General features: G+C 45.9%; 109 protein-coding genes, 15 tRNA genes, 1 rRNA gene, 1 riboswitch and 1 other annotated feature (2 of these 127 only partly in view). Of the genes, 93 read left to right on the top strand and 32 right to left on the bottom strand.

Features of this window, described 5'->3' with window-relative positions:
• From MHI38_RS11290 to MHI38_RS11200, 19 genes are all read left to right on the top strand, one after another.
• Nucleotides 1-1,715: ribosomal RNA gene (locus MHI38_RS11290) — 23S ribosomal RNA — on the top strand; it begins 1,212 nt to the left of the window's first position.
• Nucleotides 1,716-1,786: 71 nt separating this feature from the next.
• Nucleotides 1,787-1,862, top strand: a tRNA-Asn gene (locus MHI38_RS11285).
• A 1-nt stretch (nt 1,863) separates the two neighbouring features.
• A tRNA-Ser gene (locus tag MHI38_RS11280) sits at nt 1,864-1,955 on the top strand.
• A gap of 17 nt (nt 1,956-1,972) precedes the next feature.
• A tRNA-Glu gene (locus MHI38_RS11275) sits at nt 1,973-2,044 on the top strand.
• 101 nt (nt 2,045-2,145) lie between these two features.
• Nucleotides 2,146-2,221, top strand: a tRNA-Val gene (locus MHI38_RS11270).
• A gap of 16 nt (nt 2,222-2,237) precedes the next feature.
• Nucleotides 2,238-2,311: transfer RNA gene (locus MHI38_RS11265), tRNA-Met, on the top strand.
• 28 nt (nt 2,312-2,339) lie between these two features.
• Nucleotides 2,340-2,417, top strand: a tRNA-Asp gene (locus MHI38_RS11260).
• A 96-nt stretch (nt 2,418-2,513) separates the two neighbouring features.
• A tRNA-Phe gene (locus MHI38_RS11255) sits at nt 2,514-2,586 on the top strand.
• Nucleotides 2,587-2,607: 21 nt separating this feature from the next.
• Nucleotides 2,608-2,683: transfer RNA gene (locus MHI38_RS11250), tRNA-Thr, on the top strand.
• A gap of 9 nt (nt 2,684-2,692) precedes the next feature.
• A tRNA-Tyr gene (locus tag MHI38_RS11245) sits at nt 2,693-2,778 on the top strand.
• Nucleotides 2,779-2,784: 6 nt separating this feature from the next.
• Nucleotides 2,785-2,858 (top strand) — tRNA-Trp (locus MHI38_RS11240).
• 27 nt (nt 2,859-2,885) lie between these two features.
• Nucleotides 2,886-2,958: transfer RNA gene (locus MHI38_RS11235), tRNA-His, on the top strand.
• Between the two features lie 14 nt (nt 2,959-2,972).
• Nucleotides 2,973-3,047, top strand: a tRNA-Gln gene (locus MHI38_RS11230).
• Between the two features lie 4 nt (nt 3,048-3,051).
• Nucleotides 3,052-3,126, top strand: a tRNA-Gly gene (locus MHI38_RS11225).
• Nucleotides 3,127-3,132: 6 nt separating this feature from the next.
• Nucleotides 3,133-3,206 (top strand) — tRNA-Cys (locus tag MHI38_RS11220).
• A gap of 32 nt (nt 3,207-3,238) precedes the next feature.
• Nucleotides 3,239-3,317: transfer RNA gene (locus MHI38_RS11215), tRNA-Leu, on the top strand.
• 204 nt (nt 3,318-3,521) lie between these two features.
• Complete coding sequence (locus tag MHI38_RS11210) at nt 3,522-4,100, top strand: plastocyanin/azurin family copper-binding protein (RefSeq protein WP_154891102.1); 579 nt, start codon at nt 3,522-3,524, stop codon at nt 4,098-4,100.
• Nucleotides 4,101-4,149: 49 nt separating this feature from the next.
• Nucleotides 4,150-4,725 carry an RNA polymerase sigma factor gene (locus MHI38_RS11205; RefSeq protein WP_154891101.1) on the top strand — a complete coding sequence of 192 codons (576 nt, stop codon included), beginning with the start codon at nt 4,150-4,152 and terminating at the stop codon, nt 4,723-4,725.
• Nucleotides 4,726-4,880: 155 nt separating this feature from the next.
• The gene (locus tag MHI38_RS11200) at nt 4,881-5,489 is read left to right on the top strand and encodes an anti-sigma factor (protein WP_308723542.1); all 609 of its coding nucleotides are present in this window, start codon (nt 4,881-4,883) and stop codon (nt 5,487-5,489) included.
• A gap of 25 nt (nt 5,490-5,514) precedes the next feature.
• Here the strand turns inward: MHI38_RS11200 and MHI38_RS11195 are convergent, their stop codons facing one another.
• Nucleotides 5,515-6,081, bottom strand: a complete 567-nt coding sequence (locus MHI38_RS11195) for a helix-turn-helix domain-containing protein (RefSeq protein ID WP_261769399.1) — start codon at nt 6,079-6,081, stop codon at nt 5,515-5,517.
• Between the two features lie 422 nt (nt 6,082-6,503).
• Between MHI38_RS11195 and MHI38_RS11190 the strand changes: the two genes are divergently transcribed.
• Both MHI38_RS11190 and MHI38_RS11185 read left to right on the top strand, forming a co-directional pair.
• Entirely contained in the window at nt 6,504-7,430 is a 927-nt protein-coding gene (locus MHI38_RS11190; protein ID WP_154891099.1) for an oxidoreductase, read from the top strand.
• A 67-nt stretch (nt 7,431-7,497) separates the two neighbouring features.
• Nucleotides 7,498-8,430: a class I SAM-dependent methyltransferase gene (locus tag MHI38_RS11185; protein ID WP_154891098.1), complete on the top strand. Its 933-nt coding sequence runs from the start codon at nt 7,498-7,500 to the stop codon at nt 8,428-8,430.
• 65 nt (nt 8,431-8,495) lie between these two features.
• On the opposite strand, the gene MHI38_RS11180 is transcribed toward MHI38_RS11185, so the two are convergent.
• Nucleotides 8,496-10,889 carry a helix-turn-helix domain-containing protein gene (locus MHI38_RS11180; RefSeq protein WP_341181262.1) on the bottom strand — a complete coding sequence of 798 codons (2,394 nt, stop codon included), beginning with the start codon at nt 10,887-10,889 and terminating at the stop codon, nt 8,496-8,498.
• A 537-nt stretch (nt 10,890-11,426) separates the two neighbouring features.
• On the opposite strand from MHI38_RS11180, the gene MHI38_RS11175 reads away from it, so the two are divergent.
• From MHI38_RS11175 to MHI38_RS11120, 12 genes are all read left to right on the top strand, one after another.
• Entirely contained in the window at nt 11,427-11,735 is a 309-nt protein-coding gene (locus tag MHI38_RS11175) for a LiaF transmembrane domain-containing protein (RefSeq protein ID WP_090919712.1), read from the top strand.
• Between the two features lie 38 nt (nt 11,736-11,773).
• On the top strand, nt 11,774-12,445 hold the full coding sequence (locus MHI38_RS11170) for a PspA/IM30 family protein (RefSeq protein ID WP_090919709.1): 672 nt from the start codon (nt 11,774-11,776) through the stop codon (nt 12,443-12,445).
• A 4-nt stretch (nt 12,446-12,449) separates the two neighbouring features.
• Nucleotides 12,450-12,686 (top strand): PspC domain-containing protein, encoded by a 237-nt coding sequence (locus tag MHI38_RS11165; RefSeq protein ID WP_090919706.1) that lies wholly within the window; start codon nt 12,450-12,452, stop codon nt 12,684-12,686.
• A gap of 17 nt (nt 12,687-12,703) precedes the next feature.
• Complete coding sequence (locus MHI38_RS11160) at nt 12,704-13,198, top strand: PspC domain-containing protein (protein WP_154891096.1); 495 nt, start codon at nt 12,704-12,706, stop codon at nt 13,196-13,198.
• Nucleotide 13,199: 1 nt separating this feature from the next.
• Nucleotides 13,200-13,907, top strand: coding sequence for a PspA/IM30 family protein (locus MHI38_RS11155; protein ID WP_090919700.1), 708 nt, complete (start codon nt 13,200-13,202; stop codon nt 13,905-13,907).
• 162 nt (nt 13,908-14,069) lie between these two features.
• Nucleotides 14,070-14,717, top strand: coding sequence for a cell wall-active antibiotics response protein LiaF (gene liaF / locus MHI38_RS11150; protein WP_339832582.1), 648 nt, complete (start codon nt 14,070-14,072; stop codon nt 14,715-14,717).
• A gap of 37 nt (nt 14,718-14,754) precedes the next feature.
• Entirely contained in the window at nt 14,755-15,870 is a 1,116-nt protein-coding gene (locus MHI38_RS11145; protein WP_090919694.1) for a sensor histidine kinase, read from the top strand.
• Nucleotides 15,812-16,480 carry a response regulator transcription factor gene (locus MHI38_RS11140; protein WP_090919691.1) on the top strand — a complete coding sequence of 223 codons (669 nt, stop codon included), beginning with the start codon at nt 15,812-15,814 and terminating at the stop codon, nt 16,478-16,480. The genes MHI38_RS11145 and MHI38_RS11140 overlap by 59 nt, the downstream gene beginning before the upstream one ends.
• A 245-nt stretch (nt 16,481-16,725) precedes the next feature.
• Entirely contained in the window at nt 16,726-17,556 is an 831-nt protein-coding gene (locus MHI38_RS11135) for a YwmB family TATA-box binding protein (RefSeq protein ID WP_154891095.1), read from the top strand.
• Between the two features lie 178 nt (nt 17,557-17,734).
• On the top strand, nt 17,735-19,285 hold the full coding sequence (gene zwf / locus MHI38_RS11130) for a glucose-6-phosphate dehydrogenase (RefSeq protein WP_341181261.1): 1,551 nt from the start codon (nt 17,735-17,737) through the stop codon (nt 19,283-19,285).
• Nucleotides 19,286-19,780: 495 nt separating this feature from the next.
• Complete coding sequence (locus MHI38_RS11125; protein WP_053783291.1) at nt 19,781-20,179, top strand: DoxX family protein; 399 nt, start codon at nt 19,781-19,783, stop codon at nt 20,177-20,179.
• 395 nt (nt 20,180-20,574) lie between these two features.
• A complete protein-coding gene (locus tag MHI38_RS11120; protein WP_090919682.1) occupies nt 20,575-22,158 on the top strand; it encodes a peptide chain release factor 3 in 1,584 nt (527 codons plus the stop codon).
• A gap of 157 nt (nt 22,159-22,315) precedes the next feature.
• Here MHI38_RS11120 and sspI read toward each other — a convergent pair whose 3' ends face one another.
• The gene (gene sspI / locus MHI38_RS11115; protein ID WP_154891093.1) at nt 22,316-22,549 is read right to left on the bottom strand and encodes a small acid-soluble spore protein SspI; all 234 of its coding nucleotides are present in this window, start codon (nt 22,547-22,549) and stop codon (nt 22,316-22,318) included.
• Nucleotides 22,550-22,717: 168 nt separating this feature from the next.
• On the opposite strand from sspI, the gene MHI38_RS11110 reads away from it, so the two are divergent.
• The 4 genes from MHI38_RS11110 to MHI38_RS11095 all read left to right on the top strand — a co-directional run bounded on the left by MHI38_RS11110 (nt 22,718) and on the right by MHI38_RS11095 (nt 25,813).
• Nucleotides 22,718-23,380, top strand: a complete 663-nt coding sequence (locus MHI38_RS11110) for a potassium channel family protein (protein WP_090919680.1) — start codon at nt 22,718-22,720, stop codon at nt 23,378-23,380.
• Between the two features lie 42 nt (nt 23,381-23,422).
• The gene (locus MHI38_RS11105; protein WP_154891092.1) at nt 23,423-24,211 is read left to right on the top strand and encodes a TrmH family RNA methyltransferase; all 789 of its coding nucleotides are present in this window, start codon (nt 23,423-23,425) and stop codon (nt 24,209-24,211) included.
• 254 nt (nt 24,212-24,465) lie between these two features.
• Nucleotides 24,466-25,059, top strand: coding sequence for a sigma-70 family RNA polymerase sigma factor (locus MHI38_RS11100; RefSeq protein ID WP_341181260.1), 594 nt, complete (start codon nt 24,466-24,468; stop codon nt 25,057-25,059).
• A complete protein-coding gene (locus MHI38_RS11095; RefSeq protein WP_341181259.1) occupies nt 25,046-25,813 on the top strand; it encodes a DUF3600 domain-containing protein in 768 nt (255 codons plus the stop codon). The genes MHI38_RS11100 and MHI38_RS11095 overlap by 14 nt, the downstream gene beginning before the upstream one ends.
• A 33-nt stretch (nt 25,814-25,846) precedes the next feature.
• Here the strand turns inward: MHI38_RS11095 and MHI38_RS11090 are convergent, their stop codons facing one another.
• Entirely contained in the window at nt 25,847-26,728 is an 882-nt protein-coding gene (locus tag MHI38_RS11090; protein ID WP_341181258.1) for an AraC family transcriptional regulator, read from the bottom strand.
• A 115-nt stretch (nt 26,729-26,843) separates the two neighbouring features.
• Between MHI38_RS11090 and MHI38_RS11085 the strand changes: the two genes are divergently transcribed.
• The gene (locus tag MHI38_RS11085; protein ID WP_154891089.1) at nt 26,844-28,004 is read left to right on the top strand and encodes a Gfo/Idh/MocA family oxidoreductase; all 1,161 of its coding nucleotides are present in this window, start codon (nt 26,844-26,846) and stop codon (nt 28,002-28,004) included.
• A 328-nt stretch (nt 28,005-28,332) separates the two neighbouring features.
• Entirely contained in the window at nt 28,333-30,795 is a 2,463-nt protein-coding gene (locus MHI38_RS11080; protein WP_341181257.1) for an S-layer homology domain-containing protein, read from the top strand.
• Between the two features lie 122 nt (nt 30,796-30,917).
• Here MHI38_RS11080 and MHI38_RS11075 read toward each other — a convergent pair whose 3' ends face one another.
• Complete coding sequence (locus MHI38_RS11075) at nt 30,918-31,238, bottom strand: winged helix-turn-helix transcriptional regulator (RefSeq protein WP_090919666.1); 321 nt, start codon at nt 31,236-31,238, stop codon at nt 30,918-30,920.
• A 425-nt stretch (nt 31,239-31,663) separates the two neighbouring features.
• Between MHI38_RS11075 and zwf (MHI38_RS11070) the strand changes: the two genes are divergently transcribed.
• From zwf (MHI38_RS11070) to yunB, 3 genes are all read left to right on the top strand, one after another.
• Nucleotides 31,664-33,118 (top strand): glucose-6-phosphate dehydrogenase, encoded by a 1,455-nt coding sequence (zwf, locus tag MHI38_RS11070; protein WP_341181256.1) that lies wholly within the window; start codon nt 31,664-31,666, stop codon nt 33,116-33,118.
• Between the two features lie 370 nt (nt 33,119-33,488).
• Complete coding sequence (gene gnd, locus MHI38_RS11065) at nt 33,489-34,382, top strand: phosphogluconate dehydrogenase (NAD(+)-dependent, decarboxylating) (protein ID WP_123064728.1); 894 nt, start codon at nt 33,489-33,491, stop codon at nt 34,380-34,382.
• Between the two features lie 250 nt (nt 34,383-34,632).
• Entirely contained in the window at nt 34,633-35,583 is a 951-nt protein-coding gene (gene yunB, locus MHI38_RS11060; RefSeq protein WP_154891086.1) for a sporulation protein YunB, read from the top strand.
• Nucleotides 35,584-35,720: 137 nt separating this feature from the next.
• Here yunB and MHI38_RS11055 read toward each other — a convergent pair whose 3' ends face one another.
• Nucleotides 35,721-36,728 carry a M23 family metallopeptidase gene (locus MHI38_RS11055; protein ID WP_276539793.1) on the bottom strand — a complete coding sequence of 336 codons (1,008 nt, stop codon included), beginning with the start codon at nt 36,726-36,728 and terminating at the stop codon, nt 35,721-35,723.
• Nucleotides 36,729-36,994: 266 nt separating this feature from the next.
• Here MHI38_RS11055 and lipA point away from each other — a divergent pair, with 266 nt between their 5' ends.
• The gene (gene lipA / locus MHI38_RS11050; RefSeq protein WP_090919653.1) at nt 36,995-37,894 is read left to right on the top strand and encodes a lipoyl synthase; all 900 of its coding nucleotides are present in this window, start codon (nt 36,995-36,997) and stop codon (nt 37,892-37,894) included.
• Nucleotides 37,895-37,908: 14 nt separating this feature from the next.
• On the top strand, nt 37,909-38,331 hold the full coding sequence (locus MHI38_RS11045) for a YutD family protein (protein ID WP_244159298.1): 423 nt from the start codon (nt 37,909-37,911) through the stop codon (nt 38,329-38,331).
• A 56-nt stretch (nt 38,332-38,387) separates the two neighbouring features.
• On the opposite strand, the gene MHI38_RS11040 is transcribed toward MHI38_RS11045, so the two are convergent.
• Both MHI38_RS11040 and ylbJ read right to left on the bottom strand, forming a co-directional pair.
• Entirely contained in the window at nt 38,388-39,191 is an 804-nt protein-coding gene (locus MHI38_RS11040) for an NAD kinase (protein ID WP_090919650.1), read from the bottom strand.
• A 102-nt stretch (nt 39,192-39,293) separates the two neighbouring features.
• Nucleotides 39,294-40,535 carry a sporulation integral membrane protein YlbJ gene (gene ylbJ, locus MHI38_RS11035; RefSeq protein WP_154891085.1) on the bottom strand — a complete coding sequence of 414 codons (1,242 nt, stop codon included), beginning with the start codon at nt 40,533-40,535 and terminating at the stop codon, nt 39,294-39,296.
• Between the two features lie 556 nt (nt 40,536-41,091).
• Between ylbJ and MHI38_RS11030 the strand changes: the two genes are divergently transcribed.
• Nucleotides 41,092-41,469 carry a globin domain-containing protein gene (locus MHI38_RS11030; protein ID WP_090919642.1) on the top strand — a complete coding sequence of 126 codons (378 nt, stop codon included), beginning with the start codon at nt 41,092-41,094 and terminating at the stop codon, nt 41,467-41,469.
• 42 nt (nt 41,470-41,511) lie between these two features.
• Nucleotides 41,512-42,243 (top strand): DUF2225 domain-containing protein, encoded by a 732-nt coding sequence (locus MHI38_RS11025; protein ID WP_154891115.1) that lies wholly within the window; start codon nt 41,512-41,514, stop codon nt 42,241-42,243.
• Between the two features lie 18 nt (nt 42,244-42,261).
• Here MHI38_RS11025 and MHI38_RS11020 read toward each other — a convergent pair whose 3' ends face one another.
• Both MHI38_RS11020 and MHI38_RS11015 read right to left on the bottom strand, forming a co-directional pair.
• Nucleotides 42,262-42,492, bottom strand: a complete 231-nt coding sequence (locus tag MHI38_RS11020; protein WP_090919639.1) for a hypothetical protein — start codon at nt 42,490-42,492, stop codon at nt 42,262-42,264.
• On the bottom strand, nt 42,489-42,659 hold the full coding sequence (locus MHI38_RS11015; protein WP_154891084.1) for a YycC family protein: 171 nt from the start codon (nt 42,657-42,659) through the stop codon (nt 42,489-42,491). The genes MHI38_RS11020 and MHI38_RS11015 overlap by 4 nt, the downstream gene beginning before the upstream one ends.
• Before the next feature lie 119 nt (nt 42,660-42,778).
• Here MHI38_RS11015 and MHI38_RS11010 point away from each other — a divergent pair, with 119 nt between their 5' ends.
• A complete protein-coding gene (locus tag MHI38_RS11010) occupies nt 42,779-44,578 on the top strand; it encodes a M3 family oligoendopeptidase (protein WP_253491471.1) in 1,800 nt (599 codons plus the stop codon).
• A 277-nt stretch (nt 44,579-44,855) separates the two neighbouring features.
• Entirely contained in the window at nt 44,856-45,266 is a 411-nt protein-coding gene (locus tag MHI38_RS11005; protein WP_090919630.1) for an O-methyltransferase, read from the top strand.
• A 126-nt stretch (nt 45,267-45,392) separates the two neighbouring features.
• Here the strand turns inward: MHI38_RS11005 and MHI38_RS11000 are convergent, their stop codons facing one another.
• Entirely contained in the window at nt 45,393-45,626 is a 234-nt protein-coding gene (locus MHI38_RS11000) for an alpha/beta-type small acid-soluble spore protein (RefSeq protein WP_090919627.1), read from the bottom strand.
• A 203-nt stretch (nt 45,627-45,829) separates the two neighbouring features.
• Entirely contained in the window at nt 45,830-46,807 is a 978-nt protein-coding gene (locus MHI38_RS10995; RefSeq protein WP_308723058.1) for an aldose 1-epimerase, read from the bottom strand.
• Between the two features lie 248 nt (nt 46,808-47,055).
• Nucleotides 47,056-47,319 (top strand) — a binding site (T-box leader).
• A gap of 85 nt (nt 47,320-47,404) precedes the next feature.
• Here MHI38_RS10995 and trpS point away from each other — a divergent pair.
• A complete protein-coding gene (gene trpS / locus MHI38_RS10990; protein ID WP_090919620.1) occupies nt 47,405-48,397 on the top strand; it encodes a tryptophan--tRNA ligase in 993 nt (330 codons plus the stop codon).
• Between the two features lie 136 nt (nt 48,398-48,533).
• On the opposite strand, the gene MHI38_RS10985 is transcribed toward trpS, so the two are convergent.
• Nucleotides 48,534-48,731 (bottom strand): hypothetical protein, encoded by a 198-nt coding sequence (locus tag MHI38_RS10985; protein WP_090919617.1) that lies wholly within the window; start codon nt 48,729-48,731, stop codon nt 48,534-48,536.
• A gap of 119 nt (nt 48,732-48,850) precedes the next feature.
• Between MHI38_RS10985 and MHI38_RS10980 the strand changes: the two genes are divergently transcribed.
• The gene (locus tag MHI38_RS10980; RefSeq protein ID WP_090919614.1) at nt 48,851-49,066 is read left to right on the top strand and encodes an alpha/beta-type small acid-soluble spore protein; all 216 of its coding nucleotides are present in this window, start codon (nt 48,851-48,853) and stop codon (nt 49,064-49,066) included.
• A gap of 100 nt (nt 49,067-49,166) precedes the next feature.
• On the opposite strand, the gene MHI38_RS10975 is transcribed toward MHI38_RS10980, so the two are convergent.
• Nucleotides 49,167-50,147, bottom strand: a complete 981-nt coding sequence (locus tag MHI38_RS10975) for a metal-dependent hydrolase (RefSeq protein WP_221789977.1) — start codon at nt 50,145-50,147, stop codon at nt 49,167-49,169.
• Nucleotides 50,148-50,614: 467 nt separating this feature from the next.
• On the opposite strand from MHI38_RS10975, the gene MHI38_RS10970 reads away from it, so the two are divergent.
• The gene (locus MHI38_RS10970) at nt 50,615-51,232 is read left to right on the top strand and encodes an SCO family protein (RefSeq protein WP_154891081.1); all 618 of its coding nucleotides are present in this window, start codon (nt 50,615-50,617) and stop codon (nt 51,230-51,232) included.
• Between the two features lie 86 nt (nt 51,233-51,318).
• Here MHI38_RS10970 and MHI38_RS10965 read toward each other — a convergent pair whose 3' ends face one another.
• Nucleotides 51,319-51,666, bottom strand: a complete 348-nt coding sequence (locus tag MHI38_RS10965) for a toprim domain-containing protein (protein ID WP_090919605.1) — start codon at nt 51,664-51,666, stop codon at nt 51,319-51,321.
• Between the two features lie 170 nt (nt 51,667-51,836).
• The gene (locus MHI38_RS10960) at nt 51,837-53,054 is read right to left on the bottom strand and encodes an MFS transporter (protein WP_308723059.1); all 1,218 of its coding nucleotides are present in this window, start codon (nt 53,052-53,054) and stop codon (nt 51,837-51,839) included.
• A gap of 214 nt (nt 53,055-53,268) precedes the next feature.
• Between MHI38_RS10960 and MHI38_RS10955 the strand changes: the two genes are divergently transcribed.
• The 11 genes from MHI38_RS10955 (at nt 53,269) to MHI38_RS10905 (ending at nt 66,317) form a co-directional block, all read left to right on the top strand.
• On the top strand, nt 53,269-53,724 hold the full coding sequence (locus MHI38_RS10955) for an ATPase (protein ID WP_090919599.1): 456 nt from the start codon (nt 53,269-53,271) through the stop codon (nt 53,722-53,724).
• A gap of 20 nt (nt 53,725-53,744) precedes the next feature.
• The gene (locus MHI38_RS10950; RefSeq protein ID WP_154891079.1) at nt 53,745-54,890 is read left to right on the top strand and encodes a transglutaminase domain-containing protein; all 1,146 of its coding nucleotides are present in this window, start codon (nt 53,745-53,747) and stop codon (nt 54,888-54,890) included.
• Nucleotides 54,891-54,998: 108 nt separating this feature from the next.
• A complete protein-coding gene (locus tag MHI38_RS10945) occupies nt 54,999-57,029 on the top strand; it encodes a peptidoglycan D,D-transpeptidase FtsI family protein (RefSeq protein ID WP_154891078.1) in 2,031 nt (676 codons plus the stop codon).
• Between the two features lie 288 nt (nt 57,030-57,317).
• Nucleotides 57,318-59,297: a peptidoglycan D,D-transpeptidase FtsI family protein gene (locus MHI38_RS10940; protein ID WP_308723060.1), complete on the top strand. Its 1,980-nt coding sequence runs from the start codon at nt 57,318-57,320 to the stop codon at nt 59,295-59,297.
• Nucleotides 59,298-59,544: 247 nt separating this feature from the next.
• Nucleotides 59,545-60,489 carry a metal ABC transporter solute-binding protein, Zn/Mn family gene (locus tag MHI38_RS10935; protein ID WP_154891114.1) on the top strand — a complete coding sequence of 315 codons (945 nt, stop codon included), beginning with the start codon at nt 59,545-59,547 and terminating at the stop codon, nt 60,487-60,489.
• A gap of 31 nt (nt 60,490-60,520) precedes the next feature.
• Nucleotides 60,521-61,345, top strand: coding sequence for a metal ABC transporter ATP-binding protein (locus MHI38_RS10930; RefSeq protein ID WP_253499903.1), 825 nt, complete (start codon nt 60,521-60,523; stop codon nt 61,343-61,345).
• A 2-nt stretch (nt 61,346-61,347) separates the two neighbouring features.
• On the top strand, nt 61,348-62,307 hold the full coding sequence (locus tag MHI38_RS10925; protein ID WP_154985071.1) for a metal ABC transporter permease: 960 nt from the start codon (nt 61,348-61,350) through the stop codon (nt 62,305-62,307).
• The gene (locus tag MHI38_RS10920) at nt 62,308-63,180 is read left to right on the top strand and encodes a metal ABC transporter permease (protein ID WP_090919579.1); all 873 of its coding nucleotides are present in this window, start codon (nt 62,308-62,310) and stop codon (nt 63,178-63,180) included.
• A 199-nt stretch (nt 63,181-63,379) separates the two neighbouring features.
• Complete coding sequence (locus tag MHI38_RS10915) at nt 63,380-64,129, top strand: HAD-IIB family hydrolase (protein WP_154891076.1); 750 nt, start codon at nt 63,380-63,382, stop codon at nt 64,127-64,129.
• 54 nt (nt 64,130-64,183) lie between these two features.
• Nucleotides 64,184-64,624 carry a DUF456 domain-containing protein gene (locus MHI38_RS10910; RefSeq protein ID WP_336122790.1) on the top strand — a complete coding sequence of 147 codons (441 nt, stop codon included), beginning with the start codon at nt 64,184-64,186 and terminating at the stop codon, nt 64,622-64,624.
• Between the two features lie 64 nt (nt 64,625-64,688).
• The gene (locus MHI38_RS10905) at nt 64,689-66,317 is read left to right on the top strand and encodes a putative polysaccharide biosynthesis protein (protein WP_154891075.1); all 1,629 of its coding nucleotides are present in this window, start codon (nt 64,689-64,691) and stop codon (nt 66,315-66,317) included.
• Nucleotides 66,318-66,509: 192 nt separating this feature from the next.
• Here MHI38_RS10905 and MHI38_RS10900 read toward each other — a convergent pair whose 3' ends face one another.
• Nucleotides 66,510-67,799 carry a DUF2515 family protein gene (locus MHI38_RS10900; RefSeq protein WP_341181255.1) on the bottom strand — a complete coding sequence of 430 codons (1,290 nt, stop codon included), beginning with the start codon at nt 67,797-67,799 and terminating at the stop codon, nt 66,510-66,512.
• Nucleotides 67,800-67,940: 141 nt separating this feature from the next.
• Here MHI38_RS10900 and MHI38_RS10895 point away from each other — a divergent pair, with 141 nt between their 5' ends.
• From MHI38_RS10895 to MHI38_RS10870, 6 genes are all read left to right on the top strand, one after another.
• Nucleotides 67,941-68,285 (top strand): thioredoxin family protein, encoded by a 345-nt coding sequence (locus MHI38_RS10895; protein WP_090919572.1) that lies wholly within the window; start codon nt 67,941-67,943, stop codon nt 68,283-68,285.
• Between the two features lie 420 nt (nt 68,286-68,705).
• The gene (locus MHI38_RS10890; RefSeq protein ID WP_139168884.1) at nt 68,706-69,644 is read left to right on the top strand and encodes a COX15/CtaA family protein; all 939 of its coding nucleotides are present in this window, start codon (nt 68,706-68,708) and stop codon (nt 69,642-69,644) included.
• Between the two features lie 264 nt (nt 69,645-69,908).
• Nucleotides 69,909-70,628 (top strand): Cthe_2314 family HEPN domain-containing protein, encoded by a 720-nt coding sequence (locus tag MHI38_RS10885; protein ID WP_154891073.1) that lies wholly within the window; start codon nt 69,909-69,911, stop codon nt 70,626-70,628.
• Nucleotides 70,629-70,799: 171 nt separating this feature from the next.
• A riboswitch (SAM riboswitch) is annotated at nt 70,800-70,939 on the top strand.
• 121 nt (nt 70,940-71,060) lie between these two features.
• Nucleotides 71,061-72,095: an ATP-binding cassette domain-containing protein gene (locus MHI38_RS10880; protein ID WP_154891072.1), complete on the top strand. Its 1,035-nt coding sequence runs from the start codon at nt 71,061-71,063 to the stop codon at nt 72,093-72,095.
• Entirely contained in the window at nt 72,095-72,754 is a 660-nt protein-coding gene (locus tag MHI38_RS10875; protein ID WP_090919566.1) for a methionine ABC transporter permease, read from the top strand. The genes MHI38_RS10880 and MHI38_RS10875 overlap by 1 nt, the downstream gene beginning before the upstream one ends.
• Nucleotides 72,755-72,795: 41 nt before the next feature.
• On the top strand, nt 72,796-73,632 hold the full coding sequence (locus MHI38_RS10870; RefSeq protein WP_154891071.1) for a MetQ/NlpA family ABC transporter substrate-binding protein: 837 nt from the start codon (nt 72,796-72,798) through the stop codon (nt 73,630-73,632).
• A 125-nt stretch (nt 73,633-73,757) separates the two neighbouring features.
• Here the strand turns inward: MHI38_RS10870 and MHI38_RS10865 are convergent, their stop codons facing one another.
• The gene (locus MHI38_RS10865; protein ID WP_341181254.1) at nt 73,758-74,714 is read right to left on the bottom strand and encodes a DUF2167 domain-containing protein; all 957 of its coding nucleotides are present in this window, start codon (nt 74,712-74,714) and stop codon (nt 73,758-73,760) included.
• Nucleotides 74,715-74,989: 275 nt separating this feature from the next.
• Between MHI38_RS10865 and MHI38_RS10860 the strand changes: the two genes are divergently transcribed.
• Complete coding sequence (locus MHI38_RS10860; RefSeq protein ID WP_154891069.1) at nt 74,990-75,754, top strand: SDR family oxidoreductase; 765 nt, start codon at nt 74,990-74,992, stop codon at nt 75,752-75,754.
• 75 nt (nt 75,755-75,829) lie between these two features.
• Here the strand turns inward: MHI38_RS10860 and MHI38_RS10855 are convergent, their stop codons facing one another.
• Nucleotides 75,830-76,075: a NifU family protein gene (locus tag MHI38_RS10855; protein ID WP_053783253.1), complete on the bottom strand. Its 246-nt coding sequence runs from the start codon at nt 76,073-76,075 to the stop codon at nt 75,830-75,832.
• 80 nt (nt 76,076-76,155) lie between these two features.
• Between MHI38_RS10855 and MHI38_RS10850 the strand changes: the two genes are divergently transcribed.
• A complete protein-coding gene (locus tag MHI38_RS10850; RefSeq protein WP_090919554.1) occupies nt 76,156-76,410 on the top strand; it encodes a YuzB family protein in 255 nt (84 codons plus the stop codon).
• A 6-nt stretch (nt 76,411-76,416) separates the two neighbouring features.
• Here the strand turns inward: MHI38_RS10850 and MHI38_RS10845 are convergent, their stop codons facing one another.
• Both MHI38_RS10845 and mqnE read right to left on the bottom strand, forming a co-directional pair.
• A complete protein-coding gene (locus tag MHI38_RS10845) occupies nt 76,417-77,478 on the bottom strand; it encodes an NAD(P)/FAD-dependent oxidoreductase (protein WP_090919552.1) in 1,062 nt (353 codons plus the stop codon).
• A gap of 263 nt (nt 77,479-77,741) precedes the next feature.
• Nucleotides 77,742-78,848, bottom strand: a complete 1,107-nt coding sequence (gene mqnE, locus MHI38_RS10840) for an aminofutalosine synthase MqnE (protein ID WP_090919549.1) — start codon at nt 78,846-78,848, stop codon at nt 77,742-77,744.
• Between the two features lie 447 nt (nt 78,849-79,295).
• Between mqnE and MHI38_RS10835 the strand changes: the two genes are divergently transcribed.
• The 4 genes from MHI38_RS10835 (at nt 79,296) to MHI38_RS10820 (ending at nt 85,030) form a co-directional block, all read left to right on the top strand.
• The gene (locus MHI38_RS10835) at nt 79,296-79,652 is read left to right on the top strand and encodes a HesB/IscA family protein (RefSeq protein ID WP_090919545.1); all 357 of its coding nucleotides are present in this window, start codon (nt 79,296-79,298) and stop codon (nt 79,650-79,652) included.
• Between the two features lie 529 nt (nt 79,653-80,181).
• Nucleotides 80,182-81,705, top strand: coding sequence for a hypothetical protein (locus tag MHI38_RS10830; protein ID WP_341181253.1), 1,524 nt, complete (start codon nt 80,182-80,184; stop codon nt 81,703-81,705).
• Nucleotides 81,611-84,085 (top strand): carbohydrate binding domain-containing protein, encoded by a 2,475-nt coding sequence (locus MHI38_RS10825; RefSeq protein WP_341181252.1) that lies wholly within the window; start codon nt 81,611-81,613, stop codon nt 84,083-84,085. The genes MHI38_RS10830 and MHI38_RS10825 overlap by 95 nt, the downstream gene beginning before the upstream one ends.
• Before the next feature lie 303 nt (nt 84,086-84,388).
• Complete coding sequence (locus MHI38_RS10820) at nt 84,389-85,030, top strand: NAD(P)-dependent oxidoreductase (RefSeq protein ID WP_090919539.1); 642 nt, start codon at nt 84,389-84,391, stop codon at nt 85,028-85,030.
• A 123-nt stretch (nt 85,031-85,153) separates the two neighbouring features.
• Here the strand turns inward: MHI38_RS10820 and MHI38_RS10815 are convergent, their stop codons facing one another.
• Nucleotides 85,154-85,558 (bottom strand): VOC family protein, encoded by a 405-nt coding sequence (locus tag MHI38_RS10815; protein ID WP_154985064.1) that lies wholly within the window; start codon nt 85,556-85,558, stop codon nt 85,154-85,156.
• Between the two features lie 224 nt (nt 85,559-85,782).
• Here MHI38_RS10815 and rarD point away from each other — a divergent pair, with 224 nt between their 5' ends.
• The 4 genes from rarD (at nt 85,783) to MHI38_RS10795 (ending at nt 88,984) form a co-directional block, all read left to right on the top strand.
• Nucleotides 85,783-86,679 carry an EamA family transporter RarD gene (rarD, locus tag MHI38_RS10810; protein WP_154959687.1) on the top strand — a complete coding sequence of 299 codons (897 nt, stop codon included), beginning with the start codon at nt 85,783-85,785 and terminating at the stop codon, nt 86,677-86,679.
• 201 nt (nt 86,680-86,880) lie between these two features.
• Nucleotides 86,881-87,333, top strand: a complete 453-nt coding sequence (locus MHI38_RS10805) for an NUDIX hydrolase (RefSeq protein WP_090919529.1) — start codon at nt 86,881-86,883, stop codon at nt 87,331-87,333.
• A gap of 18 nt (nt 87,334-87,351) precedes the next feature.
• Nucleotides 87,352-88,623 (top strand): MFS transporter, encoded by a 1,272-nt coding sequence (locus MHI38_RS10800; protein ID WP_341181251.1) that lies wholly within the window; start codon nt 87,352-87,354, stop codon nt 88,621-88,623.
• A 10-nt stretch (nt 88,624-88,633) separates the two neighbouring features.
• Nucleotides 88,634-88,984 (top strand): hypothetical protein, encoded by a 351-nt coding sequence (locus MHI38_RS10795; RefSeq protein WP_186809764.1) that lies wholly within the window; start codon nt 88,634-88,636, stop codon nt 88,982-88,984.
• 380 nt (nt 88,985-89,364) lie between these two features.
• Here the strand turns inward: MHI38_RS10795 and MHI38_RS10790 are convergent, their stop codons facing one another.
• Nucleotides 89,365-90,414, bottom strand: coding sequence for a glycoside hydrolase family 53 protein (locus MHI38_RS10790; RefSeq protein ID WP_154985062.1), 1,050 nt, complete (start codon nt 90,412-90,414; stop codon nt 89,365-89,367).
• Nucleotides 90,415-90,797: 383 nt separating this feature from the next.
• Nucleotides 90,798-91,025 (bottom strand): hypothetical protein, encoded by a 228-nt coding sequence (locus MHI38_RS10785; protein ID WP_090919517.1) that lies wholly within the window; start codon nt 91,023-91,025, stop codon nt 90,798-90,800.
• Nucleotides 91,026-91,272: 247 nt separating this feature from the next.
• Between MHI38_RS10785 and ppk1 the strand changes: the two genes are divergently transcribed.
• Complete coding sequence (ppk1, locus tag MHI38_RS10780) at nt 91,273-93,354, top strand: polyphosphate kinase 1 (RefSeq protein WP_341181250.1); 2,082 nt, start codon at nt 91,273-91,275, stop codon at nt 93,352-93,354.
• Here ppk1 and MHI38_RS10775 read toward each other — a convergent pair.
• On the bottom strand, nt 93,314-94,843 hold the full coding sequence (locus MHI38_RS10775) for a Ppx/GppA phosphatase family protein (protein ID WP_341181249.1): 1,530 nt from the start codon (nt 94,841-94,843) through the stop codon (nt 93,314-93,316). The two genes, ppk1 and MHI38_RS10775, sit on opposite strands and share 41 nt — an antisense overlap.
• Nucleotides 94,844-94,868: 25 nt before the next feature.
• Nucleotides 94,869-95,123, bottom strand: coding sequence for a hypothetical protein (locus MHI38_RS10770; protein WP_154891060.1), 255 nt, complete (start codon nt 95,121-95,123; stop codon nt 94,869-94,871).
• A gap of 236 nt (nt 95,124-95,359) precedes the next feature.
• On the opposite strand from MHI38_RS10770, the gene MHI38_RS10765 reads away from it, so the two are divergent.
• Together MHI38_RS10765 and MHI38_RS10760 are read left to right on the top strand one after the other, a co-directional pair.
• Nucleotides 95,360-96,019, top strand: coding sequence for a YheC/YheD family protein (locus tag MHI38_RS10765; RefSeq protein ID WP_090919505.1), 660 nt, complete (start codon nt 95,360-95,362; stop codon nt 96,017-96,019).
• Nucleotides 96,020-96,375: 356 nt separating this feature from the next.
• The gene (locus MHI38_RS10760; RefSeq protein ID WP_024632651.1) at nt 96,376-96,519 is read left to right on the top strand and encodes a sporulation histidine kinase inhibitor Sda; all 144 of its coding nucleotides are present in this window, start codon (nt 96,376-96,378) and stop codon (nt 96,517-96,519) included.
• A gap of 21 nt (nt 96,520-96,540) precedes the next feature.
• Here MHI38_RS10760 and MHI38_RS10755 read toward each other — a convergent pair whose 3' ends face one another.
• Entirely contained in the window at nt 96,541-96,792 is a 252-nt protein-coding gene (locus MHI38_RS10755) for a hypothetical protein (RefSeq protein WP_139168882.1), read from the bottom strand.
• Between the two features lie 76 nt (nt 96,793-96,868).
• A complete protein-coding gene (locus MHI38_RS10750; protein WP_090919501.1) occupies nt 96,869-97,870 on the bottom strand; it encodes an NAD(P)/FAD-dependent oxidoreductase in 1,002 nt (333 codons plus the stop codon).
• 512 nt (nt 97,871-98,382) lie between these two features.
• On the opposite strand from MHI38_RS10750, the gene MHI38_RS10745 reads away from it, so the two are divergent.
• Both MHI38_RS10745 and MHI38_RS10740 read left to right on the top strand, forming a co-directional pair.
• Nucleotides 98,383-99,576: an NAD(P)/FAD-dependent oxidoreductase gene (locus tag MHI38_RS10745; RefSeq protein ID WP_154891059.1), complete on the top strand. Its 1,194-nt coding sequence runs from the start codon at nt 98,383-98,385 to the stop codon at nt 99,574-99,576.
• Nucleotides 99,573-99,827, top strand: coding sequence for a hypothetical protein (locus tag MHI38_RS10740; RefSeq protein WP_090919495.1), 255 nt, complete (start codon nt 99,573-99,575; stop codon nt 99,825-99,827). The genes MHI38_RS10745 and MHI38_RS10740 overlap by 4 nt, the downstream gene beginning before the upstream one ends.
• A gap of 348 nt (nt 99,828-100,175) precedes the next feature.
• On the opposite strand, the gene hemQ is transcribed toward MHI38_RS10740, so the two are convergent.
• Nucleotides 100,176-100,922 carry a hydrogen peroxide-dependent heme synthase gene (hemQ, locus tag MHI38_RS10735; RefSeq protein ID WP_090919493.1) on the bottom strand — a complete coding sequence of 249 codons (747 nt, stop codon included), beginning with the start codon at nt 100,920-100,922 and terminating at the stop codon, nt 100,176-100,178.
• Nucleotides 100,923-101,149: 227 nt separating this feature from the next.
• On the opposite strand from hemQ, the gene MHI38_RS10730 reads away from it, so the two are divergent.
• The 4 genes from MHI38_RS10730 to dnaI all read left to right on the top strand — a co-directional run bounded on the left by MHI38_RS10730 (nt 101,150) and on the right by dnaI (nt 105,519).
• The gene (locus tag MHI38_RS10730; RefSeq protein ID WP_090919489.1) at nt 101,150-101,443 is read left to right on the top strand and encodes a YuiB family protein; all 294 of its coding nucleotides are present in this window, start codon (nt 101,150-101,152) and stop codon (nt 101,441-101,443) included.
• 385 nt (nt 101,444-101,828) lie between these two features.
• Nucleotides 101,829-103,364, top strand: a complete 1,536-nt coding sequence (locus MHI38_RS10725; RefSeq protein WP_090919486.1) for a DnaD domain protein — start codon at nt 101,829-101,831, stop codon at nt 103,362-103,364.
• A 128-nt stretch (nt 103,365-103,492) separates the two neighbouring features.
• The gene (locus tag MHI38_RS10720; RefSeq protein WP_308723073.1) at nt 103,493-104,407 is read left to right on the top strand and encodes a tetratricopeptide repeat protein; all 915 of its coding nucleotides are present in this window, start codon (nt 103,493-103,495) and stop codon (nt 104,405-104,407) included.
• 161 nt (nt 104,408-104,568) lie between these two features.
• Nucleotides 104,569-105,519 (top strand): primosomal protein DnaI, encoded by a 951-nt coding sequence (gene dnaI / locus MHI38_RS10715; protein ID WP_308723074.1) that lies wholly within the window; start codon nt 104,569-104,571, stop codon nt 105,517-105,519.
• Between the two features lie 91 nt (nt 105,520-105,610).
• Here the strand turns inward: dnaI and MHI38_RS10710 are convergent, their stop codons facing one another.
• Nucleotides 105,611-105,766: a YqzM family protein gene (locus MHI38_RS10710; RefSeq protein WP_090919461.1), complete on the bottom strand. Its 156-nt coding sequence runs from the start codon at nt 105,764-105,766 to the stop codon at nt 105,611-105,613.
• Nucleotides 105,767-106,030: 264 nt separating this feature from the next.
• Here MHI38_RS10710 and trxA point away from each other — a divergent pair, with 264 nt between their 5' ends.
• A complete protein-coding gene (gene trxA, locus MHI38_RS10705) occupies nt 106,031-106,348 on the top strand; it encodes a thioredoxin (protein ID WP_090919457.1) in 318 nt (105 codons plus the stop codon).
• A 413-nt stretch (nt 106,349-106,761) separates the two neighbouring features.
• Nucleotides 106,762-108,849 carry an excinuclease ABC subunit UvrC gene (gene uvrC, locus MHI38_RS10700; protein WP_221789944.1) on the top strand — a complete coding sequence of 696 codons (2,088 nt, stop codon included), beginning with the start codon at nt 106,762-106,764 and terminating at the stop codon, nt 108,847-108,849.
• Here uvrC and MHI38_RS10695 read toward each other — a convergent pair.
• The gene (locus MHI38_RS10695; protein WP_221789943.1) at nt 108,818-110,515 is read right to left on the bottom strand and encodes a CPBP family intramembrane glutamic endopeptidase; all 1,698 of its coding nucleotides are present in this window, start codon (nt 110,513-110,515) and stop codon (nt 108,818-108,820) included. The two genes, uvrC and MHI38_RS10695, sit on opposite strands and share 32 nt — an antisense overlap.
• A 487-nt stretch (nt 110,516-111,002) precedes the next feature.
• Here MHI38_RS10695 and MHI38_RS10690 point away from each other — a divergent pair, with 487 nt between their 5' ends.
• On the top strand, nt 111,003-112,322 hold the full coding sequence (locus tag MHI38_RS10690; protein WP_260511024.1) for a TrkH family potassium uptake protein: 1,320 nt from the start codon (nt 111,003-111,005) through the stop codon (nt 112,320-112,322).
• A gap of 33 nt (nt 112,323-112,355) precedes the next feature.
• Complete coding sequence (locus MHI38_RS10685) at nt 112,356-113,027, top strand: potassium channel family protein (RefSeq protein ID WP_090919443.1); 672 nt, start codon at nt 112,356-112,358, stop codon at nt 113,025-113,027.
• Between the two features lie 27 nt (nt 113,028-113,054).
• Here MHI38_RS10685 and MHI38_RS10680 read toward each other — a convergent pair whose 3' ends face one another.
• The gene (locus MHI38_RS10680; RefSeq protein ID WP_154891051.1) at nt 113,055-113,978 is read right to left on the bottom strand and encodes a LysR family transcriptional regulator; all 924 of its coding nucleotides are present in this window, start codon (nt 113,976-113,978) and stop codon (nt 113,055-113,057) included.
• A 362-nt stretch (nt 113,979-114,340) separates the two neighbouring features.
• On the opposite strand from MHI38_RS10680, the gene MHI38_RS10675 reads away from it, so the two are divergent.
• Nucleotides 114,341-115,009: a succinate dehydrogenase cytochrome b558 subunit gene (locus MHI38_RS10675; protein WP_090919438.1), complete on the top strand. Its 669-nt coding sequence runs from the start codon at nt 114,341-114,343 to the stop codon at nt 115,007-115,009.
• Nucleotides 115,010-115,067: 58 nt separating this feature from the next.
• Nucleotides 115,068-115,343 carry the start of a succinate dehydrogenase flavoprotein subunit gene (sdhA, locus tag MHI38_RS10670; RefSeq protein ID WP_154891050.1) on the top strand. Its footprint extends 1,467 nt past the window's final position, so only the first 276 of its 1,743 coding nucleotides appear in the window; its start codon is at nt 115,068-115,070; its stop codon lies beyond the right edge, outside the window.

Genomic DNA, 115,343 nt, shown 5'->3' with positions numbered 1-115,343 from the left:
TTGATGCTTGCATCAGGGGTAGGGGAGCGTTGTATAAGGGTTGAAGGTGTACCGTAAGGAGCGCTGGACATTATACAAGTGAGAATGCCGGTATGAGTAACGAAAAGATCAGTGAGAATCTGATCCGCCGAAAGCCTAAGGGTTCCTGAGGAAGGCTCGTCCGCTCAGGGTAAGTCGGGACCTAAGGCGAGGCCGAAAGGCGTAGTCGAAGGACAACAGGTCGAAATTCCTGTACCACCGTAAATCGTTACGAGCGATGGGGGGACGCAGTAGGGTAGTGACGCAGGCTGATGGATGCCTGTCCAAGCAGTAAGGCTGGTTAGTAGGCAAATCCGCTAACCGTAAGGCTGAGCTGTGATGGGGAGTGAAAATTACAGTAGCGAAGGTCATGATCTCACACTGCCAAGAAAAGCCTCTAGCCAGATGAAGGTGCCCGTACCGCAAACCGACACAGGTAGGCGAGAAGAGAATTCTAAGGCGCGCGGAAGAACTCTCGTTAAGGAACTCGGCAAAATGACCCCGTAACTTCGGGAGAAGGGGTGCCCCGGTAGTGTGAATAGCACGAGGGGGCCGCAGTGAAAAGGCCCAAGCGACTGTTTAGCAAAAACACAGGTCTGTGCGAAGCCGTAAGGCGAAGTATACGGGCTGACGCCTGCCCGGTGCTGGAAGGTTAAGGGGAGTGGTTAGGGAGTAATCCCGAAGCTGTGAACCGAAGCCCCAGTAAACGGCGGCCGTAACTATAACGGTCCTAAGGTAGCGAAATTCCTTGTCAGGTAAATTCTGACCCGCACGAATGGCGTAACGACTTGGGCGCTGTCTCAACGAGAGATCCGGTGAAATTTTAATACCTGTGAAGATGCAGGTTACCCGCGACAAGACGGAAAGACCCCATGGAGCTTTACTGCAGCTTGATATTGAATTTGGGTACGATCTGTACAGGATAGGTGGGAGCCTTTGAAGCGTGAGCGCCAGCTTGCGTGGAGGCACCGTTGGGATACCACCCTGATCGTATCTAGGTTCTAACCTGGTACCGTAAACCGGTGCGGGGACAGTGTCAGGTGGGCAGTTTGACTGGGGCGGTCGCCTCCTAAAGAGTAACGGAGGCGCCCAAAGGTTCCCTCAGAATGGTTGGAAATCATTCGAAGAGTGCAAAGGCATAAGGGAGCTTGACTGCGAGACCTACAAGTCGAGCAGGGACGAAAGTCGGGCTTAGTGATCCGGTGGTACCGCATGGAAGGGCCATCGCTCAACGGATAAAAGCTACCCTGGGGATAACAGGCTTATCTCCCCCAAGAGTCCACATCGACGGGGAGGTTTGGCACCTCGATGTCGGCTCATCGCATCCTGGGGCTGAAGTAGGTCCCAAGGGTTGGGCTGTTCGCCCATTAAAGCGGTACGCGAGCTGGGTTCAGAACGTCGTGAGACAGTTCGGTCCCTATCTGTCGTGGGCGTAGGAAATTTGAGAGGAGCTGTCCTTAGTACGAGAGGACCGGGATGGACGTACCGCTGGTGTACCAGTTGTTCCGCCAGGAGCACCGCTGGGTAGCTATGTACGGACGGGATAAGCGCTGAAAGCATCTAAGCGTGAAGCCCCCCTCAAGATGAGATTTCCCAGTATGTAAGACCCCTTGAAGACGACGAGGTAGATAGGCTGGGGGTGGAAGTGCAGTAATGCATGGAGCTGACCAGTACTAATCGGTCGAGGGCTTATCCAATATGCAAGTTTTGAATCACGTGCGTTTCGTTTCGAATCTAGTTTTCAGAGTACAATAACTCTGAAACATATTCCCTGATAGCTCAGTTGGTAGAGCACTCGACTGTTAATCGAGTTGTCACAGGTTCGAGTCCTGTTCGGGGAGCCATGGAGAGGTGTCCGAGCTGGCCGAAGGAGCACGATTGGAAATCGTGTAGGCGTCACAAGCGTCTCGAGGGTTCGAATCCCTCTCTCTCCGCCATAATTCTTCTTCAGTAAGGCCCGTTGGTCAAGGGGTTAAGACACCTCCCTTTCACGGAGGTAACAGGGGTTCGAATCCCCTACGGGTCATTATTATTTTCAAACTATAAACTGAGATGAGAAACTCATCACTTCAAAAAAAGAGTTGATTTTCATATCGAGTTTATGGTAAGATCATAAATGTGTTGTTCGGAGGCTTAGCTCAGCTGGGAGAGCATCTGCCTTACAAGCAGAGGGTCGGGGGTTCGATCCCCTCAGCCTCCACCATATAATTTTCTAATGACGCGGGGTGGAGCAGCCCGGTAGCTCGTCGGGCTCATAACCCGAAGGCCGCAGGTTCAAATCCTGCCCCCGCAATTGTAACTTTCCTAACCGAAAGTGATCTGGAACCGTGGTGTAGTTGGCCTAACATGCCTGCCTGTCACGCAGGAGATCGCGGGTTCGAATCCCGTCGGTTCCGCCATTTAATTCTTAACATGAGGCAAGTTGTTCACTACATCTGCTGTATGGCACTGATGCCCTAGATAAAGTGTAGCGACTCAAGCTTAAACTTTATTATGGCTCGGTAGCTCAGTCGGTAGAGCAGAGGACTGAAAATCCTCGTGTCGGCGGTTCGATTCCGTCCCGAGCCACCTTGATAGAAAACTTAATATGCCGGTGTAGCTCAACTGGTAGAGCAACTGACTTGTAATCAGTAGGTTGGGGGTTCAAGTCCTCTCGCCGGCACCATGTAATCCTGGAGGATTAGCGAAGTGGCCAAACGCATCAGACTGTAAATCTGCTCCCGTACGGGTTCGGTGGTTCGAATCCATCATCCTCCACCAGTTTTTAGGGGCATAGTTTAAAGGTAGAACAACGGTCTCCAAAACCGTTGGTGTGGGTTCAATTCCTGCTGCCCCTGCCAATTAATTTTAATAGTAGTTTCTATATGGCGATCGTGGCGAAGTGGTTAACGCACCGGTTTGTGGATCCGGCATTCGGGGGTTCAATTCCCCTCGATCGCCCCTTTGTTATCTAATGGGGATTAGCCAAGCGGTAAGGCAACGGACTTTGACTCCGTCATGCATAGGTTCAAATCCTATATCCCCAGCCATTATGCGGAAGTGGCTCAGCGGTAGAGCATCGCCTTGCCAAGGCGAGGGTCGCGGGTTCGATTCCCGTCTTCCGCTCCATAATAAGGCGCCATAGCCAAGTGGTAAGGCACAGCTCTGCAAAAGCTTTATCCCCAGTTCGAATCTGGGTGGCGCCTCCAGCATATTTTTATTATATGCTACAATCAAATAAGCCGGCGTGGCGGAATGGCAGACGCGCTCGACTCAAAATCGAGTGGGAAACCGTGGAGGTTCGAGTCCTCTCGCCGGTATTTATTTAAAGAGTTCATTAGAGTATATCTCTAGTGAACTCTTTTTGTATTGAGTTATAATACTCTACTCGTGATTAAGTTGCGTGATGACTCTTTAAAATAAAAATTCGGGGATATCAAACCGATTAAGGATATCATTCGTTTCTTATGATTGAACGCATTTATGCGACATTTTAATTTTTTATTTTAGGGAGGAAAGCAATAATGAACAAATCAGCAAAATATTTATCCTTACTTTTGGTATTGGGGCTATGTTTAACATTGCCACAGTTGGCCGGTGCAGAAGCATCGGCTCACCATCACATGACGGGAACAACAGAAAAAAAGGACGTAAAGCCATCGTCCAAGCAAACGACGGGTTCTACAGCTAACAAAACGACCAAGCCATCTAAACCAACTAAGCCAGCCAAACCGAAGAAATCAGCGCCTGCGACTACAGATAAGAAAAAGTCTACAAAGAAGAAGAGTGATACGTCCAAATCTTCTAAAGATACTAAAAAACCTGCGGGTACCCAAGTAGAGAAAAGCAAAACGTATGTAATTGAAATTTCTGATTTTGCATTTCAAACTGCAGAGCTGAAGATCAAAGTTGGTGATCGTGTTGAATTTGTGAATAAGGATCAAGTTGAGCACTCCGTTGTTGCAGAAGACGACTCTTTCGATACAGGACTAATAGGCGAGGGAGAGAAGTCAGTGGTTACGTTTAAAAAGGCGGGCGAGATCAATTATCACTGTGGGCCTCATCCAAGTATGAAAGGGGTAATTAAAGTTCTCTCCAAGTAGTCCTGTGATTGAAATTGCTCGACCTGACAGGAGAGGGGAAGACTTTTGAATGCAGGAGTATTCCGATTACCAGCTAATTCTGCTGATTAAACAAAAAAAGCAAGAAGCATTATCAGAACTATATGACCGTTATGCTTCTCTCATATACTCATTCGCCTGGAAGGCTCTTCAACAGGAGGACGGTGCTCGGGAAGTGGTGCAGTCCGTTTTTGTCAGGATATGGACAACAGAGGCCGAATATGACCCCAACAAGGGTCATTGCAGGAACTGGATCATCACGATCACACGTCATTTAGCTATCGATTGGTTACGTAAGCAACGAAGTCTGTCGAGCCAGGTGGTGTCTTATTATACATCTGAGAAGCTGGAGAGAGTTGCAGAGCTTGCTGAACTATCGGTCGAAAGCCAGGTTGAAAAACAAATGTTGAAGGAGCAGATTAAAGGAATGCGTGCATTCCTGTCTCAGCAGCAACTTCAATTGCTCGAACATTTTTATTGGCAGGGATACAGCTTGAGTGAGTTAGCTGCACACTATCAGGAGCCTTTGGGCACAGTTAAAAGCCGACTGCACCAGACACTGAAAATACTGCGTAAGCATTTGCTTGCGGGAGGGGAAGAGTGGTAATGTCGTCAATAACCGTCTGCTCATACATGCTGGAATATCTATCGGATCCATGCTCAGAGGAGGGCAAAGCTTTCGAAAGACATCTTGCTGATTGTGCGTCATGTAAGCTTGAATTAGAACAATTACGGCTAGGTTGGGAGGCGATTCCAACGCATATGGAGCAAGTGGAGTTGCCATCTGATTTAAAACAACAGGTGATGGAAGCCGCATGGGGGAAAGGCAACGAATCCTCTGCGCCAGATCTTGTTGAACATAAAAGCAGTAGCAGATTCAAGCGGTTTACGAAACGCTATAACAATCCAAAAGTGAATCTTGTAGCAGCTTCTGTACTTATCCTTCTTGGTGCTAGTTTGATAGGAAATGTAGTTTTAATTCAAGAGCGCATCGAACAACCTGTAACGTTGATGAATTCGATGGATTTGCCGACTTCTGAAATACAAAAGGTTATGAAGTTGGAATCGCTCACCTCTGGAACGAGTTATGGAGTAGCTTGTATTGTAGGCACCGGCAAAGATCAGCAGTTTGTCGTCTACCTGTTCAATCCTCCAGAGACGAAGACGAATGAGGTATATCAGGTATGGTTGAATAAGGATCAGGCGTACCATAACGCAGGCAAGCTTAAAGTAGAAAATCAAATGGGACTTGCTGTGCTCGCAATTCCTATGGGGAACCAGACATGGAGCTATGATTCCATTGCGATTACGTTGGAACCTGATTCTACGGGACGTGTTCCGCGTGGTCCGCAGATGTTTCGTTCAAGTTAACAGATTAACAACACAGAGGGGAGCGTCAACCCCTTCTGTGTTGTTTTCTATATTCCACAGGGCTAATACCGACTTGCAATTTAAGAAACTTGGTGAAGCTAGAAGGCTGTTCAAAGCCAAGAAGGTCTGCAATGCGGTAGATTGGTTCATTGGTATGGATCAGGAACTTAATACCCAGGTCGAGCAATTGCAGCTTAATGAATTCCTGAGCTGTTTTTCCAGTCTCTTTTTTCAGCATGTCGGATAAATAGTTAGGAGAATATCCCATAGCCTGAGCGAGTGTCTTGACCCGAGGCATGCCTGATTGAGCGATTGTCTCTATGCTACATCTTTCCTTTAGAAGAGTATGAAAATGCTCAACGGAATCTTTCTGCACTGCCGTTCGCGTGATGAATTGTCTTCCATAGAAACGCTTGGCATAATTCAACAGCAATTCCAGATTGGAGATCAATAGATCTTTGCTGTAGCTGTCGAGATTGCCGCTGTACTCGATCTGAAGCTGTTGAACGATTCGCTCCAGGATTTCTTTTTCCTGATCAGATAGATGCAGAGCTTCGTTTGCCTCATATTCAAAAAAGCTATAGTCGCTCATTCTACTCTATAGGGAACTTGAGCCAATCAGATCCGGATGAAAGCAAAGCATCCAGCTATGTGTGCCATCACTGTTACTTCGTGCTCCTTTTTGAAGTGTTTGTCCGGGTTTAGCAAATATCATACTGCCTTCTCTAAAATCATAATACTGTCGACCATAGATCAGATCACATTCGGAACTGACAGTACAATGGAAATGGCCAGAATGCAGACTATGTACTCAAAAGACATACTGGTAGAACTACTTCATCAAATGAAATAAATGAATATTTGAACTGACGTTGCAAGGGTCCCGTTTGGGGACCTTTGTAAACTGAACAGGACTACCATGAATATCACTTATATTCAGATACATATAGACATGTATACTTGATTTAGGGTTGGGTTGCGTAACAATATATTTTAACGATGGAGGGACGCAGGATGAGTACAGTATGGACTAAGGAAAGCATGCCGGATTGCTCAGATAAAACGGTGGTCATTACAGGAGCAAGTAGCGGGATCGGATTGGAAACGGCCATCGCAATGGCGGAGAAAAATGCAACACTGGTGCTGGCTGTTCGTAATATGGAAAAAGGTAAGGAAGCACTCTCCAAGGTCAAGGCAATCAAGTCGAGTGTTCGTGCAGAACTGATGAAATTGGATCTGGCAGACCTGGATAGTGTCAGAACATTTGCAGCAGCTTATACGCAAAAATATCCAACCCTCGATATTCTGGTTAACAATGCGGGGATTATGAATACACCTTATCGGTTGACAACGGATGGCTTTGAGTCTCAATTTGGCAGTAATCATCTGGGTCATTTTGCGCTGACAGGTTTACTTTTACCTCATCTGATTTCAACGCCTGCTTCCCGAATTGTAACACTTAGCAGTATTGCTGCTCATAACGCAAGCATAGATTTCGATAATTTAGATGGAGCCAAGGGATACAATAGCTGGAGGTTTTACGGCCAAAGCAAGCAGGCGAATATGCTCTTTGCGAGAGAATTGAACAACCAACTGACAAAAGGAGGTTTGAGTACAGTTAGCGTAGTCTGTCATCCAGGCTTTTCTAATACCAATCTGATGTCATTTGGTTCTGGCAAACGTGCGAACCCATTGATGCGTCTGCTTACATATCTGGGTACACAGCCAGCGAATATGGGCGCATTACCTACATTGTACAGTGCAACTTCCCCACTGATTAAAGGCGGAGAATATATTGGCCCGGATGGTCGCGGGGGCAGAAAGGGATATCCTAAAAGTGATTCAATTATCAACAAACTTTATGATGTGGATGTGTCACGTAGGTTATGGGAAGTATCTGAGAAACTTACAGGTGTAACTTTCTCATTGGACCCAAAGTAAGTTAAAGGTTGACGTATAAATCAATTCAATATATTGTAGATATATTAAGTCTATAATATGAAAGGACGTGAAGAAGCTGACGACTCAACCGAGTACAGCGAATGCAGAACTATTATTTAACCTGGGTGTATGGGAAGAAGCGTGGAAGAACCGCCCGAGAAGTTCAAGATATAAGCAAAAAAGTGCCCCTTTTGATACAGAGGAAGCATTCGAACGTTGGGCTCGGAATTATCATGCCCAGTCTTTTACAGAGGAAGGCAAGAACCGCTCGGCACGCATTATGGGCTGGATTGAAAATCAGGGTGTAACGTTTGAAGGAGCCTCGGTGCTGGACGTGGGTGCGGCCTCCGGTATATTTACGATTCCTTTTGCAGAAAAGGGAGCCAGGGTCACTGCAGTTGAGCCTTCTGCTTTGCTTGTCTCGTTAATGCAGGAAACCATTCCTGCTGAACTGGAGAATAACATTACGATTGTATCCGAGCGATTTGAAGAAATCTCTATACAGGATAAAGGCTGGGAGAAACAATATGATATCGTCTTTGCCTCGATGTGTCCCGCAATGTCTGATTGGGAAACGATTGAGCAAGCTATACACTGTGCCCGAAAGTATGTTTATGTCAGTACGATTGCCGGTGCCAAAGAGCATACACTGATGGATGAGCTTAGAACAGTGCTTGACGTGGATGCTCCTTACAAGGCAGGGGACATGGCATACCTCCAGCAGTTGCTCTACCTTAAGGGATATTCTTATACAATGATTATTACGAGAGAAGTGAATGATTTTGAGATTCAGGTAGAAGAATTGATTCAACAGCTCCCTGAGTGGCTACACACCTATGAAATGCCAACCGATGCGGTAGCGTTAAGTAAAGCTGAAACATATATTCGTGACACCTATACGAACGGCGTGGTTCCCTATTCTCGGGGAGCAAGATTCGGTAAAATGCTGATTCAGCTAGAACAAGCTCATATGAAAACCGTGTCTGCAGTCAAAAAGTAGACATAAAACAAACTTGAATGTATCTTCAAGGTTTAACAAATATCCCTTTTCGATGGAGTTCTAATCTATCCTTTAACAGCCCGTTCGGGATGTTTCTTACACTCCCGGTATCTTCCGGGAGTCATACCCTCCCATTTTCGAAAAGAACGGATAAAATTTTGTGGATTGGTATAACGAAGCCGTTCAGCAATTTCTTTTACCGTCCAATCTCGTTCATCCAGCCATCTTTTGGCGATATTCAGCCGGTACCTCGTCAAATACTCACTAAATGAAGCGCCCGTTTCCTTACGAAAAACGCTGCTTAAATAGTTAGCATTGTAATGAAGCCGCATTGCACATTCTTCCAGGGTTAGATCTTTGTCGTAATCTTGCTGGATAATAGCGATCACTTTCTCTGAAATGTGCTGAGACTGTACGACCTGCCTTTCTTTAAAAATGTGAATGACAGGCAGGATCACCTGATGGCTGAACCAATGCTCCACCTCAGTAGCGGATTGTAAAATATGCAACTCTTGAAAAAGAGAACGGTGGCTCTGACTGATCTGGGCAAGTCGAATGCCAGAGTCTTGTGCAAGCTTCAAGATATGTGTTAACAGCCGCATGAGGGCGTATTGATACTCTTCTGGAGTGCACTCCAGTGAAAATAGAGTCTCTAACAGTTCAGTCAACTGTTGGGTAGCAACACTCTCGTCTGCTTGCTGAATAGATTGAAGCAACGAATACTCTATTGCCTCTGGATAGGCCATGGCCCATGCAGCTGAAGCCAAATCATATTGCTTATATTGTACGATAATGCCTGTCCCAAGCCGCATCCGATGTTTAAGCGCATCTATAGCTTCGTTGTATGCCTGTGGAATATGACTCATGAATGGATGTGGCTGACTTAGACCGATACTGACCTTCAAATCCAAAACCTCACCGATCTGTTGCTGTAATCGTTCTGTTAATCTTGAGATATTCTCCGAGAACAGCAGTAGATCTCCCTCCGTACTGCCAATCACGGTTACAACATGTTGTTCCAATACAATAGGAAGTAGTTGCTGATCAGGCTGAAGCGTTTCTTCAAGCATGTTCTGGATGGCAAATAAGAGCAGAGAGCGATCCTCCATTCTATATTTAGAGTGGTTTATTAGTTCAGGCTGTAGGGCTACGACGACAATTTGTTGCCACGTAGAAGGATGTGTAACATATCCCTGTTCTCGTAATGTGCTGTGTAATGTTTTAAAGCTGGTTTTGCCTTGAAGTAACTGCATCATAGTATAGGTACGTATTTGGTTCTGATGCTGACTTAAAGTGGATTCCAGTTGAGAGTGTGCATCATATAACTGAGAAACGCCCATCCGAATTTGTTCCAGTTCATCAGGTTTATTCACAGACTGATGTGGTACCACGGAATGCCCTTTGTGAATGATATTATCGCCTAATTGAGTAAGAATACGTCTGATGGGAGCGAGCATTCGTTGGGAACCTAGCCACGCGAGCAGCAGCGAAAGCAAGAGTATGGCCATACTGATATATAACGTATGGAATCCGATTCTAATATAGTCTTGAGTTAATGTATTCTCGGGAGAGATGAGAATATATGTCCATCCTTTTAATGTAGAAGGACTATAAGTTAACGAATAATCTGCATTGGCAAGTTGCACTTCATGCTCAGCATAAGCGTCAGAGTACATTACAGGTGGTAACGTCTGAATATGTTCTCCGTTCTTCCGATCAAGCAGGCCTATCGCAGACAAAGGTTGTCCAATATAGGATGCATTCGGGTGAGCAATAACACGTTGTTCCCGATTTATAATGATCAAACCGGCGCCTGAGGCTTCGGTTGTCGGGGATTGCGCCAGCGGATTTTGCATATAACATGCTGGAATTCCAGCGATTAGTGCTGCATTGGACGATGCACTTGCATCGGGAATCGTTCTTGCGAGCGTAATATGATAAATACAGCCTTTATCTGAAAGACGTTGGCCTGAGATTCTCTGCTCGTCATCATCTTCGTTACTAAATATGGTTGAGGGTGCGAGTTGCCATCCCGAGGCCAGTGTATCCGCAATTAGATCTTTCATGGGCAGTGATAACGGGAAGCGAGTGTTGGCATATAAGCCAGCATGATTAATAAGCCAATCCTTGGATTGGTTGACTAAGATAATATCGAGCAGAGGTTCCCATGACTTCATATGCTGGAACTCTGTCTGCAGGTCGCCCGCTTGTAACTTGCTGACTCGCCCCAGTGAATTAGAGTCCGCAAGAGAACGAAGTGTAATTGGAGAGCGCACCGCTTGGTCCAGCATGTAACTAACCGTAGCGAGTTTGTGCTCTACATTGGACTGAATCTGTTCGAGAAGCTGTTGATTCGCTTGTGTCCGGTGCAGTTCTGTCTGGTTAGAAGAATAAATAAAAGCAGCAATTCCCGTGAGCAGAATTGGCACTGTACTTAACAGAAGTCCGAAGATAATCATTTTATGGAGATAGCTTAGTGATCGCACGTGTCCACCCCTTGATGGAAAATAGATTTCATTACTTCTTTATTTTAGTAAACGCTTTCAATTAGAACAATCTAATTTTTGTTTATTTGGATAAAAAAGTAATTCCAGGAGCGAAATCGTGTAATCCACGTACGTATAGAGATAACGGCTTTTTCATATTAGAAGGTGGGCTTCCGTGAGATGTTTCCGTTATAAGGGTAATAACAGGTATCCGAAGTGCGGTGTTTTGACGAAAATACCCTGAGTCCTGCCCGCAGACAGTCCAAGGTCCAAGCAGATCCCCGACCTGAGTCTAGGATCAAAAACCGTCCGCAGTCTGTTTTGAAAAGTTGCTGAATCCCCTAGAATAAGGACATAAGGTTAAACAAGAAACACGGAAACAAAAACAAGCAAGTTTTCAACAAACGGATTAAACGATGCATTGAACAAATGCAGGGATTAGGCTAACAGCGATTAGATTGAAGTTCAAAAACAAAAAAGTAAAATCGGGAAGGGCGGTGAACAACAATTATGAGAATGAACAAGGGAAATGGCTGGGCGATTGTGTTGATTGTACTTGGTGCTCTGATTCTCTTCGGAAAGTTAACACCATTGCTTGGACATCTGATGGGTTACCTGATTCCGGTCTTGATGATTGCACTAGGGTATTACGGAATTAAAAGAGGAAATGTAACGCTCGGATGGATCGTTCTGATCATCGGTATCGTATCTCTGATGGGCAAACTGGCTTGGCTGATCGGGCCGATTATCGCAATCGGATTGATTATCTTCGGTATCTCGATGCTGAGCAACAATCGCAATTCACGTCGCCGTTATTAAGAATTTTCACGATAAACTAAAAGGAGGGACAGAACATAATGAGTGTATTTCGTCGAATGCGGGATATCACCGTAGCTAGTCTGAACGAACATCTGGAGCAAAGTCAGGACCCCGTTAAACTGATTGATCAGTTCCTGGTCTCGACCCGCCAAGACATAGGAGAAGCCGAAAAGCTTCGACACCAGTATGCAAGTCATACAAGACAAATGAAACAGCAGGCAGATCAAGCCGCCGCTATGGTTAACAAACGAGAGGAACAGGCATCTATGGCTTTGAAAGCCGGAGAGGAACATCTCGCCAAGCTGGCTCTGCAGGAGAAAATTCTCCATGAGGAAAAAATGGATCAATACACTGAATTGTACACACAAAGCGCTGCTGCACTGCAGGAACTCGATGAACAGATCAATCAGTTGAAGGCAGAGTATCAGAATGTGTATAGCAAACGCCAATATTACTACGCTCGAATGCAAACCATTCAGTTGCAACAACGAATGAATCAACGTGGAAACTACAGTGGTCAAAATGTACCCGGTATGTTTAACAAGCTGGATGACCAAGTCTCCGATCTCGAATATGAGGCACAGAGTCTTCGGGAAATCCGGCGAATGGGTCAGGATGGTTCCGACTTATCCGGTAACATGTCATCCTCTGCACTGGACAAAGAGCTGGAGCGCTTGAAGCAAAAGCTCAATAACGATAAAAAGGAGTAGTAACATGAATAAATTATACCGCTCAACGCGCAACCGTATGCTGACAGGTTTGATCGGCGGCATATCTGAAAATCTAGGATTAAGTACCACGCTGCTACGGATCATTTTCTTCATCAGTATCTTCGCAACGGGTGGTACATCTCTATTCATCTACTTCATCGCAGCATTGGTTGTACCTAAGGAACCTAACTACGCAGATCCGTATGTATATGGTCCCGATCACAGTAGAGGTTACAAGTAAACGAAAGGAGCAAGCACATGAGCAAACTATACCGCTCAACGCGTGACCGAATGATGACCGGTCTAATCGGCGGCATATCCGAGGCAATTGGAATGGATTCTACGCTATTACGGATCATCTTCGTTATCAGTATCTTTGCAACCGGGGGCACGACGTTGTTAATCTACTTCATCGCCGCTCTCGTCGTACCCAAAGAGCCTTTCCCACCATATGATCCATATGGTTACGGCCCTGGTGCTGGCAGAGGTTATGGTGGTTATGACCATCAGCCTCCAAGAGATCCTTTTAACAGCAACCCTAATCAACCGGGTCCCGGCTTTGGCCCTGGTCCAGGATACAACAGCAGACCGCACTCCGGCCCGCGTTCCTATGACAACAACACTTATGGCGCAGGAAGCCAGCACGAAAGTGAACTGGATTCCATGATGAAAGATATTGAAAAGAAGGCACTGAAAAAAGAAGTTGAAGAGCTTCGCCAAAAATTATCTCGTTACGAGAAGGGAGAAAAGTAAAATGGGAGTATTTAAACGGATTAAGGATATGACGAAGGCATCTGTAAATGACATGTTGGATAAAGTGGAAGATCCGATTGTAATGTTGAACCAGTACTTGCGTGATATGGAGGCCGAAATTCATGAGGCTGAGGTGACGGTTGCTAAACAAATGGCTAACGAGCGCCGCATGAAGCAACGTCTGGATGAAGCAGAACGTACTTCGGTACAACGTGAGTCCCAAGCTGAAGCTGCTCTGTCGAATGGTCAGGAAGAAGTAGCACGCAAATTGCTGGAAGAGAAAATTTATTTTGATCAAAAAATTGAGGAATACCGCGAACTGCACGCTCAATCTGAAGCACAAGCGAAAGATCTGTTGCAACAGTTGCATGATATGAAAGATGAATTCTACAAAATGCGCAACAAACGTAATGAGCTTGTATCCCGTGCACAGATGGCTAAAGCTAAGAAACAAATGTCTTCGATCAACAGCTTGCATTCCATTGAGAGCGGAAGCGCATCCCTTGGATTCCACCGCATGGAAGAGAAAATCATGCAACTTGAAGCTGAGGCAGATGTAGCCCGTGCGCCATACCGCAATACTGGAGCTTCCTACACCAATCCGGTTGATCTGGAGAAACAATTCAAAGTAGATCAACAATTGCAGGCTCTGAAAAACAAAATGGGCAATGGTTCCAAGAACGAAGCGATCGATACTTCTAAAGAATAACTGTTCGCTTGCTGGACAATATGATATTCTATAGATCGTGTAGCCTATACGATTCGTAGAACAAAAGTTAAGCCATACAGGACTTCAGTGCCTGCTATGGCTTTTCCGTCGAATGAAGAAAATCCAGATCGTAGATGAACTTACAGAGGAGGTGCGGCAGAAATGAGTAAAAAAAGTCACTGGATTGCAGTCATTATTATTGTGGTTGGTTTTCTAATGCTCTTTAACCGGAATATGAACCTGCTGACGGCTGCCGCACTTATTCTGTTAACGGTTGGAATGCTTCAGATTCGAAAAGGAGAAACCAAAAAAGGGTACCGTTATCTTGGTGTTGGTGCAGCCCTGCTGCTACTAGATAACTTGATGATTGTCTTTATAATTGTACTCGCATCATTAGCTTATTTTTATTCCAAGAACAAAAGAATTCATCTACATGATGATGTCATGAAAAAACAAAATTTTATGGCCCGTTATTACTGGGATCAGTCCTCCTGGAGGCTGCGCAGTATGAGCCTATGGCATGCCATAGGCGAGGTCAATGCGGATCTGTCCCTCTCTATTCCTGAGGAGAAGCAAACGATTGTCCTGTTGCAAGGCGTTATGGGCAATGTACGTCTAACGCTGCCTGAGGATTACGGAGTTGAGATTGAGGCGTCGGTGCTATTTGGCCGAATTAATCTGTTAGGCGAGCAGGATAGCGGCATGATGAATCAATTGGTATGGAGAACTCCTGGATATGAATCCAGTGAATATAAAGTGAAATTTGTTATTTCGTATATTGTTGGCGACTTAAATATTCATAATCCGTAGTACTAAGAAATGGATGAAAAAAAGGAGGAGGTCCCGGATGAAGGATAGAAAACATACCGATATGGTTACCCGAAGTATGCGTGAAGGGATCCTCCTTGTTTTCATTGTGTTTGCTGTTATTTTATATGTATTGTATACATATGGTTATCTGGCTCCATTTGCAGGCTGGCGTCATCTGATTCAATCCGGGCTGGCTCTGTTGTTACTTCTGATCGGGATTGGGGCGGTATTTGGATTTTATCAGAGTTATAGGGTGAAAAGGCGGCTAGAATTGTTAACGGAAACCTTGTTGCAATGGGAAAAAGGATCACTCTCCCGTACGGTACCCGATCTCGGTCAGGATGATGTCGGCCGGCTTAGTGAACAACTGGGTCGCATCGGCAAAAAGTGGGAAGATCAGGTGTCTTCCCTCCAGCGGTTGTCCACGAACAATGCACAGCTGGCCGAACAGGCCAGAATTACAGCCATTGTAGAGGAGAGACAACGGCTTGCAAGGGAATTGCATGATGCGGTATCACAGCAGCTATTTGCGATCTCAATGACAGCAACGGCAGTAGGCCGGAAGATGGAGAAGGATTTTGAACGGGCACAGCGGCAGGTTGCTTTAATTGAAGAAATGGCTTCCGTGGCTCAGTCCGAGATGAGGGCTTTGTTGTTGCATCTGCGGCCCGTCTATCTGGAGGGAAAACAACTGGAGCAGGGATTGCGTGATCTGGTGATGGAACTCAAAACCAAAGTACCGATGGAGATCGTGCTGGAGATGGACGAGGATATTCATCTGGTCAAAGGAATCGAGAACCATTTATTCCGGATCGTGCAAGAAGCGATGTCGAATACGTTGCGTCATGCAAAAGCGGAGAAAATGGAGATCAGATTGCAACGCCGAATGGATGCGGTTCGTGTACTGATTCGAGACGACGGGCAGGGCTTCGATCTGGATGAACAGAAGCAGGCCTCCTATGGTTTGGCGAATATGCGTGAACGGGTTACGGAGATTGGGGGAGCTATCCAATTTGTGACGGCACCTGGCAAAGGAACACGGATTGAGATTACCATCCCTCTGATGAACGATGAAAGCGAGGTAGAACATGTCAATGGAACCGGAAGTCGAAACGGAGACGGAAACGTCGATCAGAGTGTTGCTCGTGGATGATCATGAGATGGTGCGTATAGGCCTTGCCGCGGTTCTTGATACGGAAGACGGCATTGAAGTGATCGGTGAAGCCGGAAGTGGAGAGGAAGGCATCAGGCTTGCACAGGAGTATAAGCCGGACGTTGTGCTGATGGACCTTGTCATGGAAGGTATGGATGGCATTGAAGCGACACGTCAGGTGCTCAAAATGAACCCGGAATGCAAAGTCATTGTGCTGACCAGTTATCTGGACGATGAGAAAATGTATCCGGTCATTGAAGCAGGAGCATTCAGCTATCTGCTGAAAACGTCCAGAGCCAATGAGGTAGCTGATGCGATTCGTGCTGCTGCCCGCGGGCAATCTGTTCTGGAGTCACAGGTAGCATCCAAGATGATGAATCGGTTCAGACAACCACAAGCGGCGGCACCTTTACATGAAGAACTGACCGATCGGGAGATGGATGTTCTGCGTTTGCTGGCCCAGGGCAAGTCCAATCAGGATATTGCGGACGAATTGATCATCGGTATTAAGACGGTTAAGTTCCATGTAACCAACCTGCTGGCGAAGCTGGATGTGGATGACCGGACACAGGCCGCGATTTATGCCTATAAGAATGGATTAGCCGAGTAAGTTGATACGATAGCCAGGTAGCCGCAAGGTATGTGTCTGGAATGGAAATAAACAAAATTTTGAAAAATTTTAGATGAAAGAATCAAGGTTGAATATAACGGAAAGCTCGTTCTGCCCTAACGTGGTGGATGAGCTTTTTTTGTATGCACACATAGAGAGAGTCTCGTAAAAGGGTATAGGTCAAGCCGGAAGAGGGCATGCTGTTGATAGATTCATAGATTGGCGGAGCGAATGGGGGAATTCACTTGATAAAACGTTGGATGAATACAGGGGTCATTGCCATAGCCATTATAATTTTAATCGGAGTTACACAGGTATATGCAGCGAATGTAGAAGTAGAAACGAAAGGTTCTGGTACCGAAGTGGCAGAACTGGAGCAATTGTTACATACAGCAGATGCAGTTATCAAACATGCAGATCAATGGGTGATCAAATGGCAAGTCGCAGGCCACGGAGATGCTCGTATGCAAGCTATGAAGCTGGCAGCAGATCTGGGACTTGAAGCTCCCGTTCAGGATGTTCAAACCGGACATGAGGTCTATCGAAGCCAGGGAAAAGTTGGCGTTTCAGAATCCCCAATAGGGTTGTTGCTTAATGTGGCGAGTACAGAACAGGATGAATATTATGTGATCGTGCAGCTGGCAGGAAGAGCAAAACTGGATCGTCAGGCATTGCTTGCATTACATGGTCAGGTGGCAGAGGCAATGACTGAACACGACTTGAACGAAGCAAGCTGGAATATGTCCGTACAGGGCAAGTTAAGTGAGATGAATGAAGGGAATGACAAGCCAGCCACAATAGAGGTATCCAATATGGCTCAGGCTGGTGCGGAGAGAAAGGCCAGTGAACAGTTAGCGGCGCTGGAAGCCAAGCTCTCTGATGAACTGGAAATGATAGCAGTTGAGCGTTATGAGGATGGAGCTACAGCCAGTGTTTCCTATCAGGAGAAAGAGTTACCTTTGGAGATTATGAGCGGCTCGCACCTATTAAATATGCAGCTTGCGGTACATCAAGTCAGTGGACAGAATGATGCACGTGTTACTGTCGGTTTTCCGGTGATCACGATTGAATATTAATTGATGGAGGTAATGATATTGTAGCTGATTCCCGGCAGGGGATATGCTAAAATATCATCACATCCAAGTTGGGACTTGCTGGTAATTGTTATTTGGTTTGTTGAGATCGACTGAACTGAACACTATTACATAGCTCGGGAAGCGGATAAGAAGGTCTTCCCGGAGGAAAGAGGAGCCTATGGACAATAAACAGATGCAAAATGAAGTACAGACACCAGGTGCAGTGTTTTTCATTTTTGGAGCAACGGGAGATTTGGCCCGCCGGAAGTTGTTTCCGGCCATCTACAGTTTATACCGTGAAGGCAAGCTTGCTGATGACTTTGCGGTTATTGGCGTAGCCAGACGTCCGAGGTCACAGGAACAGTTCCGGGACGATCTTCTTGAATCTATCCAAGAGTTCTGCCGTTATCGGGCAGGGGATTCGCAGGAGTGGAACGCTTTTGCCGAGCATTTTGAATACAAATCACTGGACATCAACAACGTGGACGGGTTCCGGGAACTGCGGGAGCAGACCGAACAGCTGGAATCCAAATTCAAAACACCGGGAAATCGGCTGTTCTATCTGGCACTGGCGCCTAAGTTGTTTGGCAGTGTGTCGTACAGTTTGAGAGATGGCGGCATGCTGGAGGGCAGTGGATGGAATCGTCTGGTGATTGAGAAGCCGTTCGGATATGATCTGCCATCGGCCGAGAAGCTGAATGAACAGATTCGCGAGGTGTTTAAGGAAGAGGAAATCTATCGGATTGATCACTACCTGGGCAAGGAAATGGTGCAAAATATCGAAGTGATTCGCTTCGGGAACGCCTTCTTCGAACCGCTCTGGAACAATAAACACATCGCCAATGTTCAGATTACACTAGGTGAGACAGTTGGTGTAGAGGAGCGTGGAGGATATTATGACCACTCCGGTGCACTCCGTGATATGGGTCAGAATCATATGTTGCAGATGCTGACGATGATTGCGATGGAACCGCCAAGCCGTCTGTTCCCGGAGGATATCCGGGATGAAAAGGTGAAGGTGCTTCGTTCGTTGCGTGAGTTTACGTCGGATGAAGATGTGCGTAACAACGTGGTACGTGCCCAGTATACGGAAGGGGAGTCCCGAGGCAAACCGCTTCCGGGCTACCGTCAGGAAGACAAGGTTGATCCGGAGTCCAATACGGAGACGTATTTTGCAGCACGCGTATTCGTTGATAACTTTCGCTGGGCTGGTGTGCCGTTTTACATTCGGACAGGCAAACGTCTGCCGGTGAAAACTACGGAAATTGTGGTTGAGTTCAAATCGATGCCGAACAACGTATACCTCGGTAAAAAATATAAGCTGGAGCCGAATCTGCTCGTGATTCGGGTAAATCCGATGGAAGGCATTTATATTAAAATTAATGCCAAAAAGCCGGGCTCGGATTCCGAGATTCAGCCCCTGGCGATGGACTTTTGTCAGAGCTGCATGATCGGAATCAACTCGCCCGAAGCTTATGAGCGCCTGCTGCATGATGCAGCAGAAGGCGATTCCACGTACTTCACCCGCTGGGATGAGGTGGCGACCGCATGGTCTTTTGTCGACCGAATCGCGGCTGCTTGGGGCCGTAATCAGGGTGAATTGCACACATATCCCGCAGGAACGTGGGGCCCGGAGGAGACAGCGAAGCTGCTGGAGCAGGATGGTTTCCACTGGTGGCCGGTGAATGGGCAGGATGAGGATAGCGTCATTTGGCATGTGAATGGTTAAGCTCATGAGGGAATCGACCATAAAGGAATTTAAAGGTTATTAAGGGATAACACGAATGTTCAGGTGGTTTCCCATCGGAATGCTCTGTGTAACTCCCTTTAGTTCAACTATCTGTGTTAAAAGAGGGCTTTGGAAGATCGCATGAGAGATGCGGTCTTTCAGGCTTTTTTCTGTTGATAGTGAATCGAAGTCACGGACATAGAAGTAGATCCAAAGAGGTTCCACCAAAAGGAAATAAATAATTTAAATTAAGTTGTTGACAAAAAGTAAGTGAATAACTTATACTCAACACATGAGTTAAAGAGTTAAGCAAAAGACCTGCTGCGTTCGGTCAAAAAAATGATATATAAATCCGACGCAGAGGAACATTCATGAGCTAAAAGGTAAACCAGTTGAAGGGGTTTGCGGGCAGACAGTATCATGAAAAAATTTTCGCATAATATCTTTAATCTAAGAATACTATTTTGTATATATCGAATGGAGGAAAAGAAATTGATGTTGGATGTAGGGTTGTTGTTGATTCGTTTGGTGATTGGTTTGTCGTTCATGGCGCACGGGGCACAGAAGCTGTTTGGATGGTTCGGGGGTTACGGCATCAAAGGTACAGGCGGTTGGTTTGAATCGATGGGCATGAAACCTGGTGCACTCGTTGCTTTGCTGGCAGGACTTGCTGAATTTGGCGGCGGATTATTGCTGGCGCTGGGTCTGCTGACACCGGTAGGTGGCATCCTGATCGCACTGACCATGGTGATTGCCATCGTTAAAGTACATGGTGCTAACGGTTACTGGTCTACACAGAACGGATTCGAGTATAACCTCGCCATCCTTGTGGTGGGCGTAGCTCTGGCTCTGACAGGCGGGGGGCAATATGCGCTGGATGCACTGATTTTCTAAAATCGAATGATCTGTAGGACATGAGAGGAACCTGGATGCCAGTTACATGGCGGAAGGGTTCTTTTTTTGCGAAGAAAAGTGTTGAATTGGTGGAACGTAATCGGTTATTTTCGGTGCAGATTATGGTACAATAGGAGAGTTGAATTGAGAACGAGGGAAAAAGCATGAATGGAAGCACTGATCTGAAAGGATGAACTCCATTGTAAATGTGTAAAATGAATTTATCGTGTACCTCTGATGATGAGGATGACATGCGAGTTTATAATCAACCGGCTTAGCCGGGTGGCATAAAGTTTTAGAGTTTACAACTACGTTTGAAAGTTTACCGAGTGAATCTATGGACGACCGGCACTGACCGGATTAACGTGAATGAACGGATGAAAGGGATAGACGCTATGAGCAAAGCTGCAAATAACATTCTTCAAAAGGAAGTGGACAAACGTCGCACGTTTGCCATTATCTCTCACCCCGATGCGGGTAAAACGACATTGACCGAGAAACTACTGTTGTTCGGGGGCGCGATTCGCCTTGCGGGAACAGTTAAAGCCCGGAAAGCAAGCAAACACGCGACAAGTGACTGGATGGAAATCGAGAAACAGCGGGGGATCTCGGTTACGTCCTCTGTCATGCAGTTCGATTATCTGGATCATCGGGTTAACATTTTGGATACTCCAGGTCACCAAGACTTCAGTGAGGACACGTATCGTACACTGACAGCTGCCGACAGCGCGGTGATGTTGATTGACGTGGCAAAAGGTGTCGAGGCACAGACGATCAAATTGTTCCAGGTATGTGCGAAGCGTGGCATTCCGATCTTTACGTTTATCAACAAACTGGACCGTGAGGGACAAAGTCCGTTTGACCTGATGGAAGAACTGGAAAACGTATTGGGTATTCGCTCCGTCCCTATGAACTGGCCGATTGGTACAGGCCGTGATCTGTGCGGTGTGTACGACCGGATGAAAAATCAGGTGGAGCTGTTCCAAGGCGACGATCATTCGACGATCAAAGTGCAAAAAGTTGATGGATACAAAGATCCGATTATCCGCGAGATGGCGGGTGAGTACTTGCATGATCAGCTATGTCAGGAGCTTGAGCTTCTGGATGTAGCAGGTGACCCATTTGATATGGAAAAGGTACAGAAGGGTGAACTGACTCCGATTTTCTTCGGTAGTGCCATCAACAATTTTGGTGTGCAGACGTTCCTTGAAAATTTCCTGGAGCTGGCTCCGAAGCCAGAACCGCGCCGCAGTACCGCTGGCGAAATTGAACCAACGAATGAGAAGTTCACGGGTTATGTATTCAAAATTCAGGCGAATATGAACCCTGCACACCGCGACCGGATCGCGTTCTTGCGTATTGTGTCCGGTAAGTTCGAGCGCGGCATGAGCGTGAAGCATAATCGTGTAGGCAAAGAAATTAAGCTGTCCCAACCGCAGCAATTCCTGGCACAGGATCGGGATATCGTCGAAGAGGCTTATGCTGGCGACATCATCGGTCTGTTCGATCCGGGAATTTTCCGGATTGGTGATTCGCTGAGTCAGGGCAGTGAAGTCGTATTTGATGAGTTGCCAACGTTTTCGCCAGAGATTTTTGCAAAGGTAACGGTTAAAAATGCCTTGAAACACAAACAGTATCAAAAAGGGATCGATCAGCTTACGGAGGAAGGTACCATTCAGGTATTTAACACGGTGAGCTTTGATGAGACCATTCTGGGCGTAGTCGGTCAGCTCCAGTTCGAGGTATTCGAATACCGGATGAAGGGTGAATATGGGGTAGATGTGCAGTTGCAACGGATGCAGTATCAGTTTGCCCGCTGGATCGTGGACGAGAACTTAGACCCGAGCAAATTCCGGATTAACTCTGCCCTGGTAAAAGATAAAAAGGGCAATTACGTTGTACTTTTCGAAAATGAATATGCGATGAGAACGGCGATCGATAAAAATCCGACAGCGAAGTTCCTTGAAACTGCGCCTTAATGTTATCTTGATATAATGAAATCCCTCCGCCGGGTGGTGGAGGGATTTTTTGCTTCACCTTACCTATAGGCAGAATTTATCCTGCCGGGTTAGGGGAGCTTTTTTTTGCAGACAGAACAAACGGTTTGATGGTTCCCTTCACCCGTCAGTGCTTCAATTATCGAAGCGGTTGTAAGGGAATGGTGTGCAGATGCTCCTGCGCGATCTGAATCAGTTCCTCCTGCTTGGCAGGCTCTGTGTTCTTCCAGATCATCTCGAAAATGGCGCCAAGTCCAGGCAACGCTGCTTCGGGTCCGTCTACTGAACCTTCGATCATCTCCCGGAGCTGGTCATCACTTTTGTCATGAACCTTATGAACAATCGCTTCACGCAGGCTTAATGTAATGGGCATCGCAATTCCCTCCTCGGTTTATTCGGCTGCTGTATTACTGTTCCCTGTGGAGGGTGAGCGCATTCAAGTTTTTCCGTCTTTGTGGTATACTACGAAGGATTATTTACGTTGGCATCGTACCAGAACTGGTGCGTCTTGCCGTAATGCAGCGGGAGGTTAAATACCCTGATGGCGAAGAAACAATATGCTGTAATCGGTATGGGACGATTCGGATCAAGTATAGCGAATGCACTGAGCGGTATGGGATTTGACGTGCTGGCGATTGATGCGAACGAGCAGCGGACGCAGGAAATGTCCAATGTGGTAACCCATGCAGTATCGGCAGACTCAACGGATGAAGAAGCCCTGCGAGCGCTGGGGATACGTAATTTTGACGTTGTTGTTGTAGCGATTGGTGAAGATATACAGGCGAGTATTTTGACTACTTTGATATTGAAGGATATGGGTGTACCCGTGCTGATTGTAAAGGCTCAAAATGAGTTACATGGCAAGGTGTTGCAGAAGATTGGTGCGGACAAAGTCATTTACCCGGAACGGGATATGGGTCTGCGTGTAGCGCATCACTTAACATCACCCAACATTCTGGACTATATTGAATTATCCGAGGATTACAGCATTTTGGAGATCAGAGCATCCGAGCAGATGATTGGCAAAAACCTGCTGGAGCTGAACATTCGGGCACGTTTCGGCTGTAACGTTATGGCCATTAAAAGCGGAGGTTCAATGAACATCTCCCCTTATGCCGAGGATCGGATTGCAGATGGAGATGTGCTGGTTATTGTGGGGCACAAGGATCATCTGACGAAGCTTGAGCTGGCCTATCCGAAGTGATTAAGGAATAATAATGAGCCCGAAAATGGGAAGGATGGAACGATGGATATTGTATCACCGCAAAATACACGTGTAAAAGAGTGGGCACAGTTGCTGGAGAAAAAGCATCGAACCCGTCAACATAAATATATAATCGAAGGCATTCATCTCGTACAGGAAGCGCTACGTGCCGGAGCTGATCTGGAGTGTATCGTGTACGACGGTGAGCAGGGAGTGCCTGTAGAGCTGGCAGGACTAGAGAATCCACTGAAGCGAGTCGAGTGGGTCAGTGTGTCTCCTGCCGTGATCGCCAAATGTACGGATACGATGACCCCTCAGCCGGTATTTGCAATCGTGCGAAAAAGCAAAGAGCCGCTACAAAGTCTGATTGCAGAGCCGCAAGGTTTGGTGGTTGTGCTGGACAATGTGCAAGATCCCGGAAATGTGGGCACGATCATTCGCAGTGCGGATGCTGCCGGAGCCGCAGGTGTTGTTCTTGGCACTGGTTGTGCAGATGTGTATAACCCGAAAACGATTCGTTCAACGATGGGCTCTTTGTTCCATTTGCCGATTGTGGAGGGAGAATTGCAGACGTTGCTTCCTGAGGCAAAAGCCGCAGGTGTGAGGCTGGTTAGCACTTCTTTGCAGGCAGAGCATTCGTGCTACAGTTATGATTTTACCCAGCCGGTGTGGCTTGTCATTGGCAATGAAGGCAAGGGCATCTCAGATACCACGGCACAGCTCGTAGATGACGCAATTACGATTCCGATGCAAGGACAAGCGGAGTCGCTTAACGCCGCGATGGCAGCAACGATATTGTTGTTTGAAGCGATGCGGCAGCGGATGGGTTGAAATAGTACCTACCCTTATTATCCACCCCTATTACCTCCACCAATTGAATGGAGACTGGAAAAAGTGAGGGTTTTCCCTCAGCAGATTTCAGTCTTTTTGGTGATGATGTGAAACATTGAATGACCTATTCCACCTTCAATATGAAGTGTCTGGAATAGGTTTTATTTTTATTCAGGATTGAATTCACCAAATTAAATCGAACGATATCATAGACCAAAACCAATATATAGTATCAGCAGAAAGGGGGATGGGAAATGAGTGAAGAGAATGAGTACATAACATTGGTGAAACTGACCTTGGCTGGAGACCATGATGCTTATGGAGAGTTATATGAGAAGACGGTAACGGATGTGTATCGTACGGTTCGTTTTCTAGTGCATGATGCGGCGGATGCCGAGGATCTGGTGCAGGAGATTTATATTCAGGCTTATCGATCCCTGGCACGATATGATACTGGACGTGCTTTTCGGCCATGGTTAATGGGGGTTAGCATGCGACAGGTCAAGAGTTATCGACGCAGGAAAATGATGCAGTTTCGCTTCAAGCAACGGATTGAACAGATGGATACCGATACGGGCATGGAAGTTGATTTCTCGTCCCAACTAATCCATAGATTGGCCAATCGTCCCTTACTGACGCAAGTACAGCGTCTGCCTTACAAGTTGCAACAGGTGGTTACATTACACTATTTGAACGAGTATACCCAGGAAGAAGTCGCTGACATTTTAGATATCCCGCTGGGGACGGTCAAATCTCGAATCCATGCGGCACTTACCAAGCTGAGACAGCAGCAACAACTGCACTCCGAATTTGCGAGAAAGGTGGACAATGCCAATGAAATTGGATGAACAGTTACGGTCGGCATATCAGGAGGAAACGAAAGATTGGATTATCTCGGCTCGTGTCAAACATAACGTACTCCATGACGTTCGAAAAAAATCGTCTCTCCTAACTCGCGGCAGAAAATGGTGGGTTACTGCATTGCTCGCGGCCGTACTTATTATCCCTACAGGAGCTTACGCAGGGTATACCTATCTGGCTGACAGTATATACAGCTCGCCACATAATATCACTGCCTTAGGAGGCACTGTAGCGGATTATGAGCGATTGGAAGCAAAGCTGCAACAGGCACAGGCTCATTTTACGGAAAGTGAATTCGTATTATATATGGGACTGCTCAAACAATTTTCACAGATGGCATTGACCCATGCTGATGCCCAGGGGAAAATGAATCCGGATAGCTGGAGTAAGGAGGAGCAGGAAAAATACAAGCAGATCACGGCAAAGTTGCAACCCTTTTTTAATAAAATGGAAGGGTTAGAGAATAATTCGTCAACAGCTATACCTGTTTCACCGAGACTTATGGACGAGGATGAATTTTGGGCGGAACAGTTTACCAAGGCAGAAAAGTTATTTACGAAGGAAGAATATGCCGATTTTAGAGCCGTATATGAACAGATGAAGACGTACAAAACGACAGTGGAAGACACGGACGGAAGCTATCACATGGATCGGTTATCCAATGAACAGCGGGCTGAGCTGGATCAATTAACAGAACGTATGAGTGTGTATTTGGAAAAGATCGGGCTGCATGTGCGCTGATTATGCTAGCTATTCTTTTTCCGTCCGTCCCATCTAACGGCTACCTCTCATCCTCAACCGATATTGGTGTGGTGTGGTGCCGGTGGCTTTACGAAATACTTTGCAAAAATAAGAGGGGCTAGACATGCCGACACGGTGGCCGATCTCAGGAATGGATAAAGATGTACGACCAAGCAGTATGCAGGCTTGACGAATACGGGTGGCCTGAGCATATGCAATAATGCTGGTGCCGGTCGCCTTTTTAAACACATGGGACAGGTGATAGGCAGAGAGATGCAACTCACTCGCAATGTGTTCTAAACGAAAAGGTTCCCCATAGTGTTGCTCAATCCACTGCATGGTTGCTTGGGCGTGGGGATCAATGATTTCTGAATGACCTGTTGGTTGGTTTGACAAATACTGATCCGGGAGACGGGCTGTTCTGTTCCAGATGTGACGTAGTTGCGTCAGTACATCCAGTACAAAAAGACAAGCATCTTCAGCAAGCTCATGAGGTAATAACTCAGGGTATTGTTCTCCGAAATGTTCCATTCGCTGAATGAGTAGTGAATTGGGTAAGAGAAAGATAGGTTGAATAGAATGCTGCTCGTTGAGAAGGTGCTCGGTAAAATGATGCGTGGTTATGAAGTGTGGCCAATAGGCGTGTAGTAACTCTAACTCCACCATAAGCACCGTGCGTACAAATGGGTGTGCTTCAGATACCTGAATTTGCACATGGTGCATCTGAAAGGGGCGGAAAATCATAAGTGTACCCGGTTCAAGTGGAAATACCTTTCCCTCGGTAATCAACTGCCCGTAACCGTCATGAATATATGTTAATTCCAGTTGTGAATGAGCATGAAAAACCTCACGAAAGGTTGCACGGGATGTACGGCGACATACCAGGCTGAATTGCCTATCACTTATATGTGGCATAGAAACCATATGACCTCCCTTACCATCGCAAGATAGTTATATTTTATCACAGAATACATGCATAAAAGCGCTCTATTCTGAGGTATTGTGAAGAAACTAAGGGAGGGATAGAGTGATGATTAATGTAGCTATTATTGGTGCGGGTGCGATTAGTAATGCGCATATCTCTGCGTATATGAAGTTCCCGGAGCGGTGCCGGATTGTGGTAGTAGTCGATGTGTATATGGAAAAAGCGCAAAAACGAATTGAAGAATACGGACTACACGATGCTGTGGCAGTAGCGGATTATCATGAACTACTTCAAAACGATATTGATCTTGTATCGATCTGTACACCTCCATATACTCATGCTTCCATCGCGTGTGATTTCATGAAGGCCGGCAAGCATGTATTAGTTGAAAAACCGATGGCTTCTTCATTAGAGGAAGCGGACCAGATGCTGAAAGCAGCGCAGGATAGCGGCACACTGCTGTCGGTTGTTGCCCAGAATCGTTTTACCACTCCCATGATGAAGCTTAAAAGCGTCCTGGATAGCCGGCATATGGGGCCGATTCTCCATGTTCAAGTGGACTCCTACTGGTGGCGGGGACATTCCTATTATGATCTGTGGTGGCGCGGGACATGGGAAAAAGAAGGCGGCGGCTGTACGCTTAATCATGCGGTACATCATATAGATGCCATGCTCTGGATGATGGGGGCGCCCATCGAAGTGCAGGCGATGATGGCCAATACGGCGCATGATAATGCCGAGGTGGAGGACATATCTATGGCGATGCTACGCTTCAGCCAGGGAGCAGTGGGTATGATTACAAGTTCCGTGGTACATCACGGAGAGGAGCAGCAGTTGATTTTTCAAGGAAAAGAAGCCCGCGTGTCCGTTCCCTGGAAAGTGGTCGCATCCACTTCGCAAAGTCATGGATTCCCCGAACCTAATCCGGATCTTGAACGTAAGCTTCAGCAGCAGTATGATGCATTGCCGGAAGTTATTCATTCAGGCCACGCCGGACAGGTCGAGAATGTGTTGGATGCTATAGAGTATGGGACATCGCTAGTTGTTGATGGGGAGAGCGGACGGAATACACTGGAGCTAATTGTTGGGATTTATAAGTCTGCAAGTACGGGGGAGAAGGTGGTTTTTCCAATACCATCGGACGATACATTTTATTCCAGAGAGAGTATGATGCGGCATGTGGTTCACTTTTACGAGAAGAAGTCGTCTGTTGAAAATTTTGAGGATATAGGTATTACGCTTGGACGCCGATTGGATGAAGAGTAAACACAGATAAGATAACGTTCGATAAGTAGTACCTCAATAAGCAACAAAAAAATAAAAATGAGAAAGATGGCACTTTATCTATGATAAAGTGTGTTTTTTTAATAAAAATTAAAATAAGATGGTGAACATTAACATAGAGTTTTGGCAATGATGAACTGAATCCCGATCAACAGGGCAGATGAAGTGGAAGAAAAATGTGGAGTGGGAAAAAAAGAATTCTATAGCATGAAAATATTGTTAGTTTGTAATTTATATGATACCCTTTTCAAGAGATTAGAACCAAAGTATTAGGTCTTTGGAATTAAAACAGAGGAGGAGAAAGAGTATCGTGAAGAAGTGGGGAAGTTTATTTTTATCAGGAGTTTTGTTATTTGGAAGTATGGGCACAGCAGTTCAGGCTGAATCTGTAACCGACGCAGTGTATGATCGTGGCGGGAAAGCAACTGTTGCCGTAAAAACGTTCAAAGATCTAAAAGGGAATTGGGCTCAGGAAGTCGTTGAAAAATGGGCTGGCAGAGGGATCGTACAAGGAAATAAACAAGATCTTTTCTTACCTAAGGGAGAAATCACACGTGCCGAGTGGGCAACTATGATTAATCGTGTTTTCCAGTATGAACAGGTTGGCCATTCAACTTTTACCGATGTATCTCAATCTGATTGGTATGCTCAAGATGTCGCTAAAGGCGTTCAAGCAGGATATATTCAAGGCTACAAGGACGGTTCTTTCCACCCCAATGCTACACTAACAAGGCAGGAGGCAGCAACCGTAGTATCACGAATTTTAAACTTGCAGGGTAGTGGAGAGACAAGTTTTACAGATCAGAAGGATATTCAAAGTTGGAGTAAAGAGGCCGTAAGTGCTGCTGCCGAGAAGCAGATCGTCGTAGGCTATAGCAATGGTAGTTTTAAAGCGAATAGTGCAGTAACCAGAGCTGAAGCAGTACAGATTCTAGACAGGGCTTTTAGTACATATGGAAGCTGGTACGGACAAGAAGGCCAGTATGGTTCGAAGGACAAGAAAGAAGAAATCCAAGGAAACGTAGTCATCGGCGCTTCGGGAGTCACTCTTCAGAATATGACTATTACAGGTGATCTGATCATCAGCAAAGCTGTTGGTCAAGGTGATGTATTCCTCAAGAACGTAACCGTTCAAGGAAAAACTTACGTATATGGCGGTGGAGAGAACAGTGTACATCTGGAAGATTCTGTTCTGCTGACGGTTATTGTCAACAAAAAAGATGGCACTGTTCGTCTGGTAGCTTCGGGAAAAACGCAAGTACATGAGATGACCATTCAAACTTCTGCTAACATTGAATCTAACGGGACTGCAAAAATCGATAAGCTCAAGCTCTCCGAAGCACTTCCCGAGAAGTCCAGAGTATATCTTAAAGGGAATTTTGATACCGTAGATGTGGAAGCTAAGAGTATAAATATTCAAGTTCCTTCTGGAACGGTCACTGAGCTGAATTTTGCTGATTCGGCCGAGGGAACCGAAGTTCAGATTAGTAAGGAAGCAAAAGTAATAACAGCTATCCTTAATGCAGCCGTTAAAATGTTTGGGACAGGTACCGTGGAACAGGCTACAGTCAACGCTGTAGGTGTGACTATGGAAAAGGCACCAAACAAAGTGAACTTAGGTTCTTCGGTACCTTCAGATACAACCGTACAAATTGACGGTACGAGCAAGCCTGTCAGTTCGATTCCAACTTCAAATGCACCCTCTGGAAGCAATGGATCATCTTCAGGTTCAACTGGTGGAACGGGTAACTCAAACTCTGGAAGTCCAACCCCAGGAAGCCCGAATCCGGGAAATGGAGGTTCTAACCCATCACCAAGCGGTCAATATGGCAGCTATGAGGGAGGTTCCTTTTTTATACTAGGAACCGAGGAGCAAGCGATTACAGTAACGGAGTCAGTATATGTGTACAGTCCTAGGAGTGGTTTTGTTTATGCTACTACTCAGAATATTGATGGCAAAAATCTTATTCTTCTCGATGAAGCAGTAAAAGCTGGAGCAGCTATTAAATTCCCTATCGTGGCAAATGAAAGAACAGAAGTTCCAACAACTGAGCTAATTAATCACTATGGCGGATTAAGAATTTTTGTGTTGGATGCAATGAATAATAGTTCTCAAGTTAGTTATTACAATGTCATGGATGGTCCCGATAAACCTTTGGTTCAGAAGTCAACAAGTATGAGTGGAAGCTGGGTTTCCATTCGGGAATCCTATTCCATTAGTTTTAATCGGATGATTATGGAGTCTGAACTAGGAAAATTAAGAGATTATATTCTCGTTTCTACAGGGTCCCAAACACCCAATTTTGTTCCTCTTGATCCAGAGGACCAGGTCTCCATCAAATACAACAGAATTGAGATCAAACCCAAGAAGGAAGTTCTGGGAAAAAATACCTACTTCAAGGTGTTAGAAGGCGGGGTTTCTACTACGGATAGTGTTTATAAAAATCAAGTTTATACCACATCGAAGTTTGTTTCATTTACTCGGCCTGTATTCGTAGATCATCCAACTGAATGGAGAATACAGGAGCCTGTTGGCACTGTGATTAAATTTACTTTAGACTATGGTGGGGATCCGGTTTACTTCGTTTACGAAGATACCTATGGTACTATAGCCAATTTTGAAAAAGAAGTCAGAGATGGTCATGGATTGAAATTAGAAATCCCGCAAGATGTAGAAGGAAAGGTTTTTGAATTCGATACCAAGGATTTACAGCCAGGAAAATATCGGTTCTATATGAATAGTGCATACACGATTTATGTAACTTTGAAATAACCGTAATACAAGAAACGGAGGGATGAATTCCCTTCGTTTTTTTATTTAAATGTGTGAAACTGCGATAAAATATGATGAATGACCATTGTCGTGCATGGTCCTGTAGAACAGGACCATAACGGTTACAACCATTTCTCCGCCCATCGCTCGACAGCGCTTAACGCGCGCCCGAGTTCGCTTCCTTTGCGGGACAACATATATTCAGTCCGAACAGGACGTTCAGTAACGACATGCCGCACGACCAATCCCTCTTCTTCCAATTCCTTCATACGTTCATTCAATACACGTTTGCTCAGATCGGGAATATAAGCATGAATTTCACTGAAGCGTTTGGGTTCTTCCATCAACGCATGGATAATTAAAGCTACCCATTTTCGGCCAATGATCTGATAAGATTGTTCCACTTTCGAGCACATCTGTTTGGCATTCTCATCATCGTTCATAACTGTACTCCTTTGGTTTAGTATCCCTTGTAATATACTTAGTATACTTATTGTAACCTTCTTGTCCACAGGTGTTATGTATAAAATGTCACAATCCAATTGCTATTAAACTTACCACATAAAGCGTTAACATTCAACAAAACCCCTGTAAACACTGGAGTTCACAGGTTAGACACGAATGTTGACGAATTGTGACGACAGGTGTAATATGGGTAACGTTAATTCTAAAGGTTACAATTTATAACCTGATCAAAGTTGATTAAGGTTGTGGAGAGAAGGAATGTTCCCATGGTTGGATTGAGGCAACGGTAATAAACGGAGGCAAGGCGGGCGAGGTGCCCACTTATTCCGTCTTTTGTCATGCTTGGATTTGACCATTTTGCAACATCATATACTATACTGCACAGATCATAGGAGGCACTCCAATGGATGCAATGACATTTGTCCTGTTCGGGGCAACAGGCGATTTAGCCAAACGTAAAATTTACCCTGCATTATACAATCTGTACGTAGATCAGAAAATGCCGAAGGCATTCTCCGTCATCGGTTTGGGCCGTCGTGAACTGTCGGATGCAGACTTCCAGGCGAATGTGGAAAAGTCACTGCAGGAATTCTCCCGTCAAAAGCCGGAGGAGGCATCACAGGTACGCGATTTCATCGGAGCTTTCCGTTACTGTTCGCTGAACAATACGAAGCTTGAAGATTACACCCGGTTGCTTCAACTGGTGCAAGAGCGTGAACAAGAATTGAATATCCCGGAAAACCGCATGTTCTATATGTCCGTTGCACCTGAATTTTTCGAGCCAATCGCACTGAATATTCAAGAAAGCGGTTTGGGTAACACGAAAGGCTGGAAGAAACTGATCATCGAAAAACCATTTGGACATGATTTGCAGTCTGCTCGTGAGCTGAATGAGAAGCTGAGCAATACCTTTGCGGAAGAAGAAATTTATCGGATCGACCACTTCCTAGGAAAACCAATGGTACAGAACATCGAAACACTGACGTATGCCAACCCGGTGATTCAGGCACTTTGGTCTAACCGTTACATTGCGAACGTACAGATCACAGCCAGTGAAACCGTAGGTGTTGAGGAACGTGCTGCGTATTATGATCAAAGTGGTGCTCTTCGCGACATGTTCCAGAACCATATGCTTCAACTGCTGATGATGATTGCACTGCATCTGCCGAAACGTTGCACACCGCAAGAAATTCAGTATAAAAAGAAAAAAATTGCTGAGTCTTTGCGGCCTTTGACTAAAGAAAATGTGACTTCTGAAGTGGTTCGTGCCCAATATGGTGCAGGCGAGCTTCAAGGTTCCGCAGTTGTGGGTTATCTGGACGAGCCTGGTATTCCTGCAAACTCACAGAATGAAACATATGTAGCCGCAAGACTGTGGTTGGATGATCCGTTCTGGGACGAGGTTCCATTTTATATCCGCACAGGTAAACGCATGGCTGAGAAATCAACCCGAATCGTCGTTGAATTCAAGGCGCCGCTCAAAACAGGACATGAGTCTGAAAACACGATGGCTCCAAACCTGTTGACGCTGGAAATTGGTCCTGGCGAAAGTATCTCCCTGCAACTAAATGCGAAGAACCCACTAAACCATGGTGAGGTAGAACCGATGCATATGACCTTTAACTCAGGAGAACGTAACGTTCCTGAAGCGTACGAGAACTTGATCTTTGACGCGATGCGTGGAGATTCTACTTTCTTTGCACACTGGAACGAAGTTGAACTGGCATGGCAGTGGGTACAACCGATTCAGGAAGCCTTTGCGGCAGGTACTATTCCACTGGATACGTACAGTGCAGGTTCGAATGGACCTGAATCAGCCGATCGCCTGACTGCGGTGAATGGATTCCGTTGGTGGTAAGAGAGGAAACATTCCTCAACAATTTTTAAATAATTCATCGCTAAAATTATACCGTTCCAATTTTGCATAAGACCTTCTGACTAATTCAGCCAGAAGGCCGCAAACATTTTATATATAGATGGCAGAAGCATCACGGCTTAAGCACACATCATCATGGACCACGTAGTGGAGGGGACGGAATCGATTCTGCAGAAACGAAGTGTTCGCCTTTGTAGTCCAATTTTACCCGTACAGTTAGGAAATTATAAAAATTGGAATACAACAGCGATCGAAAGAACGATCCGTAACCGGAACGGTTGGTGGGCAAAAGCGGAATGTGTTCTGTATCCTGATTCTACTCAAAACATTCGCAAAACAGGAGGATTTTATCATGAAACTTGGACTTATCGGACTCGGAAAAATGGGCTTGAACCTGGGCAGAAACCTGATTGATCACAAACACGAAGTGGTTGCCTTTGACCTGAATGCAGAAGCGGTTAAAGAAATGAAAGAATACGGCGCTCAAGGCGTGTCTTCATACAAAGAAATGGTTGAATCCTTGGAATCTCCGCGCGTGCTGTGGATCATGGTTCCTCATAACGTTGTGGATGCAGTGCTGGCTGAAGTGAGCCCGCTACTGTCCAAAGGTGATATCATCATCGAAGCAGGGAACTCTCACTACAAAGAGTCCATCCGTCGTTACGAGCAGCTGAAACCACAAGGCATTCATTACATGGATGCAGGAACTTCAGGCGGTATGGAAGGTGCTCGTAACGGTGCATGTTACATGATCGGTGGAGATCCAGAAGCTTGGGCGATCGTTGAGCCGGCTTTCAAAGACACTTCCGTAGAAAACGGTTATCTGTATGCAGGTAAAGCAGGTAGCGGTCACTTCCTCAAAATGGTGCACAACGGAATTGAGTACGGTATGATGGCTTCCATCGGTGAAGGCTTCGACGTATTGGAGAAAAGCGGATTTGACTTCGACTTCGAACAAGTTGCGCGCGTATGGAACAACGGCTCCGTTATCCGTTCATGGTTGATGGAATTGACAGAGCGTGCATTCTCCAAAGATGCTAACCTGGATGAAATCAAAGGGGTTATGCACTCTTCCGGCGAAGGCCGCTGGACTGTTGAAACAGCATTTGACCTTCAAACGGCTACACCCGTTATCGCCCTGTCCTTGCTGATGCGTTACCGTTCCCTGGAAACCGATACGTTCACGGGTAAAGTCGTTGCAGCATTGCGTAACGAATTCGGTGGACATGCGGTGGAAAAAAACTAATCTGTTCATTAAAACAAACCTAAAGATTCCTTATTTGTAAAAAGTAAACCTTTCGCCTGTGCAGATGGCATATCTGCTACGGGCGGAAGGTTTTTTTGTGCCTGGAGCAGCCTGATGTGCACATCCTGCGGATTTGCCGATCAGGCCACTCCAACGTGCATTACAGGGTGCTGTCCTTCTTTTTCAGGACAACATTGCATATGGATAACATATAAGCCTATGGCTCATCCCGCAGGGGAGGGACGCTCCGATGATGCGAAAGAGATGGCGAAGCCGAAGACGGCGCTCTAAGCCGCCAAGCGGTAAGCGGAAAGTATGGTTAATTGCTTTGCTCGTAGCTATATTTTGTTTGATGCAGGGCTTCGCATACGTGGATAAAAAGATGAAGCCGCCCATTATGCATCTGGCCAAGATCAGGGTGAAGCAGATTGCAACCGAGGCGATTAATAAAGCGATTACGGCTCAGGTTGCCGAAGGCAAGACAACGGAAGGTCTGATTGATTGGAAAACCGATACGGCGGGCAAAGTTTCAGGTTTCATGCTGAACTATAACGAACATATGCGCATCACGGCAAGTACGATGAATGTCGTGCAGTCTACCCTTCAGAACGTGCATATGTTAAAAGAAAAAATACCGCTGGGTCAGGCGCTGGGCAGCCCGGTTATGGCTTCCTTTGGCCCAAGCATCCCCGTTCGTATTGAACCTCAGGGGGCGGTGAAGGTTGACCTGAACACCCGTCAGCAGAATGCAGGTATTAACATGATTTTGGTCGAGGTATACATCCACATTATTGCCGAGGTTGCCGTTGTAGTGCCTTTTGACATGGAACCTGAGACCGTAGATACCGAAATCCCGATCTCATATTTACTCGTTGTGGGTGATGTACCGATGTATTATTACGATAATCAGGGCAGGCCTGTCGGAAGCAACGGTAGTAATGCTCCCGCAATTGCCTTGCCTTCAGGGCAGGCAGGCGTATCTAACGGCGGTAACGGTCACACGGGAAGTGGAAGTGGTACGAACAGTGGTAATGGCAATGGAAACGGCGCGCGCAATAGTGGTGAGACACCAGGTAATCAGCCACAGATTCCAAATCCGCAGCAAGCGCCGGGAAACAATACACAGTCAAACGGGCTGGAACTTGAACTGGACCCGCCTGATCTGAACGGGAGTTTTCAGTCCGGACAAAATGGGCATTAGGCGCGAAGCGCTGGATTGCTTGCTCTCAGGCAATATTCCATCAAGCTTAACCCTAGAAAGAGAAAGGGGAACCTCTCGTCAATCGTAGAGGTTCCCCTTTTTGAGCGCGTATTTAACAAGGTGTATGCTGTCCGCCTTTACTTGCTCTTCTTGTTTCTCTGGCTTCGTTCTTCCTGTTCCCAGTGTCTGAGTAACGGATAGGGATCGAAAGACCATTCATGCAGACCGCTGTCCCGGTAAATGCCGTAATGAAGATGCGGGGGGAACTTGCCTTGAGTTCCCGGCTTGCCGTAGCCAGAGCTGCCAACCCAGCCTACAACCTGCCCGGGAGTGACCACATCACCGATCCGAACTCCTTTATCAAAGCCGGACAAGTGAGCGTAATAATGATAGTGGTTGTTCAAATCCCGGATACCAATCCGCCATCCACCGAATGGATTCCAACCCTTGATCTCCACAATGCCGTAACATGTACTGCGAACAGGCAGACCATGTGGAGCAAAGATATCTGTACCTTCATGAATGCGATATCCACCCCAACTTCGTTTGGTTCCCCATGTGCTGCGATAGGAATAATTGGTACCCAAAGGAACGGGAAAGGCATGTCCGAATAGATCCAGATTGTCAAAATGCTCATATAATTTCGCAAATTGCTGAATTCGCTGCACGGCTCTTGAATTGTGATAGTACTCCCACAGGCCTATGCCAAAGTCCTCCTGTTTATTTCCGTATTGCTGCATGATTGACGCCATGCTGTAGAGTACATCCAAATCGTTGTTGGAGTCCGCAATCCCGTCTCCTGAACCATCTCTGCCTTTTCCATTGAAAAAAAGAATCGATTGCGGATGCTGGTCTGTCTCATCCGGGTTCAGCCAGCCTCTCCAAGCCGGAGACGTCAAGAAAATACCGGTCAAACGTTCAGGGTGTTTACGATCTTTGGGATGTGCTCGTGTAATCGTTCGTTCATACTGATCAATGGCGGCCAGCCTGTACCATGGAATTTGGGTCATCTGACCAATACTTTCATACAGATGTCGACGTGCGGCAAAAATGTCGGTTGCTTTGCTCTCTGCAGCTTGGGGTTGGGTCATTGTTGTATGGACAGACTCACCGTAAACATCAGCAGGCAGGAATGGGAGAAGCATCGCGCCTGCGAGTAACGTTTTGATGCAAAAGCTGTACGTATTTCGGAGTATCCACTGATGTTGCACAGGGAAGCAGCCCCTTTCCGTTAAGATGATGCACTTATGCCCGATAAATCAAGCTATATCTTAGCGTTCTTCAAACGTTCTGTTTTTATCCATTTCGTTGTGTAAGCACAAGATGTGACAAATGGGGGTTTTTCCAAGCCTTTCATGGTATAATATGTTCCGAGCAACAGCCTAACTTCAGTAGAAAGAAGGTTTATGCATTGGCTAAACGTGTTAAAGAACCGAAACCGGATTGGATTCGGATCAAATTGACAACCGGAGATAACTACCAGGAAATTAAAAACATGATGCGTTCCAAAACATTGCATACCGTATGTGAGGAAGCACGTTGTCCGAATATTTATGAATGCTGGGCGAATCGAACAGCGACTTTTATGATTTTGGGCGATATTTGCACAAGAGCATGCCGATTTTGCGCGGTCAATACCGGTTTGCCTACGGAACTCGATTTACAGGAACCGGAACGTGTAGCCGAAGCAGCTGAACAAATGAACCTGCAACATTGTGTCATTACAAGTGTGGCCCGGGATGATTTGAAGGACGGAGGAGCAACCATTTTTGCCGAAACGGTAAAAGCTGTACGCAAGCGTCTGCCACTGTGTAGTGTGGAAGTGCTTATTCCGGATTTTATGGGTGATCGGGATTCACTGCAGATCGTTATGGATGCCAAACCGGACATCTTGAACCATAACATCGAAACCGTTGAACGGTTGTCAGACAAGGTGCGTGCCAAAGCCAAGTATAAACGTTCACTGGAATTGCTCGCTCGTGCCAAAGAGATGCAACCTAACATCCCAACGAAATCGAGTATTATGCTCGGTGTAGGTGAAGAATATAACGAAATTTTGGCAACGATGGATGATCTTCGTGCGGTGAACTGTGACATTATGACGATTGGTCAGTACTTACAGCCATCCGAGAAACATCTGTTTGTTGAGAAGTATTATCCGCCTGAAGAATTTGCAACATTGAAACAAGAAGGATTGAAGCGTGGATTCAGTCACGTCGAATCCGGTCCGATGGTACGCAGTTCTTATCATGCCCATGAACAGGTAAAATCAGCGAATCAGCATACGGAACAGGCGGCAACACACGCGTGATGGAGGAATCCGGATTGGAACAGAATAAAAACACGGAAGAACAGCTGGAGAACGAGCAACAGAACGAGCAACAGCTGCAGGAAACGGAACAGGAGTCTGTACAGGAGCAGGAAAAGCCTAAGGCACCCGTCATTGTTCAAGTCGGCGGTAAAAATTATGAAATTGTACAGAACCACAAGCAGGGTTGGAACCCTGAAGTGTTCCGTGACCGGTACAGCGAAGTGCTGGAGCGTTACGACTATATTATTGGTGACTGGGGTTATAGCCAGCTTAGACTCAAAGGCTTTTATCGAGACAATCACCCCAAAGCAACGAAGGATTCAACCATCTCTTATCTTGTGGATTACATTAACGAGTACTGTAACTTTGGCTGTGCATACTTCGTACTGCAGAAGTGCAAAGAGCAGCCACAAGCCAAAGCAAAAAGCGGTTCCTGAGAAGGACCGCTTTTTTGATGCGTATACATAAACTTTTGGCTGGTCAGACATGTTGCCTAATCAAGAAAGGCTGTGCGAACCCGGTTCCAGAACGGATATGGGCGAAAACGCGCAAAACTGACCTTCTGCTCCGAGACCTGGCAACGAACGGAGATCAGATCCTCCACCATTACATTGACATGATCAATGGTTAGCAACAGACGCTGATCTTTACGTGAGAAAATGTCACAATGGTGGTGCTTGGGCAAAATGACAGGTGAACCGAGCGTCCGGTAGACACGGTTGTTAATGGATGCAATCTCAGCAATCTGAATAGCTTCAATCGTTGGATGTACCATGGCTCCGCCGAGTGCTTTATTGTACGCCGTACTACCTGAAGGAGTGGAAACACAGATCCCGTCCCCCCGGAACATCTCAAATGTAACGTCGTTGATGTCCACTTGTGCTACGACGGTACCATCTACCCCTTTTAACGTGAATTCATTCAGGGCGATGTACGAGGCGTTACCTGATTTCTTACGAATCTCCAGTTCGAGCAATGGATACTTCACAATACGAGGTTTAAGGAGATCGGGATCCCCTTTACCGCTCATAAGTCGAACCAATTCCCTTAATTCTTCCTTCTTCCAATCGGCATAGAAGCCGAGGTGGCCCGTATGAACCCCAACAAAAGCAATATCCGGAATGCGGTCGATGAAATTGTGAAAAGCTTGAAGCATCGTTCCATCGCCTCCGATGGAGATGACAATCTCCGGCGATTCTGCATCCAGCTTGAATCCTTCTTCCTTCGCCAGCGCATGAAACTGCTGACTGAGATCAATCGATAACTGGTCTCCGCGGTCTTGAACATAGTATCTCAAGATGAAAGCTCCTTTGTGGTCATTATACTACCGATGATAATCAATTCCGCGCCAGAACACAACGTCCGATTCAACTTCTGGGCAAACTATTTGGACAAAGCCCTATTTTTCGCTCCGTTTGGGAATCAGTAACGAACGAATCCAGGTAAGACATAAGAGAGTAGCGAGCATACCGACGAACATCTTTATTCCTGTTATTCCAATGACATTCCATCCGGGTGTGTGATCGAAGACAGAAGGGTTCAGCGTGTTCTCCAGAAATGCAGGCGAGGCCGATATGTTCATGAATAGCGGCCATAACAAAATGACGAGTAGAGGTGCAATTGCCGCATGAATTGCTCGAGCCAGTAAAAAAGGCCCGTATCGCATTGGCGTATTGCTTAACACGCTCATAATTTGCGCATGTACGGATAACCCGCCCCAGGAAAGTACAAATGCAGCGGCAGCAACTTTAAAGACAAGAGGAATGGAGGTGGATGCAGCTCCAGCTTCTTTGGCTCCAAGTGTCACTTCAAATAATCCGCCGACCAGACTGTGGGACAGGGATGGTGGTAAACCGGCAAGTTGAAGTCCTTGTTCCGTTAGAGTGTATAGCATGCCTAGCCATCCGGTCTGAACCAATAATTCCATAATGACGGAGAAGAATACAACTAGCCCGCCTACGATAATAATAAGCCGGAGGGAAGAGGATATAGCATGCCGAAGCAATTCCCCTAAGGTCCGCCCATCGGCTTGTCTCGCTTCGTGCATCGCATAGATCGCACTCAGGAAACGGTTGCGATGCTCTCCGTGAGCGGGAGGGGATTCAGACGGTAGAGTTGCAGCGGGACGGCCATGGAAACGCATGAGCACACCTACAAGAATAGCCGCAGAGTAATGGGAGGCCACAAGAATTGGAGCGATGGACGTATTGTGGAAAAAACCGACAGACACAGCCCCAATCATAAAGATCGGATCAGATGAGGTAGTGAAAGCAACCAAGCGCTCACCCTCCTCTCTTGTAACCAGTTTCTGTTCCCATAATTGTGCGGTCAGTTTAGCCCCTGTAGGGTAACCAGAAGCACAGCTTACGGCAAAGACAAACCCGCCGCTTCCGGGAACGCGGAATATCGGGCGCATAAGTGGATTAAGCAATGTACCCAAAAAATGCACAATACCAAAACCGAGTAGCAACTCGGATAAAACCAGAAATGGAAAAAGGGAAGGGAACAGAACATCCCACCAGATCGATAGTCCCCTCACACTGGCATGCCAAGTTTCAGATGGGTACAAAGCCATCAGAACACAAAAGAAAAGGAGAGCAAGGATGACCAGGATTTGCATGATGCGCTTTGAAACGTTCATGAATTTCTCTCCTTTTAGGGTTAAGATGCAGGAATCACAGTCCATGATGGAGCTTTTGCCATAAATATATGAAAAAGATCGGACAAACAGTACAAAATAATAATGGGAAAGCGCTTGCAAAAGTGGCTGTGTTTTTGAATGATGTATGCTAAAATGGTAAAAACGCCTGAACGTCACCTAATTGCCATAAAGGTGGAATCAATAAGGATGGAGTGATGATCATGAGTCTTGTCGCCGGAGTCCTGGTCTGTGCATTTGTGTATGTGATACGTGCCTCGCTGGTGCGTACTGAAGAGGAAGATTGGCGAAGTTATTAATGGAATATGTGATGCGCCAGCCTTGAAGGTTGGCGCTTTTTTTGTCATTTTGGCCCGGAACTCCTTGGTACGTAAGGCTCTGGTAAAATCTGATCTTTCATGTGATATAGGACTTTTTGGTTTTTTTTGATAGAATGAAGATGCTGGCTTTTAGGGCCAGCTTGTTGATCTGTTGTTTATCATGTTCCTGTAGCATGTGTTATATTACAAAATTCGACATATTGAAGGAGGGAAGAAGTATGAATTCCAGTTTAAGTATTTATGACAATCTTGGCGGTGAACAAGGTGTTCGGGCGCTGGTGGAGGCTTTTTATCCAATCGTATTGCAGAATGAACAACTAGCACCGCTCTTCCCGGAAGATATTACTCCGGTAATGGACAAGCAATACATGTTCCTGTCTCAATTTTTTGGTGGTCCTGCATTGTTCTCTGAGGCCTACGGACATCCGATGATGCGTGCTCGTCATATGCACTTTGAGGTGACGGTAGAGCGAGCAGAGGCATGGCTTGCATGTATGAATCAAGCGTTAACACAAATTGGTGTGGAAGAACCGTTGCATTCGTTTATTTTGCAGCGTTTATCGGGGCCAGCTCACCATTTTGTGAATACGCCATAGTTCCAAATATACGACAAGCCTTACGGGAGAGGGATGGAACAAGTGGAATTAGAGCCGCTGTATAAGGTGAAAGTGACATGTCATTATTGCGAGAATGAATTTGAAACGTCACGAGTAAGACCGAGCTTGAAACGGCCTTACCGAACGGATTCTGATTTTTGTGCTTATTACAAACAGGAAAATCCGGATTTTTATGTTGTCCGAATCTGTCCTTCGTGTGGATTTGCCTCTACCGAAAATTCTTCAGGTAATCTGAATGAGATACAGCGCAAGGCGTTCATCGAGCAGATCGGAAACCGCTGGGTTAAGCGAGATTATAGTGGAGCAAGAAATCTGGAACAGGCACTTGCTACGTACAAATTGGGTCTGCTATGTGCTCAGGTTATTCAGGAAAAGGATCGTGTCGTTGCTGGCCTGTTGCATCATATAGCCTGGTTGTATCGGTATATGGAAGATCATACACAGGAGCATCGTTTTCTCGAGTTCAGCCTGGAAGCTTATATCAAGGTGTTTGAACGGGAAGGAACAGGCGGTAATGAGGCGAAGTTACTATATCTGCTTGGAGAACTGAATCGCAGAGTAGGAAGGTTCCATGAAGCGGTTCAATGGTTCGGTAGAGTCATTCATGACAAACGCATTACAGATGCAGCGATGATTCGTGCGTCAAGAGAACAATGGGCGTTGCTACGTGAACAGATGATATCAGGAAAAATGGAACTGCCACAAGAGATGCTGGAAGCAGACAAAGAGGCTGCAAAGCGCAGCCCTCTCTAAGTGTATTGCAGGATGTATTTATCGAACAGGACGACTGGACAACAGGTAATCGTTATCGGTATCAATGACGGTCATGCTGCTATTACAGCAGGGAAAGACAAGCAATTTCTTTTTTCCTTCACGGATACGGATGAGTTCCTTGGGTTTGAGGGGAAGTAGCACATTGTTTGCACCGCAAAAAGGGCATTGCTGTACATAGATATCCCCCATAATGACATCGTATGGCCAACTGTTCTCAAAAGGAATCATTCGGATTTGTCTTCCTGATCTGAAGATTTAGCGGCCTCTTCCTTGGCCAGTTCTGCAATCTTCTGCATGAGAATATGTTGAGGCATATGCATCAGATGTTCCAGAGGCACGCCCAGAGATGCTGCTAATTTGACGGCTGTTTCAGCCGATACTTGTAAAGGTTTCATACACTTACCTCCTGAAAAAGTTGCTTATTATTTCTCTAGTATAGAGATACGTTGCGTATAAAACCAGTTTTTAATTCAATTCTATTCACCCGAATCTATAGAAAGAGGTGCCTTATTAGATGAAAATGCCATTACATCCTGTATGGGATCTGGAGTCCATCTTTAGTGGAGGTTCTTCTTCCGAAGCATTCGCCGCATATCTGAGTAAGCTGAAAACGGATGTGCGAAAGTTGCAAGAAACATTGAATCAAACGGTTGCTCCAGCAACATTGAAAGATACAGAGGCTTTTGATCCTATTCTTGAACTGTTGCAAAACTGTTATGTTCGAATCTCTGAAGGGTCTGCGTTCGTATCTTGTCTGTCCGCTCAAAATCAGCAAGATAAAAAAGCGACTCAACTTCAAGGGACTGTTAGTTCCATTGCTGCGATGCTCAGCAGCAGTAAATCCAAATTCGACAATATACTTAGCCAGATGCCAGAAGATGTATGGGCGGAATGGCTTGAACGTCCTGAAATCCAACCTTTGTCCTTTGTATTAAACGAGAGTCGTACACAAGCGAAAGAAAAATTGTCACCGGAGCTGGAAGGGCTTGCTCTGGATCTGGCTGTGGATGGTTATCATGGTTGGGGCAAATTCTACAATACAATTGTAAGTAAAGTGAATATCCCGTTTGAACAGGATGGGGAGACAGTTATGCTGTCCGCAGGACAGGCCGCTAACAAGCTCAGTGACAGTGATCGTGCAGTGCGTGAGCAGGTATATGCATCCTGGGAGCAGGCCTGGACAGATGTGGAGGATTTCTGCGCAGACACGTTGAATCATCTTGCGGGTTTCCGTCTAAAATTGTACGAGAAGCGTGGCTGGCATGATATCTTGAAAGAACCTCTCTCCATCAACCGGATGTCACGCCAAACGCTGGATACCATGTGGGAAGTCATCAACGGAGCCAAACCGGTACTTGTACAGTATTTGGAGCGAAAAGCCCAATTGCTGGGTGTCGATAAGCTAAGCTGGAGCGATGTAGAAGCACCGGTAGGCAAGTCTGTTGGTAAAGTGACGTATGACGGGGCAGCTCAGACAATCGTGGAGCAATTTGCCAAGTTCAGTCCCAAACTGTCGAGCTTTGCAGAGATGGCTTTTGAGAAACGATGGATTGAAGCCGAAGATCGTCCAGGTAAACGTCCAGGGGGATTCTGCACTTCACTGCCACTAAGCAAAGCGACTCGCATCTTTATGACCTTCTCTGGAACGGCGTCGAATGTATCCACACTCGCGCACGAACTTGGTCATGGATACCACCAGCATATCATGGAAGAACTGCCGGCATTGAATCAGCGTTACGCGATGAACGTAGCTGAGACGGCTTCTACATTCGCAGAGATGATCGTTGCCGATGCATTGGTGCAAACTGCAAGTGATGAGCAGGAGAAGCTGGCGTTGCTTGAAGATAAAATACAGCGTAGTGTTGCGTTCTTTATGAACATTCATGCCCGTTTCCTGTTTGAGAATCGTTTCTATGAGCAACGTAAGAAAGGCCTGGTAAGTGCCGACGAGTTGAGCAGATTAATGGTGGAGGCTCAAGAAGAGGCATACTGCGGCGTTCTGGCATCAAATCATCCTCATTTCTGGGCATCGAAACTGCATTTCTATCTGACAGGTGTACCTTTCTATAACTTCCCATACACCTTCGGGTACATGTTTAGTGCGGGAATCTATGCTCGGGCACAACAAGAAGGTACGGCTTTTGCGGGGAAATATGATGATTTGCTGCGTGATACTGGACGAATGACTGTGGAGGAACTAGCTCAGAAACATCTGGGTACAGATCTGACACAACCGGACTTCTGGCAAAATGCTGCGAATTTAGTTATTGCCGATATTGAGCAATTTTTAGAGATGACCTCAGATATAAAATAGCGTAGCCAACTATTTCGAGAAAAGAGAAGCCATAGTGGATTGTCTGACAGACATCTATTATGGCTTCTTTTATTTGCCCTTAAAGTCGAATGTATATTTTGTCGTAAATAAATGAAAAAACTCGTTTTAAGGAGGGGGATTGGCAATTAATTGTGCAAATTATAGGGATAATTACCCAAAGTTGTTTATATTTGTTGAGTAAGCGTATATGATGTCATATAATGAGTCGTAAGTCCTTGCTTTATAGGACTAAAAGCATAATAGGAGGAGTGTTAACGTGAAAACGGAGCAACTTTCATTAGCAAGACAGTTAGATCTGGTGTTTAAAGAGCTTGATCAGGAACTGTCAGGATTAGATTCAGGGGTAGTTTTTGTGCAAATACGAAATAACGTTATTGGGAAATTCGGCATTCGACATAATCCGATAACCGGTAAAGATGGACGGATGGAGATGGAGGGTGAGGGACTTAATCATGCGCAACGTGCTTCCTTCCGCGCTATGGCACTGGAGACACTGAAATTTAAGCGGAATTGGACACATGGCGAAATTAGCTATGACTTTACCGTTAGACAAGGCATGATCATGATCGATGCGACGATGGAATCCAATTACAACATGGCGAACTTGATGATTCGCTACCCTAGAACGAATACATATCTGGATTCGGGGATGGGATCTGGCTCATAATTTAGCAAAACCAGAGAATGATATCGTTAAGTTTGTTACACATGTTTAGTACAAATAGAAATAAAGCGGCACTTCCGAAGAAGGCCGCCATTCATTTTCAGCAACACTCAAGCAATAATTACGAGCTTACGAACGACCCGATAATTGCTGCTCAGCGATTTGTACCAGACGTTTTGTAATATATCCACCCAGAGATCCAGTCTCACGGGAAGTATAGTTACCGTAGTAACCATCTTGAGGAATAGTTACACCCAGCTCTTGCGCAGCTTCCATTTTCAGTTGTTGCAATGCTGCGTTCGCTTGAGGTACTACCAGATTGTTAGAGCGGCTTCCGCCACCTTGGTTTTGGCTTCCGTACATATGTCTCACCTCCTTGTGGGTTAGTGATGTTAGTATGGATCGAGAATGAGGAAATATACATGATATGGCGTAAGGGAATATATGGATAATCAAACGAAGGCATGTCAACTCAAAAAGCCGATCCAGTGCGGATCGGCTTGTTTTGCATCATTGCGAGAATAGCAAAAGTCGAGGTAGTTCATCTATTGTAAAAAAAGTATTGCTTAGTCAATTGGTGGAACAACCTCGATATGGGTGAACAGCTCTACAGGTTGCTCTGGTTCAAGCCGGATCAGTCCAGTTAAATCCTCAGTCAATGGCAGATTCGGCGCATCCGGCAACCAGGTGTAAGGTTCAATACACAAGAATTGATCGGATTCTCCTTTGGTATACAAAACCCAGTGTTTGAAAAATGCTTCATCTACTGAATATTTCAGTGTATATCCATCATTTCTCCGCAAATGAGCAACTGCAGGCTGACCTTCCGCCGCACGAAGCAACGTATCCCAGTCTCTTCCCTGCATGTTGATTCCTTCCCCGATAGAGGACCATTCATCATGTAACGTTTCTATTTCGCCTGTAGGCAGCTGATCTTCATTTTGTGCATACAATCCGGAAACAGGTAGCTGTAGTGTCCAATCTTCAGGTTTACCGTCGAGCAAAAACCATGTATGATATCCCATCCCAAAGGGAGCAGGTGTTGAACTCAAATTGGTGACACGCAACCGCTGGGTCAGTACAGCATTTTTCAAGCTGAATGTCATTTCAAGTTTCAGAGGGATGGGGAACTGTTCCATCCAATGTTTTTCATTTTCGGTTAATAGTTCGGTTGTGATTGCACAGCCGTCCTCATCTTCTTCAATATCACTGACACACCAGGACTGGCTGCGATGGAGACCGTGAATATGGTTGCCATTCGCCGTATTCTGATCGAACTGATAACGTACACCTTCATACTCGAATTGTCCCTGGTGAATACGTCCTGGTGGTATGAGCAACGGGACTCCGAAATGATAGGGCTTCTGTAAATAGAAAGCCAGATCATTTTCGTCCGGGCGACGAACGATATCCCTATTCTGCACCAAATCGCGAATCGAGATGATGTTATTTCCCAGACGAGGCAGCAGGGTGATTTCCAATTCACGGCTATGTAGGATATACGTGTCGTAACCATTCCATTGACCTTTGGTCACTTGTTTCATATCGATGCTCCTTTTCCCACTTGAAATCTGTCTGCATGCAGTTGGGCTTGCTGAACTGCTACAGGCGTGTCATTGTGATCATTCCAACTTTTTAACACATCCTGCGATCAGCATCATAGCCTTCACAGGATAAGCAATACCATCATAACAGATTTTCAAGCTTCGCGAAAAAAAACTCATCTCATTTTGACATTCAGGCTTAAGGGCATTAATATGGAATTCTAGAAGCTTTTTATGAACTGAATGATATCAAAGCGATGACGGGGACAAGTAGACAAGGAGTATTCTCTTCAGAAAGCCAGTGGTTGATGTGAACTGGTGTGAACTCTTTTTTGAATGGACCCTTGAGTGTATAACTGAACAGATCGAGCTATACAGGGAGATCTCATTAGGTTATGCCGGTTATTCCACGTTAAGGAACAATGAAGGCTTTTTTCCTGCTATATTCCTGCATATCAGGATAGCGGAGAGGAAAGCGAATAAGGGTGGCACCACGGTCTCACGTCCCTTGCGGATGTGGGGCTTTTTTGCGTTCGCAGAGCGAAGATGCCAAATTTTTGAATTCTAGATGATGTGTGAATTAGGGAGGCGTATCAGATGAAAACGGTATTATCAGGTATTCAGCCGAGCGGTAAGCTTACACTGGGCAACTACATTGGTGCGATTAAAAATTTTGTGAAATTACAGCATGACTATAAGTGTCATTTTATGGTTGTAGATCTTCATGCTATTACAGTGGCACAGGAGCCAGCGGCACTGCGTGAACAGTCCGAGGCTGTGGCTGCATTGTTCATCGCGGCAGGAATTGATCCGAGCAAATCAAACGTATTTCTGCAATCTCACGTACCACAGCACGCAGAGCTCGGATGGTTGATGACAACGCTCACCTCTATGGGTGAGCTGGAGCGTATGACCCAGTTTAAAGACAAATCTTCCGGCAAAGATTCTGTCGGCGCAGGACTGTTCGTTTATCCATCCCTGATGGCTGCAGATATATTGCTGTATAATGCAGATCTCGTGCCTGTCGGGGAAGATCAGAAACAGCATCTGGAGCTGACTCGTGATCTGGCAGGGCGCTTTAACCATCGTTACGGAGAATATTTCACCATTCCTGAACCTTATATTCCACAGGTCGGTGCGCGTGTCATGTCACTGGATGATGCTTCCTCAAAAATGAGCAAAAGTAACCCCAATGCAGGAAGTTATATCGCCCTGTTAGATCCGCCGGATGTCATTCGCAAAAAAATTAGCCGTGCTACGACGGATTCCGGTCGTGAAGTTGTCTATGATCCGGCGAATAAGCCAGAGGTGAGCAACTTGATGAGCATCTATGCGGAATGTGCGGGTATGACACTGAATGAGGTGGCGGAGCGTTACGAAGGCAAAATGTACGGCCCATTCAAAAAGGAACTCGCCGAAGTCGTTGTCTCTGTTATCGAACCGTTACAAGCAAGATACAACGAAATTCGTGAGTCTGGTGAGCTTGCAGATGTATTAGAGACTTCGGCACGTCGTGCAGAAGAGGATGCTGCGAAGACGCTGGATGCGGTGAAAGAGCGGATGGGTTTCGTTCCTAGACGTAAGCTGTAATTGGGAATACAGGTTCAGCAAAGTCAATTTAGCATAAAGACCATGAACGGTTAATCATGTGAACATAGAAGAGGAGACGGATGAATCCATCCGCCTCCTCTTTTTTGACTTATTAACTTCATATGATAGCGATAGCTTATGAAGCTGATTCGGAAGCCGAGCGGGCTTCCTGACGTTCTTTTTTCGCCCGGATGATAAATCCCCAAACGATATTAGCCATGGATAGAACAAACAGCAGGGCTGCAAGCCAGCCGTTGTAAGAAATCGTGATTGCTGTAACCGTTAACAAAACTATCGAAGAAAATGCAAACCATAAGGATAAGCCTTTGCTCATTGGGAAAAACCTCCATGTACAAATTTATTGAATTTTCGTATAACCTGAAGCGTGCGAGCCATAATAATCTTGCAAGCTTGCAATACATTACAGACACAGATTGAAAGGAGATTTTAAATATGGCTCAAGGATCTCGCTCTTCTAACAACTTGGTGGTGCCTCAAGCGACAGCAGCTCTGCAACAATTGAAAATGGAGGCTGCACAAGAACTGGGTGTAACTATCCCGCAAGACGGATACTATGGTAACTACACTTCCCGTGAGACTGGATCTTTGGGTGGATATATCACCAAACGTCTGGTACAAATCGCTGAGCAGTCTCTGTCTGGCAAATAATTTATATACCAAAGCAGTAAAAGCCCGAAGCGGATAACGCTCCGGGCTTTTCCCGCGCAATCGTTCCTATAACGATTGTGCCCTGCAACCAAGGTCTGCGTCAAGGGCGAGCAGATAAAAGTTTTTTATCCATTTTTTCATCACTTAGCCAGCCTACGTAAGTATCAATTGTTTTGAAGTTACGATCCATGACCACTACGGCGACAAAGGGATACTGTTTCCGGTGTCGATACCGAACATCAGCCCAGCGAACTTTATATCCGGCAGGAAGTTCCTCCACCTCGGCTACAGCATAAGAAGTGAAATAGAGGAATGCACTAACCTCCGGTGCCTTGCGTGAGGCTACAACGGCTGCATGAGTGGAAGAGGTGGCATGCAGGCTCCAGGTCAGCTCAGAACCATCGATCTTACCAAGCTCATAACTTCCATCCTTATTCGTTTTGACAACATGCCAGCGGCTCCAGGAAATCGTTGGAATCACAATGTATTTGGCTGGTTCCGGACTGTTATCCATACGTCTCACTTTTCGAACCACCAGTGCCCGCGCGATGGTACGCCATACATAATATATTCCAATCAGAATATACAGCGTAGTAAAGAGTGGGGCAGGTGCAATAAGGTCGAAAGCCCATAATAGAATCGCAATCACATGTGTAATAAACAGGAACGGGTCAAAGATATGAATGATGTTCCAGGCAATCCAGCGTTCTGTAAAAGGACGGGCAGCCTGTGTTCCATACGTATTGAACAAGTCGGTAAAGACATGTACGCCTACAGCTACAGCAGTCCAGAGGGCAACATGACCAAGTGAAACTCCTGAAAAAATCAATCCGATCACACCCGTAATTAGCAGTACCCATAACAACAGAAACGGCAACGAGTGGGACAGTCCCCGATGATTTCGAATATAGAGCGAATTACTTTTAAAACGCAGTGCAGTATCAATGTCAGGGGCTTGGGAGCCGGCGATCGTACCTACCATGACGGCGGCTGCCAGCATGGGGTCGGTTGCAACGACAGGATCAACATAGGCGAGACCCGCCAAACCAATGCCCATAACAAAATGTGTAGAGGTATCCATAAATCTCTCCTTTATAAGGTGTAACGTCAGTGTATCGTCATCAAAATTAACCTTCTCTATCTAGGTGATACCCAATTCTAGTGTATATTATCCACCCGCATGGATGCAAAACATGCTAAGCCCTGGGAAGAATCTGTCCATTTCCCAACAAATGTACGAACATTGTCAAACTATTCCGTGGTTTCTTGTGATAAAATTTATATCGGAAGTCGCGTGGATTTAATAAACATGTCGCGATGAGACATATTTTGTGAACAACGACCTTGTCATTAGCCAAGATATGTCCCGTAATGAAGGCACTGTATTATACATATGTATCCCTTGGCTGAAATGATAACGTAGATTTAATTTATCACGTTAACCGAAATCATTTTGTATCAGTAAGCCAGGGCAGTTTAACAGAGGGTTTTTATGGATCAAATATGCATGCGCATTCACTAGTACATTGTTAGGGGGAAGGGAAGAGGATGCAGGTTATTAAGAAATACAAATGGACGTGGATTTTGCTCGGTATTGCACTGATTATGGCAGTGTATTTAATGTGGAATACGGCATTTGCCAGCCAGGAGAAATTACCCGAGATTCGGGAGATCCAATCGTTTTCCATGGAAAATGTGGATGGTCGTAACGTATCGCTGGCGGATACGCAAGGCAAAGTGCGATTGTTCTACTTTTATTTCACCAGTTGCCCTGATGTTTGCCCGATTACGACATTTACACTGTCTCAGGTGCAGGACTTGTTGAAAGAAGATGGAACATTCGGAGATAAGGCATCCTTTGTATCGATTTCCTTCGACCCAAAAGTAGATACTAGAGAGAAGATCAAAACCTTTGCCGACCGTTTCCACGCGGATTATTCTGGCTGGTATTTCCTGCGTGGGGATATGGATAAAACCAAGCAGTTCGCCAAAGAATCGTTCCAGATTCTAATCGAAGGCGAGAACAAGGATGATTTTGCCCATATGAACATGATTGGTCTGGTGGATGAGAATAACCAGCTTCGCAAGGTTTATAACGCTTTTAATACAGAAGATGTGCAGCCGGAAGCCATCGCAGAGGACATTCGCAGGTTGATTAAAGAATAACACCGTAAAATGTTAAGCACGAAGTCTTTAGCAAAGGCTGTCTCTGGTTGCTATAACCAGAAACAGCCTTTTATTTGTTGTTCTTTTTAATACGAAGGTTCGTCAGGATACTGGATATATTCCTCCAGTCCTGCCTTCTCTAATTGCGAGATGATGTATTCATCAGGTGTACCTTCAACCCCTGCGTACCCACGTCTTGTATACATTTGTACCGCATCGGGAAAAGCATCGCGCAGTACACCACGTATCTTTTTACCTGAGCTGTCATTGTCCATGAATAAATAAACTTCATCATATCCTACTTGCTTGCGCAGCGTCTCCAGTTTAAGGGAGTTCAGCGTTCCGAATGTGCACAAAATATTGATCTCTGGACCCACTAAACGTTTGAGTTTACTGCGATCATTCTTACCTTCCACAATGACATGAATAGGCATCTTATTCACCCCTGATTCGAGAGCTGATGTCGACATTCCCCGGGAAATGTTACAGCGAAAATCGACTGAATGTACTTATAGTGTATCTGGAAATGGGGGAATGATGCAAAGTTTAAATTGTTCTGCAGAAGGCTCTAACGTATAAGTTGGTCAGGACAAGCTTAGATACTTCACCCCAGGATGCTTTTCGCATCGGAAGATGAGAGCGGGGCAGTATGTCTTGACGTATAATAGGGGAGTAGCAAGATGCCGATCATCAGCAAAATAAAAGCAATGAAATAAGGAGATACCCCCATCCTCAGCTGTCCAGCCGTAATCGGACCAATAAACGAACCAATAGAGGTGGCAATCGATTGCAGAGAGAAAATACGCCCAAGCTTGCTACCACCGCTTAAGTGAATAAAAAGTGTAGCCATCGCGGGGAAAATGATACCTTTGGACATCCCGAGCACAAATAACACGATGGATAACGAAATTTGCGGAACGGCTGCCATCACGAAAAAACTCAAGGACATCAGCAGTACACCAGCAACTAAACGCAGTTTGGGCGAATAACGGTTAAGAAACAGCATGCTGAGTGTAAAGAGCGCACCGATGCTAATGATTGAAAACAGTAAACCTGTCGACATCATGGAGGAATGCCCGCCTCCCCGCAGCGGTAATTCAAAGAAGAGAATACCTTGAGCGCAGGCAATAACCAAGGGTAGCATGAAATAACGCCAGGAAACGGGCAGGAATGCTTTTGGCGCTTCTGCTGGCGAATGATCAGAGTTAGCTTTAGCCGAGCCGGAAGGCGCAAGACCTGGTCTTGCGGGTTCGGTCAATGGCTGCGGCTGGCGAACGAGGCCACGCGGCATGGTAAGCAGTGCAATGACACCTGTCAGAATGAGTAGATAGCCGAGACTCGAGAAGGTGGCAGAGAACCCCATGGCACCGACGATCACGGCACCTGCGGCTGGTGACACCACCGAAGCCAGCGTGTGCACGACACCGTGACCCGACATGTATTTTCCTTGTTTCACCGGGTCATTGGAGAGTTGAGCGAGCAGGGCCAGACATGCCGGAGATAGAAAGGCTAATACAAAGCCGCTAATAGAACGTAGCGCGAGCAGTTGCCAAGGGGTATGAATGTGAGCCTGCAGAAGTAGGATGAACCCCGCACCGACCAGACTGAACACAATATATCGACGGCTCCCGTGTTTATCAATCTGTGTTCCAGCAATCAGATTGCCAGGCAGGTGGGTTAAGGAATAGATGCCCATCATCCAGCCGATAAAGGTTGGAGCCGCACCGAGCGATATCGCAAATGGCGTCAGAATGGGATACTGGGCATGCAGATCAAACACAGCTAGAAACAAAAACAGGTATAGCCAGATGGCCGTTTTCACTAGAGCCCCTCCTTGTTAGGCGATGCCTGTTTGTACACAGGTCTTGAACGTGTCCACGTTCGTCGGACGAATCCTCATGGTACTACTTGTACGCCCCGCAGGACGAACTTAGACCGTTTATTTTTGCCGGAGAGGGCTTAGCTGACAGCAGGTTCGGAAATCATGTATAATATTCGGGAAGTCATGAATCAATTCTAATTCGGAAGGTGTAATCATGAACATAGAAGTAATCAAAGAGTTTGTGATGCAGAACTGGCTGGTGATCGTCGTTGCACTGATCATTTTGTTCTTTGTTCTGAATGTGGTCAAAACGATGTTAAAATGGGCGATTGCCATCATCATTATTGCGGCTCTGCTGATATACAGCGGCATCTCCATTGAACAGATCAAACAAACCGTCACAGACGTGCAGTCCAGCACGATGGACACACTCAAGAAAGAAGCAACAAGCATCATGCTGAAGGAAGCCTCCAAGGCCACCTATGCGGCGGGGAAAAATGGTGAATTTACGATAACCAGTCCTAACGTTGAGCTTAAGGGTAGCACGAAGTCGGATAAAGTCGATGTGACCTTCCGCGGTATTTCTGTTGGTGAGTGGAAACTCGACAACGATACGATCCGCACATTTGTCGAACAGGCACAAAAAAATAAAACAGCACCTGCTTCGTAGTTTAAAGGAGGAATGAAGACGTGCTGCAAACTTGGCTGGACAGCCTGAAGGAGTTTAATGGGATTACCATTCTGCTGTTGCTGATCGTAGCAGCATCCTTATTACAGGGATGGTCCAGAGGGGCTTCACGTTCTGCGGGGAGACTCTTTGGTTTCCTGATGGACGGTATTATGGCGGTCATTGGTATTTTGTTATCTATCGGTCTGACGTTATGGCTTGCGCCTTATGTACAGCAATGGTTATCTGTACATGCCGGGGATATGCCTAATCGTGAGTTGAACCGGTGGGAACAGCTGTATTATACGCTGGTTACAGCGATCGCAGATTTCCCGCTTATGCGGTTTGCCGTATTATTTGTATTGAGTTACGGCTTGATTCGCATGATTCTTGGATTTTTAACATCCTTCATATTTCGCAGAAGACATGCAGGAGATGAGCAAGCTGCGCCAAAAGGGATTTTTAGCCGGCTGACAGGCGCAGTGATCGGCACGGTCATCGGTTCGGTCCGAGGAATCATTGTGATTGCCGTATTGTTCATGATTGTAAGTCTCTATCCGGGTAGTATGTTCAGCCGTTATGTGGAGGCATCTCCGATCTATATGCAGGGTGCTAAATCGGTGATTGAGCCTTTGTCTGGTACGTTTATCAAGGACAAACTTCCGGTATTCACGCAGGCTGTGCAGAAGGAACTCGGAGGTATTTTGCAACGGAAGTATGAAGTGATTGACCACAATATTCCAGCTGATATTGAGCAAGCCGCGCAGGAGATTGTCAAAGGAAAATCGACGGATGAGGCAAAAGCCAGAGCTCTGTATGACTGGGTTGGCACCCGGGTTCAATACGACTACGGGAAAGTGGATGATTATGAACAGAGGGGAATATGGCATGAACAGACCCCTCAGAATACTTTTGATACGCGCAAAGGGGTATGTATCGATTATGCCCGCTTATATGCGGTAATGGCACGTTCTCAGGGGCTTGATGTCAGGGTTGTTACAGGTCTGGGATATAACGGTCAGGGAGGGTACGGCCCTCATGCATGGAATGAAGTCTATTTGAGTGATTCGAATCGCTGGGTTCCGCTTGATCCAACGTGGGCCATCAGCGGAGATTGGTTTAACCCACCTAACTTTGCCGACACGCATCTGAAAGATCAGTCAGCCTGATAGTACACCGGACACGGATATGGTTCGGAATATGACGACGTTGCCAGGTTATCATGCCGGTGGTTAAGGTTCTGCGGTATGCATCAAGTCATGAAAGAGGTAGGATGAATGAAAAAGCATTCCAATGAGAAGGATGAACTTGCGGACAAACGGCGTTTTAGTTACCGGATGAACGTATTTTTCTTCGCTTCCTTTGTTATTTTTAGTGTAATCATTGTACGTTTGGCGTTTTTACAATTCGTTGAAGGACCTGAGCTCAGTCAGGAAGAAGCAAGTAACATTACGAAGGATGTGCCGCTTGCTCCGGTGAGAGGAACCATCTACGATTCTACGGGGACGGTGAAACTGGCGTATTCCAAGCCGATTCAGTCGCTGTATCTCACATTGTACAAAAACTACGGGGATGTGGATGGCCAGCCGAATCCGAAAATTGGTGAAGTTCAAGAGATGGCTACGCGTCTGCATGATGTTTTTGAAAAGTATAAAACCCCGAATTCCGAATCCTTGACCGTGGATCAAATCATGGAGGAAATGGATCTGAATTCTCGCAAGGCTAACGGGTTTATGCCACGTCTGATCAAGAGTGATTTGTCCGAAGGGGAGGTTGCTTATTTCCTCCAGCATAAGGATGAATTCAAAGGTATTCAGATTGTGGAAGAAAGTGTACGTTACTACGATCCGGATACAGTGGCCGTTCAATCCATTGGTTATTTGAAAAAATTCAAAAGCTCCAAAACGTTGAAAAAGTATAAAGAAGTAGATGAAGCAAACAAAACGCAGACTGATCCAGGTCTGGTCTATACGGAAAATGAGTTTGTTGGATTTGATGGACTGGAGCTGCAGTATCAGGATAAGCTGCGGGGCAAAAGTGGTTATACGTCGGTTGACGTTGATTTACGTAACTTGCCTGAAGGTGTAGCGGGCACAACCCCGCCGCAAAAAGGGTATGATCTGATCTCCAGCATTAATAAAAATGTGCAGGTGAAAACAGAGCAAGCGATTATGGATCAGCTAAGCTGGTTGCATCGCAATCCGGTATCCGGCAGATTACATCCCAATGCCAAAACAGGCTTTGCTGTAGCGATGGAAGTGGATACAGGGAAGGTTGTAGCGGCAGCCAGTATGCCTGATTACGACACCAATGTGTGGAGAACGGGCAGCATCAGTACAGAAGATTATGATAAAATCAAATATATTTATCAGAACGGTACAATCCGGGGATTTCTACCTAGTGATTCCAAAAAAAGAGCTGAATCTGTCGTATTGCTCGGCTCAACGATTAAGCCACTGAGTGTATTGATTGGTTTGAAGGAAGGTTTCTTTACCACTAATTCGGTGTATATCGACCGAGGTTCAACCACGTTTGGTGGAGATAACCGCCGCGTACAGAACTCATCGGGACACGTTTACGGTGCCATGTACCCTCGTGACGCCATTCGTCATTCCTCTAACGTATTTATGATTGACGAGATCGGTAAGAAGCTGTACTCGCGATATGGTGCTAAGGGCGTTGGTGTGTGGGACAAGTACATGGAGCAGTTTGGTCTTGGTATAAAAACAGGAGTGGACTTGCCGAATGAATGGGCTGGGCGTAAAGAATATGAAAATGAAACGGAAAGCTCTTTAACCAAACTAGCCTATGCTTCTTTTGGACAACAAGGTAAATACACAACCATGCAACTCGCGCAGTATACCGTGATGCTAGCCAATAAAGGAAAACGAATGGAACCACAGCTTGTCAAAGAGTTCCGGGATTCGGAAGGCAATGTGGTCGAGAAGGTGAAACCGAAGGTACTCAGTACAGCGGACTTCAGTGATGCATACTGGAATGAGGTACAGCGTGGTATGGCTACCGAGGTTTCTGCCTTTGGCGGTTTCCCTTATGATTTTGCGAGAAAAACAGGTACGTCGACACAGAATATTGGAGGGAAACTGGTGGATAACGGGGTATTTATCGCTTTTGCACCCCGTAACAATCCAAAACTGGCTGTTGCGGTCATGATCCCGGAAGGGGGCTTTGGCTCCAACAGTGCGGCTCCGGTTGCACGTGCGATTTTCGATGCATACGACCAGGAATTCGGCCTGGATGGTGTTCCGAAAAAAAATAAAGATAAAGAAACAGAAACAAGTACACAGTGATGCAGTGATGGAGATCGTGTTCTCCATATGGTAAAAGGCCCCCAGAACGGGGCCTTTTTTTGTTGCTTTTTTTATGGAACCCAGGCAGTCTTCTTACGTTATATACAGAGGGCTTCTTATTACGAAAATGTAACCAAAATTAGAAAGACGTTACAGTCTGCATTTGCTACACTTAAGAAGTGAGAGTTTGCCATTTTGGTCTGTTGTCTGTTGGGGTCTGTTATGACGTTTCGGTATGTATAGATCGTGTGATTTTTAAACTTATACAAAGAACGGAGAGGGGAGCATATGTTTAATCGACTTAAAAATAAACCGCCGAACGAAGATGAGAGAGCGGTAAATCAATCGACCAGCGCGAGGCTGAATGTGTTTTTTTTCGTGGCATTTGTCATATTCAGCATTCTGATCTTCCGACTGGCATTTGTGCAGTTTGTCGAAGGGCCTGAACTGACGTACATGGAATCTACGCGCAATACAAAAGATATCCCTCTAGCCCCGGTGCGCGGCCCGATCTATGATGCGACCGGGAAAGTGGCGCTTGCTTATTCGGAGCCGGTACAGTCACTGTATGTGCTGTTATATGAAGATTATCGTAATGATGATCGCAGGCAGGAAGCCGAAGGATTGGCTCGTGAACTTGCGGATATATTCAAACGATTCAATCCGGGAGACGAGAAGCAGCCAGATGCAGAGGAGATTATAAAACGGCTGGATCTGGATCACCAAAAAACATTCGGTTATGTGCCAAGACTGGTCAAGTCTGATCTGACGACCCAGGAAATTGCTTTTTTTCTAGAGAAAAAAACGGAGTATCCTGGCGTAATGGTGCTAGAAGAGAATGTACGGAGATATGACCCTGATCGAGTCGCTGTCCAGGTTGTTGGTTACACACGGGAATTCAAGCGAGTACCCACAACACTCAAGCAGTACAAATCGATCATAGAGCAATCTGGGTCTCAGCGTGATCCTGGACTGGTCTACTCTCAGGATGAGAGGGTTGGATTCGATGGGTTGGAGCTGCAATATCAGCAGGAGCTTCGCGGAAGAAGCGGATATCAATCCATTGATATTGACTCTAGGAATTTACCTACAGGCACGATGGAATTGACTCCACCAGAGAAGGGGTACAGTCTGATCTCCACGATCAACAAGGAGGTTCAGCTTGCCGCGCAAAAGGCTATTACGGATGAATTACGACAGCTTCCAAAGGCCATTACAGGTTACGCTGTAGCTATGGAAGTGGATACAGGCAATGTGGTAGCTATGGCAAGTATGCCGGACTATGATCCGAATGACTGGGATTATGACAAAATCAAGTATGTTTTCCGAAACGGGACGACAGAGTCTTTCCCGCCCAATGATAATAAGCCAAGCCGTGCAGAGTCCGTTGTTCTACTTGGATCGGTTATTAAACCGCTCAGTGTGCTTATCGGCCTGAAAGAGGGACTGTTCACTACGGGGAGTACTTATCCTGATAAAGGTTACGCTGTATTAGGCAAGGATGGAAGACAAGTAAAGAACTCACATTCGGCCTACAACGGTAATATTACCGCACGGAGAGCGATTGAAAAGTCGTCCAATGCATTTATGATTGATATGGTGGGCAAGCGTTTGCTGAATAAATATGGTGCCACAAAAGCCCTTGCTAAGTGGGACGAATACATGAAGGATTTTGGTTTGGGTGTCTCGACAGGCATTGATCTGCCCAAAGAATTTCTTGGTCAGTTGGAGTATAAAGCAGACAATAATGAGTCTGCACTGACACGTCTTGCGTTTGCGTCATTTGGTCAGCAAGCCAAATATACAACGATGCAACTTGCCCAGTACACCACAATGCTTGCGAATAAGGGCAAACGAATGGAGCCACACTTGGTGAAGGAAATCCGTGATGCGGATGGCAATGTGGTGAAGAAGTTTGAGCCAAAGGTTCTTAATGAGGTGCAGTTTGCGGATGCACACTGGAACGAAGTGCATAAGGGTATGGTCACCAAAGTAAGCTCCTTCGACGGTTTCCCTTATGATTTTGCCAGAAAGACAGGAACATCCGAGCAAGGAACCGGACCGAATAAAAAGGAGAACGGTGTCTTTATCGCCTTTGCGCCAAGAGACAAACCGAAACTGGCTGTAGCGGTTATCGTGCCGGAAGGCGGTTTTGGATCGGTCAGTGCTTCCCCGATCGCACGCAAAATTTTTGATGCATACGATGAAGTGTATGGCCTGGATGGTATCCCAAAGGGGAAGAAGGACCAGAATAAAGAACAAGATTGATGATTAAGGGCATAAAATAATAGGAAACAATGGCATGCTCATAAAAGTATTGAATAAACGGCTTTAGATTGAACTCATAAGTAACAGGACAGGCAGGGGAAAATATCCCTTGCCTTTTATTTTTCCATCGGCTAAAATTTGCACAAGGGAAACATTATTAGACGAGTTTAAAAGTTGGTACCTTGTACAACTTAATTAGTTACGGACAAATATTTTAGGACAGGGAAAGGGGACGGTCAATTTGTTAATGGTGAAGATGAGGAGTATCCAACGTGGAGTCATTACGCTGATAGGCGTTGTTCTGGTCATTGTACTTACAGCTTGTTCGAGTATTTCGGGAGAAGACGGTACCGGCAAAGTGCAGGTTACGGCAACCACAGGCATGATTGCGGATGTAGCACGAGAGGTGGGCGGAGTATATGTTGAGGTTACCGGATTGATGGGACCGGGAGTAGACCCACATTTGTATAAGGCATCCCAAGGAGATATTCGCAAACTGGAGCATGCCAAGGTGATTTTCTATAACGGCCTGCATCTGGAAGGAAAAATGACCAGTATCCTGGAGAAAATGTCCAAAAGCAAACAAGTTACCGCAGTTGCCGAAAAAATCCCGGTAGAGGAACTGCATTCCGGTCAAGCGACAGGTGGAACAGAGTATGATCCTCATGTATGGTTTAACGTCAAGCACTGGATGCGTGCAACCGAAGCTGTGCGTGACACGCTGGTGGAAGCAGATCCGGATCATGCGGAACAGTATAAGACGCAGGCAGCAACATATCTGGAGAAGCTGGAAGCGCTGGATACGGAAGTTCGGGAGAAAATCGGGCAGATCCCTGAGGAAAGCCGAGTGCTGGTCACAGCACATGATGCATTTGGTTACTTTGGTCAAGCCTATGGCATTAAAGTGATGGGTCTTCAAGGCATCAGTACGGCAGCAGAATATGGAGCCAAAGATGTAAGTGAACTAAGAGATTTCCTCGTGGAAAATCAAATCAAAGCCGTATTTATCGAATCGAGTGTACCTGCTAAAGCGATGGAAGCGATTATTGCTGGGGCAGCTGAGAAGGGGCATACCGTAAAAATTGGTGGCGAACTGTTCTCTGACGCTATGGGGGCTGAGGGAACCGTAGAGGGCACCTATATCGGAATGGTGCGGCACAATGTCGAAACGATCGCGGCGGCTTTGAAATAATATATCATCTGAAGAGAGGAGAGCTATGATGATGAAAAATACCAATACAACAAAACAAGCATTAGAAACTATAGATAATATTCAGCTCGGACAGGAAAAGGCAACGGTCTCTTCGCCTCTTTGTGTAAGGAACCTGGCCGTGGCTTATCACAAAAAGCCGGTGCTTAGCAATGTTTCCTTTGATGTACCTGAAGGGCAACTCATCGGCATTCTTGGACCGAACGGTGCAGGCAAGTCAACGTTGATCAAAGCGGTTCTGGGGCTTGTTCCGAAAATGCACGGTGACATTGAGATCTTTGGACGATCTTATCGTGAAACCAGGCGGCGTATCGGTTATGTGCCACAGAGGGAGTCCGTAGATTGGGACTTTCCGACACATGCATTAGATGTTGTCATGATGGGAAGATATGGACATCTGGGCTGGTTCCGCCGCCCGGGAAAAAAGGAAAAAGATCTTGCGGCTCATTGCCTGGAGCAAGTTGGTATGGGGGATTACATGTATCGGCAGATCAGCCAGTTGTCCGGCGGACAGCAACAGCGCGTATTCCTGGCCAGAGCACTGGTACAGGATGCAGACTTGTATTTCATGGATGAACCTTTTGCAGGAGTGGACGCAACGACAGAGAAAGCGATCATCTCCCTGCTAGAGCAATTAAAAAAGCAGGGCAAAACCGTTCTAGTTGTTCACCATGACCTGGCAACGGTAGAGGAATACTTCGATCATGTATTGTTGCTCAACGGACGTTTGGTTGCCGCTGGGCCAACAAGAGAAGTATTTGTACCGGATTTATTACAGGAAACCTACGGAGGTCGCATCGCGATGATCGGCAGCCGAGCGGAGAAAGGCCAGGTGTAGTTATGTGGAATTGGGTTGTTTCTATATTGTCAGACCCGAACACACGCTGGATTTTGCTCGGTTGTCTGCTCCTCGGATTCAGCAGTGGCATTATCGGCTCATTTACCTTTCTTCGTCGTCAAAGTCTGATGGGCGATACATTGGCACACGCGGCATTGCCTGGAATCTGTATTGCGTTTATGCTGACGGAAACGAAGTCGATTGGATTGTTTCTGTTTGGCGCACTCATTGCAGGAATTGTAGCCACTTTCGGCATTTCGTGGATAACCCGGTTTTCACGGATTAAGCAGGATGCGGCAATGGGCATCGTACTGACGGTATTTTTCGGTATCGGTGTCGTGATGCTGACACGTATTCAGCACAGTGCAAGTGGAAGCCAAAGCGGGCTTGACAAGTACCTGTTCGGGCAAGCGGCATCGATGGTGCTTACGGATGTGTATGTGATGGGCGGGGTAAGTCTTGTATTACTCATCGCATGCCTAGTCTGGTTCAAGGAATTCAAGCTCGTGAGCTTTGATCCGGGTTTTGCAAGAGGTATGGGATTGCCCGTCGGAGTACTGGAGCAATTCATTCTGCTACTGACGGTTATAGCTGTTGTCGCCGGAATCCAGGCGGTAGGTGTAGTTCTTGTAGCGGCACTGCTGGTGACCCCGGCAGCAGCAGCAAGGTGCTGGACCAATTCGCTTGCATTGATGGTGTTGCTGGCTGGATTGTTCGGCGCATTAAGCGGTGCCGTAGGAACACTCTTAAGCACGCTTGTCCCTAATCTGCCTACTGGTCCAGTAACTGTGCTTGCGGCTACGGTGCTGTTTGTTGGATCTGCGCTGTTCGCACCAAGGCGAGGGTTACTCGCCCGCAAGTTGCGGAGCATCCAGGCGAAGTCGACTTATATGCGTGAAGAGCAAGCCGCGCTACAGGTGCATGCTGCACAGCCTCAAACACAGAAACAGGGGGAGATGTAGATGGCCACATTTTGGATTATTCTCACCGCAATACTAGTCTCCTCCGCTTGCGCCATTCTTGGTTGCTTCCTGATTCTGCGGCGCATGGCTCTGGTCGGAGATGCGATCAGTCACGCCGTGCTTCCGGGGATCGCAATTGCGTTTCTGTGGAGCGGCTCCAGAGACTCCCTGTGGATGTTGCTGGGTGCAACGGTGTTTGGACTGTTGACGGTGTTCTTCATTCAGACCCTCCAGGCTGGAGGCCTGTCTTCGGATGCTTCGATTGGTATAGTATTTACAGCACTCTTTGCTGTAGGGGTCATCCTGATCAGCCTGAATGCACAGCATATCGATCTGGATCTGGACTGTGTATTGTTCGGTGAGATTGCCTATGTGCAATGGGATACGTTAACGCTGTGGGGAATGGATGTAGGGCCTAGAGCGGTCTGGATGCTGGGCATTACGTTACTTGTTATTCTCGTTGTTGTAGGACTGTTCTACAAGCAGTTCAAATTGTGCGCGTTTGACCCGGCTTTGGCTGCGGCTTGCGGTATTCCGGTGGTCTTATTTCACTATGCGCTCATGGGACTTGTGTCCATGACGTCCGTTGCCTCTTTTGAAAGTGTAGGCTCTATTCTTGTAGTAGGTATGCTGATTGTACCTGCGGCTGCGGCTTATCTGCTCACGGATCAGCTTGGTAAAATGATTCTTTATGCGGTACTGATCGGTGCAGCTTCCTCTGTCGGTGGTTACCTGATGGCGTACGCGATGGATGCTTCTATTGCAGGTTGCATGGTGGCTGTGGCCGGCATTCTGTTTGTACTTGCGTTACTTCTGTCACCGAAACATGGCATTGTACTTCGTTATGTTCGCCGTAAATATGCCGCACGTTGAACATGATTTCATAAATTTAGATGACCGTCTGCATCGCAGGCGGTTTTTGGCGTTCCGGTTTTTAGGTTACTTTGTTGCATACGCGTGATCTGTGGTAAAATGTCGTTAGCTGTGACGTCCGGGGCGTCCGCCATTTCGCGGATACCGGGCGATCTTGTTGTTTTAGAGGAGAGAGACATACTGGAGGAGGATTTACAACATGAGTGAACTGAAATATAAACTGCTGGCCCTGGATATGGATGGCACGTTGCTGAATGATAATCATGAAATTACACAGGAAACGGCCAAGTGGATTCAGATTGCCATTCGTCGCGGGGTGCATGTGTGCTTGTCTACAGGAAGAGCCGTATACCATGCTATGCCCTATGCGGTACAGCTTGGACTGGAAACACCCATGGTTACGGTCAACGGCAGCGAGGTCTGGAAAGCTCCACATGAGCTTCACCTGCGCCATCTGATGGACCCGGCGTTAATTCGCAAGATGCATGAGATCGGGGAGAGATATAACAGTTGGTACTGGGCATACTCCGTGGAAGAGCTGTTTAACCGTGATCGCTGGACGGATAATATTGAAGGATTAGAATGGCTGAAATTCGGATTTACCACCGAGGATGATGAGATTCGTCATCAAATCATGATGGAATTGCAAGAAATGGGTGGTCTGCAAATGACCAATTCCTCTCCTGTAAACATTGAGGTAAACCCGGAGAACGTATCCAAAGCTACCGGTGTAGCTGAAGTATGCCAATTGCTAGGCATCGACATGTCCGAGGTAGTTGCTGTTGGAGACAGTCTGAACGATCTGGCTGTCATTGAAGCTGTCGGTCTGGGTGTTGCGATGGGCAACGCACAGGAGCAAGTGAAACAAGCGGCAGATTTAATTATTGGAAGCAACAATGAGGATGGCATTGCACATCTGATTCGTGAACATATTTTGAAGGGGGAGTAACCTTTGCTCGCAACCGTTGGCTGGATTTTAATTGTCCTGCTGTTTGCAGTAGGTATGGCAGGTACGGTATATCCGATTCTGCCGGGTGCAATCGCGATTTTCTTCGCGTTTCTGGTCTACGGCTGGTTCTTCAGCTTTGATCCGTTCGGTGTAGGTTTCTGGATCATCCAGATTTTTATTGTGGTGGTACTGTTTGTGGCAGATTATGTGGTGAGTGCTTGGGGAGTCAAAAAGTTCGGCGGTTCCAAGCTATCTACAACGCTGAGTACCATTGGTGTAATCATTGGCCCGTTTGTAATTCCTGCCTTTGGACTTGTGCTGGGGCCATTCATCGGCGCGTTTATCGGAGAACTGATCGGCGGTTCCTCGCCTTCCAAAGCATCGAAAGTTGGGTTTGGCTCTGTCGTCGGGCTGTTTACCAGCACGGTGATGAAAATTATTTTGCAACTTGTGATGATTGTTCTATTTATAATCTGGGTGGTTCGATTCGCCTAGAATATCAGGTTAGCTAGCTTAGGGCCGGAGAGGTCCGGTGTGGGGGAAAGAAGGGGAATCCGTTTTGTCTAAGAAGGAAACATTTATTAAAGGTACGCTCATATTGGCGGCTGCTGCATTGATTGCAAGGGTACTGGGTCTGGTGCAACGTGTGCCGCTGGAGCATATCCTCGGGGATATTGGTAACGCATCGTTCACGATCTCCAATACGGTGTATTTAATGCTGTTAACTGTCGCAACGGCGGGCATACCGAGTACGCTGAGTAAAATGGTCTCGGAACGCTACGCGCTCGGACGCGCGGGCGAAGCACAGCAGATATACCGTGCAGCCTTGATCTTTGCGGCCGTGGCCGGTGTGGTCATGTCTGTTCTGTTATGGTTCGCAGCGCCATTTTATGCCACCCATATTTCCAAAGTACCGGAATCCGTGAGTGCCATCCGGGCGCTTGCTCCGGCCCTGTTACTCTTCCCGGCGATCGCAATGATGCGTGGTTATTTCCAGGGACGCGGCAATATGACTGCAGGCGGTATCTCGCAGATCGTGGAGCAGTTTGCGCGTGTAGGTGTAGCGATTATTGTGGCCTATGTGATGTTGCAATGGAATTACGATGATCAGACGATTGCAGCCGGGGCATCCTTCGGTGGGGTGTTCGGTAGTATCGGTGCATTTGCGGTGATGCTGTACTTCACATTAAAGCTACGCAAAAGTGACCGTGCGGCACAGCTACATTATGAGCGTGCAGAGCAATTGCCGATGCGCGGAATTTACACTGATATTTTCAAACTTTCAATTCCGATTGTGTTGTCTTCACTTGCTGTTCCGGCAATCAACTTTATCGACTCTTCCCTCGTCGTTCCCCTGCTTAGTGGACGGATCGGTCTGGAAGAAGCTACAGGCGTACTGGCAATTCTGGGTGCCAAAGCCCAGAGTATAGCCGGTATTCCGCCTATTCTCGCCATAGCGCTCAGTCAGTCCCTTGTGCCTGTCATTTCGGCGGCTTTTGCCCGCAAAGATGAGCTACATCTGAAAAATCAGGTAACGCTGGCGCTACGTATTTCCATTCTGACGGGAATGCCGATTGTGATTACCCTGTGTGCGGCGGCTTATTCGGTAAACGGATTGCTCTTCACAACTCCAGATGGCACGCCGATTATTGCATTGCTTACGTTCGGCACTATTTTCCAGATTACAATGATGACAACGAACTCCATGTTGCTCGGGGTTGGGAAACCACGAATCACGATGATTAGTGTAGCGGCAGGAATTATCGTGAAGCTGATTGCGAGTCTTATCCTGGCGCCGATCTTCGGTATTTACGGGATCATCATTGCAACAGCGCTATGTTTCCTCGTCATCACATATCTGAATCTGCGTGTGTTACGTAAAATCGTTGATTTTTCAATTATGGGGGATCGCTGGATTGGATTTATCATTACGGTGTTTCTCGCGGCAGCTGTCGGTTTTGCGGCCAATTGGAGTGGAAACCAGATCTTTGGTGCGTTCCTGCCTGCACGGGTATCTTTCCTGTTAACCTGCATGGTCGTGGGTGTGCTGGTCGTTGTGGTATATCTCGTGCTGATGGTGGTTCTTCGTGTCTTGCGTAAGGACGAGCTGGCTAGTTATCCGCGAATTCTGCAAAAAATTCTCCGTCCGCTTATGCGTCTGCAACGCGGCGCCGGACAACGAGGATAAATTTAGGTAAAAAAGCGCGGTCTGCACTTGTAGCAGACCGCGCTTTTTTATTGTTATTGCATAAGAGGCTGGTTTCCGTGAAGGTGAACGTTATTCCTACTTTGGCCTTACACAGCAGAATCTGCTCAATCTACTTTAGTGACGTTACGATCCTGTTAAAGCCGTATCGGGACACCGTTTTTCCCCTGCCAATTAGTGAGTAAGAACTTGTACATCATGAGCGAGTGCTGTTTTTAACATGCCATACCGATGCTCATGACTCATCTCAAACAGCCAAGGTCTGCGTGGCGCAGTGAGGTATCCGAGGCAATCCCGTGTTTCCAGCCAGTCATGTCTTGTAATCGGTTCATATGGTGTGTCCTCCCACACGGCGAGCAACTCAGGAGAATATAGACGTTGACCTTCCGGCAGCCATTCCTCATTCAATAAAGCATCCGTGTACAGAGTATGGTCTGTTGGCCCTTCATGGTGCTTGGTAAACAGGCCTGGCCAATATTCGGCTCGTGAGCCACGATGAGGTATTGTTCGCGCGAAGTCCAGCACCTGCTGAAGCACTTGCTCTACACCAAATAACAGGGCATACAGCCCTTTGCCGAACTGGATACGTTCATTCAATTTGCCAAAATGCTCAATGACCCGCCCGGCGAGCCCGCCTCCTTGTGCAAGAGGGAAAACGATGTGGTTCAGCCCGGCCAGATTGTGCAGATGAAAAGCAGGTTTGGAGAGTACTACTTTTTGAAAATAAGGATGTTGCACTACCCGGCTCTCGATATAGTTCTGCTCATTAATAATTAAGGCCACACTCAGTATGGAACTGCAACGTTCGAGCCAAAATCGCTCCCAGAACGGGGTCATAAACGACGATACATGAAAATGAGACAACAGATGGAAGCAGCTTCGTCCAAGCCGCCGACTGTGGATATACAACTGCAATTGAGGATAGGCATCCTGAAAAATAAGGGCATTGCACCGCTCCAGCAAGCGATACATATGCTCACGATCCTTCTGATTTTGCAGATTATGCATTAGGTCACTGTGCAGGTCGGTCATATGATATCCGCCGTTGCGGGATACCATATGCGCCAATAGCGCCCAATGTAGCTCGGGATACTGCTCGTAGCATTCCAGATAAGCGGCGGTTCGAGTCACATTACTGCGATTCTGCTGCTGCGTTAAGGTTTTGATCTCTTCGAGAATGATGCAATCCTCTTCGCACACCAGCGCACGTTGTGCCTGATTGTTGCGTGCAGGAGATGGCTTGCCTGTTGTAGGAATTAACTTCTCCACCTCAGCTTGCAGAGCGGCAGCTGTATCTGCGTTCCAATTCAGGTCACGCAAAGGATGTCTAAGCCTTGCAGACGCATGCCAGGCGGCTTGTTTACCTCGCCATACTTCCAGAGCTGCTCCGGGAATGGAGCGAATGATCTGTACAATGGAGCCTGAATGCTGATTTTCCGAAGAGTCATTTCTGGTGGAAGTCATGAATGGAACATCCTTTCATGAATATCTGTGTTTGATATGCCAGGACTTGTGGTTATTCTAAGTATGCGCTGAACATTTGACTTCCAATCACCAATTTGCTTCACTTAGAGGGAGACGAGGTACAGAAAGGGAGATGTGACAATGGAACAGATTACATCCAAGCCGGAATTTGATGTGGCGATTCAATCTCCACGTTTGACAGTGGCCGTATTTAAGGCAGACTGGTGCGGGGATTGCAAATACATCGATCCGTTTATGCCTGAGGTGGAAACGAAGTATTCACGTGACTTGACCCTGATTGAGGTGGATGTTGATCAGGTGGGTACAGTAAGTCAGGAGCAAAATATTTTGGGTATTCCAAGTTTTGTAGCCTACACGGACGGACGTGAACTGGTGCGCTATGTGAACAAGCTGCGTAAGTCGAGAGAAGAGATTGAGCAGTTTTTGGATCGTGCGGTTGAGGTCTACAATACCATTCACAAGTAAGGCCTAAGTGCATCGCAGGGAATGAATGTCTTCAAGACAGGGTAGACTGTAAGATAGGTATGCAAATACAAGGCTGTCGGTTGAGCCGTCTTCAGGCTTAAGACTGCCTTGTTTTTATTTGGCTTGAGGTGAGTAGCTTAAGGCTACCGAGATGGGTAGGGGCCTACATACATAAATTCGAAATATAATGACCTGCTGGTCAAATTTTTAATAGACGTTAACATTTTGTCACAAAGCGCGGCGTCAATGATGCTTTTATCCGGTATAATGGATTTAGTTGTGAAATTAGTGTCAAAGTACAAAACAAGTGCTGTAATGAGCCTTCTTATGGAAACAACACTAGCAACAATACTGAATCGGCATTGATTATCAAGCGAAGAACTTCTTCGCCATCTTAAACCAACAGCGGGTGAGAAAAAATTGAAGCACTTAACATTGTTTAAATGGTTAACCGTATTAACCTGTCTTGTTATGTTCCTGGCTACCTTTGGCGGCGGGATCGTGACGAAAACCGAATCGGGCCTTGGCTGCGGAACACAGTGGCCTTTATGTAACGGTAAGCTTGTACCAGCACATACTGTTGCCTCTCTGATTGAATACTCCCACCGTGCTGTCAGTGCATTGGCAGGGCTGTTGTCCATCGCATCTTTTGTTGCCTTCTTACGTTTTGGCAAGCAGCGTCGTGATTTGCAATTGTTCTCGTTTCTAACCCTTTTATTTGTGATTATTCAGGGAATTATGGGCGCTTTCGCCGTTGTGTTCTCGCAATCTTCCGCGGTCATGGCGCTACACTTTGGGTTCGCACTCATTGCTTTTGCCAGTTCATTGATGATGGCTCTCGGGATTAGGCAAGAGGCGAGATATGGCGGTTTGGAACGTCTGAACCAGTATCCTCGCGTTAGTAAGGGATTTCGTAACCTGGTCTGGTTTTCAACCATCTATACGTACCTGGTCGTGTACACAGGCGCATTTGTAAGCCATACGAATTCGGCTGGCGGGTGTTCCGGATTCCCGCTATGTAATGGGCAGATTGTGCCTGAACTTTCTGGCGGGGTAGCTGTGGCCTTTGCCCATCGTCTGGCAGCTGTGTCACTCGTGATAGTAATCGCGATCCTAGGACATTTTGCTTACCGTAAACACCCGGACAACCGCGAGCTACGGACACTCGGTGTGTTATCCGTCGTTTTAATTCTGTTGCAAGTGGTTATCGGTATGTTCATGATGTGGACGATTAATCGCCCGGAAGTTTACATGTTTGTGGCGCTGGCACATATGCTGGATATCGCTATACTGTTCGGTATCTTGACCTATATGAGCTTCCTTGTGTACAAGCTGCACCGCCCGGTGAACCGTTTCTAAACAGCTTATGAATTTTGTGTTTTAAAAAAGTAAGTTTATTACATTGTCCTGAAGCTGCGCTGGGCCATGTTGGAAAGTCCACCATCCGGTGATGTAGATCATTGGAGAGGTGGACTTTTGTTTGATGTCGGAGGTAGCAGGGCAACCTAAATCAAGTTGTAACGATTAACCGAACGTCACATAGCGCTTTAATTCATCTTCAGCTGTTCAACAGCTGTGAAAACATATATATTTTGCATCATCAGTGGAAAGAGGAGGTCTTCTATGCTACGTACGTTACTGGGAGAAAAGCCACGAGTGAATCAAGGGAAACTGAAAGAAGCCATGGATACCATGGCGTTTACACTGGAGTCTTTTGAAAAACAGATGTATGTGGATCATGATCCGAACCATGATTATCGGAAGCTGTATGTATGGACACAGGGACTAATCTCTTCGTTGGATGAACTGGAGCAAAGTTATTTTGCAGCCGTACATTTTCGTAAAAAAGTAGTTGCAGGTTCAACGCGCGATATGAGTTCTGCTGAGAAATCTGAGTATGCCCGGTACGTTTATTTTTATAAAGATGCATTTATTCGGTGCTTCGCGATTCTGGACAAATTGGGTACGGTCTTGAATGAAGTTTTCCAACTAAATACATCCAAAACCAAAGTGCATTTCTCCTATTATACCGTTCTGAGGCAATTCGAATATTATCGGGATCATAATGAGTTGGCGCAGCAATTAATTAAGATTAAGGAAGCGTACCGAGAACCGATGAGCAGATTGCGAAAGCGGCGTAATATGGAGATTCATTACATGAATTCGGAAATGCAGGATGATTTGTGGCAGTTACATCAGACGTTGCGTGGCAAAGTGAAGCTGGAGGATCTTGATCAGCATCTTCTCGAAATGCAGCAAGGTGTAGATATGGTCTGTGAAACACTGAATATGGCCTATCGATACATCAATCGAATCTGGCGTAAACAGATTTTGAAACATTAGGTATAGCAATGATTTTAAATAATACCATTTGACAAATCGGAATACTTTGATTATACTGAGTTCCAGATCGAATCTTACATGGAATCGTGTCTTCAATACAGCATTTGATGCAGTTCGGTCATTATACATGACGAACTACATGAAACTATATAAACCTACAACTTTATATTTCTCTTATCGAGAGTGGCGGAGGGACAGGCCCGATGAAGCCCGGCAACCGATCAACGATGATGACATGAATGGTTATCCTTGTTGATGTTAGGTGCTAATTCCTACAGAATCATGTTGCACATGATTTTGGCAGATGAGAAGGTCATTTCACGTGAAGAGCCATCTTTGTATCTGCAAAGGGCTCTTTTTTTGCGTAGAACGGGGAGTTTTCCCTTCCTTCGGGTAAAGATATATGTAGGTGATGGGGAAGGAGCAGTATTAGTGATCGAATTGGTTGGATTAACCAAAACATATGGCAGACGTGCCAAAACAACGACGGCGTTGTCACACCTTGATCTGAAGATTCAGAAGGGTGAGATTTTTGGAGTTATTGGTCACTCAGGTGCAGGGAAAAGCACATTGATTCGATGTATCAATTTACTTGAGCGCCCGACAGAAGGTGAGGTTTGGGTCGATGGTATTAACCTGACTGAGCTCAGCAAAAGTGAACTACAGCAGCAAAGACGCAAGATTGGTATGATCTTTCAGCATTTTAATCTGCTGTCTTCTGCAACGGTATACGACAATGTGGCTTTCCCTTTAAAACTGGTCAACACACCTAAGGATGCGATTGATCGCAAGGTGAAGGAAATGCTCGCTCTGGTTGGTCTGGAGCAACATAGCAGCAAATATCCGGCACAGCTGTCTGGCGGACAGAAGCAGCGTGTAGGTATAGCGAGAGCTCTGGCAAGTGATCCGAATGTTCTTCTCTGTGATGAGGCAACCTCGGCACTTGATCCGCAAACCACCAATTCGATTCTGAAGTTATTGCTGGATATCAATGAAAAGTATAATCTGACGATTGTGCTAATTACTCACGAAATGCACGTCATCCAGAACATTTGCGATCGGGTGGCTGTTATTCATCAAGGTGGTATTGTGGAGCAAGGTCCAGTAACGGAAGTGTTCCTGAAACCGCAACATGCAATCACGCGGGATTTTGTCTCACGTGACAGCGAAGGTGGACTGGCACTGGAGGAAGCGGTTATGGCAAATGCCGGGACAGAGTTGCCAACAGGTGTTTCTTCCAAGTTGGTGAAGGTCTCATTTCTTGGAGATAAAACCTATGAGGCGATTCTGTCGAGAACAGTTCGTAAAACAGGTGTGGATTTCGCTATTCTGCAAGGTACAATCTCTACAATCAAGCAGGTTCCTTATGGTCAACTGACGGTGCGTTTTGAAGGTGACTCCGCTGCGATTGAGCAGACCTTGTCCGAACTAACCGCAGAAGGACTTGATGTGGAGGTGCTCCGATAATGGATTTTTCCAAAGTACGCTGGGAAGAGGTCGGTACGGCCTCCATTGAAACATTGCAGATTCTTGCTGTATCCGGTTTGTTTACTGTTCTCTTGGGTTTGCCGCTTGGTGTCATTCTGTTTATGACAGGCAGATCGGCTTCACCTAGTTCAAAGCTAACCTACATCATATTATCAGTTATTGTTAATATTTTACGTTCGGTACCTTTCATCATATTAATTGTTGCTCTTATTCCGTTTACGCGTACGCTGGTGGGCACCGCTACAGGTGTGCTTGGTGTCATTCCACCGCTGGTTATCTCGGCTGCTCCGTATTTTGCACGTCTGGTGGAGAATACTTTACGTGAAGTGGACCGCGGCGTCATTGAAGCAGCTCAGGCAATGGGGGCATCTACAGCTCAGATCGTAAGACGGGTGTTGTTACCTGAGGCTTTACCTGGCTTGCTTGCCGGAATTACAATTACCATCGTTACGTTGGTGTCCTATACGGCCATGGCGGGTATGGTCGGCGGTGGAGGTCTGGGTACACTGGCCATTAACTATGGATACTATCGATATCAGAATGAGATCATGATTATTTCTGTTGTATCCATGATTATACTGGTTCAGCTCTTGCAGATGATTGGCGATCGTCTGGTCATTTATTTCACCCGGAAATAACAGATAGATTGAAAAATAAAAATGCGAAGGGGTTTTTACAGATGAAAAAATGGTCTATTATTTTAATCAGCTTGATGATGATTGCCGTGCTCGCAGCTTGCGGCAACAACAAGAAATCCGACAGTGGTGCGGATAACGCAGCAGGTGCTCCGCGTACCGTTGAATTGAAAGTCGGTGCTTCGCCTACACCACATGCTGAAATTCTGGAAAGCATCAAACCTGAACTTGAAGCACAAGGCATTCGTTTGCAAGTGGTGACGTTTAACGACTATGTGCAACCTAACCAACAGCTGGCAGATAAGAAACTGGACGCAAACTTTTTCCAGCATCAGCCTTACCTTGATACAGAGAACAAAGAGCGCGGATTCAACCTTGTTGCTGTGACTCCAGTCCATGTTGAGCCTTTCGGTGGTTACTCCAAAAAGATTAAATCCCTGGATGAACTGAAAGATGGCGCTAAAGTGGCTATTCCAAACGACCCATCGAATGGTGGACGTGCACTCTTGTTGCTTGCGAAAAAAGGGCTGATTACCCTCAAAGATGATACAAACATTGCATCCACTAAACAGGACATTACGGCGAATCCGAAAAACCTGGAAATCATTGAACTGGATGCAGCTATGATGCCTCGTCAGCTGGATGAAGCTGATCTGGTATTTATCAACGCAAACTATGCGCTGGAAGCAAACCTCAATCCATCTAAAGATGCATTGTTGATCGAAGATTTGCAAGGCAATCCATATGCTAACATTCTCGTGTCCCGTGAAGATAACAAAGACGCCGACGCTATCAAAAAACTGGCAGAAGCTCTCCACTCCGAAACGGTGAAAAAATTCATCAAAGAACGTTACCAAGGTGCAGTTGAACCTGCATTTTAAGGTTCTCTGAGAGATCAGCGTAGGTATTGCTGATATGTGTTACAACAAAGGCCGCGGCTCTCTAATGTGAGAGCGCGGCCTTTTCTTATTGTTAGTAAACTGTGTTGGTTAACTTGGATTTATGATTATGTATTCTCTGTTTTTGAATTTTTATCCGAAGAGCGGTAGTACGTTAGTTCATTCTGTTCGGCAGTATGTTGTTGCTCGTGTTCTTCATAGTTATATTCCCGGGTCACCGGATACTGTGTTTCCTCTTGATGGAGTGCATCTCTTTTCTGTTGGTATCTGACCCAGCCAAATAACAATATGAATAAACCCAGACCCCAATACCATCTATGCTTCAAAAATTTCCAAATACTTTCCTCTTCCGCGGTATAAGGAATTCCCCCCAGCACGAGACTGTTCAGGCCAAGACGTGATGTTTGGTCGGTTTTATCATTATAATCTTCATATCTGAATCCTGGATTCACGGTAAGATGCCCAAGTACCGTTTCTTCAAAAGCAGCACGACTTTGCTCCAAATTCGCTTTTTCGGTTACAAGAATCGCCGTGATATAACCTTCGCGTGTTAAGAGATTAACATTATAATTGACCAAGGCTTGTTCGTAGCTATCTTTGAATCCGAGTGCATAAATCAGTTGATGACTGGAAGGATTATAATCAGGTGCAACCTCCCACCCTGTTACATGGAGTTCGTTTTCTTCTGTTGCATTACGGTTATGTTCAACTTCCCAACGCATATAGTTACTTAATAACTCGTGAGCATCCAATTGATTTTCGTCATCGTCATGAATATGCCCGCTCTGCACGTATTCGAATATGACAGACCATGAACCCATGGGATCGTTACTGTACAGGCTTCCGATCTCATTCCCGTTCGGCTGATTACCAAGTTCCAGCATGGAGCGTTGTGTATCCGTTTTACCTAGAAATGAGTAGTTTGCTGGAAGCTCAAGTGAGGCTTTGCCATCAAGAGATATGGTATTCGGGCCATCCACCCATTCGTATTCATTGGATGATGAGGTAATGTGCTCATTGGTAGCAGAGACGGGTCCGATATCCGCTAATAGTATAGAATACATTAGAACTAATGGCACTGTGAGTCTAAATGAACTCAATTTGAACCATTTCTTCATTGAACACGATCCTTTCGAACATGATAATGGCGTTTTTTAGATAAGAAACGACGTTAAGACATTATCACAGGTATGTAAGGTAATCAAGATAAATTTGGATAATCAGGACTTATTTGTATTCTTCAAATAACTGGAACAGATTGTGAGCACATGCAAGTTGTGAGGCAAGCCTAAATCTTTTATACTGAATGAGTGACTGCTCTTTGAAGAGGGGGATGAACGTGAAGGGAAAGATTGCCCTCATAACGGGAAGTGCCAAAGGTCTTGGTAAAATGACAGCCCTCAGTCTGGCGGATCAGGGATGCCACATTGCCCTTAATTATGTGCATAGCAGAACAGAAGCCGAATCGTTGCAAGCTCAGATTATCGCCAAAGGGGTGCGCTGCATTGCCGTTCAGGCGGATATATCCAAAGTAGAAGAGATTCATACGCTCGTTGATACGGTACAAACGCAGTTGGGGAATATTGATATTCTGGTGAATAACGCCGGCCCTTTTGTACGAGAGCGTCGGGTGTTCGCAGATTATTCCGAAGCAGAGGTACAGATGTTAGTGCAGGGCAACCTGCTCGGGCCAATGATTCTGGATCAGCTTGTTTTGCCGGAAATGCGCCGCAAGCAGTGGGGACGTATTATTCATTTTGGCTTCAGTCACGCGGGTGAAGCAAGATCCTGGCCTCATCGTGCCGTATATGCTGCTGCCAAGGTAGGTCTGGTTTCGTTTACCAAGACTCTTGCTGTTGAAGAGGCACCTTATGGGATTACGGTCAATATGGTTTGCCCCGGAGATATTCGTGGTGCGAACAAAGAGAAAATGATTGATGAGATTGCGGGCATAACTGATAAAGAAACACCAAGAGGTCGGCCTGGCAGTGGAGAAGATATTGCGCGAGTGATCACGTACCTGTGTTTGGATCATTCGGATTTTATAACAGGTAACATTATGGATGTATCTGGAGGACTTGATCCGATCCGGCCTACCATCTGATGGAATTACAAAAAAAGAGCCTCTCGCTTCTTGCGAAGCGAAAGGCTCTCTGAGGTTTATTTCGTGAAGGATTGATTAGAATACTTGTACAACTTCTTGTACACCCTCAACTTCTTCAAGAAGGGCGCGTTCAATCCCGGCTTTTAAGGTAATGGTGGAGCTTGGGCAACTGCCGCAGGCACCGACCAGTTTCAGCTTAATGATGCCGTCCTCCACGTCGACCAGTTCCACGTCACCGCCATCGCGTTGCAGGAACGGACGAAGTTTATCAAGCACATCAGATACCTCATCATACATGGTGCTTTGTGCGTTTTCGCTCATATTGTTCAACTCCTTTCCTTCCTATATTATATTACAAATGACCATAAATTAAAATGGTCAAACAAAGCAGGTGAACTGAAATGAGACCAATTATTGAATTTTGTGCTAACAATATGCATTTTGGCACGGATGAAGTCATGGATCAACTGGATGAAAATCCGGACTATGACGTGATCGAATACGGCTGTCTGACCAATTGTGGTCAATGTTATATGACACCTTTTGCCTTGGTCAATGGTGAAGTCGTAACCACAGATAAAGTAGAAGATCTATATAACGCCATTCTAGCCAAAATTGCCGAAGCGGATGCCTGGGACGCGCTGGATCTCGATTAACCTCAATTAACCAAGATGACGCTTGGACATCCAGAGCACGCCGCTTTTCAGAATACGAGGCACTCGTCCCATCATGGACGTTTTGCCCATCAGCCCAAATCCAGCTTTCTTGCCAAGCGCGCCCAGTGTGCCGCGAAGCTTAAGAGGCTGCGGATTGGGCTTTTCGCCTTTCCAGAGGGCATGCTGAATATGAGCGATCTGTTCACCCTGAACCTCCGCAGCCTGACCACTCGGTGCATAAGGTACACTGGCACAGTCACCTACCACGTAAACGTCGGTATACTCCGGAATCTGATAGTACTCATTTAATACGACACGACCTTGTGGGTCTTTCGTTACATCAAGGTCTTGAACGACTTTCACCGGCTGAATGCCTGCCGTCCATACAACAGCATCCGTTTGAATCTGTTCATCGCGGTTGTAGATCGCGTTAGGCTCGACTCGCGAGATAGCAATATGTCCTCGTGCTTCAACCTGATGTTCGCCGAACCATTCGTGAACATAAGAGGAGAGACGTTGAGGGAATGCGGATAATACTCGTTCACCGCGATCCAGAATACTGATATTCAGATCCGGTCTGCTTTCGCGTAATTCGGCTGCCATCTCAACACCACTTAGGCCACCGCCCACAATGTGAACATGCCCATAAGCTTTTACCTCATTCAGACGCAGGTACGTCTCGCGTGTTTTGCTGAAACTCTGAATGGTACAGCTGTATTCTTCAGCACCAGGTGTATTGTGGAAACGATCCGTACAACCTAGTCCAATCACAAGCTTGTCATATTCAAGCGGTTCCTGACCTTCGAATTCAATCTGACGCTGCTCCAGATTAATGGCTGTAACCTCACCGAAACGGTGTGTTACTTTCTCATTTACCGGAAAATGGATACGCAGGTCGTAATCGGATACTGTTCCTGCTGCGAGTGCGTAATATTCGGTCTTTAATCCTTGAAAGGGGCTGCGATCCACCAGTACAATTTGCGTATCTGACGGAATTTTACCTTCCAGAAGTTCCTTGATGATCGTGAGGCCGCCATAACCGCCTCCAAGAATGACGAAATTTTTCATGACTCGGCTTCCTTTCTGCATCAGTCCCATTGCTGGGGCTGTAACCTGCGGAGCAGCTATGTCCTCACATAGCTGCTCCGTGTGTTGTTTTAGTTTGAATAATTTGAATAATTCATAATGAAAAGATAAAAATTTGAAATATGTGATCACAGTTAAGCATCACTCTGATCAAACGTCCCCTCTGATTGAAGAAAGTATCGTTCTTTGATGAGTGATGCTTCTGCTGCTGTAATCCTTGCCTAGATCAATGAAACTAATCAGAGCTATTCGTAAACTTGTATTTCATTGTAGAACGTATCACGTTCTACTGGAATACGTCCCGCACCCTTAATAAGCCATATGAGCTCTTTACGTGTAAGGCCTTCAGGTGTGAGAGCACCTGCGGCATGACTAATCCGTTCGCGAACAATCGTACCATGTGCATCCGAAGCACCGAAACCAAGGGCAACTTGAGCCAGCTGTGGACCGATGTTAATGAAGTATGCTTTGATATGATCGATGTTATCCAGCATCAGTCGGCTGATCGCAATTGTTTTCAGATCCTCATAAGCCGAGTTACGACGCATAATGCTTGCGTTTTTACTTTTTGGCTGCATGGAAAGCGGAATAAAGACCATAAATCCGTTGGTCTCGTCTTGCAGTTCACGAATCTGCACCATATGATTGACGCGGTCCTCATAGGATTCGATCGATCCATACAACATCGTCGTATGTGTACGCATGCCGAGCTCATGAGCTGTGCGGTGCACCTCAAGATAACGATCCACGTTGGCTTTGTCTACACGCATTTTTTTGCGGTATTCATCCGAGAGAATCTCGGCGCCGCCACCAGTCAGTGTTTTCAGGCCAGCTTTTTGCAACTCCTGCAGAACTTCCTTGATGCTCAGGCCGCTGATGCGGGTGAAGAAATCAATCTCTGCCGCAGTGTAAGCTTTCAGCGTGACATCCGGATATTTTTCGTTTAAAGCACGTAGTGAATCGACATAATATTGAAAAGGAACATGGTTGTTATGTCCACCTACAATATGGAACTCACGCACGCCTGGATGAATATGCTGTTCCACATAGTCGATCATTTCCGGACCGGATAACGTATAAGAGCCTTCCTCACCCTGGTCTTTGCGGAAATTACAAAATGCGCAGCGAGCTTCGCATACGTTGGTGAAATAAAGGCTCATGTTCTCAATAAAATAGACTTTCTTGCCGTTCTTCCGCAGATTGGCCTCATTGGCCAGCTGGCCCAAAGTCAGCAGATCATCTGTTTGATACAGATATACGCCGTCTTCTACGCTCAGCCTTACGCCGTTCTGTACTTTCTCAACGATTTCAGCCATTCTTTTGTCGGTGAACGGTGTTACCAATGTAGACATGCTGTTTCCTCCTGTTCTTTACCGGAATTCGAGTTGTGGTGTGTTGAACCATTAAACAGAAATACATAGCAAAGATGCGGTCAACTGCCGCCTTCCTGTGAAAGACTAACTCTTATTACCCGGTGCAGCGTGTGCTGCAATCGAAAAGTTTATTTTTTCAAAAGGAGTCAAAGTGACTCTATATGCATTGGGGACTGATAACCAGTCTCGAAATGTGAAAAAAATTACAACTCCATATATGACCAACATCCGAATATCTCATGACAAAATATTGACATTTTCAGAGTGACCACCTATCCATTATAAACCTCGTGTCGCAGGGGTTCAATACACTGGGAAGAAAAAGGAGTTCATGGGGAACGCGGAAGCGGGCAAACATGACTTGAGCCCCTTGACGGAGTGGAGTATAATTTGAAGGAAGAGTGATGAAAAGGAGAGTGACCTGGCATGATTAGTATCAGCGAAACGGCTGCAGACCGATTGAAAGAGATGCTTGCACAGCAAGAGACCCCTGGAATGTTCCTGCGTCTTGGCGTAGCACCGGGCGGTTGTACCGGATTTTCGTACGCCATGGGCTTTGACGATAAAGAGTCCGATGAGGATATATATATGGACATTCAGGACATGAAAGTCGTTGTGGAAAAAGAAAATGTGAAATATTTGAATGGACTTGAAATTGATTTTGAAGATTCCGGCATGTCCGGCGGATTCACCATTCACAACCCGAACGCAGTAGCTACATGCGGCTGCGGCTCATCCTTCCGTACACGTGAAGAAGCAGGGGTACCGGATAAAGATTGTTAATCTGCGAATAGTATGGGGTTGAGCGTGTCAATACATTAAAGCGTTCAAAAAGATACAACGGTCAAGGCACATTTTCGGCGAAGAGGATTCGCTGGAAGTGTGCTTTTTTGTGCTTCGTGTAGTTTGATAGGTACTTTAAGCCAGTCTGAAGTGGGGAGGGTTGATTACGCATTTCCGATATTGACATTTTGTTCCATGTGTAGGTATATTATTTTGTGCAAACGTTTGCAATAATTAAACTTATAATCGACGTATTTGCCGGTGTCATACCCGATAATCGTTGGTGTATAAGAGGTTATTCATTTCTTAAATATGCAAACGTTTGTGCAAAAAGGCGTTATCTTGCTTGGATCGCTCGAAGATTTTTTTAGCAGAAAATCAAAGAATGACAGGATTACAGGAGAGAGGAGGCGCGATAGCAGGCTCATTTTCACATTCAAACAAAAGATTCGTTAGCAAGGTTCTACTGACTTTCAAATGAATTCAAATTCATGGTCCCCACAGGGGCAACAGATAAGGGAGGAAAAACATGAAGCTTGTGCGCAGGCTAGGCGCATTTCTGTTGGCATTATCCATCGTTGTTTCCACACATACCCCAGCAGCTTATGCTGAAATCTCCGCTTCCCATGTGTACCATAACCATATGCCGAATTTCTGGGCTTACTACGATACGGCCAAGTATGCTTCCACACCTGTAGGATCACCCATCCGATACACCTATGACGGGCAAGTCATAGAATTGAAAAAAAATCCCCCAGCAGGTTATCCGTATTTTCTGCCTGGTGGTGCACCGATGCCACATGACGATCTGGTCGCTTATTACACGCATCATGCGAAAACAGGAGCCTATCTCAGTTGGCCATGGCAAGTGGCAGGTGATCTCAAAAATAACCATCCAGCCGCAGGTATGCAGGTAACCATGTCAGGCTCCCTTCTTAACAATGTGGACAGCTTTATGTATACCAATAATGTAAACGGTTACAACAACAAAGCTTGGGGTGCTCCCTGGAAGAGCGCGTACAACAATCTGAAAACGACCCATGGAGAACGTACGATGGATCTCGTTCATTTTACCGGGCACCACTCTATGGGGCCACTTGCGGGTAATGAATATTTGCTCAAGGATCTGATATACCAAAATGCAGTCATGGCTCAACCCTTTTTCCTAGGGGACAGCTTCAAATCATCCAAAGGTTTCTTCCCGACCGAGCTTGGCTTCTCGGAACGCATTATTCCCGTGCTGGATCAGCTGGGCATTGAATGGTCTGTGATCGGCAACAATCACTTTTCACGTACTCTCAAAGATTATCCGTTGTTGAACGATCCTGGCAAGGATACGATGATTTCTCCACCAAATCGAGCCGATCTGCAAAACACCAGTAGTGTTGGTTCGTGGGTGTCTGCACCGATGTTCAATGAAAAACAGGTCGTGTACAACAAATACCCATTTGCCTCTACACCGCACTGGGTGCGGCACGTGAATCCCGAAACCGGAGCAGAGAAGAAGATTGTTGGTATCCCTGTAGCTCAGGCAGAATCATGGGAAGAAGGCTACCAAGGCTCGGTGAAGGCAGATGCACTCAAACCATTTGAGGGACTAGTGGATCAGAAGCAGTTTTTTGTTATTGCACATGATGGGGATAATTCTTCAGGCCGTGCAGGTTCTGAGGACACTTGGCGCAATGCAGGCGATGTGACTTATGCACAACCCGGGGTAAAAGGAGAGAGCATCAACGAGTACTTGCGTACGAATACGCCAAAAGCCGAGGATGTGGTACATGTGCAGGATGGCTCGTGGATCGATACGCGTGACTCCTCATCCGATCCGACATGGTATCACTGGCGTCTACCTTTTGGCATCTGGAAAGGACAGTTTGATGCGTTCAACAAAGCTACCGGTCTTCAACTGGAGCCCAAAAAGAATCTGGACGGGGTTCAGGAAGGCATGACGGTATCCTTTGAATACGGTTATCACTATCTGGAGCGTAACTTTGCCCCTGGAACAGGCAGCGCTCAACTATGCAAAGACAGCCGAACAAATGTGGCTGGATGACAACCCGAACCATTGGAAACCTTCTACAGCACTGGATCGGGAGATCACCTACGAAGGCAATCAGCTGAATCCATGGATGATGGCTTACCCAGTCAAGGGAGATCCGGCAAACAATTATAAGGGTGGGGCGAACCCGGCAGAGCTGAGCTGGTATTTCCTTTTGCCAGCGCTGGATTCCGGTTTTGGATACTATGATGAAAATGTGGATGACGGTGTGAAGCCGACACTATCCTTTAATCAGTCTCTGTTTTTCTCCAAGCCATACGTTAATGGCCAGCTAACTAAGGATCGCACAGGCCCGTCAGTCTGGTGGCCGCAGCGTTATCCGTATAATCCAGGCAGTGCCAATGTTAGTAAGGCAGAGGGATGGACGCTTCATTATTTTGACAATACGTTTGGCATCTACACCTACGCTTATGATGTGAGCGGGATTCGTGATATCAAAGTGAAAGTACGGACTCATCGGGATAAGCAGGCGGATGCGAAGGATAACACTTTCCGTGTGTATGATCCGGCAGCGCTCAAAGCCAAAGGTGTGTCCAACATTGATCCTGCAAAAGTGAGCCTTTGGAAGGAATATCCGATGACCAAGCGTGATTTGAAGCCTGACATCAACGGGGTGGCTTGGCAACCAAGCAGTACGGACATGTTTAAACGTGTAAGAGCTCAAGAAATCGGCGATATGTATTATACCTATTTCAACGATTTCAGGGATCAACTGGTTGACTATTATATCGAGGCGGTAGACGGTAACGGCAATGTGACTCGCAGTGAGATTCAGACGGTGTATGTAGGAACCGGAAAATACAAGAAGGACACCACTGGTAAAGTGGTGGAGGATGCGGGTGGAACGATCCAGGGTACTCACCCATTCCTAGTCGTGGATCAGATGCCGCCTTCCGCTCCAACCGGGGTGAAATCCACACGTGTAACGGATCAAAGTGTCACTCTTCAATGGACAGCAGCTACGGACAATGTTGGTGTCGATGGTTATGATATCTATCGGAATGGCACCAAAGTGGGCAGTTCCCAGACGACGGAGTATACAGATACCGGACTTGAACCTGCCAAAACCTACACGTACAGCATTAAAGCCAGGGATAAGGCCAATAACATATCTGATGCCAGTCAAACTTTACAAGTGCAGACACTCGTTGCAGATACTGAGCCACCAACAGCACCGACAAACGTTGTGATTAAAGAGTCTACTTCATCCACTGTAACTGTGGACTGGGTAGCAAGTCAGGATAATTACGGAGTTGCGAGATACGACATCTATCGTGATGGAAGTAAAGTTGGAGAAGCAACCCGACTGACGTATACCGATTCTTCTCTCGCTCCCGCAACCAATTATGTATACACCATCAAAGCCGTCGATGCGGCAGGAAATGTCTCGGCCGTCAGTGAGTCAGTCACGGTAAAGACCAAAGAAGGCAATGTGGTCACCATATATTACAAACAGGGTTACACCAATCCATATATTCATTATCGTCCGACAGGTGGAACCTGGACGACGGCTCCGGGTGTAAAAATGACGGCAGCTGAAATGCCAGGATACATGAAAATGACCGTGAATGTAGGCACTGCTACCGGACTTGAAGCGGTTTTCAACAATGGCAGCGGTACGTGGGACAACAACGGTGGAAAGAACTATCAGTTCCCTTTAGGGGTGAGCACCTATAATGCAGGGGTCATCACTCAAGGTGGGCCACAAGCAGATACGGCTCCGCCTAGCGTACCCACAAATCTGACAGTCACCTCAAAAGCTTCCGATCGTGTATCCCTTGCTTGGAGTCCATCAACAGATAATACAGGTGTAACCGGATACGAAATATTTCGGGATGGCGTCAACATTGGCACAAGCACAACAACTGCGTATACGGATACAGGTTTGAACGCTGAGACAGCTCATGTTTACTATGTTGTAGCTTATGATGCAGCGCAGAACAAATCGGCAGCAAGTGCGGAAGTCCGTGTGACGACCGATGCTGCACCAAAGAGCAATAGTGTCACACTCTACTATAAGCAGGGATACGCGCAGCCTAACATTCATTACCGTCCGGCAGGAGGGACATGGACGACACCTCCAGGTGTTCCAATCCCAGTATCAGACCTGCCAGGGTATAACAAAATTACAATCGATGTAGGTACATCGACCGGACTGGAGGCCGTTTTCAACAACGGAAGTGGTACTTGGGATAACAACGGGGGTCGCAATTATGTATTTCCTCTTGGGGTAAGCACTTATCATGCTGGTGTCATCACATCAGGAGCCCCAGCGGGAGCAACATTTTCAAGTAATGGTGACAGCCCAGTGACATCTTTGCCAGTAGAGTTTATCCATGCTTCCCCTTGGAGATTGGGACGTAGGAGCGCCTAAGTTGATGGTGTGAAGAAGAAAGGAAAGAAGCCTTGTTTATTGAGAACAAGGCTTCTTATTATGGCATTAATAATATTGGCAGGAGGATATTCATCTGTTTATTTTTAGTGCAAGGATCAACTTTATTCATTGTTATCTAATGAACTTCATTCCAGCTCCACATCTTTCGTGGATGTATGGTTAAAAGATAAAAGAAAACGTATTGACAAGATAAGTTGTAACATTTATAGTTACATTGTGAATTAGGGAAACAACCTTAACATAATAGGTAGTAAAAAAACGATACTGAAGGAGAGATTGACGATGAAAATTGCAATTATTGGTGCAACAGGTAAAGCGGGAAGTACTATTTTGAAAGAAGCGGTAGACCGCGGGCACGAAGTAACAGCGATTGTGCGAAATGCATCCAAATTAGAAGACAAAAGCCTGAATGTATTGGAAAAAGACGTATTTGATCTGACGGCTTCAGATGTTCAGGCCTTTGATGTGGTTGTGAATGCGTTTGGTGCACCAGCAGGCAAAGAAAACCTGCACGTGGAAGCTGGACAAGCCCTGATCAACATTTTGAAAGATGCTCCTAACACTCGTCTGATCGTTGTGGGTGGTGCGGGGAGCTTGTTCACGGACGAGTCCAAAACGCTGCGTGTTGTCGATTCCCCTGGATTCCCTGATGCGTACAAAGCAACAGCATCCAACCAAGGAAAGAACCTGCAAGACTTACAAGCATCTTCCGGCATTCAATGGACATTCCTTAGCCCGGCTGGTTTCTTCAATCCGGAAGGCGTACGTACTGGAAAATACCAGTCCGGCAACGATGTAATTATGGTAAACAGTGAAGGCAACAGCTACATCAGCTATGCCGATTACGCGATTGCGCTTGTGGATGAGATTGAGAACCCGCAGCATAAAAATGAACGCTTTACTGTAGTTGGCGAAGCGAAGTAATAATTAGATATGTTTGTAAAATAAACTAAAAACAAACGGACACTTGCTTGGATAAGCGAGTGTCCGTTTTTGTTGATGTAAAATTATTTATGATCTATCAGATGTTATCTATGATTGGGCTCATTATTGACGCTTTGGCATCTTGCTCTCATCCATGTACAGCAGATTCCAGCGATGACCATCCAAATCCGCAAACCCTGCACCATACATCCAACCGTCCGTCTCTCCTGGCTTGCCAAAGATGCCTCCTCCGGCACGCTCTACATTCTGAATAAAGGAGTCGACTGCTTCTCTGCTATCAGCACCAATGGAGATGATAACCTCTGCGCTATGCGAAGTGTCCACAGCTCTGGCTCCGGTAAATTTCTCGAAAGTTGCATAAGGAAAAAGCATAATTGTAGTTTGGTCTATGGAGATCATGGCTCTCTCGCTACCAACGTTCGTCGTTTTAAATCCTATTGCATTAAAAAAAGAAGTTGCCTTTTCTACATCTTTGACCGGCAAGTTAAACCAGATATCTTGTGACATCGTCATGGCCCCCATAGAGAAAGAATTTATCTTATTATACGCTATTATGAAGAGAAGCAATGCACTTCAATGAAGTTGTGTGTTTAGACTGCTATGTATATTGTTACAAAATTGTATTTTTATAAGTATTTCTTTACTTATGTAAGGAACGAGGCGTATAATCCGTTGAGACATCAGAGATTAAATAGAGACTCAGACAGAGAACATAAAGAGAGGTATGTTTCATGAATAGCGGATTAATTAATGCCATTATTGCGTATGTCATGTGGGGAATCCTCCCACTTTATTGGAAGCTGTTTAACAACGTGCCGGCTGGTGAGATTTTGTCACATCGGGTGGTGTGGTCATTTGTATTTATGGGGATTTTAGTCGCTATCCAGCGCCGCTGGAGTGATGTAAAACGAATCTGGACCAGCCGATCAACTTTACTGTCGCTCACGGCTAGTGGACTGTTGATTGCGATCAACTGGCTGATTTTCATCTGGGCTGTGAACAACGGTCATGTGGTGGAGACTAGTCTTGGTTATTATCTGAACCCTTTGCTGAATGTGCTGCTTGCCGTCGTTTTCCTTCATGAGAAACCGAACCGGGGGCAATGGCTGGCCATTGCTATTGCAGCGCTTGCTGTGCTGATTATTACGATCGACTACGGACGTTTCCCGTGGATCTCCATTTCACTGGCTGCATCCTTTGGTTTATATGGTCTGGCTAAGAAAAAAATCAAGCAAGATGCGTCAGTAGGCTTGCTGTCAGAGACGGCAGTTGTCCTGCCTGTTGCATTAGGTTACTGGATTTATCTTGGCATTGTGGGTAAAACAACGGCCTGGACATTGCCAGCGCCAATGTTTTTTGAATTGTTGCTTTCCGGCGTTGTAACCGCATTGCCGCTGCTGTTCTTTGCACGTGCAGCTGCCCGCATGTCGCTGTCCACGCTCGGATTTGTGCAATACATCGGTCCAACGATTATGTTGGTCCTGAGCATATTTGTGTTTAAGGAAACTGTTTCTCCTGTGTTGCTGGTTGGTTTCGCCTTCATTTGGGTAGCACTTATCGTCTATGCTATTGCTTCGATGCGTGCTACAAAACTGGCGAAGTCTGTCCAGGAACAGAAAGCGATCTAATACATCATAAAAGGGTTGAAAGACTTGAATTGATCTAGTCTTTCTGATGATTAGCCTTTCCATCCTTAAGGATGAGGAGGGCTTTTTTTTTACCAAATTCACAGTCGTAAGGCAACCTGAATGATTCTTTTATTTACAAATTAAGGAACGTATGTTCTAATTGTAGGGAATGAATTTTTGCGGCGGTGGAGGTTAGGGTTGATGAAGCAACAAGGCATTGTATTCGTTGTGAGTGTATCTATTGTAAATAAAGGGAAAGTGCTGATCGTTAAGGAGAACAAAGCATCTGTTCGATACACATGGAATTACCCCTCAGGCCGAATAGAGTATGGAGAAGATGTAATGGATGCGGCACATCGTGAAGTGAGAGAAGAAACGGGTTATGATGTTAGACTAACTGCTACAACAGGTATTTACAATTTTATAAGCAGTCTTCAGCAACAGGTGGTTTTATTCCATTTTATCGGTGAGATTATAGGCGGTTCTTTGCAACTGGATACTATAGAAATTGCAGACGCGAGGTGGATTACGCCGGAAGACCTGTCTACATCGGATGTGCTGGAATTGCGCGACCGCGAAGTGATGTTGCAGATTACGGATAATATAATTACTAAAAGAGAGTATCCCTTAATGCTTTTTCACAGCATGCTATAGAAATGGAGAAAGATGTTCATGAAGTCCTCGTATTTAACCCGTGCTTTTTATTATCTGTGGACAACCCAAACAGCAGCCAATGCCGCGGACGTATTGTATATTATGGCCCTTACGGTTATGGTACTGGATCGTACAAATTCGCTTGTGTCTGCGGCACTTTTGCCATTGATTCGCAGTGGGGCTCAGTTGTTGAGTAGTTTAGTTGCACCTCTATTCATTCAGCGATTTAAGTTGCCGAGTCTACTCTTTTTTTCACAAACCGGGCAATTCCTGTTGTTCATCTGTCTGGCAGTGTACATACAGCTTAATAGCGTAGAATCCTCATTAGTGCTTGTGTTTTCGCTTATATTTGTGATGTCTTTTCTCGATGGGTGGACAACACCAGCTCGAAATGCGCTGATTCCACGACTGGTGACTCATGAACAAGGTCTACTCAAAGCCAATGGACTCATGAGCGTCAGCGATCAAGTTGTACAATTTGCAGGTTGGGGCCTAAGCGGCGTAATTGTTGCATTCATTGGATCAAGTTCAACGTTGTTAATCGCAGCTGTTATTTATGGCTTGGCAGCTGTATTTACACTTGGTGTTAAGGAACCAACGCATGGAGGGATACCAGAGAAGCGTGTGAATGCAGCAGCAGATATTTCTTCTGATCTGGGCACAAGTAGATGGCACACGTTAACCGAAGGTTGGAAGATGATATGGAAGACACCTCGTCTGCGAGTGCTTACGTTCATGGATATGATCGACATGCTTGGTGGCTCTATTTGGGTAGGTGCTTTCACGCTTGCGTTTGTGCAAGTGGCGCTTGGACAGGGAGAAGAATGGTGGGGCTTCATCAATGCAGCTTATTTTGCTGGAACCATTAGTGGTGGTTTGCTGGTACTTGCCCTAGGCAGAATCATTGGACGTCGATATTTTTCAGTTATGATGATAGGGATGGCAGGGTATGGAATCCTAACTGCCGTTTATGCTTTAAACTCACAGTCTTTTGTTGCGTTGTTCCTGGTCATGTTAATGGGGCCATTTGCTGAGCTTGCTATGATTAACCGACGTACGTTGATTCAAAGTAGTGTGGCTAATCCGATGTTACCCAAGGTTTTATCAGCTCAAGCCTCCATGATGCATCTCATATTTTGCATATCTTTGCTGGGTATGGCTTGGCTAGCTGAAATCATAGGCATCGTGAACCTCTATTTGTTTGCAGCTGTACTAACGATTCTGGCTATTGTTGCTGGTTTGCTGAATTTTAGGGCATTTCAGGAACAAAATCATCAAATGATGAATTAGGAGGAGAATGATGATGGTTAATGATGAGTTGTCAGAGCACAAGCCTGGTCGTTTCGTTCTACCGGGGAACAGGATTCGTTTCATATCTCCGTTTCTTTTTTCAGTAATCAGTGGCATGATCTATACGTGGTTAATCGTGAACGAAACGACAAACGGATATCTTGGCACACTATTGCCAAGTACGAGTGTTGCGGATCTTCATCAATATCTTCCGGTTATCCTTCCTTCATTTCTATTTTCGTATGTTGTACAGAGAAAACACATGATCCTGATCGAGAATATATCGTTTAGCTGTATTCAAGCGATGATTGCTATCCTCAGTCTTTTTGTATCTCTTATAGCTGTTATGGTGTTCATGTAAGTTCGAGCAGGATCATTTGAACTTGCCCCTCGAAACGCTCAACCGTAGATATCTCCAAGCACCCAGTCAATAGGGTGCAATAACGCTCTTCAACGTCCAAAGGCGCCATCCGAATGGGTGGGCGCCTTTTATAAATGTTTCCCCTTTACTCCCGTGAAAAGTCGAAGCACGTTTTAGAAGCCCACCCTTAAGGCGTAGCGCGTAGTGGAGGGGGCGGGAGCGATTCTGTAGAAGCGAAGCGTTCGCGTTTGTCATCGGATTTTCTCCTATGAGGGGGAAATTCCAGAACGATCCGAGGACAACCAGCGATCGAAAGAACGCCCCGCCCCCGGAACGTCCACTCGCAGTCTCCTCCCCAAAAATGCTTCTAACTCCTGTGCTTAGTCAATGAACCCTTCCATGGTAGCCGTTGGCATCATATTGGACTGCCAAGCGCCTTTGGTGTAACCAGCATTATAACCTGGAGTAGCTTGTGGCTCCCAGTAGAATACACCTTTTCCTTTGCCACTTGGCAAATTGCGAATCTGATTTTTCATCGCTGCGACAAAGCTTTTTCCTGCCGCGGGCTGATTATTGTCCATGCCAATTTCGGAGATCATAATTTCTTTACCATAACGATTAATCATATCTTTTGCATTGTTGACCGTTTTTGTCACAGCTGTATTCCAGCCGGAAGCAGAAGGGTAGAGAGACATTGCAATCATGTCAAAGTTGGCCCCATTGTTGATCAGTCCACCGATATTCCAGACAAACAGGGCATTGTCATCTCCGTTTGCAAGATGCACTATCGTTTTGGTACCACTGCTTATGGATTTTACAGCGTTATGTCCTGTGTTCACGAGCCAAGCATAATTTTTCATGTTAACCGAAGCTTTACCATCATCCCACAACATACCGTTGCTGGTTTCGTTGCCGATCTGTACCCAGTCTGGAGTGACACCTTTGCTCTGCATGGTTGTCATAACGTCACGGGTATAGCTCCAGACAACATCCATCAACTGCTGGAACGTATAATTTTTCCATGCGGCTGGCTTAGTTTGTTTGCCTGGGTCTGCCCAGGAATCGCTGTAATGCAGTGTCAGCATGACACTCATACCTGCATTTTTAGCACGTTGTGCGAGAGCGGCAGCGCGATCTTTATTCATGTAACCGTTACCATAATCATTCGAAGGATTAACGAAAACACGGATGCGAACAGAGTTAATCTGGTAATCCTTTTTCAAGATATCAATGATGTCCCGTTGTACCCCGTTTTTATCTTTCCACTTGTACCCTTGAGCTTCCATGCCGGGAACCCAGCTAATGTCTGCTCCTTTGGCAAAACTCGGTGCGGCACTGGCGTGCTGACCTGCAGGTAGCAGGATCGAAGTGATTAATAAAACAAAAGCTAGCAAAATGCTTGTCTTGAAACCCCTTACATTTCTAAACATAACAACATGCCTCCTTGGTTATAAGTTGAGATGCATCCTCATTATAGCCTTCCGAAATCATGGTGCTAAAGGGTCCGTTTCCAATATTTTGGTTGTTTTCTTAACTTCTCATCTTTTTCACATGTTACATTCCTATGTATTATATAGAAAAAGACAAAACAAAAAGCCGTCCGAAGACGGCTTTTCTACCCGTGGCGCTTTTTAAAACATTGATCCGTATCCCGCGCCTCCATTACCATCCAATTTATTTGGAAGTAGTGGATCGGGTAAGGGACACGTTCAACATGACATTAGAAATGTTGACGCACCTCCTTTCCTTGTGGCAAGAGTATACAACACTCTGTTTCGGAAAGCTAGTCTTTTTTTTCATATTTACGCAAAAATTATTTTTCGGTTTGAAACATCGTCGTGTCCCGAGCATAATGGCTTTTCGTTCCATCCTCATTGCGAATTCGCACGCTGTCATCACTGATCTGCTCGACAATGCCGTGGCCGACTTCACAATATACACCTGCGGGATCTTCCTGCCATGCGGTAACCACACATTGGGACAGGGCAGCGGTGAAAAATTCAATGTTTTTTTGCAATGTTCTAGGTTTGTTCGATTTCATGAGATACTCCTTTAAAATAACGTGAATTTGGAATAATAACGACAGCCGATCAAAACACACTGTAGTTCACTTTACCTTGTCTATTGTGCTTTGTAAAGGGATGGAAAAAGTTGCGGTCATGAGTTATCATTTACATAAATTTAACACTGCGTTAACATTCCGATGACGCTTGGAGTCGATTACGAATAGTACAATTATAGTAGAAGTTCAAATAAGAATTGACATGCATCACATTCGGAGGCCATACATGCATAAAGATATTAAAACAGGCAACTATGTTAATCGTGATTTGAGTTGGGTTGAATTTAATCGGCGTGTGCTTCAAGAGGCACAGGACGCTACAACGCCTATGCTGGAGCGGATGAAGTTTCTTGGCATTGTTGCCAGCAATCTGGATGAGTTTGTCAGTGTCAGGCTCGCAGAGACCAAGGAGAAAATCAAGGCTGGATTCACACAAAAAGATTTCACTGGTTATACCCCTTCAGGGTTGTACCGCAGACTCATTAAACGAACCGGGGCCATGGTCGCGGAGCAATATAAAACGTACCGTGAGCTCATTCGTCTTCTCGCCAAGAAAGGCGTGCACATCCAGGAGTATGTGGATCTTAATGTGACGCAGCAACGGGCAATGGATCAATATTATCATGACATTATTTTTCCGGTGCTTACGCCGATGGCTATCGACCAGAGTCGACCTTTTCCGCTGGTGCATAACAAGTCCGTTTATCTGTCCGTAATGCTACAAAAAGAAGATGAGCAGGATGGCGAGCCATTTATGGCGATCGTGCAGGTACCTTCCAATCTTCCTCGCATTGTAAAGGTTCCTCTGAGGGCCAATAGCAAGAAAAAAAGTTTCATTCTGATCGAAGACCTGATTAAACAGCATGTGCACACCTTGTTCAGCGGATATGTATCGCTGGCTGTGCAGGAGTTCCGGGTAACTCGAAACGCAGATCTCTCCATTAATGAAGAAGAAGCGGAAGACTTGCTGGAGGCCATCGAAAAAGAGCTGCGTCGCAGACGTCGCGGAGCCCCTGTCAGACTGGAAGTGTGCAAGGATTTCCGTAGTGACGCGCTACAGGAGCTGCAAGAGGAGTTTGAAATTCAGGACCCGATCTTTGAAATTGATGGACCGCTGGATCTCAGCTTTTTAGCTGGATTTGTGGATAGCCTCGAAGGTTTCTCACATCTCAAATATGGTCCTGTACAACCTGTATATCCGCCTGAGTTCCTGCCGAGAGAAAGTCATTTTGAGCTACTTCGCAGACAGGATGTGCTGGTTCATCACCCGTATGAATCGTTTGAACCGGTGACAGATTTTATACTGGAAGCTTCAGAAGATCCACAGGTTCTGGCTATTAAAATGACGCTTTACCGAGTCAATGGTGACTCGCGTCTTATTCCAGCGCTCGCGCTCGCTGCAGAGAGCGGGAAGCAAGTTACCGTTGTTGTGGAACTGAAAGCCAGGTTTGATGAGGAACGGAATATTGCATGGGCTCGGAAGCTAGAAAAGGCAGGCTGCCATGTCGTTTATGGTTTGGTCGGTTTGAAAACACATGCAAAAATCATTCTCGTTGTACGCCGGGAGCAGCAAGGGTTGCGCCGATATGTTCACGTCGGTACGGGGAACTACAACGAAAGCACCGCCAAAGTGTATACGGATGTAGGTTTGTTCACCTCTAACCCGATCATTGGTGAGGATGCATCTGAACTGTTTAACGAGATTACCGGTTATTCCGGCCCGAAGGCACTGCAAGCATTCCGTGTTGCGCCAGATGGCATGAAGGACGAGTTGTTCACATTGATTCGCCGAGAAACAGAGCATGCATTAAAAGGCAAACGTTCCCGAATTATTGCCAAGATCAACTCTTTATCCCATCAGGAAATGATAGATCAATTATATGTAGCTTCGCAGGCAGGGGTGCAGATTGACCTGATTGTCCGCGGCGTATGCTGCTTACGTCCAGGTGTAGAAGGGCTGAGCGAGAACATTCGAGTCATTAGTATTGTAGACCGTTTTCTTGAACATTCCCGGTTGTTTTACTTTGAAAATGACGGTAACCCCGATGTTTTCATTTCCAGTGCAGACTGGATGTCACGTAACTTAAATCGACGTATTGAGCTGATGTGTCCTGTATTTGATCCTTCATTGAAAAAAATGCTGGTGGATATCCTCAATCTGTCATTGAATGACAATGTGAAGGCCAGAGAACTTATGCCAAACGGCAATTATATATTTGTAAAAAATGAAAAGCCCCCGCTGAGAAGTCAGACGGAGGCGATGGGAATTATCCCTTGGAAGCCCGCACAATGGAGTGTTTTAACGTAACTCCCCAGGCTTCTTGCAAATCTTTGACGGCATCTTCCAGGCCGTTCAGTTCCAGTAAAGGCTCGTCTGTACAGGTCAACGTGACCTGCAGCGAGTCTTTTTCTTTGACCGCGTGAATGGCGGCAATGCTCTCTGCACGATGGATCGCTTCGGCCGCACGCAGTAACGAGCCGATGCGGTGAGCATGCTGTGTATCCGAATCTTTCAGAATGTCCTCATGCTTCTGTAGAAGTTGAGGCGTTCTTTTTTTCGGATGATAGTCGGCTGCAATGGCACTTAAAATTGTTTCCCTGTGGGACAGACCGTAAATGCTTGCATTCATAATCCAGTATGCAGAGTGTTGCGTGTAACGGAAATAGTTAATTTGTTTGCCAGCCATATGAAGCATAGAGGATGTGTACAAAATTCGCTCATCAGAGGCATCAGGCGTAGCCTCTTGTAAAGCGGTGTATAAGGTAACCGTATCCTGATGAATCCGGTTCAGACGTTTCTCCGGGATCGGTGGGCCGTAATAAAGGAAATTACGGATGCTATCCTTTAATGCATCAGGTGCGGAAGGCTGACCAGCAGCGAGATAGTCTCTCAGAAGCCCGTCGCGAAGTCCTGCTCCGCTCACGACATAACGGTCTCCCCGGATAATGCGGAAGACAGTACGCAGAATCAATACGCCTGGTACGATGATGTCAGCTCGATCCTTAGCAAGACCTGGCACTTTTTTACGTTGAGCGGAAGTAAGATAGGGCAAGGAAAGGGCGATATTATCCATCGCTTCCTCTCCAATTTCATAGTGATGCGTTACCGGCAAAGAATATTGCGTACGCTTTTGTTCTACTTTTGCGAGTGTACGCATTGTACCACCCAGTCCAATGAGTGGCAAACCGGGATGTTCCTGAGTCCAAGTCTGTCCCTTTAATGCTTCAATAACTTCATTGCAAAGGGATTGTTCATTGGCTTCGGTCCATTGATCCTCGCCTCCATAACGGGCATGTGAATTCACGGCACCGATTGGCAGCGAGACACTGTGCAATCTTTCGCGATTGCGGAACACGGTGATCTCCGTACTGCCCCCTCCAATGTCAACGACAAAACCGTCGGTCAGGTCAATCGACTGTATCACGCCCAGGAATCCGTAATAGGCCTCACGATCTCCCGAGACACATTCAATCGTAAGTCCAGTTTCATTTTCCAGCCATGCAATAATCTGCTCCGCGTTGGTCGCATTGCGGATCGCGGCAGTTGCTGCCGCCCGAATCAGTTCAGTCTGATAAGTCTCACAGGTGGCTTTAAATTGCCGAAGGACGGTTATGGCAGTGGATAGAGATGATCTTAGGATACTGCCATCCGATTCCACAACCCCGCTTAGCCGGGCAGCATATTTGTCTTCATGAATAATGCGGTACGCTCCGTCTTCACTCACCTCATAGATCACTAGACGAATGGAGTTTGAGCCAATATCAACAATTCCAAGTGTTTTATTATTTCGTGTCATAAGCATCTCCTTCTACAAAGGTCGGTTACCCGTAATGTAACAGGGCAGCCAGGGCTTCCGGTGAGCCTGGAGGCGTGGCAGAGAAGGGCGTGGTGAACATTACAACGATGATAAAGACGATGAAACAGGCAAATAAAATACAACTTACGGCAAAGCCACGATTGCGTTTTTTGATAAACAGACGAATACCGATCACGAAGAGAAGTACCGTCACCGCGACCAATACAATGGACATTGCGAAATAGGCCACGCCATAAAGTGATTTGAAAAATGCTTCCATGTCTTTTGAACGCTCCTTAGATCCTCATTTTTAGCCAAAACAAGTCATTCTTTAGTAGCATACGACAGATTGAACCGTTTGAAAAGTAAACCGGCGTTTGTCCTGGAATCCGCTTAGCATAGCAGGACATGTTCCACAGAAAAGGGGCCTTTGCCTTGGACAATCATCCAAGAAAACCATGCTTGGAGTGAGTATGTATAAAGAAGGATCATGGTTTGGAGAGAGGAGATCAACCTATGTCGAGACAGTTAGCAAGCAAATGGCGGAAAACTGCTGCATTGATGAAATATCCGGTAGCTGCTGCTCATATCCCGCAAACAAAAGTGTTTAATCCAGGTAACCTGCTGTACATGCTGCAACGTTATGGAATGGTATATATTAAACCCGTTGTTGGAGGCGGTGGGTACGGCGTGATCCGGGTATCCAGCAGCGGCGGGGCTTTTAGATATACACATATGAAAGTTACTCGTTCTTTTGCAAGCTTTACTAAGATGTATCGCTCCCTTGTAAGGGTAAAGGCCAAGCGAAGATATATCATTCAACAAGGAATTCATCTTGCAACCATTCATGGAAGACCTGTGGATTACAGAGTTAAGGTAGTGAAGACGGGACAGGGCTGGGTATTTCGTTCTTTGGTTGGAAGACTTGCACGTCCAGGTCTGTGTGTAACGAATCTGAGTAAGGGGGGAACCATGCTGTCAGGCAAAAGAGCACTTGCCTTATCCCTGCCTCACATTGCTAATCGATACAAGCGGCAGGAGATGCGTTCTTTAACATTGACTTGCACACATATCATGGAAAGTCAGTTCCCTGGCATAGGACAGTTGGGATTTGATTATGGACTGGATCACTCGGGCAGAATATGGATTTTGGAAGTGAATACCAGACCTCAATGAAAATTACTGGAAACGTTAAAGAAAACGGGAGAAAAACCGATAGTATATACAAGAGAAATTGGATGAAAAGCGTTTGAAAATTTTCACTTTTGGGTAATACATTCGGAGCGTTCGTGGAAAATATGAAAATTGCTCTAAATTTTCTTTGAATCCCGAATTTCATAGAGATGTTATCTATCCTGTGTATAATTAATGTCCACATTATCCACTGATATATATTCTATGTTTTTTCCAATTATCAACAAACTATACACAGGATTTCCACACGTCGTTGTGGATAACAAGAACGCTTGTTCTCTTGTCCGATCTCTGATATGATAGTTTTGAGGAAAATAAAGGAAAGGTTGTGGCGGGAAATGGCTATGTTATCCGATGAGATGTTGTTGGATTCCTACCATAAAGCGATCGAATTGGATCTCGAAAGAGATTTCATCGCGCTGCTATTGGCAGAAATCCATAAGCGCAAACTGGGTACTGACGTATCTGCCATACTTCACTAGAGATCCTCATTGCAGGCAATGTTACAGGTTTCCGGACAAGTCCCATAAAGAGACAGGCAGTAGCATACTTGTCTGACAATGGTGACAATACATCAAGTGATTGCAAACGCTCTCGGTTTCGTCTGCCATGTCAGAGGAAGCTTGAAGTTCGTAGGGGCTGTATGGTCCGGTGTAGTCGTCTAATTTGCCGCATTCTGACAGTCCCTGAAAGCAGTGGGGACAAGCCTGCTCCGGTACAACCAGACCGTTACACAGCGGGCATATATAAGACAAGGGTATCCCTCCTGATCATGAAATTGCTCAGGAGTAAGATACCCTTTTTTGTACCATATTATGTGATTTCTTTGAATTAGCGTTTCATATTACTGCTGTGTCCAGGAGACAATTTGGCATCCGGATCAAAGTATACTTTTGCATTATTTACCGCAGTTGGAGCTTCGCCGAAGCCAACAGCAATCAGTTTCAGCTTGCCTGGATACGTCGTAATATCGCCGGCAGCAAAAATACCCGGAATAGACGTTTCCATGCGGGAGTCGACAACGATGGAATTGCTGTCAATTTCGATACCCCATTCAGCAATTGGACCGAGGGAGGATACGAAACCAAAGTTAACAATGACATCATCCACTTCAATTTCCTGTGTTTCTTTCGTCTTAACATGAGCAAGAGTAACCTTGGTAATGGTGTCATCTCCGTGAAGTTCCGTAATTTCAGTCGGTGTCACAACGTTAACTTTGGAGTTCATCAGGTTTTCCACACTGTGCTCATGTGCACGGAATTTGTCCCGGCGGTGAATCAGAGTAACCTGTTCAGCAATCGGCTCAAGCATAAGAGCCCAGTCTACAGCAGAATCTCCCCCGCCGCTAATCAAAACTTTTTTACCGGCAAAAGCGTTTAAATCACTGATGAAGTAATGCAGGTTGGTTTTCTCAAACTTCGCTGCACCTTCGAGTTCAAGGCGACGAGGTTCAAATGCACCAACACCCGCCGTGATAATAACCGCTTTGGCATGATATTCATTCTCATCTGTCTTTACGATGAAATGCTGTTCTTCTTTTTTCTCCACCGATACCACTTTTTCTTCCAAGCGAATGTTCGGGTTAAAGTGGCTCATCTGCTCGATCAGGTTATTCACGAGTTCCTGAGCAGTAACTTTCGGAAAACCGGCTACATCATAAATGTACTTTTCCGGGTAGAGGGCAGCGAGCTGTCCACCAAGCTGTGGCATACTTTCAACCAGTGTAACGGAAGCCTGACGCATACCTCCATAAAATGCAGCGAACAGGCCCGCAGGACCGCCGCCGATAATAAGTAAATCGGTCATTTCATGACCGGACGTCTGTGCAGTCAAAAATCAACAACACCTTTCTTATTTTAATAGGTAGAGAACAGTGATTATTTTTTGCAAATTACGTCACATAATCTGCATGGGTGCCAAACTGTCTTTCCTATTATAAACGGTGTAATCTGGGTTGCAAAGTTAGCTGGATCACTAATCTGAGAATAAATGATGAAGTTCTGGTGAGAATAGGATGAAATTGGAAATGAAAGGCTATGAAAAATAACAAAAAAAACCTTGATCTTTACGAGAAATACAGATATCCTTGACCTGTACTATGTGTTTTTTTGTCAAAATTAGAGTCATAATATCAGGTTAAGAAACAACCTCGTTTTGTGGAAACTTGTGGTTAATTTCACAACTATAATCGTCGATATTATACGTACAGAAGTTAATATACACTTACGAATTTTACATTTGTCGTCATATTGGATAAGACCTGAGCAATACTTGTAAGTAAGAGCATTTTGCATTCCACCTCAATTATCAGGAAGGATGCGAGCGAAACCGGAAGGAGTACAGATATGAGCAGCATTCCCAAAATCGTCATTCTCGGAGCGGGATATGGCGGAATTCTGACAGCGCAGCGGCTGCAGAAGGAACTCAACTATAATGAAGCTGACGTCACATTGGTGAATCGGCATGATTATCACTATATTACAACCCATCTACATATGCCGGCAGCCGGTACGGATAAAATAGAGCATGCGAGAGTTTCTATTTCCAAACTGATCGATGAATTCAAGATTGATCTGGTAAAATCATCCGTGAAGGAGATCCGGCTTCAGGATCGTAAAGTCATTCTGGAGGATGGAACGTTGTCCTATGATTACCTGATTATTGGACTAGGTGGAGAGCCGGAAACTTTTGGTATACCGGGTATGCTGGAACACGCGATGACCATTCGTAGCATCAACTCTGTGAGGCTGATTCGCGAACATATCGAATATCAATTCGCAATGTACAAAAACGATAATAAACGAAATCGTATTCGGTTTGTTGTAGGGGGAGCAGGTTTTAGCGGCGTAGAATTTGTCGCAGAACTTGCTGATCGTATCCCGCAGCTGTGCAAAGAATTTGACGTGGACCCGAAGCATGTACACATCTATAATGTTGAAGCTGCGCCTTCGGCATTGCCGGGGTTTGATCCGGAACTTGTGGAGCATGCGATGAACGTACTGAAGAAAAAAGGGGTTACGTTTAAAATTGGTGTTCCGATCAAGCAATGTCTTCCTGATGGCGTAATCGTTGGTGAAGGCGAGAAAATCGACGCTGCCACAGTCGTATGGACAGGAGGCATTCGAGGGAATTCTTTACTTGAACAGGCGGGGCTTGAAGTGATGCGTGGTCGTGTGAAGGTGGATGAATATTTGCGTGCTCCTGGGCATGAACATGTGTATGTGATTGGGGACAACTCCCTTGTGTTTAACAAGGAGGGCAGACCGTATCCGCCAACAGCACAGATTGCGATGCAGCAAGGTGTGAACTGTGCCAAAAATATTGTCGCAGCCATTCGCAACAAGCAGCCTCAGCCTTTTGAATTCACCAGCAAAGGTACTGTTGCCTCTTTGGGTAAAGGGGAAGCGATTGCTGTCGTTGGGGATAAGAAATACAAGGGCTGGAAGGCAGCACAATTGAAAAAATTAGTGGATATGCGCTATTTGTTTATCATTGGAGGTATTCCGCTGGTCCTGAGGAAAGGACGGTTCTTCGGATGAGACATTGCAGTGTGCAGGTTCGTGGCCTGTTAACCCGTGAGGAACTGGATCGTTACAACGACTTGATGCAGGTCGGCGGGTACCTGGAGGAACAGAATCAATATGACCTGGCTTACATCGTTCAGAAAGAAGTAGATATTCTTATCCTGCCGGCGATTGAACGGCTGAAGGAAAAGAGCCGTGACCGTGATCGTGCAACTGCTGAATTCCTCGAATCTCTGAAAGCAGTTGATGAAGAGGAGCAGGATTGAGACTTCAGTTAGTTGAAAAGAATAGTTTACACTTATACACTTCAATGACAGAATAATCTTTCAATCGCTGTTATCCCCAAATTTTTTGATTCCCTTTTGTTAAAGGGAAAAATTCGGTGATAAAGGCGACCGCTTCGCTTTTCCATTTTATTTCTGTCCTCTCCGTTTTGGTGTAAACAATTAGATTAACTAAAATAAATCTAAATCAAGCTTAAAGTGATATAATTCTTAATCACCAAAAAATCACCGCGGAGCAATACGTCCGGCGGCAATTTTTTGCTGTAACGAAAAAAAAATCGTCCAGCCTGCTTCAATAGAAGGCTGGACGATTCTTGCATGTATACAAAATTACAGTTTCAGCATCTCTTCCAGTGTGCTTTCGTTCAGCAAGCTTCCTACATAGAAGGAGCCAAATTCACCGTAGCGTGCACTTACTTCATCAAAGCGCATCTCGTACACGAGTTTTTTGAATTGAAGCGCATCATCAGCGAACAGCGTAACGCCCCATTCCCAATCATCAAATCCGACAGAGCCCGTGATGATCTGTTTCACTTTACCCGCATAACTGCGGCCGATCATGCCGTGACTGCGCATCATGGTGCGGCGCTCGTCCATGGACAACATGTACCAGTTGTCGTTCAACTCACGCTTTTTGTTCATTGGGTAGAAACAAATGTATTGGCGCTGTGGTAAAACCGGTTTAAGACGGGCAATAATCTCCGGATTTTGCATCGGATCTTCGCCCTCTTTGCCAAGATAGTTGCTCAGTTCAACTACACTGACATATGAATAAGCTTTAGTCGTGTATTTGGCAAACGTTGTTTTGTTGAAGGCGTTCTCTACTGCCTTCAGATCTTCCAGCGTTTCGCGCAGATGCATCATCACAAAGTCAGCTTTCTGACCTACGACTGTATAAACTACAGTGCTGCCTTGGGAAGCCTCCTCGACTTTTTTCCAATCATTCCAAAACTCTTGAAGCTCGTCCAGGGCAACAGCACGCTCTTCATCGTCGGCTGCTTTCCAAGCGGTCCAGTTCATCGAGCGAAAATCATGCAGGGCATACCAGCCCTCCAGGGTTGATGCGGCTTCGTTCATGGATATTGTTCCTCCTGCGGATTATATTTCCAAATCCCGGTAAGGGATGGTTTAGTGCTTTATCGTTATATTGTATCCCAATATGAAGCAGGAGGGCAAATGATCTTCTCGTGAAAATCGGTAGATTTGTCCAGAAAGTTCGTTGCTTCGCCACATTTTTTGCGGTAAACTTACTACTATCCAGAAGGGAAAACCGAAAGTGTGAAAGAAGAGGTGAACGTCAGCCGATGCAGTTTATACCTGTGCTTGTATTAATGGTATTATTTTTTGTGATGATGTTTGGTATCGGTTTCATTTTGAATATGCTTATGAAGACCACCTGGTTTCCTTCCTATCTGTTCGTCATCGTTATTTTGCCTGTGGTGGTATATTCCTTATGGGATCATTCATCTACGCTCGTGTCACATCTTGGATCGTTCCAGTTGGTCGATTATATGACAGGGGTTGCAGGCCTCGCGGGTGCGATAATCAGCGGATGGACGATTCAGAAACTGCGTTTAGGCGGATATCGGATGTTCTGATGACTGGAAAGTGAAGGCATCTGCCGCAATAACTTGGAAAAGTCTTTATCTTTGACGCAAACGCTTACGCGTGCAAAGGGAAGGCTTTTTTGTTGTGACGAACGGGGTACGGGAATGTTTGTACGCTTTTTTTCATAAGCATAAGATGAATAGATTTAAACTATTATCGCTTGTAATCTCGCTCTGTAGCTTTTATAGTATTCTAGCGACTCTTTGTCGTTATTCATTTGAAAATTCGCCCAATTCTGCGAAAACGTGAACGATGTCGACCTAGGACGAAACGGAGAGAGAACGGGTTGGTTTTTTACCTGTTTTTGAGCATTTGAGGATCGGACATTTATGATAGAATAGAAAAACAACCTTTGGGGAAGAAGGAGATCAGGCTATGCGCATGAAGAATTTGCATCATTATACGGAACATCATCGCTACTGCGTATACAGGGAGTTTGGATTAAGCGCCCTGGACGACCGCATGCTCACAGGAGCTTACCAGCCTATGGTAGGTGCTTTTGCGGTTGGCTTGTATCGGCTGTTATTTCAGCATCTCCCCGGAGAACAGGTCGGTTATTCCCCACTTGAGCAGCAACGAAGGCTGTTCATGACATTGGGGCTGGAGCCTAGCGAGAAAGGACGTAAATATCTGGTTGAACAGGCGTCCAAGCTGGAGGCAGTAGGTCTTCTCCAGACATCGCGGGTCTATATTCCAGAGAATGATGATTACATCTATGAGTATGAACTGCAGCCGCCGCTCTCGCCAGGAGAGTTTTTCCGCACACAGCATCTGACACTGTTGCTACGGGACAAAATAGGCAAGTTTGCTGTGTTGTCGCTACGAGCTGGCTTTTCGGCAGTTGAAAATGGGGATGCACCTTACGTTGCAGCCAATAAAGAAAATATTTCAGTTCCCTTTTACGATATATTTGAGCTTAACACGCATGTCATTGATTACGAGCTGGAGCAGGCACTCTCCGAAGTATCCACATCGGCACAGCGAACAGGCACGAATGATGCTGTGGAAGAAAATGCACTGAATTATGCGGACATTATTTTACGCTTCCCGCGTGAGTCGGTAAACCGACGTTATGTGGAACAACTTCGTTTTGATCATGAACAGCTCGGGATCGTCAATTTTGTAGTGAACAAGTTTAGTCTTAGCGTGCAAGATGTGTGCCGACTGCTGGACGAGGATGGTGTATTTAGCCCGCAAGGACAGCTATTGCTGGATGATCTTCAACACAAGGCGAGCATGCAATTCAGACAAACGAAGAAACGTCAGGAACAGCAGACAGTGCAAGCCGCCAAGGTGGTTGCTCTTCGCCAGCATATGGAGGAGCCACAGGCATATAATGACTCCGGTGAACCTCCAGTGGAGCATGTTGTTCAGATGGAGTATTATGTCGAGGTGCCACCGCAATTTGCAACCAAGTGTGACATTCATCAATACAATATGATGCTTCGTAACGAGCCGTACACTCGGTTGTTGCAGACATTTTTCCCGGGGGCTGTACCGGATAATCTGGTTGATATTTTCGAAAAAATTGATCTGAGTTACAAGCTACCTGGTGAAGTGATCAACGTATTGATTCATTATCTGATGGCATTGCTTGTATCGGGTGGCGAGCAACGGATTAATCGTAATTTTGTTGAGGCGATTGCCTCCAATATGCTGCTGAAGCAGGTTAATACGTATGAGAAGGCTGTGCAATATATTCGTGATCAGGCGAAGGTCAAAGGTAAGCAGGCTGCAGGAGCAGCTGGAACCCGTACCCGTACATACGGTAAAGGAACCAAAGCCAAACCCGAAATTCCGATTGTACAAGACATAAGCCATGATGGGGATAACGTTTCGGAGGAAGAGTTTGAAGAGATGATGCGATTTGCTCAGGAGATGCAGGCGAGCAAGCAAAAAGGAACGTTATAAAGGAACGTTATAGTTGTACGATACAGGCGGGTCCCTTGGGAGAGGTGACTCGCTTTTTTACTCAATAGGTGTGTGGTGGAGTCCGAAAGCTAGGGACACGAGTCATTCAGAGGGAAGGGGCAGATCCGTTGAACACGAATCAGAAAGCCATCGAATACCTTGAAAATAATGATTATGATGCAGCGTTGGCTTTATTTCAGAAAGCATTGAACGATTCAAGGGACGTTGAGTCCTTGACGAATCTGGCCTGGATTTATTATCACGAAGAGGGGGATATCGAAGCAGCTATTGAATTGGCTCAGGAAGCAGTGGCGTTGAAACCAACCTCTCATTTTCCCTACAGTCTGCTTGGTGAATTACTTGTTCAGATGGAGAGATGGGAAGAAGCCGCGGTTGTACTATCAGACTCTATTGCTGTGGAGCCTTCCAAAGAGGCATACAATAACTTAGCAATTGCCAAATATCATCTCGGAGAGTTGGAACAGGCTTCAGCTTTATTTTTGAAAAGTGCTGGGCCTTCTGATTACGCCATGTATAGTCATGTTCACTGTTTAATTCAGCTGGGACATACCATTGAAGCAAAACACAAACTGGATGCCTTCTTGGAAAGTGATGATGATTTTGTCGGAGAGGTACATGTGGCAGAACTGTACTTGGAGCTTGCTTGTTTTTCCGAAGCGGTGCATTGGTTTGAAAAATCATGGGACACATATTCTAAATCGCCCGACTGGGTGTGTAGATATATATATGCTCTAGTTCAGACGAATGCAATGGAACGTGCAGTTGAAATTGCAGAAGAATGTATTCGGTTAAAACAAGATGATATTGAGGAAGCACAGGCAGAAGATTGCGATGAGAATTGGACAGAAAGTGATAAAGTGGCATACGTGACTCGCTTGCAAATGGAGAAAAAGGAGTATGAACATATTCTCGAACAGATTGTCTCGGGTTTTGTTCCACCATTTAAATTCACCACATCTTTAAGCTCCAAATGTTATTTATTCGGGTGCTCCAGACATGCACATCCAGAATATAAGGGTTAAATGAATACACGTATAATGTGGAGAGGTTTTTTTTCCAAATGTATCAGTTGAGTTATTGTGTGCTTTTCTATAGAATGAACAGTACAAATGATTGAATATTTGGAGATGAAATTGTCTCATGTTTTCATAAATATTAATACTTTAAAAGGGGGCTTGAAGTCATGGAATCCTTGGGAGGACTGCTTCAGCAGCTGAACCCTTCGTTTCGTGAGCAGTCGCGGCGAATTATGGCGGATTTGTTGGAAGACCCATATGTGCGCGAGTTCCGCGCAGGTCATCCTGAACTGAAAGATACACAGCTCATGCCTGATCTGAGCAAGTTGTTTCAGTATGCTAAAGATTCGAAGAACTGCGCGAATTGTCCGGGACTCGACAACTGTCCCAACGATTTTCAGGGTCATTTCTGCAAACTGGAAGTAGAGAACTTCAACGGTAAACCCGAAATTATAGATATCAAAGCACCTTGCTCCAAACAGATCGCCCGGCAAAATGAACATATCATCAAACAGCGGATTCGCAGTTTTTATGTGGATGAGCGTGCTCTAAGCGCTGGATATAATGATGTGGAAATTATGGGCAAAGATCGCATGCGTGCGCCAGCGGTGAACCGTGTGCTTCGTTATATTAGCGAGACCAAGGACAATGGACTTTCGACGAAAGGGTTGTATCTGGAAGGTTCGTTTGGAACCGGCAAAACGTTTCTGATGTGTTATCTGCTACATGAACTCGCGGTTGCGGGTCATACAGGTGTCATTATTTATATGCCTGACTTCGTGGAGGATTTGAAATCCATGATCAGTGAAGGACAGAAGCTCAAGGAAATGACGGATGTTCTGAAAAGCTGTGATCTGCTCATCTTTGATGACATTGGTGCAGAGAACCTGAACCCATGGGTACGGGATCATGTGATGGGCTCTATTCTTAACTATAGAATGAATCGCAAGCCAACGTTCTATACGTCCAATTACAACCTGGAAGGGCTTGAGAAACACTTGAGCTTTACGAACCGGGATGGCGAGGAATCGAACAAAGGTCAACGTTTGATGGATCGAATTCGTCCATTTGTGGATGTTATTCAGGTTCGGGGCGAGAACCAACGAGGGAAGAGCTAAGATATAGATGAACCAAAAAAAGCCTGGCTTTCGCAATATGCGAGAACCGGGCTTTTCTGGTCTGCGGGAGCCTGAAACTGACTTGAATATCCTATTCGGTCAGGAATTTAAAAATTACCATACCAAAAAAGATAACAGTCATCAGGCCGCCCATGCCGACAACGCCCATAATCAGATCAAAGAGATCGCTACGCGGCTCCTCGTTCACATGTTCACGCGGGTCGGTCATCCGAATATTAGCGTCCATTGTGTTGCCTCCTTTGAGGATTGACAGCTTGGCCTGCAAGCAGGGCTACAATCTGGAGTAATTTTAGTATACTTGGAAAAGAAAGCGTTTGTAAAGATTTTGCAGACGACTGGCTGCACCTGTAATTGTGAAGATTTCATGTTGGGAAGATGAACATTATCTGTTCATTTCACATGTCTAACGCACATGTGTTATACTGGAAGTGTCGTTCACGACGTTACAGGTTAAAATAAAACCGTAAGTATATATAAGGAGGACAATTTCATGGCTATTGTTAACGTATCCGATCAATCCTTTAACACGGAAGTCGAAGGAGAAGGAACGGTTCTGGTTGATTTCTGGGCGCCTTGGTGTGGTCCTTGCAAAATGCTCGCTCCAATCCTGGAAGAGCTGTCCACAGAAGTTGGCGATTCCGTAAAAATTGCTAAAGTAAACGTGGATGAGAATCCAGAATCTGCTTCCCGCTTTGGCGTAATGAGCATTCCAACACTGATCTTCTTCAAAGATGGTCAACCGGTTGATAAAGTGGTTGGTCTGAACTCTAAAGAAGCTCTCAAAGGAATCATCGAAAAACATCAATAAGCAGCAAGTCACAACATAATTAAGTGCAGGCTGACACATCGCCTCCGGTTTACATGCCGGGGGCGTTTTGCGTCGATAAGCGATATGTAGGACAATATAAAAGTAATATATAAATGATGTGATAAATTATTTATATTATATAATTGAATATAAAATGAAACTGTAAATTCACATGATTAACGGAGAGGACAGAAAAGAACTGGAGAAGCGAAGCTAAAAGCTTTCTGAAAGAAAGCTACATCGGAAGCATCTACTGTAGCCTTTATCACCGGATTTTCCCTTTTAAAAAGGGAATCAAAGAAATCTGGGGATAACAGCGATTGAAAGGTTGTTCTGTCATTGGAGTGGTCGGTGTGAATTTTTTTGTGTAACCATGACTTTTACTTTTTTCGGAAGGGAGGACCCACCGAATTATGGATCCATTTATGCAGGAGTTAGACGCACAGGAGAAGGCACTGGAGCAGATTCGTCACAAGCTTGCATTGCTTCCAGACCTGCCGGGCTGTTATTTGATGAAAAACAGTGAAGGCACCATTATTTACGTTGGTAAAGCGAAAGTGCTCAAAAACCGCGTGCGCTCATATTTTATTGGCAGTCATAACGGAAAGACACAGCGTCTTGTATCCGAAATCCGTGATTTTGAATACATCGTGACAGGCAGCAACATGGAAGCACTCATTCTGGAGTGTAACCTGATCAAAAAACATATGCCGCGTTACAATGTATTGCTTAAAGACGATAAAACGTTTCCTTATCTTAAAATAACGAATGAAAAGCATCCGCGGCTCGAAGTGACCCGCCGTGTGCTGAAAGATAAAGCCAAATACTTCGGTCCGTATCCGAACTCGTATGCGGCACACCAAACGAAAAAACTGTTGGATCGGATGTATCCGCTCCGCAAATGTGGTGTAATGCCGAAGGAAGTTTGCCTGTATTACCATATGGGCCAATGCCTTGCCCCTTGTGTGAAGGAAGTTGGCAAAGAGCAGTATGACGAGATTTCGCAGGAGATCGGATCATTTCTGAGCGGCGGACATGAGGAGATTAAAAAGGACTTGCAGCGTAAAATGCAGGAAGCCGCTGAAGATTTGTATTTTGAACGTGCCAAAGAGCTGCGTGATCAGGTGATTGCGATTGATGCGATCATGGAAAAACAGAAAATTACGATGGCGGATGCCAGAGACCGTGATGTCTTTGGATTTGCGATTGATAAAGGCTGGATGTGTGTCCAGATTCTATATATGCGTCAGGGGAAAATGATTGAACGCCATGTATCCACCTTCCCGTTCTACGGTGAGGCCTACAATGATTTTATGTCCTATGTAACCCAGTATTATAGTGATAACCCGGCTTTGCCACAGGAAATTTTGCTACCGGAGATGCCGAAGGAACTGCTCTCTGGTCAGGAAACAAGCGATTCCACAAAAGTGGATCATGCGAATATATCCGAGGATAAACATTCTGAGGGAACGGTTGAATCCACGCAAGAAGAATTACAAATCGGGATGAATCAGACCGCTGCTTCGATGCCAGTTGTTGCCGAGACACTTGCAGCTTATGGGGCGGAGGTAACTGAGGAAGAAGAGAGCAATGCTACCGGATTGCAGGAAACATCCAATGCCAAACTGCCATCCGAGATGGAGGACCCGTCGCAAATGGCTGCTTCTCTGCAAGAATGGTTGGACATTAAAGTGCATATCCCGCAACGCGGACTGAAACGCCAGATGATTACGATGGCACTCGACAATGCACGGGTGGCATTGGAGGAGAAGTTCCGCCTCATTGAACGTAATGAAGAGCGAACATCTAAGGCTTCCGAGGGATTGGGGCGCTGGATCGGTCTGGAGCAGTTAAGACGAATTGAAGCTTTCGATAACTCGAACATTCAGGGTACGAATCCGGTGTCTGCCATGATTGTATTTACCGACGGTAAACCGGACAAGAAGGAATATCGTAAATATAAAGTGCGCTCTGTCGAGGGGCCGGATGATTATGAAACAATGCGTGAAGTTATCCGTCGCCGTTATGAGCGAGTGCTTAAGGAAAACTTGGCCCAGCCTGACTTGATCGTAGTCGATGGAGGTAAAGGACAGATTTCCGCAGCTGTAGACGTGCTTGAGAACGAGCTTGGGCTATTCATTCCGGTGTGTGGATTGGTGAAGGATGCCAAACACAAAACATCACAGCTGATGATTGGTAATCCGCCAGAGGTGATTGCCCTGCCGCGGGACAGTCAGGAGTTTTATCTGTTACAGCGGATTCAAGAAGAGGTTCACCGGTTTGCCATCTCATTTCACCGTGAGCAGCGCGGCAAATCGATGGTTACGTCTAGACTCGATGCCATTCCAGGCATTGGGGAGAAGCGGCGTAAGCTACTATTGAAGCATTTTGGCTCTTTACGCAAAATAAAAGAGGCCAGCGTTGAAGACTTCCGGCCTCTATCTATTGGAGATAAACTAGCTACTCAGATTATTGCAGCACTTCGTGATGAGGAGTCGTGACATACGGCTTCTCTTTTTGTTTTGGATTGAAACGATAGACCACGTATCCAACAATAGCAGGCAACACAATCCAAAAGATTCCTGCACCGATGTTCAGTGCGTCTCCCATGAAAATCAAGCTGAGCCCCATCAATAGGCTGTCAAAGATGACATGTGCAAAAACAACAGCAATGAAGCCGTGACGCAACATAATTAGGCTGAACAACAGTCCAATGACAGTCAGTTCGATCGGTCGTGTAATGACTGGATAGATTGGATATAAGGTGTGTCCAAGTGCCCAAATAATTGTAGGGATCAGACAGGCGATAAACGTGTTACGCACAACTTTTTGCATCATGCGGATACCGAACAGTCGATATACGGCCTCTTCCCCGATTCCAGCCATCCAAGCCATAATCGGAAAGATCCAGGCATACGTCATGTTATATGTCGATTGATCTGCTGAGGTGGTGGACCATGTGCCGATGCTACGTTCAAGAATAAAGAATAGAACGGATTGTACACCTAGCAGAATGAATGCCCATAGATAGCCGGTGTACATACTCTGCAACACATATTTGCCGTAACCCGGCTCCTTGGCACGAGGCCATGGATTAAATCCGATTTTGCGCCACATGCCGTCACCAGCGACAAGCGATAGATAGATCGTAGCACTCATCACGATGGTTATGCCGGTCTGAATGAGCATAAGGAACACTAACATGAAGCTTGAAAGTCCTTGTGCCTGGAAGAGAGGCAACATGTTCAGTGTACCAATCATAGAAGCAGCAAAGTACACCAGTGACAATACGACGCCTCGTTTGAACGATGTATTTGCACGAGCCAGAATGCTATAAATAATGGCAAGCACACCAAGAACAAACGTCAGAAAAGCGTAACCACCGTAAGTTAACCAATTGGCTAATTGGGTCTGGTCTTTAACATAATCCGTGTGGGATTTCGGTACGGAGAACTCCGGATCGAACGAACGGACAGCCCCATTTTCAAATGTAAAATTCAATTCTAGCTTGGAGTTGCCAATCGTTTTACTTGCATCCGTGTACTTCAGACCCGGCTCGCCATCTCGTGTATCCAGTTGAAGTGTTGGGATGTCATATCCGAATTCTTTCAAAACTCCAGCCGCGAGTTTTTCTTTTTCGTTCAATGGCATATTGCCTTCTGCAAGCGACTCTGAAGTTCTTCTGATGCCCTGTTCTTGCTCTGATTCAACGGCCGTATACAGGGAGGAAGGCAATATCCGCTTGAAGGCAACTACCTTGCCTGTTTTCATATGTACGTCAACGTTAAGGTAACCCCCACTGTCCTGATCAAGCAAACGCACTCGATATACATCGTAAGGATAGGTTGTTTCCCATTTTTTATTGTACGTGGCAAGCTGTTTCGTCTTTGCCATATAACCGTAAATATCGGAATGGGTCTGATACGTTACTAGGGGTTTACTGGCATTGCCTTGGAGCGTATAGTCATCAACGGAAGCCGCGAATGAACGTGCAGATTGGATCGCTTGATCCTTGCTAATGAAGGATGTTGACGAAATTTCTGTCGTTTGTGATGAAGTCGCAGGAAAGATCTGAAAGACAAAAAATAAAATCAGGCCGATCACCGCAAGCAACCCCAAACGTTTGAAGTTAGCCTTAAGCTGTAAAGGCTGCCCTAAGGGATTCATGGAATGGTGTTCCTCCTTTTTTCAATTACATCGTACTGTAAAGATAGCACAGGGCATGTCCTCAATGCCAATGATAGGGCGAAAACAGGTGTAAATCTTTGAAAACGAATGAAAATGATCGAAAAAATCCGATCTTGCTGTCCGGGCATGAACTTTTTTCCCGTTTTGAACGAATTCGAAGTTATTTACCCAAAAATCGTTTTGTGTGCATTCGTTGCAGCGCTTATAATTTTGAAGCAAATATCCAAAAATCCGCATGTCTGGGGTCTAACAAGGGAACGAATAGAACGGAAAGAGCTAACAAAGCTAACGGAGTAGACATCCAGAGTAGGCATCCTGTAAAAGAGTATACTAACTCTAGTTGGATGCATATCAACTCCAATTATATGATGTTTTTTTATGAATCATACATGAGCTCCACAGGGTGGAGTTATTTTCTTTTTTAGCAGAGGTGGATGATACTGAAGTGAAAGCAAATGTTCAATGGATGCGATTATCGCCGCCCCGTATTCTGGTGTTAGGTTTTGCTGGCATTATTCTGCTGGGTACACTGCTGTTGATGCTTCCGGCATCCAGCCGAAGCGGCGACAGCCTGGCCTTTATCGATGCACTTTTCACAGCAACTTCGGCTGTGTGTGTGACAGGGCTCGTTGTTGTGGATACAGGAACCTATTTTTCAGTGCTGGGTCAGGTGATTATTGCGATTCTGATTCAGATCGGCGGTCTCGGTTTTATGACGATGTCTACGCTGGTTGCGATTGCGTTCAAACGGAAAATATCGCTCAAGGAGCGATTGATCTTACAAGAGGCAATGAATCAAAGCACGATGGAAGGCATTGTGAGGCTGATTCGCAAGGTTGTGATTTATTCGCTTATTCTGGAGGGGATTTGCGGTACATTGTTTGCACTGCGCTGGTCATTTGATATGCCGATCGGGCAGGCCGTGTATTACGGTTACTGGCACGCCATCTCTATGTTTAACAATGCCGGGTTTGATATGTTTGGTCATTTTAGCAGTCTAACGGGCTATGTCTACGATCCGCTTGTTAATTTTACCGCCATGTTTCTGATTGTTTCGGGTGGGATCGGTTTTGTGGTGTTGTCCGATTTGGTGGAATATCATAAAACGAAGAAGCTATCCTTACATTCCAAAGTTGTTTTGCTGATGACGGCCTTATTGATTGTGTTTGGTGCACTGGTCATTTTTGTATTCGAGTTCAGCAACCCACGAACGTTAGGTGGTCTGAACTGGGGCGGCAAGTTGCTCGGATCGTTCTTCCAATCGGTAACACCGCGTACAGCCGGGGCCAACACGGTCGATATCGCCGGACTGCGGCAGGCCACGCAATTTTTCATGATTATATTGATGTTTATCGGTGCATCACCGGGGTCAACCGGGGGCGGTATCAAAACAACAACGTTTCTGATTATGGCCGGGGCAGTCATTGCCATGATGCGCGGTCGGGAGGATATCGTCTTTTTCCGTTATCGGCTTGTGCAGGAACGTATTTTCAAAGCACTCACTATCACGCTACTGGCGCTGTTGTTCATTATTACGGTGACGATGGTGCTGAGTACGACAGAAGACAGTAATTTTTTAATGATATTATTTGAAACGACATCTGCTTTTGGTACGGTAGGGCTTTCTCTTGGCCTGACGCTTAAACTCACCACATTTGGCAAGTTAATGATCTGTTTTACCATGTTTGCAGGACGGCTTGGACCAATTACACTTGCGTATGCACTGGGGCAGAAAAAGGGTAAGGATTTATACAGGTATCCGGAAGGCAAAATGATAATTGGTTAGTAATTATTAGGATAGAGGGGTTCGTGAAGAACGATGAAAAAACAGCAGTTTGCGGTCATTGGACTTGGGCGGTTTGGCTCCAGTCTGGCACAGGAATTAATGGAACTAGGTTATGAGGTGCTTGGCATTGATAAAAATGAGGAACTTGTCGAAGACATGAGTGACCTGGTCACTCACGCTGTCGTGGCGGACGCTACGGATGAAGAGGTGCTACGCTCCCTCGGCATTCGTAATTTTGACTGTGGCATTGTTGCTATTGGCGACGATATTCAGACGAGTATCCTTACTGCCATTCTGCTCAAAGAGCTGGGAGTCAAAACGGTTGTAGCCAAAGCTATATCGGTTCTTCACGGACGAGCACTTGATAAGCTGGGCATTGACCGTGTCGTTTACCCTGAACGGGATATGGGCATCCGGGTCGCTCACCAATTGGTTACACCAAACCTGCTGGATTATATCGAATTGTCCAATGATTACAGTATTGTAGAGATGAAGGTACCTGCCTGTCTCCACAATAAAACACTCGCTAGCTTGAATGCGCGTGTACGCTTTAACTGTAGCATTGTAGCCCTGCAAAAAGAAGCCGGGGTGATTATTGCCCCGACGGCGATGGATTCCCTGCAAATGGGGGATATTATGGTCATTATCGGCAATAATGGTGATATCGACCGATTTGAAGAAGAAGTTATTAGTCAAGAGAGCTGAGCAGTAAGCTGCTTCTTCTGGATTATATCAAGGCGTTGTTGTCCTTCGTGAGGGCAATGACGCCTTTGCTGTAAAAAATGCAGCAGTCTCCCTGACCCATTGTCTGGCGGTTTCGCTGAGGTTTTCTTTTTCCCCATAGATCATGCAAGTTGTTCTTCGGGTCTGTTTCAACTGAGGTAAATGCACGGCAACGAGGTCGTTATCTGCCAGCAGCTGAGGACGAAGATAAGATTTGGGAAGCAGGGCGGCGGCTTTACAGGTCGGCAGAAGACGGATAATGGCTTCAAATGAATCAATCTCCATGCGAATGTCAGGCATTACGGTGCAACGCTGGAACAGATCGTCTGTCAGTTTGCGGTACCATGTTCCTTTGGAGAACGTAATCATCGGCAGATCCTGCAGATGCTCCATACCTGCTTCCTTGCCTGCAAGCGGGTGCGTTAGCGGCACAACCAGCTCCAAGTGATCGTCAAATAGTGGAACACAGTTGAGTCCCGTTTCGCTAATGGATGAGGCTACAATGCCCACATCGGCTTTTTTATCACGAACAAAAGAAACGATCTCATGGGTTTTGCCTGTTAGCAGCTTTAATTCTGCATGAGGATGCTTCTCCATAAAAGCGTTGACGAGTGGAGGTAAGGTGGTCTGTAGTGTCGTCAAACTCGCTCCTAACGTAATAATGCTCTGTTCCTCGTCCTTGTATTGAGATAACATGGTGAGAAATTTCTGTTGCTGTTGTTTCTGCTCGACGGCGAAGGTGTAAGCTAGTTGGCCTACGCTGGTTAATTCCAATCGTTTGCCGCGGCGATGAAAGAGGGATACGCCCAGTTCATCTTCCAGCTTGGAGATTTTACGAGAGAGTGCAGGCTGAGACAGATTCAGTAGCTTGGATGCACGGTTTAGACTGGATTGCTCTACAACCGCTGCGAATGCGTTTAATTCTTCGAACATGAACACAAACCTCTCTTCATTATGAGTGTGATTCTTGCCCTTGATTAATTGTTTGCCTTATTGTATGGCGTTTAGTCTCGTTGTTTGAATGGTTACATAGGTTAGGGAAATCGTAGTTTCAATGGTATAACCCTTACAAAACCTTTGTTTCAACACTTATACCTATAGGTTATAACATTTAATAATTATATTGCAATTCCCTTATAAGAAAAAAAGGAGTAACATGAATTGTGACACAAGTTGTTCACACCTGATCAAAACGGAACAATTTGTCGAACCTTCCCATGTAAGAAGGATTCGTGTCATGATATAAGAATGGATTTATGAAAACGTTGTATTTAGCGAAAGGGGATCGACATTTTATGAAAGGGTTTTACTCGAGAAAGCTGCACTCCTTGCTTGGCGTCATTCCGCTCAGTTTGTTTTTTCTAGAGCATCTGGTGACGAACTTCTCAGCAGTTGAAGGCGGCAAAGAAGCTTTTAATGGTGCGGTTGCCTTCTTGAACAGCCTGCCGCTCGTTATTGTTTTGGAAACGTTTCTGATCTGGCTGCCGCTGTTCTATCACGGTGTATATGGTCTGTACATTGCTTATCAGGCCAAGCCTAACGTGGGTCGTTACGGCAATGAACGCAACTGGCGTTATACGTTGCAGCGGATCAGTGGTGTCATCACGTTTGTATTTGTGATCTGGCACGTATGGGAGACGCGTGTACAAGTGGCTCTCGGCAACGTAACACACGAAGAGTTGGGCGGTGTTATCCATAACATCGTGATGAATCCGGTAACATTTATTTTATATCTGATCAGTGTGGTTGCGGCGTCATATCACTTTGCCAATGGACTCTGGTCGTTCCTCGTTAGCTGGGGAATTACGGTCGGACCTCGTGCGCAGCGGGTATCTTCGTATGTGTGCATGAGCTTGTTCGTACTCGTATCCATCATGTTTATCGCTTCGTTGTTTGCTTTCCGGAACGTTGATTTCCAAACAGCAACTTCAATGATTGACGCGGTAAAATCCGTTTTGGTCTAACATTTACTGATCTTAAATTTTATGAATAACGCTTACTTACTAAGGGAGTGAACTAGCAATGGCATCATCGAATGTAATTATTGTGGGCGGCGGTCTCGCAGGCTTGATGGCGGCGATCAAATCGGCTGAAGCCGGAGTCCATGTTCATTTATTTTCACTGGTTCCTGTTAAAAGATCCCACTCCGTATGTGCCCAGGGCGGTATCAACGGTGCGGTAAATACGAAAGGGGAAGGCGACTCCCCATGGGTACACTTTGACGATACGGTATACGGCGGAGACTTTCTTGCCAACCAACCACCCGTTAAAGCGATGTGTGAAGCAGCACCTGGCATC

Origin of the sequence: Paenibacillus sp. FSL K6-1558, from assembly GCF_038002565.1 — a bacterium.
Classification (GTDB): Bacteria; Bacillota; Bacilli; order Paenibacillales; family Paenibacillaceae; genus Paenibacillus; species Paenibacillus polysaccharolyticus.
Note: the sequence above shows the minus strand (reverse complement) of the source record. Positions and strands in the feature narration are given on the sequence as shown.

Coding starts and splice junctions, on each gene's coding strand:
- MHI38_RS10965 (WP_090919605.1), bottom strand. CDS start 51,666: ATGCCTATTCATGTCATTGTGGAAGGTAAGAATGATCGCAGTAAACTC.
- MHI38_RS10895 (WP_090919572.1), top strand. CDS start 67,941: ATGGAACAGATTACATCCAAGCCGGAATTTGATGTGGCGATTCAATCT.
- MHI38_RS10770 (WP_154891060.1), bottom strand. CDS start 95,123: ATGGAAGCATTTTTCAAATCACTTTATGGCGTGGCCTATTTCGCAATG.
- uvrC (WP_221789944.1), top strand. CDS start 106,762: ATGGATCCATTTATGCAGGAGTTAGACGCACAGGAGAAGGCACTGGAG.
- MHI38_RS11000 (WP_090919627.1), bottom strand. CDS start 45,626: ATGTACGGAAGCCAAAACCAAGGTGGCGGAAGCCGCTCTAACAATCTG.
- MHI38_RS10910 (WP_336122790.1), top strand. CDS start 64,184: ATGGCAGGTACGGTATATCCGATTCTGCCGGGTGCAATCGCGATTTTC.
- MHI38_RS11120 (WP_090919682.1), top strand. CDS start 20,575: ATGAGCAAAGCTGCAAATAACATTCTTCAAAAGGAAGTGGACAAACGT.
- MHI38_RS10790 (WP_154985062.1), bottom strand. CDS start 90,414: ATGTTTAGAAATGTAAGGGGTTTCAAGACAAGCATTTTGCTAGCTTTT.
- MHI38_RS10765 (WP_090919505.1), top strand. CDS start 95,360: ATGTCGAGACAGTTAGCAAGCAAATGGCGGAAAACTGCTGCATTGATG.
- trxA (WP_090919457.1), top strand. CDS start 106,031: ATGGCTATTGTTAACGTATCCGATCAATCCTTTAACACGGAAGTCGAA.
- MHI38_RS10815 (WP_154985064.1), bottom strand. CDS start 85,558: ATGTCACAAGATATCTGGTTTAACTTGCCGGTCAAAGATGTAGAAAAG.
- MHI38_RS10865 (WP_341181254.1), bottom strand. CDS start 74,714: ATGTATTCTATACTATTAGCGGATATCGGACCCGTCTCTGCTACCAAT.
- MHI38_RS11020 (WP_090919639.1), bottom strand. CDS start 42,492: ATGATTCCTTTTGAGAACAGTTGGCCATACGATGTCATTATGGGGGAT.
- MHI38_RS11165 (WP_090919706.1), top strand. CDS start 12,450: ATGAATAAATTATACCGCTCAACGCGCAACCGTATGCTGACAGGTTTG.
- MHI38_RS11015 (WP_154891084.1), bottom strand. CDS start 42,659: ATGAAACCTTTACAAGTATCGGCTGAAACAGCCGTCAAATTAGCAGCA.
- MHI38_RS10685 (WP_090919443.1), top strand. CDS start 112,356: ATGAAAAAACAGCAGTTTGCGGTCATTGGACTTGGGCGGTTTGGCTCC.
- trpS (WP_090919620.1), top strand. CDS start 47,405: ATGAAAACGGTATTATCAGGTATTCAGCCGAGCGGTAAGCTTACACTG.
- MHI38_RS10920 (WP_090919579.1), top strand. CDS start 62,308: ATGGCCACATTTTGGATTATTCTCACCGCAATACTAGTCTCCTCCGCT.
- MHI38_RS10740 (WP_090919495.1), top strand. CDS start 99,573: ATGAGACATTGCAGTGTGCAGGTTCGTGGCCTGTTAACCCGTGAGGAA.
- MHI38_RS11140 (WP_090919691.1), top strand. CDS start 15,812: ATGGAACCGGAAGTCGAAACGGAGACGGAAACGTCGATCAGAGTGTTG.
- MHI38_RS10885 (WP_154891073.1), top strand. CDS start 69,909: ATGCTACGTACGTTACTGGGAGAAAAGCCACGAGTGAATCAAGGGAAA.
- MHI38_RS10830 (WP_341181253.1), top strand. CDS start 80,182: ATGAAGCTTGTGCGCAGGCTAGGCGCATTTCTGTTGGCATTATCCATC.
- rarD (WP_154959687.1), top strand. CDS start 85,783: ATGAATAGCGGATTAATTAATGCCATTATTGCGTATGTCATGTGGGGA.
- MHI38_RS11170 (WP_090919709.1), top strand. CDS start 11,774: ATGAGTGTATTTCGTCGAATGCGGGATATCACCGTAGCTAGTCTGAAC.
- MHI38_RS10730 (WP_090919489.1), top strand. CDS start 101,150: ATGCAGTTTATACCTGTGCTTGTATTAATGGTATTATTTTTTGTGATG.
- MHI38_RS10680 (WP_154891051.1), bottom strand. CDS start 113,978: ATGTTCGAAGAATTAAACGCATTCGCAGCGGTTGTAGAGCAATCCAGT.
- MHI38_RS11180 (WP_341181262.1), bottom strand. CDS start 10,889: ATGATTATCTTCGGACTTCTGTTAAGTACAGTGCCAATTCTGCTCACG.
- MHI38_RS10710 (WP_090919461.1), bottom strand. CDS start 105,766: ATGGACGCTAATATTCGGATGACCGACCCGCGTGAACATGTGAACGAG.
- MHI38_RS10695 (WP_221789943.1), bottom strand. CDS start 110,515: ATGAATCCCTTAGGGCAGCCTTTACAGCTTAAGGCTAACTTCAAACGT.
- MHI38_RS10820 (WP_090919539.1), top strand. CDS start 84,389: ATGAAAATTGCAATTATTGGTGCAACAGGTAAAGCGGGAAGTACTATT.
- ylbJ (WP_154891085.1), bottom strand. CDS start 40,535: ATGAACGTTTCAAAGCGCATCATGCAAATCCTGGTCATCCTTGCTCTC.
- MHI38_RS11190 (WP_154891099.1), top strand. CDS start 6,504: ATGAGTACAGTATGGACTAAGGAAAGCATGCCGGATTGCTCAGATAAA.
- MHI38_RS10845 (WP_090919552.1), bottom strand. CDS start 77,478: ATGAAAAATTTCGTCATTCTTGGAGGCGGTTATGGCGGCCTCACGATC.
- zwf (WP_341181261.1), top strand. CDS start 17,735: ATGGACAATAAACAGATGCAAAATGAAGTACAGACACCAGGTGCAGTG.
- MHI38_RS10930 (WP_253499903.1), top strand. CDS start 60,521: ATGAAAAATACCAATACAACAAAACAAGCATTAGAAACTATAGATAAT.
- MHI38_RS11085 (WP_154891089.1), top strand. CDS start 26,844: ATGATTAATGTAGCTATTATTGGTGCGGGTGCGATTAGTAATGCGCAT.
- sspI (WP_154891093.1), bottom strand. CDS start 22,549: ATGCCCATTACATTAAGCCTGCGTGAAGCGATTGTTCATAAGGTTCAT.
- MHI38_RS10785 (WP_090919517.1), bottom strand. CDS start 91,025: ATGAAATCGAACAAACCTAGAACATTGCAAAAAAACATTGAATTTTTC.
- MHI38_RS11175 (WP_090919712.1), top strand. CDS start 11,427: ATGAGAATGAACAAGGGAAATGGCTGGGCGATTGTGTTGATTGTACTT.
- MHI38_RS10875 (WP_090919566.1), top strand. CDS start 72,095: ATGGATTTTTCCAAAGTACGCTGGGAAGAGGTCGGTACGGCCTCCATT.
- MHI38_RS11200 (WP_308723542.1), top strand. CDS start 4,881: ATGGAGCAAGTGGAGTTGCCATCTGATTTAAAACAACAGGTGATGGAA.
- MHI38_RS10955 (WP_090919599.1), top strand. CDS start 53,269: ATGAACATAGAAGTAATCAAAGAGTTTGTGATGCAGAACTGGCTGGTG.
- MHI38_RS10870 (WP_154891071.1), top strand. CDS start 72,796: ATGAAAAAATGGTCTATTATTTTAATCAGCTTGATGATGATTGCCGTG.
- zwf (WP_341181256.1), top strand. CDS start 31,664: ATGGATGCAATGACATTTGTCCTGTTCGGGGCAACAGGCGATTTAGCC.
- MHI38_RS10945 (WP_154891078.1), top strand. CDS start 54,999: ATGAAAAAGCATTCCAATGAGAAGGATGAACTTGCGGACAAACGGCGT.
- mqnE (WP_090919549.1), bottom strand. CDS start 78,848: ATGTCTACATTGGTAACACCGTTCACCGACAAAAGAATGGCTGAAATC.
- MHI38_RS10935 (WP_154891114.1), top strand. CDS start 59,545: ATGGTGAAGATGAGGAGTATCCAACGTGGAGTCATTACGCTGATAGGC.
- MHI38_RS11145 (WP_090919694.1), top strand. CDS start 14,755: ATGAAGGATAGAAAACATACCGATATGGTTACCCGAAGTATGCGTGAA.
- MHI38_RS10835 (WP_090919545.1), top strand. CDS start 79,296: ATGATTAGTATCAGCGAAACGGCTGCAGACCGATTGAAAGAGATGCTT.
- MHI38_RS10925 (WP_154985071.1), top strand. CDS start 61,348: ATGTGGAATTGGGTTGTTTCTATATTGTCAGACCCGAACACACGCTGG.
- MHI38_RS10850 (WP_090919554.1), top strand. CDS start 76,156: ATGAGACCAATTATTGAATTTTGTGCTAACAATATGCATTTTGGCACG.
- ppk1 (WP_341181250.1), top strand. CDS start 91,273: ATGCATAAAGATATTAAAACAGGCAACTATGTTAATCGTGATTTGAGT.
- MHI38_RS11205 (WP_154891101.1), top strand. CDS start 4,150: ATGCAGGAGTATTCCGATTACCAGCTAATTCTGCTGATTAAACAAAAA.
- MHI38_RS10900 (WP_341181255.1), bottom strand. CDS start 67,799: ATGACTTCCACCAGAAATGACTCTTCGGAAAATCAGCATTCAGGCTCC.
- MHI38_RS11125 (WP_053783291.1), top strand. CDS start 19,781: ATGTTGGATGTAGGGTTGTTGTTGATTCGTTTGGTGATTGGTTTGTCG.
- MHI38_RS10745 (WP_154891059.1), top strand. CDS start 98,383: ATGAGCAGCATTCCCAAAATCGTCATTCTCGGAGCGGGATATGGCGGA.
- MHI38_RS10775 (WP_341181249.1), bottom strand. CDS start 94,843: ATGACACGAAATAATAAAACACTTGGAATTGTTGATATTGGCTCAAAC.
- MHI38_RS11055 (WP_276539793.1), bottom strand. CDS start 36,728: ATGCTTCTCCCATTCCTGCCTGCTGATGTTTACGGTGAGTCTGTCCAT.
- MHI38_RS11100 (WP_341181260.1), top strand. CDS start 24,466: ATGAGTGAAGAGAATGAGTACATAACATTGGTGAAACTGACCTTGGCT.
- MHI38_RS11030 (WP_090919642.1), top strand. CDS start 41,092: ATGAATTCCAGTTTAAGTATTTATGACAATCTTGGCGGTGAACAAGGT.
- MHI38_RS11160 (WP_154891096.1), top strand. CDS start 12,704: ATGAGCAAACTATACCGCTCAACGCGTGACCGAATGATGACCGGTCTA.
- MHI38_RS11155 (WP_090919700.1), top strand. CDS start 13,200: ATGGGAGTATTTAAACGGATTAAGGATATGACGAAGGCATCTGTAAAT.
- MHI38_RS10725 (WP_090919486.1), top strand. CDS start 101,829: ATGCGCATGAAGAATTTGCATCATTATACGGAACATCATCGCTACTGC.
- MHI38_RS10795 (WP_186809764.1), top strand. CDS start 88,634: ATGATGGTTAATGATGAGTTGTCAGAGCACAAGCCTGGTCGTTTCGTT.
- hemQ (WP_090919493.1), bottom strand. CDS start 100,922: ATGAACGAAGCCGCATCAACCCTGGAGGGCTGGTATGCCCTGCATGAT.
- gnd (WP_123064728.1), top strand. CDS start 33,489: ATGAAACTTGGACTTATCGGACTCGGAAAAATGGGCTTGAACCTGGGC.
- MHI38_RS11210 (WP_154891102.1), top strand. CDS start 3,522: ATGAACAAATCAGCAAAATATTTATCCTTACTTTTGGTATTGGGGCTA.
- MHI38_RS11195 (WP_261769399.1), bottom strand. CDS start 6,081: ATGAGCGACTATAGCTTTTTTGAATATGAGGCAAACGAAGCTCTGCAT.
- MHI38_RS10940 (WP_308723060.1), top strand. CDS start 57,318: ATGTTTAATCGACTTAAAAATAAACCGCCGAACGAAGATGAGAGAGCG.
- MHI38_RS10805 (WP_090919529.1), top strand. CDS start 86,881: ATGAAGCAACAAGGCATTGTATTCGTTGTGAGTGTATCTATTGTAAAT.
- MHI38_RS10675 (WP_090919438.1), top strand. CDS start 114,341: ATGAAAGGGTTTTACTCGAGAAAGCTGCACTCCTTGCTTGGCGTCATT.
- dnaI (WP_308723074.1), top strand. CDS start 104,569: ATGGAATCCTTGGGAGGACTGCTTCAGCAGCTGAACCCTTCGTTTCGT.
- MHI38_RS10915 (WP_154891076.1), top strand. CDS start 63,380: ATGAGTGAACTGAAATATAAACTGCTGGCCCTGGATATGGATGGCACG.
- MHI38_RS10985 (WP_090919617.1), bottom strand. CDS start 48,731: ATGAGCAAAGGCTTATCCTTATGGTTTGCATTTTCTTCGATAGTTTTG.
- MHI38_RS11090 (WP_341181258.1), bottom strand. CDS start 26,728: ATGCCACATATAAGTGATAGGCAATTCAGCCTGGTATGTCGCCGTACA.
- MHI38_RS11105 (WP_154891092.1), top strand. CDS start 23,423: ATGGATATTGTATCACCGCAAAATACACGTGTAAAAGAGTGGGCACAG.
- MHI38_RS10970 (WP_154891081.1), top strand. CDS start 50,615: ATGCAGGTTATTAAGAAATACAAATGGACGTGGATTTTGCTCGGTATT.
- liaF (WP_339832582.1), top strand. CDS start 14,070: ATGAGTAAAAAAAGTCACTGGATTGCAGTCATTATTATTGTGGTTGGT.
- MHI38_RS10980 (WP_090919614.1), top strand. CDS start 48,851: ATGGCTCAAGGATCTCGCTCTTCTAACAACTTGGTGGTGCCTCAAGCG.
- MHI38_RS10855 (WP_053783253.1), bottom strand. CDS start 76,075: ATGAGCGAAAACGCACAAAGCACCATGTATGATGAGGTATCTGATGTG.
- yunB (WP_154891086.1), top strand. CDS start 34,633: ATGATGCGAAAGAGATGGCGAAGCCGAAGACGGCGCTCTAAGCCGCCA.
- MHI38_RS10975 (WP_221789977.1), bottom strand. CDS start 50,147: ATGGATACCTCTACACATTTTGTTATGGGCATTGGTTTGGCGGGTCTC.
- MHI38_RS11110 (WP_090919680.1), top strand. CDS start 22,718: ATGGCGAAGAAACAATATGCTGTAATCGGTATGGGACGATTCGGATCA.
- MHI38_RS10690 (WP_260511024.1), top strand. CDS start 111,003: ATGCGATTATCGCCGCCCCGTATTCTGGTGTTAGGTTTTGCTGGCATT.
- MHI38_RS10995 (WP_308723058.1), bottom strand. CDS start 46,807: ATGAAACAAGTGACCAAAGGTCAATGGAATGGTTACGACACGTATATC.
- MHI38_RS11095 (WP_341181259.1), top strand. CDS start 25,046: ATGAAATTGGATGAACAGTTACGGTCGGCATATCAGGAGGAAACGAAA.
- MHI38_RS11075 (WP_090919666.1), bottom strand. CDS start 31,238: ATGAACGATGATGAGAATGCCAAACAGATGTGCTCGAAAGTGGAACAA.
- MHI38_RS10760 (WP_024632651.1), top strand. CDS start 96,376: ATGGCTATGTTATCCGATGAGATGTTGTTGGATTCCTACCATAAAGCG.
- MHI38_RS10800 (WP_341181251.1), top strand. CDS start 87,352: ATGAAGTCCTCGTATTTAACCCGTGCTTTTTATTATCTGTGGACAACC.
- MHI38_RS11010 (WP_253491471.1), top strand. CDS start 42,779: ATGAAAATGCCATTACATCCTGTATGGGATCTGGAGTCCATCTTTAGT.